Genomic DNA, 115,343 nt, shown 5'->3' with positions numbered 1-115,343 from the left:
ATATACCTGAATCTATCCTGATACTTAGCCAGTACTTCCGGAAAGCGGGTAAGCAGCTCATTGGTTTTAAGCAAAAGGTCGTCAAAATCCATAGACCCGTTTTTGAAGCACTGCTCAACATATCGCTGATAAATTTGCCCGATAAATTTCATATTGGCCTTTTCGTCGGCCTCAATAAGTTCGGGATTGGCATAATAAGCCTTTACAGTAATCAGATTATTTTTATAGGTAGAAATTCTTGCCTGAACTTTTTTAGGTTTATACAAATCGGCATCAATATTCATATCTTTCAATACTTTTTTGATGACATTCAGGGCATCCTGCTGATCATAAATGGTAAAATTGGAAGGATATCCCAGATAGTGCGCTTCATTTCTCAGGATCCTTGCAAAAACCGAGTGAAAAGTTCCCATCCATAGACTTCTTGCATTGCTCTGCCCCACCACTTTGGCAATACGTTCCTTCATTTCTTTTGCTGCCTTGTTGGTAAAGGTTAATGCTAAAATATTAAAAGGATCTACGCCGTTTGTAATGAGATGTGCGATACGCATGGTAAGCACACGCGTCTTCCCTGAACCTGCTCCCGCAAGAACCATTAACGGTCCCTGTAACGTGGTAACAGCTTCAAATTGTGATTCATTCAGTCCTTTCAGATAATCCTCCATGCTTGCAAAAAATTTGGGAACACAAAATTAGTGTATTATATGGAGAATTCAAATTCGATGATACTGTAAATAGTGTTAAATTAATTCTTTAAAACTATAAATTTTCAGAGAAGTTGTAAGAGATACGATAATTTATCTAAGTTAATTTTATGTAATGCCTTATTCTTTCCACCATATTTCCCAGATCGAAAGGTTTGGCAATAAATTCATCTGCACCTGCATCCAGCGCAGACTGTTCCAATCCGCGGCTTGCCGACATGATGAGTACGGGAATGTCCTGAAAATGTTCATGAGCCTTGATAAGCTTGCAAAAATCTCTGCCATCTTCACCGGAAAGCCACATATCCATTAAAATAACATCAGGTTTCATATGAGGATCCAGTGCACTGAACATTTCCGAACCTTTATAAAACTTGGCAACTTCAAACCCCTCAAAATCGAGCATCATTTCAATAGAATCAACAATCGCGGGACTGTCATCCACTACCATAATTTTTGCAGCATTAGACATGATAAACTTAAATTAATTTTTATACTTGGGGATTCTGAAGCAAAAATCAGACCCTTCTCCTTCTGAAGAGGAAACAAAAATTTCTCCGCCCGTCCTTCTTATAATTTCAGCCGAGATAAAAAGTCCCAGTCCGAGCCCTGAAAATGTATAATCTTTTGATCCGCTGATCCGGTAATACTGTTCAAAAACTTTTGACTGTTTATCCTTAGGAATACCGATCCCGAAATCTTTAACATTAAATTGCGCCCGACCTCCGTGTAAGCTTGTGGAAATATGTACTTCATCAGCATCCGGTGAATATTTGATGGCGTTGCTGATAAGGTTGGCTATTACCTGAGATATTCTGTGCCGGTCTGCAAAAACATCCCCGATTGCGACGGATCTGCTTACAAAAAGTTTATGTCTTGAAGTCATTTGCTGCTCTTCTACCACTTCATCCACCAGTTTATCAAAATCAAATAGAGATTCATTAAGCTGCATCTGCCCTTTCTGTATTTTGGTTACATCAAGCAATTCATTGATAAGCCCTGTTAACAAATCAATCTGATAATCCATTCTTCTGGCAACATTTGCATTTTTAGGATCACCTGCTTTTTCAAGATTGTTCTTAATGAACTGGGTATATAATTTCAGGCTCGTAAGCGGTGTCTTAAGCTCATGGCTTGCTATTCCCAGAAAATTATCTTTCTGGGTTTCGAGTTGCTTGAATTCGTCAATATCCGTAAAAGTCCCCGTCCATTGATTGACTTCCCCGTTTTCGGCAAAATTAGGAACTGCTCTTCCGAGGAACCATCTGTAATTTCCTTTCTGCACAGGATCTTCAAGCTCATATTCCATTACGAAAGGGGTATTTGTTTTTATGCAGTCTTCCCATACCTGATCAACTTTTGCTATGGTTTCCGGCCGCATCATCCTTTTCACAAGACTGGTCTGGTTTTCGTTTTCCGTTGAGCCGGTATATCGGTACCAGCTTTTATTCATGTAGGTAATTTCTCCTTTCGTATCGCAGGTCCAGACAAACTGAGGCATAGAATCTGCAAGATCCCGGAATTTCTTTTCCCTTTCCTGAATTTCTTTTTTTGCCATTACCAGATCTGTAATGTCTACGGCCATGTTCAAGATGGCATATACTTCACCGGTAGGACTTTTCAGGGGTTTATAAGAAAAGTCATAATAAAATGTCTGAAGTTTTCCGTTTACCATAAGATCCGCACTGGCTTCTTTAGATGCATATGTTTCTCCGGTTTTGAAAATGTTTTTCAGGAGACCGATGAATGGCTGTCCCTCAAGTTCCGGAAGCGCATCTTCCAGTTTCATTCCTATTACAGAAGCACTTTTACCCCAGGTTTTAAGCATTTGTTCATTGGCAAACTCTATATATAATTCTTCAGTACGGTAGATCGCTATGGGATAATCAGATTTTTTAATGAGATGTTCAAAGCGGTATTCACTTTCCTTAAGTTTTCTTTCTGAAAAGATCTGATCGGTAACTTCCGTGGCAACAATGCTTATTCCGATGATTTTTTTATTGTCATTATAAACCGGAGCAAAAATAAAAGTAAAGAAATATTCTTCATATTTACCATATTTTTCTAAGAATACAGGCCATTTGTTTCCTTTAAAAATTTCTCCTGTACGGTAAACATTTTCTAAAATTTCCTTGAAACCCTGCTCAATTATTTCAGGAAGTATCTCAAATAAAGATCTGCCAATAACAGAAGCTTCTTTGCTCCAAATTTCCAGCATCTGCGGATTGGCACTGTTGATACTGAAATTATCACCGGTTAGCAGACACATAGCTACAGGCGCCTGGCTAAAGAGCGTAATGAGCGACTCCTGTGAAACATTTTGCTCTAAAAAGCTTTTCATTATTTAGGATTGTTTGTTGTAAAAATAATTCATATTCCTAACACTATAAAATAAAACAATACCACGCAGTGGCGGTATTTTGAATAAATATACGACTTTGGAACGCATGTTTTAAAATTTCATATAAATATTTTTTATTGATAAAAGATATTTCTCAATTATTAAATTCATCAAAATATAATTCTATAAAATAATTATATTCACACAGTTACAATTAAAATCCCAAATAAGAATTTTTGAATTATAATAAAGATAAATTCACAAATTCGGTTTATAAAAACCTTTAATTTAAACAGATTCTAAGGTCTGAAAAATTATCTTGGAAAAATTGTAACAATTAAAGTAAATTTGGCACTAATTGACAAAACAATTTCTATTTTATGAAAAAGCGACTTCTTTCTGTTGCAGCAGCGGCATTCTTCGGAATGGCTCTGAATGCGCAACAAATTAAATTTGAAGAGTATGACTTACCAAACGGTCTTCATGTAATCCTTCACCAGGACAATTCGGCACCGGTTGTAACTACAGGTGTAATGTACCATGTTGGTGCAAAGGACGAAGTAAAAGGAAGAACCGGTTTTGCTCACTTCTTCGAGCACCTTTTATTTGAAGGAACACCTAATATTAAAAGAGGTGACTGGTTTAAGATAGTTTCTTCAAACGGAGGACAAAACAACGCTAATACAACAAACGACAGAACGTATTATTACGAAACTTTCCCTTCCAACAACGAGCAACTGGGTCTTTGGATGGAGGCTGAAAGAATGCGTCATGCCGTAATCAACCAGGTGGGTGTTGATACTCAGAGAGAAGTTGTAAAAGAAGAGAAGAGATTAAGAATGGACAACCAGCCTTATGGAAATCTTTTCACAACCATTCAGAAGAATTTATTTACCAATCACCCGTACAACTGGCCTACGATTGGTTCTATGGAAGACCTTAACTCTGCAAAACTTGAAGAGTTCCAGGCATTTTATAAGAAATACTATATTCCGAACAACGCTACTTTAGTTGTTGCGGGAGATATCAAACCTGAACAGACAAAAAAATGGATTCAGGAATATTACGGAGGAATTCCTAAAGGAACGGTTTATCCTAAAAACTTCCCTAAAGACACTCCAATTACTCAGGAAAAAGAGGTAACGGCTACGGATCCAAACATCCAGCTTCCGGCTTATGTATTTGCTTACAGAACACCGGGTAACAAAGAGAAAGACGCTTATATTTTAGACATGCTTTCATCTTATCTGAGCAGTGGTAAATCTTCTGTTCTATATAAAAAATTAGTAGATCAGGACAAAAAAGCATTACAGGTAGCTGCTTTCAATCAGGGTCTTGAAGATTACGGAATCTTCGCTTTTTTCGCAATTCCAATGGGACAGACAACAAAGGCAACTTTACAGGCTGATATTGATGCTGAAATTAAAAAACTTCAGACGACTCTGATTTCCGAAGAAGATTATCAAAAACTTCAGAACCAATACGAAAATCAGTTTGTAAATGCTAACTCAAGCATCCAGGGAATTGCCGCTTCATTGGCAACAAATCATGTTTTGATGGGCGATACAAATCTTATCAACAAAGAAATCGACATTTACAGATCTATCACCAGACAGGATCTTCAGAATGCTGCTAAAAAGTATCTTAATTCAAACCAAAGAATAATCATTAATTACGTACCTGAAAAAAAGTAAACACTAATCCGGTTACTATTGATTATTAAAATTAAATTTTTACAAATGAAAAAGCAATTAACATATATAGCTGCAGCGTTTTTATTCGCAGGAACGATTTCAGCACAAAAAATAGATCTTAATGCAATGCCGAAACCGGGACCAACTCCCGCTATCAATATTGCAAAGCCAAAAACTTTCCAACTGAGCAATGGTCTTACGGTAATGGTTGTGGAAAACAACAAACTGCCAAGAGTAAACGCAAGTCTTACCATGGACAGACCTCCTTATTATGAAGGAAGTGTAGCCGGAGTAAGTGAAATCATGGCAGAACAGTTTGAAAACGGAACGACCACAATGAGTAAAGATGATTTCAACAAGAAAGTTGATTATCTTGGAGCCAATCTTTCCTTCTCTTCAAACGGAGCTGCAGCAAATTCACTTTCAAAATATTTTCCGCAGGTATTAAGCTTAATGGCTGATGCGATCATTAATCCTAAATTTTCCGCAAAAGAAATTGAAGATTCTAAAGAAAGAGCGATTGAAGGATTAAAATCTTCAGAAAAAAACGCATCTGCAATTGCTTCAAAAGTATCCAACGCATTAATGTACGGTAAGAATACTTCAAGAGGAGAATTTGAAACGGTTGAAACAATCGGGAAAATACAGCTTGCAGACGTACAGAATATTTACAAAAAATATTACGCTCCGGATAATGCTTATCTTGTAATTGTAGGTGATGTAAAATTCGAGAAGGTAAAACCAATGATCGAGAAAGCATTCAGCGGCTGGAAAAAAGCAAATACTCCGCTTAATGCTGTAGAGCCTGCAACCAACGTAGCCACTACAGAAATTGATGTTGTTGACGTACCTACCGCTGTACAGTCTGTGGTTTCCGTAAACAACATCAACAATTTAAAGATGAAGGACCCGAATTACTTCCCGGCTACCATTGCCAACTATATTCTTGGCGGTGGCGGTGAAGCAAGACTTTTCATGAACCTTCGTGAGAAAAACGGATTTACTTACGGAGCCTATTCCAACATGAGTGCAAGTAAGTATTCTCCACAATTCTCCGCCAGTGCAAGCGTAAGAAATGAGGTTACAGATAAAGCAGTGAAGGAATTCATGAATGAGCTTAACGGTATTTCCAGTGTAAAGCCTGAAGAACTTGAAAACGCAAAAGCAAAACTGAAAGGATCATTTATCATGTCTCTTGAACAGCCGGCAACTATTGCAAGATTTGCCCTGAATCAGAAAATTTATGATCTTCCGGACGATTTCTATACCAATTATCTGAAATCAATCGATAAAGTAAGTGCTGCTGATGTTTCCAGTGCGGTGAATTCTACGATTTATCCAACGAAGAGCAGAATTTTCATTGCCGGAAAAGCATCGGATATTTCTGAAGGACTGGAAAAACTGGGTTATCCTGTAAAATATTATGATAAAGATGCAAATCCTGTAGCAAAACCAACGGCACAGAAAGTTGACGCCAGCGTAACGGTAGCTTCTGTTGCAGATAAATATCTTACTGCAATTGGAGGAACAGCAAACCTTTCTAAAATTTCTTCTTACACCGTAAATGCTTCTATGTCTATCCAGGGTCAGAATATCGACATGAAAATGATGAAGGCACAGGGTGGAAAAGAGATGACACAGGTAACCGCTATGGGACAGGTTGTTCAGAAGCAGGTATTTGACGGAAAAACAGGATATTCTGAGCAAATGGGACAAAAAGTTCCTATGAAGCCTGAACAGATTGCCGAAAAGCAAAAAAATACCGAGCTTTTTGAAGAAATGGCTTTCGCAAAATCTCCTGAATATAAATTAGCCGGGATTGAAAAAGTAGGAGGAGAAGATTCTTATGCAATCAAAGGGCCTGAAACAACTTATTATTACAGTGTAAAAACGGGTTTGAAAACAGGAGAAACAAGAACCGTTAAAGCACAGGGACAGGAAGTAAGTGTTCCCACTACGTTCTCTGATTACAAAGATGTTGCAGGAGTAAAAATGCCTTACACGATCTCTGTAAATCAAATGGGAATGGATATGACCATGAAAGTGAAATCTTATGAAATAAATCAGGCAAAAGATTCTGATTTTAAATAAGGCTTCTTATTTTTATAGAAAAACGGCAACAATTGTTGCCGTTTTTTATTTTTATCAAATTTGGCGCTATCTTTCTTTGCTATTCGGTAAAAAAAGATTAAATTTGCCCATTCAAAAAGATATCAAATTAATGGATTCTATATTTATACTATTGATGGTTCTTATTATGATCGCCAGTATTCTTCTGGTAATCATTGTTATGGCTCAAAATCCAAAAGGAGGAGGTCTTTCCAGTACTTTCGGGGGAGCATCTTCTGCACAGTTTGGTGTACAGAGAACCAATGACTTTATGGAAAAAGCAACATGGACTTTAGGAGCAACGATTATCGTTCTTATCCTTTTAAGCGTTGTGATTACAGGTAAACCTTCCGCTGCCGCGCCTGCACAGGTACCGGTATCAAAAGAAGCTCCGGCTAAGCAATCTTCTGCTCCGGCTGCCACTACAACGACAACAACACCGGCTCAGACTCCTGCGCCAACCAAATAAGCAAATAATTTTCTCATATAATAAAAGCAACTCTTATGGGTTGCTTTTTATTTTTATAATATGGATATTATCTGTTTAAAAACTTATGCTTTATTCCTGAAAGCATTCCAATAATCATCCTGCGAATCTCCGAAAAGACATTCAATAAAGGAATCAAGGGACATTTTATATAAAACATCAGGATCTATTTTTTTGAAGTCTGTTTTGAAAAATTCAGGGTCGAGCCGAATATCCTCCCTGTCGATGACCAGAATATTATCAGAATTGTAAAAAGGGTAATTCCTGATATCGGAATTGGTTGTGATCAATTTTCTTCCCGAAGCGAGAACTTCAAACGTCCTGATCGTTAAACCATGCTGAAAAGGTTTATTAATATCAAGAACAGCTTTTGATTTCTTATAAAAATCAATAATCTGATGATGATTTAATTTTTCAAAACTTACTTTTGAAATATCAAACTCCTTTAAATGTTTATCAACAATCTTTTTCAATCGAAAAGCAAATCTGCCCATTGCATAGTAATAGAAATAAGATCTTAAATTAAGACTATCCGCAATAGTCCTCACTTTCTCCCCCACTATATACCGGTCTGTATGAGCACTACCGATAAACACTACATCATACTGTGGCGGTTGAGGGTTCAGATTCAGGTTTTCATATTCATCCAGATAAAACAATGGCCTGAAATTCAGGTTATATTTTACTGAATCGTTATATTCAAAAGTAAATTTTTTATCAAAATAAATAAGATTTGAAATGAGATCAGGATACTCCTTCAATGGGTCAAAATTATAATAGATCATTTCCATTTCAGGATTACGCTCCTTTATTTTTTCAAGAAAAAAAGAAGGAATAGCTTCTCCTTTAATCAGAAAGAAAAAATCATAGGTATTTCCCTGAATTTCATTTAAAATCCGGTTATAATATTCTTTTATTTTTAACTGATAAAACTTTTTATTAAAGCGAATAATTCCTTTTGAAAAGTTTGAATTGGAAGGCCGCTCGTCATAAAAATCCACCTCAGCTCCCAACTCAGAAAGCCTTCGTACTATGGCTTTTTCGTAATTAAAAAAACTGACTGATAAAAAGAGTATTTTTTTGCCATGTAGATGTATCATTTTAAAAGTCCTTTTACTTTCATTTCATCCAGAGATTCCTTGAATTTTACATCCTGGATATTCTGCCGCAGTACCCAATTCGCAAATTTCGACATTCCCTCTTCAAAAGAAATTTCCGGCTGGAAATTAAGCTTTGATTTTATTTTGCTGATGTCTGCAAAATTATGCCTTATATCTCCTAAACGAAACTGTCCTGATACATTGATATGAAAATCGATATTGTAAAATTTCCTGAGATTTTCCGCTACCGTAGTCACTGAAGTTGAAACCCCTGTACCAACATTGAAAATCTCACCATTGGCCGCATCATTTTCAATACATTTTATAGTAGCCTTCACAGCATCATCCACATGAATGAAATCCCGTGATTCGTTTCCGTCTTCAAAAACGTTGATATCATTACCGTTAAGGATCTGTGATGAAAATATTGATAAAATACCGGTGTAAGGATTCAGCAAAGACTGTCCTTCACCATACACATTCTGGAATCTTACTGCTACCGGTGCAACACCCATTGATGAGCAGGCTGTCATCACCATTTGCTCCTGGGTATATTTTGTGATTCCGTAAATGGAAGTAGGATGTATTTTTGATTCTTCATCGGTAGGCAAGGCACGAAGCATCTGCCCATCTGGATAAATAATCTCAAAAATACCATTGCGCATTTCTTCTATATTTCTTGGTTTGGGATAAATTAATCCCAATTCCGGATGAAGATATTTCCCTTCGCCATATACTGCTCTTGAAGAAGCAATCACTACTTTTTTTACGCGGTGAGGTTTATTGACCAGAATATCCAGCATTATTGCCGTTCCCGAAACATTGACTTCCGTATATTTCTCTATCTGGTACATTGATTGTCCTGTTCCTGTTTCTGCAGCAAGATGAACAATTACTTCCTGCCCGTCAATCGCTTTTTCCCAGTCTTCAGGATTTACCACATCCCCTTTGATAAAATTCACTTTCCCTGAAATGCTCCTGTACAAGGGAGAATCTTCTTCCGGATTTTTTCCGTGAATCTGAGAAGAAAGATTATCCAGAACCGTAACCTCATATCCTTTTTTCTTAAGTTCCAGAGACAGCTTGCTTCCTATAAATCCGGCACCTCCCGTGATCAGAATCTTCTCCATACTTTTATATTACTTTTTCCCATTTTTGGGTTTCGAAATTATATTTTTTAACAATTTTAGCCGGAGCTCCCACAATGACACAATAATCCGGAAACGCTCCCTTCACAACGGAGTTTGCTCCCACAATACACTGCTTACCCAATCTGGTACCTGCCATGATGGCTGCTCCCATACCAATATAGCAATTTTCCCCGATTACCGTTTCACTTACAAGATATTCCTGCTTCACTATATGTTTATTCAGTTCCTGATAATCATGGTCAATATTTGTAATAAAAACATTGGCCAGTATCAGTGAGCTTTTTCCGATAGTAAGATCACCCGCAGAAGTAATATGCACATTCTGGGAAATCACTACATCATCCTCTATATGAATATTGCCATTACGGTGCACTTCCAATCTGAGATGCGGAAAGATACGCACTTTTTTGCCTATAAAAATTTTTTGGGTACCCATCAAAAACAACGGTTTTCCCAAATATGAAGGAAAGCCGAATTTTCCGAAAAAGGGAGCATAGATAACAGCCCTCAATGCCCAGAAGATTTTATAGATCATATGCTGGTTTTAAAAATCCGTACAATATATTTCAATTTTGAGAATATAAAAAATAAAATATATTCAAAATAATGAATTCTGCCGGAGAGGTACATTTCCCGAAGGTTTTTTTGTATGCCTTTTTCCATTTCCGGTAAATTTGCAGAAAGGCCCGACACTCCGAAAGATCTTTTTCCCCCTCCCGTAAATACCAGTTCTTCCCCGAGAATATACATGGAATTGTTTTTGGAAACTCTCATCCAGTAATGGGCATCTTCAGAGTACTGCTGGTTTTCATCAAAAAAACCGGTGTTTTCCAGAACTTTCCTTTTAAATATTGCTGTAGAAGTCTGCCCGTCTACTCTTAACAATAATTTCCTCAGGGTAATCCGGGCAAGATTGATTGCATTTTTTTTGTAGGGAAACCATATTTTTTCGCCGTTTCTGAGGCTGGTAACAAAATCCACATTCAGATTTTCATCTTCCAGGAACTTCATCTGCTTTTGAGTTTTTGCAGGAAGCCATTCATCATCCGAATCCAAAAGTGCAATATAGTGGCCTGTTGCGGCTTTCATACCTTCATTCCTGGCTTTGGAAACCCCGCCGTTTTCCTGGCTGATGATCTTAATATTCAATTCAGGATGACTATCTCTGTAGTTTTCCGCCAGTTTTGCACTGCTGTCCGTGGATCCGTCATTAATGATGATCACTTCAAACTGATGCAGATCGTAATCCTGATTTTTCACGGAATCAAGAGCTCTGATTATCGTTTTTTCAGCATTAAACATAGGAATTATTACAGAGATCATATTCTAAATATTTTATATAAGATTATGACTTCTCTTCATTATACGGAAGCCTGTTGATAATTGATCTTCCCAGTGATATCTCATCGGCATATTCCAGTTCATCGCCTACGGAAATACCTCTTGCAATACTGGAAAAGTTGATATCAAAATTTTTAAATTTTTTGTAAATATAATACGCGGTGGTATCGCCTTCCATGGTTGCGCTTAGAGCAAAAATAAATTCTTTTACCCTACCTTCACTGAGCTTTTTTTCGATACTCGGAATATTCAGCTGACCGGGCCCTATACCTTCCATAGGAGAAATTTTACCACCTAAAATCAGATATTTTCCTGTATATTTCCCTGTATTTTCAATAGCAATCACATCCCGCACATCTTCCACGATACAGATCAGTTCGTCATGTCTTTTCGGATTGCTGCAGATCTCGCACACTTCAAAATCTGAAAAATTATGACATTCTTTGCAGTATTTGATATCATTTACCAGACTGATGAGAGAATTTCCCAGACTTACTGATCGGGAGGCCGGCTGCTTCAATAAATGCAGCGCTAAACGCAATGCCGTTTTTCTGCCTATTCCCGGGAGGCCGGAAATTTCGTCCACTGCTTTTGCCAAAACTTTACTAGGGTAATCCATAACACAAAAATAAGTAAAAAGATTCAGAATATTTTCAGAATGCTCCGAAGCAATTCTCTTTCCGGAAAGGTTGCCGCAGGGGTGAAAGGAACTTTCCCGGTTACCGGAAAAGTCGTTACTAGGGTGCAGGGAGCTTTCCCGGTCTCCGGAAAGTTTGTCGCAGGGGTGCAGGAGACTTTCAAGGTTACCGGAAAACCTGGTGCAGGGGTGAAAGAAGCTTTCGAGGTTTTAGCCTAAATTAATCTTAAATGTTCATAAAATCATTACTTTTTAAATTAAATGAAGTTAAGATACCCTCTGTTTTAAAGCAATTAATATTATCTTTGATCCACTAAATATTAACTTGAAAAATAAACGAAATGGTACTTAACAATTTAAATTATCCGCTGGATTTTAAATTTAAGATTACAACATTGGCCAGTGATTTTAACATCACGGACAGAAACGGTAACTACGTGGCGTATGTGCGTCAGAAAATGTTTAAGCTGAAGGAGGATGTTATTGTTTTTAATGATGAAAGCAAGTCCAAAGAGCTTTTCAGGATCAGAGCCAACCAGTGGATTGATTTTAATGCTTCCTATTCTTTATCGGAAATTGCCACCGGAAGAAACTTCGGAAGAATGGCAAGAAAAGGAATGCGTTCTTTATGGAAAGCCAGCTATGATGTTCTGGATGCCAATGATCAGCCAAAATTCAAAATCCAGGAAGATAGTGCATGGGTACGTTTTTTTGACCATCTGGTAGGCGAAATCCCGCTTGTCGGAGCATTTACAGGATACTTCCTGAACCCTTCCTACACCGTTACCGGCATTGACGGAAAAGAATATTTTAAACTTAAAAAAATGCCGTCATTTTTCGGAAGAAGATTTCAGCTTGATCGCCTCATCGATATTGATGATGAAGAAGAAAGCCTTGTGATCCTTTCCTTATTAATGATGACACTTCTTGAAAGAGCAAGAGGATAAACTTATATACCGCAAACAATGAAATATTTTATCATTTTATTTTCAGCTTTTCTGTTGGTTGCCTGTAAAAAAGAACAGCAAGGATCTCAGAATTCCGCTTCAGTAGATTCTTCTAACATAGTTAAAGATAGCGTAGCTACCGATCTTTCATCAAAGAAAATCGCTGTCGAAACCTTTCCTTTTCCTCCTGAAATCAAGGAATGTTCATGTTATTTTGCCAAAAGCAAAGCAGATTTTCTGGCCGAAAAATATATTTACGCTGATGATGCCGGGAAAACCGCATACATGAAACTTGACGGCAAAAGAATCGTTTTAAACCTCATCGCTTCAAGTGATATGGAAGCTGATGAAGTACTGAGCAAGGAAATTGAAAATGATGATTATAAAATTTCCGTAAAAGGTAAAAAAATAAAAGGTGAAGAGGCATTGCTCTTTGAAGGAACCCTCACCATTGAAAAACCGGACGGAACTGTTGTAAACATCCCAATCTATGGTGAATGCGGATGCTAAAGCTTCCTGCTGCCGGTAAAAATACTGCTTCCGATATCCGGAAGCATTTTTTATTTTGTAATTTTGAGAAAAATAAATTTCAATGGAGCTATCTAATATAGAACCGCAGATTATCTGGAAGAATTTTTCCAGGCTGAATGCTGTTCCGAGACCCTCAAAAAAAGAAGAAAAAGTAATTGCATTCATTAAAGAATTCGGTGAAAACTTAGGACTGGAAACTACGGTTGATGAAACGGGTAATGTAATTATCAAAAAACCAGCAACACCGGGAATGGAAAACCGCAAATCTGTAGTTCTTCAATCACACCTGGATATGGTATGCCAGAAAAACAACGATGTTAATTTCGATTTTGAAACGGAAGGCATCAAAATGGAAGTGGATGGAGACTGGGTAAAGGCGAAAGGAACCACTCTGGGAGCCGATAACGGACTGGGAGTCGCTACTATTATGTCAATCCTGGAAAGCACGGATATTCCGCATCCTGATCTTGAAGCTCTTTTTACGATCGATGAAGAAACCGGAATGACAGGAGCTTTAGGCTTAAAACCCGGACAGCTGACCGGGCAGATTCTCCTAAACCTTGATACGGAAGAAGACGACGAAATTGATATCGGCTGTGCCGGCGGAATTGACGTTACTATTTCACAGGACTATAATACGGAAGTAGCAAAAGGACAAATCATCAGAATTGAAGTAAAAGGCCTTCAGGGTGGTCATTCCGGAATGGATATCCACAAAGGTTTCGGTAATGCCAATATAATTCTGGGCAGAGTTCTTTATAAAGCACTCGAAAAAGAAAATATTCAGCTGATCTCCATCGATGGTGGCGGACTGAGAAATGCTATTCCAAGAGAAGCGGTGGCCATTGTTTCCGTAAGAAATGCCCAGGAATTCATCGATGAGGTAACCAACGGACTGAAAAAAGAAATTATTGAAGAGTTTGCAACCGTAGAGCCTAATCTTCATATCAACATTGAAAGTTCAACCACTTCAGAAAAAGCCCTATCCGAAGAAGATTCAAGAAAAATCATCCTTACGCTGAAGTCACTTCACAACGGTGTTTACAGAATGAGCCCTGATGTAAAAGATCTTGTGGAATCTTCCAACAATGTGGCAAAAGTAGAATTGAAAGAGGGTGCATTGAAAATTTTAAACCTTTCAAGATCTTCCGTAGAATCTTCAAAAGATTCTGTAGCAGAGCAGCTAAAATCCGTTGCTGAGCTTGCAGGAATGAAAACCGTATTCAGCGGTTCTTATCCAGGATGGAAACCGAAGCCCGGTTCGGAAATTGTAAAGCTGATGGAAAACATTTATGCTGAAAAGTTCGGAGAAAAGCCTCATGTTGTTGCCTGTCACGCCGGCCTTGAATGCGGAATTATCGGAGCTAATTATCCGGAAATGGAAATGGTGAGTTTTGGACCTACAATCAGAGGGGCACATTCGCCTGATGAAAAAGCGAATATTCCTTCTGCACAGAAATTCTGGAGTTTTACGAAAGATATTCTAGCCAATATTCCTTTAAAATAGAATTGTAAAATTGCTATAGTGAATATCCAAAATTATTTTGATTTTGGATATTTTTGTTTCTAAATCTTTATAGATTTTTATTTTAAATTTTTAAATTTGAATAAATAATACCAATTATGAACACACAGACTCTCAATGAAAAACTTGAATTAATTCAATGGTTGTCTACATTGGAGGATACTTCTATTATAAAAAAATTGATCCAATTTAGAAAAGAGGAAACTAAAGACTGGTGGAATGCGATTTCGGAAGAAGAGAAAAAATCTATTGAAAAGGGAATATCCGAAGCTGATAATGAAGAATTAAAACCTCATTCCGAAGCCAGAAAGTTATATGGAAAGTGGTTATAAAATTTTCTGGACTCCAAATGCTTTAAAGGAATTAGAACAAACCATAGATTATCTTCAAAATAATTTTACAGATAAAGAAATCAGAAAACTTTCTCATAAAATTGAAAGTTCGATAGAAATTATATCTCAAAATCCTTTTATATTTCCTGTATCCGAAACCAAAGATGTTTACAAGGCAATTATTCTGCAATTTAACACTATGTATTATCGTGTAAATGATAGCGATGTTGAAATTTTATCTTTCTTCTCAAACAGACAATCTCCTCAAAAAAGAAAAATTTAATTCTAATTTAACCATGAAAAGCATCACCGTATTCTGCGGATCAAGTTTTGGTTCGGAAGACATTTATAAAGAACAGGCAGTTTTGCTGGGAAAAACACTGGCAAAAAACAATATACAACTGATCTACGGCGGCGCAAATGTCGGTCTGATGGGCACTGTTGCTGATGGAGCTTTACAGTCCGGAGGAAAAGTGATGGGCGTTCTTCCCTATTTTCTACAATCCAAAGAAATTGCGCACAAACAGCTTACCGAACTGATTCTGGTTGAAACCATGCATGAAAGAAAGACCAAAATGAATGAATTGTGTGATGGCGTCATCGTACTTCCCGGAGGTTATGGTACGCTGGAAGAATTCTTCGAAATGATTACCTGGGCACAGCTCGGGCTTCATCAAAAACCGATTGGCATTCTTAATATTGATGGATTTTATGATGATCTAATAAACCTTGTTGAAAATATGGTGGAAAAAGGCTTTTTAAAGCAAATTAACCGCGATATGCTGTTGATTAGTAATGATATTGGTAATTTACTTGAAAAGATGAAAAACTATGAAGCTCCGACGGTTGGGAAATGGATTTCGAAGGATGAAGTTTAAAAATAATGTAAGCTATGAAAAATATATTGCCTTTCTTTTTTATCTTTCTGAGTAGCTTTCTAATGAGCCAAAAACAAAATAGTGAGAATTTAATAAAAGGAAAATGGAACTTTAAAGTCTTTGATGATACAATTGCGTTTCCTATTCTTCCTGAAATAAATATCAAAACTAGCAATAAGATCTTTTTACATTCCATAGAGTTTGCAGACAAAACATTTTCTGCTAAAAATAAATTAGACAAATTTAAAGGAAAATGGGTTGTTCTTGGAAACCATCTGATTTTATATTTTTCAAATAAAGTTTCTATTTTGTATGAAATAATGAGGTTGAATAATGACAGATTAGAATTAAAAGAAGAAGGGATGTTAGTACCCAATTTAGGATATCAAAGAAGGAATTAGATAAAAAACTCCCAAAGAATAATCTTCGGGAGTTTTTATATTTAAATAAAATTTTCTAAGGATAAGGAGCAATTTCCACTTCCAGCCCTTCCATTTCCGGAACAATATGCAACTGGCAGCCTAATCTGCTGTTGTCCTGCACATGAAAAGCTTCACCTAACATGGCATCTTCTTCTGCTCCCATTTCTTCCAGTCCCGGATCGCTGATCACATAGACCTGGCAAGAAGCACACATTGCCATTCCTCCGCATACTCCGATGGTTCCTTCTTCTGCAAGTTCATAAGAACGGATAATCTCCATCAAATTCATCGACATATCGGTGGGAGCTACCACATCGTGGGTAACACCTTCCCGGTCGGTGATTTTTATATTTATATCACTCATTTTAGTTGATAGTTCTTTGTTAATGGTTGATGGCGGTCATTTTTCAACATTAACCGTCAACAGACAACAAATTTAGTCAATTTTTTTCACAACTGCTTTCTCCGCTTCTTTTCGGCTTCCGTCGAATCCGTCTACTCCGCTTACCGTTGTGTACTTTAAAACGAATTTCTTGCCCGGATTCAACCTGTTGTATACACTCTGACACATTAACGTAGCTTCATGGAAGCCACAAAGAATCAGTTTAAGTTTTCCAGGATAGGTGTTGATATCTCCGATGGCGTAAATTCCGTCGATATTCGTCTGGTAATCTAAAGCATTGTTTACCACGATTGCATTTTTCTCAATATTCAATCCCCAGTTTCCGATCTCACCCAATTTTGGTGTCAATCCGAATAGTGGAATAAAATAATCTGTTTCAATATCATAAGGATCCTGTCCGTCAACGGCTACGGTAATCGCCTCCACTTTTCCATCACCTTTAATGGCGGTAACTTCGGCAGGTGTAATTAATTTTATTTTCCCCTGGTTTTTAAGATCCTGAACTTTTTCCACGGAATCCAAAGCACCACGGAACTCGTTTCTTCTGTGAATCAGCGTTACTTCGCTTGCCACATTGGAAAGGAAAATACTCCAGTCCAGTGCAGAATCTCCACCTCCGGCAATCACTACTTTTTTATTTCTGAAATGTTCAGGTTCTTTTACAAAATATTCAAGTCCGTTTTCTTCGTAATCGGCAATATTTTCGATCGTTGGTTTTCTGGGTTCAAAAGTTCCCAAACCTCCTGCAATAGCAATTGCTTTTGCGCGGTGAACAGTTCCCTTATTGGTAATTACTTCAAACCATTCGTCATCAACTTTTGTGTAGGAAACAGCGGTCTCTCCTAAGGTAAAGCCCGGCTGAAATTGCTTAATCTGTTCCATCAGATTATCAATAAGCTCTCCTGCATTTACAGATGGATAACCCGGAATATCGAAAATAGGTTTTTTTGGATAAAGCTCGGCCAACTGTCCTCCCGGCTGTGGAAGTGCATCAATGATATGGCACTTCATTTTTAGTAAACCTGCTTCAAATACGGCAAATAGCCCGGTAGGTCCGGCTCCTATGATCAATATATCGGTCGTTATCATAATAATAAGATAATTTAATTATACTTGTGGCTGCAAATTTACTAATTTTAATGCGAAGCATATTTAATTCAGTCTAAATAAAAAACTGAGATTTATCAAATAGATTTTGAAATCCGGAGTTGTTTTATTTGGCAGTGTTTTTGTAAAATTTTGAGTATGAAAAAATTTTTGAGTATTATTTTGGTGTTTCTGTTTACATTAAGTTTTAGTCAGATCACCAATATTGCAGATGGTGAGTCTATCAGCCTGCGAATCCATTACGGTTTTCTTAATGCGGGAACTGCTAATTTAACAGCAAAAAAAAGTGCCTACAGAGGAGTTCCGCATTTGTACGTAAAGGGAACGGGGCAGACAACAGGAGCGGTACGAGCGTTTTTTAAGGTTGATGACCTTTATGAAAGTTATATTAATATGAATACCGAACTTCCGAGTTTTTATGTAAGAAATGTAAAAGAAGGAAGCTATCGTCAGCATCTTGAAACAACCTTTAATCATGATAATAATACTTTGGTTCTTACAGATAAAAAAACGCCTGCCAACGGCTCCAAGGTTATAAAATCTGTGAAAGGAGTACAGGATATGCTTTCCTGTTTCTATTATTTAAGAAGTAAAAGCCCCTCTGAACTGAAAGTGGGAACGGTAATTAATATGAATGTCTGGATTGATGATGAAATGTTTCCTTTTCAGCTTAAGGTAACCGGAACAGAAAATCTTAAGACTAAGTTTGGTACTATTAATTGTTTAAAAATTATTCCATCTGTAAAAAGCGGAAGGGTTTTTAAAGAAAAAGAAGGTGTGGTGATGTGGGTTTCCAACGATGCAAATCACCTCCCGATACTTCTAAAAGCAGAGCTCGCCGTAGGTTCTCTAAAGGCCAGTATTGACGGATACAGCAATGTAAAATATCCGTTAAAATTTACAAAATAAAACTCTGAACAAAAATCAGTAATAAAAGAAAAACCTCCGAAAATTCCGGAGGTCTTTTTTTGCATTTGATAATAAGCAGATCCACTTCCCCGAAGATATACTTAAATCATCATTTGCGTTTTTTTAATCCTTGATTCTTTTTTTATTTCATCATTTGTGTTTTCAGAATCAAAGATTGTTTTACAGGGTAATAACAGCTGATTATTATGGTACAAAGATATTGCACCATGGATATAGAATCACTAAAAAAACATTAGATATATATCGACACAATTGTAGATATTTTTCTACAACTCTATTAGGAATGATTTTTAACTAGCTCAATCAGCTTAACGATATTTTCAATTTTAAGCTTTTTAAACATTCTTTTTTTAATTGTACTGATGGTATTTTGCTTCACGTCCAGCATGTTTGCAATTTCGAGATTGCCGTAACCGGCAGCGTACATGCGTGCGATTTCAAGTTCTCTTTCTGTTAAAGACAGCAGTGGATTAACCAGATTGCGATTATTAAGTGAATTCATCAGCAAGGCCTGCGTTACGGGGGAAATATATTCACCTTTCTCAATTATTGAGAATATTGCCTCCTCTATCTCTTTTTCCTCACTAAGTTTACTCAGGAATCCGTCTGCTCCTGCATTCAGATATTTAAGAGCATGTATATTCTCATCAATTCCGGAAAAAATGAGAATTTTAATTTCCGGTTTTTTTTCTTTGATTTCTGTTATTATCTGAAGGCTGTTTCCTTCGGGAAAATGAGCATCGATTATCGCGATATGAATGGGATTATCATTGATACATTCTCTGATCTGCCGGAAATTTGATGCATGAAAGGCTTCATAATTGATTCCCGCAGCATCCAGTATAAATATCATTCCCTGCCGAATGAGCATATGATCATCTGCCAGCAGAAAAAATAGTTTTTCTTCTTCCTTATTTATCATAACTGACTTTTAAATTAAGAGAAAAATAAACCTTTGTACCTTTTCCCGGTTCGCTTTGAACCGAAATCTGCCCATCGTAGAGTTCTATCAGTTCCTTGCATAAGTTCAGACCCAGACCTGCACCAATATTTTCGATATCATCTGATAAAACACCCTGATAATAAGGTTCAAATATTTTTTTAAGATCAGACTCTGCGATTCCAACTCCGGTATCAATAATTTCTGTTGTTAAAGTGACTACAGATTCTTCTGTAATTTCAGTTTTTACAGTAACAGTTATTTGCCCGTTCTCTGTAAATTTATTGGCATTGCCAAGAATATTCATAAAAATCTGGGCGATTTTAGCATTGTCCGAATACACCATCAGGTCTGGATTGATCGCTTTATTCACCACAAATGTATTGTTTCTTGTTTCTATATAATTTTCAATGGAACTTAATATAGATGTGATCTGGCTATTGAGATTAAAAGTAACCGGAATGAGTTTATTTTTTACATGCTGGTTTTTAGTATATTCCAGAATCTGATTTGCCTGGAGCAATAACGTATTGCTGGTAAAACCAATAGATTTAAGATACTCTTTGATTTCTTTATCATCCGTTTTCTCACTGATTCTATTAATGAGAATACCGATAATTTTCAACGGAGCCCTTAACTCATGGCTTAACATTCCCAAAACCCGGTTTTTAAATTCAAGATTTGCTTTGATCTGAAGATTAGCTGCTTTTAATTTCTTTTCATAAGAAAAAGCGACACCTGTAAGCATCATAATAAGAACAGAGATTATAAGCATAAGAATCATTGCTGCGAAAATAAGATTCGTCCTGATGCGGTTATTTGCAGAGTTTTGCCGATAATATTCTTTTTCCAGATCTGCCCTAGAGTTCTTGATGGCATAGTCATAAATATTCATGACATTATTTCCATACATTAGCAGATTACCGAATATTTTATAAAAAGCAGTACTATTGCTATCTTTCCGTAAAACATTGGTCTGCATATATTTAACCTGTACTTTATAATGATTATTAACTACATCCAAAATACTGTCAAATTCAGCTTTTATGAGTGCTGTATTGGGATTAATTCCTTGTTTCATGGTTACAACAATACTGTCTTTGCGCACATTTTCTTTTCCGGATATTGCATCTCTTAAACGCCCGAAAAATCTTTTTTTCTTTATCGTATCAGAATAGGTTTTCCTTTCTATATTAAACTTATCAAAATTATAATCAAGATCATACTTTCTGATTTCGGGAAAAACATAGGGTCTTTTAAGGCTTGTATTGGTAGAATATTCATGCACGGAATCAATAAGGTTTTTCAGCCTTTGAACCTTTGGAGAATTTTCATTTTCTAAAATCAGTATGTTTTTTAATCTAGGATATTTATTTTTATGACTGTCGATACTGTCCAGATTCTTATCAAGTTTATGTAAAGATTTAAAATATAAGTCCAGATATTTTTTATCATTATTAGAGACATATTTCTGAAAGTCAACCTGTGCGTTTAACAATTCTTTTTTAGAATTATTTGTGAGCTTTTCCAGGGAATGAATCTCTTTTAGCTGACTTTCAATAAACTTTAAATTTTTCTTTGTAATGAACTCATTGTAGAAAAAGCCCGCAATCAGAAACTGTATAAGTAATATACATAAAATCAAAGAGTAGTGAATGAATTTCCTTAATCTAAAACTTATCTTTTCAACCATCTGCGTAATTTAAATGTAAAAATAATAAAAAATCCCATAAAATAATTTACAGGATTTTATATATTTTATTTAATTTCATTAAAGACTCTTGAACTGTTCCAGTGTTCTGATGTCATTTTCAAAAAACATTCTGATATCACTCATCTGATAGAGCAGCATCACAATTCTTTCAATTCCCATTCCGAAGGCATAACCGGAATATTTTTCAGGGTCTATATTTACATTTTTCAGAACAGCAGGATCTACCATTCCGCAGCCCATAATTTCAAGCCATCCGGTTCCTTTTGTGATTCTGTAATCGGTCTCAGAATTTAATCCCCAGTATACATCGATTTCTGCACTTGGTTCCGTGAAAGGGAAATAAGAAGGTCTCAATCTGATTTTTGATTTTCCAAAAAGCTCTGTAGTGAAAAACTGAATCGTTTGTTTAAGATCTGCAAAACTAACATTTTCATCAATATATAAACCTTCGATCTGATGAAAAATACAGTGCGACCGTGAAGATACCGCCTCATTTCTGAAAACCCTTCCCGGAGAAAGAATTCTGATAGGCGGCTGATTTTCTTCCATGTAACGGATCTGTACTGAAGAGGTATGCGTTCTTAAAAGAATATCAGGATTCTGCTCAATAAAAAAGGTATCCTGCATGTCTCTGGCCGGATGGTATTCCGGAAGATTCAGTGCGGTGAAGTTGTGCCAGTCGTCTTCAATCTCGGGTCCGTCTGCTACGGCAAAACCAATAGATTTAAAAATCTCGATGATTCTGTTCTTCACCAGATTAATGGGATGTCTTGAACCCAGATCCAGAGGGAAGGCAGGTCTCGTAAGATCTTCCTTTTCAACTATAACAGAAGATGCTGAAGCATTTTTCAAATCCTCCAGTTTTACATTAACTGCCTGTTTCAGAGTATTGATCTTTTGCCCGAAATCTTTCTTCTGGTCATTCGGAACTTCCTTGAATTTTTCAAAAAAATCATTCAGAATTCCTTTCTTTCCATTGTATTTGATACGGAAGTTTTCAATCTCCTCTTTTGATGTAGCATTGAAACTGTTTACTTCAACCAGTAACTCTTCTATCTTTTCTATCATTGTTTTACCCTTTCAGAATGTTTTGCAAAAATACGGTTTTTCGGCGAAATATTTTTCCTTAAATTGTTAAAAAAATCCACTCCTGTTAAGAGCAGATTTCAATCAATTTTCAAGTAAATAAAAAATATCTTTTTCTTTTAAAGAGAAAGACTGGATCATCCTTATTTTTTTTCCAATGCCTTTACATTGATCTGAAGTGTAATCTCATCTTTAATCACTCCGTTTTCGACAGGACTCTGAAACTCAACACCAAACACTTTTCTGCTGATATCTTTAGGTTCCGTAGCAATACTTACCACACCGTCTTTAACGGATACGTTTGCTTTGAACTGCATTTGTTTTGTGATGCCTTTAATGGTTAAATTTCCATCCAGTACAGTATTATAATCACCTTCTGCCAAAGGAGAAACCTTTGTAATTTCATAAGATGCTGTAGGAAATTTTTCTGTTTCAAAAAAGTCTCCGCTTTTGAGATGACCGTTAAGTTTTTCCATTTGTGCGGCATCTTTTTTAAGATCTTCAGAAGTGAGAGAAGTCATATCCGCTACAAATTTTCCGCTTTGCAGTTTACCGTCTTTTGCGGTTACATCTCCGCTTTCAAACTTAATGATTCCGAAATGGCTTGTATTTTCAGATTTAAATATTTTATATCCCTTCCACTCTACTTTGCTGTTTAAAGTATCGACTGCAAACTGGGCACCATCTTTAGCAGTTACCACCTCATTACTTTCACCGGTTACAGGTTTTTCCTTTTTGCAGGAAACGATGATAAATGAAGTCAGAAAAGCAGAAAAAACTACCGAAAATAGCTTTCTTTTCATAATTTTTTAAATTTTGTTACTCCTGCTAAAATAATAAAAAAAATTGTTCTTTCCTAGAAAGATTTCAATTCATTACATTTGTATTATGCTATTAGAAATAAATAATCTATTCTTTTCATATTCTATAGAAAAACCTTTGTTTCAGAACCTTAACCTGCATTTTGACGAAGGGAAAATCATCGCGCTTGCAGGGGAAAGCGGCTGCGGAAAATCGACTTTGTTAAGCCTGATTTACGGACTTCTCGACTGGCAGAGCGGTACTATTGTTTTTGATGGCGAAAAATTGCACGGACCTAAAGGAAACCTGGTTCCCGGAGAAGCTAAAATGAAGTTTGTTGCCCAGAATTTTGACCTGATGCCTTATGCAACCGTAGCTGAAAACGTAGGCAAATTTATTTCTAATATCAATTTAACAAAGAAAAAAGAAACTGTTTCAGAATTGCTGGAAGTTGTAGGCCTGCAAGAATTCGCTAATGTTCTCCCGAAATACCTGAGTGGCGGACAGCAGCAGCGGGTAGCCATAGCACGGGCTCTTTCCGTTCTTCCGAAACTGCTGATCCTTGATGAGCCTTTCAGTAATCTTGATTTTCCGAGAAAAATCGAACTTCGTGAAAAGTTATTCCGGTATGTTAAGCAACAAAATATTTCACTGATTATTTCTACGCATGAGCTCCAGGATATCATTCCATGGCTCGATGAGATTGTCGTATTGCAAAACGGAGAGGTCATTCAGAAAGCAAGTCCCGAAGAGACCTTTAAAAATCCTTACAACTCTTATGTTGCAAAGCTTTTCGGTGAAGTCAATATTTTCAATACAGATGAAATGGCCGTTTTCCAGCTTCCGAAATTTTCTTATTATCCCAAAGAAATAAAACTTTCGGAAAATGGTATTGAAGCGGAAGTCCTGGAAAGCCGTTTTGCCGGAAATCATTACTGGAATAAAATAATGACAAAGAATAAAGAACTGATTATGTACACCGATCGGCAAATCGAAAAGTCAGTGAACATTACATTTGATTAATCTATTTTTCCTTTTCCGACTAAAACTGAAAAATGACTGATACCCTAGCCCCGATCGAAGCATCTGTTTGAGCTCATTTTCTTGATTTTGTGCTGCGGCATGAAGCCGCAGCCCAAAATCAAGAAAATAGCGAGTGCGGAGAGCGGGAAAAAGCTTCCAATAAAATATATTTTGCTTTTCGATGTAATCAAAAGCTCCTAAAAAATAATAAAAAATATAGTTAAAAGCTTCTGAAAATCTTTTATTAAACACTTTGAATTTTACGCTTTACAACTATAAACAACACATTTCCCAATACTTATTGTGGAATTGTGCATAAAAAAAATACAAATGTAAGAACCTCGTTTAAAAGTTTTTATTACATTTGTACTTCCACAGCATAAGGAAATTTTTGGTTAATTCTCTTTCTGCCTCCTAAAACGAAAATTAGCATTCCTGCAATCTAGTTTTTTGAAAGATTACACTGTCCAATTCTTTCCTTTTTTTTATGCCTTTTTCACAAATTCAGACTTCAGGGCCATGGCACCAAAACCATCTATTTTACAGTCAATATTATGATCGCTGTCTGGTCTCAGACGGATGTTTTTTACTTTCGTCCCTGCTTTCACCGGCTTCGGTGCTCCTTTTACCGGAAGATCTTTGATAACAACCACCGAATCTCCGTCCTGAAGTTCGTTACCATTTGAATCTAAAATTTTTCCCGAATCTGATGCCCCTGCAGTTGTTTCTTCAGGATTCCATTCGTAAAAACACTGTGAACAAACCATTACATTATCGCTAGGATAGGTAAATTCGGAGCCGCATTTCGGACAAAGTACAGAATCACTCATTGTATTAATTTTTTGCAAAGGTAATTTTTTAATGTTTTTAATTAAAATCTAAAAACATGAGATATATCCGGAACATTAGATTTAGGCTGCAAATACCTAATAATAAAATTTTGTTTAATTCTTATTCCGCGACCTTAAAACTTTCAACCTGACATTCTCAACTTTAATTCGTATTTTTGCAGATTCAAAATAGCAGAACCAATTATGGAACTTATTCACAGAAACTTAGCCATCGGAATTCACGATGCCTTACAGGAAACATTTTTTGAGAAAAATAAATATGCCGATAAAGTAATCGAAAGACTTTTAAAAGCAAACAAAAAATGGGGAAGCCAGGACAGAGCCGTTGTTTCTGAGATTTTCTACAATATCATCCGTTGGAAAAAGCGCCTTGAATATTACATGGGAGAAGGCGTGAAACCCAACAATGTCTATAAATTGATGATTGCCTATCTTCTGTGGAGCAAAACCAATTATAAAAAATTTGAAGAATTTGACGGAATAAAAATTGCCGACATTCTTACAAAACTGAAAAAAGGAACCGTTCCCACAAAAGCCATTGAACATTCAATTCCGGAATGGCTTGCCGAAACTCTTGAAAAAGAACTGGGCGAAAAATGGGAAAAAGAAATGTATGCCTTAAATGAACAGGCGCCGACTGTTTTGAGAGCTAACTCTTTAAGAACTACCACTAAAGAACTTATTTCTGATCTTGCGGACGAAAATATCACCTCTTATCCGGTAAGAAATTATCCCGATGCAGTACAGCTGGAGGAGAAAAAAAATGTTTTTCTTACTACTGCCTTTAAAGAAGGTTTGTTTGAAGTTCAGGATGCTTCTTCACAAAAAATCGGGTATTTCCTTGATGTAAAAGAAGGCCAGCGTGTAGTGGACGCGTGTGCCGGAGCCGGCGGAAAAACACTCCATCTTGCTGCATTAATGGGCAATAAAGGACAAATCATCGCATTAGATATCTTCGACTGGAAGCTTGCAGAGCTGAAACGACGCGCAAAAAGAGCCGGAGCCCATAACATTGAAACCCGTCTGATTACAGATAATAAAGTAATTAAAAGACTTCACGACAAAGCTGACCGTTTATTGATTGATGCACCTTGTTCAGGACTTGGTGTTTTAAAAAGAAATCCGGACAGCAAATGGAAAATCGATCAGGATTTTATAGACCGCATCAAAAAAGAACAGCAGCAGATTATTCAGGATTATTCTAAAATGCTGAAAAAAGGAGGAAAAATGGTGTATGCAACATGTTCTATTTTACCTTCCGAAAATAATGAGCAGGTAAAAGAGTTCCTGAAACATAATCCGAATTTCAAAATGATCAAGGATGAAAAGGTAATGCCCAGCGAAGGCTACGACGGCTTTTACATGGCTCTGATCGAAAGAGTTTCTTAGGATTAATAACATACAAAATATAACTACTCTGAAATCAGGGTAGTTTTTTTATTTGAGCACATCCGCAACAGATATAAAATTTATCTTTGTAAAAACGATCAATCCAATATGTTTCAAAAAATTTCACTCAGTTTTTTCATTGTATTATCATTACTATCTTTTTCACAAACCTATGAGGTCCAGTACATCAATTCATATAATGGAAAAGTAATTCCCAATCAGTCTGCCACGCTGGTTTGGGCCAACGAAAAGGAAAATTTTATTCTGAATACCAAAATCAGAGAACAAAAAGCGGAATTCCCGTTTGAAATCACCAAAATTGAAAAACCTTCCAATACCGTAATTTCCTATGCATTTTTGAAACCGGACGAAATTATTTCTACATCCGATGCTGAATCTGTAAATAAACAAAACTTTGAATTCACAAATGAAACAAAGAAAATTTTAGGCTACAATTGCAAAAAAGCAGTAACCAAAATTAATTCCAATACCATCGAAATCTGGTATACCACTGATCTTAAGATTAACGGTGGCCCCTCTGTACTGGGACAAAGTTTAGGTTTTGTGCTGGAAATTGAAAGAAATAAAAATTCACTTTTATCCGCCAGTTCGATTAAAAAGGTCAAGAAAACGGATATTGATAAAATTCTCAGCAGCCAGGTTACTTCCACGGATCAGCTGGGCTACAAGGACATGCTCTGGAAAAGCAGGTTTACCACATTAAAAGTTTTTGAAAACGAAACGATCAACTTTTCCGGAGATTCAAAATCCGATGGTGAGGTTAAAAGATTTGCCAACGGAACTATTATCCTTAAAAAAATTAAATTCCCAAAAATAAAGGAAGGCGACAATATCTTCGTTGAGCTAAAACAGCAGTCCAACGGAGATGCCTACGACAGAACGGGGACCGTATTTTTTATTCCGCAGGATAAAAAAGAATCTTTTCTGGACGGATTGGAAAACGGTGTAAAAACTCTTCCGGCGTACGACAACGGAAACGGAAAGCAGTATTTCGGCGTTACCGCAACAGAAAATTATAATCCGGCGGTGGAAATGATGCGTTTCTTTACCGCTTTCGGGATTAATAAATTCAATAATCTTCAGATTAAAGATAAAACCTGGCAGAAAACCAGTCCATACCGACAGGACATTACTGAACTGAAATCTGCTTTAAATGACAAAGAATTGTGGATCGGAACTTTTATAGGAAACTATGATAAAGGTGGCCACAAAATCAGCCTGGAAATCACCATCCATAAAAGCGACCAGACTATCCATAAAAACAATACGGTGATTCCATTATTCAATACGCTTAATATTATGGAAATGGCAGGACAGGACTATTCTACAATGTTCAGCCAGGACAAAGGCTTAATGGTGGAATTTACTTTAACAAAAGATCTTAAAAATGCGCAGTTGAGATATATTACCACCGGACACGGAGGCTGGGAAAATGGTGATGAATTTGTTCCGAAAACCAATACGGTATTATTAGACGGAAATAAGGTATTTTCTTTTATTCCGTGGAGATCAGACTGCGGTTCTTACCGGCTTTATAATCCGGCATCCGGAAATTTTGGCGACGGACTGTCTTCATCAGACCTAAGCCGCTCAAACTGGTGCCCCGGAACTATTACGAATCCTGATTTTATTTCTCTTGGAGATCTTAAAGCCGGAAAACATACCATTCAGGTAAAAATCCCTCAGGGACCAACCGAAGGAAACAGTTTCAGCTCCTGGAATGTTTCAGGTGTCCTGCTGGGAAATGAATAAAAAAACCTTCTCGCAAATTGGATCTGCAAGAAGGTAAAAACACAAATGATGAAAAAAAATTATTTCGAGCCACAAAGTAATGGGAAAAATTTCCGTAATTAATTATCATACATTAATAAATATTCAATTTTAATTTTGTATATGTTTAACACCATACGGACAGTTAAAAAATTTAACTAAAATCATATAAAATTTTACATATAATTAAAATTTTACTAAATAATAAATCATTAAGTTAAAAATATACGCTTAATGATTTTTTTTATTGTTTATTATAAACCACAACAATACTTTTGTTTTAATTAAATGATAAAACAATGTGTGGAATTGTATGTCTTTTTGACGCTAAACAAAAAACTGAAATATTAAGACCTCAGGTTCTCGAAATGTCTAAAAAAATCCGTCACCGCGGTCCGGACTGGAGCGGGGTCTTCCAGGATGAAAAAGTAGTTTTCTCCCACGAAAGGCTCGCTATTGTAGATCCTACTTCCGGAAAGCAACCACTTTTTTCCAAAGACGGGAAAGTAGTTCTTGCTGTAAACGGGGAAATCTACAACCATCGAGAATTAAAAGAAGAGTTTCCGGATTATGAATTTCAGACCCAGTCTGACTGTGAAGTTATCCTGGCACTTTATAGAAGATACGGTAAAGATTTTATAGAAAAACTAAACGGTATTTTTGCTTTTTCACTGTACGATACCGAAAACGACATTTACCTTATTGCCCGCGATCATATGGGAATCTGCCCGCTCTATCAGGGATGGGATAAGAACGGAAATTATTATGTAGCTTCCGAACTGAAAGCACTGGAAGGAATCTGCAAAAAAATCGAAACCTTTTTACCCGGACATTTTGTGTACAGCAAGGATGGAAGCGAACTCCAGCAATGGTATAAAAGAGACTGGGAAAATTATGACGCTGTTAAAGACAATGAAACTGATATTGATGTATTAAGAAAAGGCCTGGAAGATGCCGTACACCGACAACTCATGAGTGATGTTCCTTACGGAGTGCTTCTTTCCGGCGGTTTAGACTCTTCCGTGATTTCTGCCATAACGGCAAAATTTGCAAGACAGAGAGTAGAAAGCGGGGACACGCAGGAAGCATGGTACCCGCGATTACACAGCTTTGCAGTTGGTCTTGTAGGCTCTCCCGATCTGGCAGCTGCGCAAAAAGCAGCGGAACACATCGGGTCGGTTCACCATGAAGTAAATTTTACCGTTCAGGAAGGTCTTGATGCGATCCGTGATGTAATTTATCACCTGGAAACATACGATGTCACCACTATCAGAGCGTCTACCCCGATGTATCTTCTGGCAAGAGTAATTAAATCAATGGGAATTAAAATGGTACTTTCGGGAGAAGGTTCTGATGAATTGTTCGGAGGATATTTATATTTTCATAAAGCACCTGATGCGAAAGAATTCCACGATGAAACCGTTAGAAAGTTGGGAAAACTTCACCTTTACGATTGTCTGCGTGCCAACAAAGCACTAATGAGCTGGGGTATTGAAGGCCGCGTTCCTTTTTTAGATAAAGAATTCATGGATACTGCAATGACCATTAACCCTAAAGATAAAATGGTAAATGCCGCTGAAGGAAAGATTGAAAAATGGGTATTGAGAAAAGCCTTTGAAGACATTCTTCCGGAATCCATTGTCTGGAGACAAAAAGAACAGTTTTCGGATGGTGTGGGCTATTCATGGATTGATACATTGAAAGCCGTTGCCGAAAATGAAGTTACCGATGAAATGATGACGAACGCACGATTCAGATTTCCTGTGAATACCCCTCAGAATAAAGAAGAATACCGCTACCGATCTATTTTTGAAGAACATTTTCCAAGTGAAACAGCTGCCGCTACCGTACCTTCTGTTCCTTCAGTTGCCTGCTCCACTCCTATTGCTTTGGAATGGGATGAAGCTTTCAAAAACATGAATGATCCCAGCGGAAGGGCTGTAAAAGTCCATGAAACTTCTTACGGAGAATAAGGTTGAGGATTAGAGTGCATGAAAGTTTTTTGTGCTTGTGAAATTACTTTCAATTTTTAAATATTCCTGATTGATCAATGCATATTATCAATTTTGAAGCTAAACCTTTAACCTTAAAAACCTGCAACATAAATATAAATTTATCAATCCTGTAGCAATACAGGATTTTCTTTTGCAGTAACGATAATAATATTGTTACAATTTAACCGTTTATGAAAAATATTATCTAATAAATAATTATATTTGGAAAACGAAAATATCAATTATAAAAAAATGAGAAGAAACATTACTATCTTATTTGCTTTATTATCCATGACTTTGGCTTTCGGACAGGGAAAATACGGCAAATATCTTAGCTCCAAAAAACTTGCAATGGTGTATAAAAGTGTGAAGGATGCTGATAAAGAAGACTTTTATCAACAATACTATTGGCTGGTAAAAGCTGAGCAGCTGAAAACATATCCTCACCTGAAAGAAATAAAGCCAAAAGTTTTATATGAATTTGTAAAGAAAGTTAACCCTCAGAATCCTACCAAAAAGCTTGATGACAGAGGAAAAGAGCTAAGAGAAACTGCAGAACTGTCTTTGAATCAATATTTCAAAAACAAGAACCTTGAGAACAACTCTGTTTTGATGTACAATCTTGAAACGTATGTAGATCCTTCAAAAGGACAATATTATACAAAGATTGATGCCGAAAAAATCAAGGAGCTGGTACCGAAAGAGCTTTTTGCTTTCAATTCCAACAACAGAAATACAGGAGAAGATACAACGTATTATCTGTGGATCGATAAAAAGAAAGACGATTTCAACATCGTGAGCATCATTCCGGATGAAAAAGAGAATAAAGCTTTCTATGCAAGATTAAAGCAGTATCTTCCAAGTTACAAATTCTCGAAATATGTTCCTTCCGTAAAAAAAGGTACCAAAACAGACAGAACGGATGCAGAATATTATTACATCATGCCATTTGAGCAAAATACCGACAACATCGAGTACAAAACAAAAGATTTCAAAACCTTTGAACTGAGCCAGTACAGAAAAGCCGGCGAAGAGTGGAAAGGGGTTGAAAAACCAAGAAAATAAAATCAAAGTCCTGCGGAAATCTGCAGGACTTTTTTAGTGGTTTAAAATTATAAAAAGTCTCCTGATTCTAATTTTTTAAAATAAATAAATCCAAAGGAATAAATATTGCTGTAAACACTACCATTTTAATTCTTTGAACCAAACAAATCTGGATAATTCCAGTATCAGAAACAATGTCAGAAGCCGTTTCGCAACCTAATTCGATAAAGAAAATATTACCGCTGATCTTAGCAACCGCAATCTTTATGCAGATGCTGGATTCCACCGTTCTCAACACTTCACTTCCGGCTATTGCAAGGGATCTGAAGGAATCTCCCCTGAATATGCAGAATGCCATTATCAGCTATGTTTTAACGCTGGCCGTATTCATGCCTGCAAGCGGATTTCTGGCAGACAGGTTCGGGACCAAAAAGATTTTTATCACATCCATCATATTATTCAGTCTCGGTTCCCTTTTCTGTGCCCTTTCACAAAACCTTACCCATTTGGTTATTTCGAGGGTGATACAAGGAATCGGCGGAAGTCTCATGACACCGGTTGGAAAACTGGCGCTTATTAAAACATTTGACAAAAATGAATTGCTTAAAGCCATGAACTTTGCTATTATCCCCGCTCTTATCGGTCCGGTTCTTGGCCCGCTCGTTGGAGGTTATATGGTAGATTACCTTTCCTGGCACTGGATTTTTCTAATTAACATACCGATTGGCATTCTTGGGGTAACATTAGGTTTAAAATTCATGCCCAATTATAAATCCGCAGATGTCGATTTCGATTTAAAAGGCTTCCTGATTTTTGCAGCAGCTTCTCTCCTTCTTTCCATTTCTCTTGAGCTCTTCGGAGACCTTCAGAATACGACGCCCGTTCTTATTGTTTTCATATTGGGGTTTCTTTTCATGTATTACTATTACCGTCATGCGAAAAGAGATAACAGTCCTATTTTCCCGTTAAACTTATTCCAGGTAAGAACTTTCAGGGTAGGAATTGTTGGGAATCTTGCTACCAGACTGGGAATCAGTTCTGTTCCATTATTATTACCTTTAATGATTCAGATTGCGTACGGACAATCTGCCGTCACCTCAGGATGGATCATTGCTCCGATGGCCCTTACCGCGATCTTCGGAAAATCATATGTCATTAAAATATTAGACAAATTCGGGTACCGGCAGACACTTATGATCAACACTTTCATTATCGGCACACTGATCTGCTTACTCGCTATTCCGGACATCAATACTTCCCTGTACTGGTTTGTGCCTATTATTGCGGTATTGGGATTCTTCAACTCGATTCAGTTTACTTCAATGAATACCATTTCCATTGCAGATCTCCGAAACTTCCAGACCAGCAGCGGAAATTCGCTTTTATCCGTCAATCAGCAGCTGGCTATCGGATTTGGAATCGCTTTCGGACTGATTGTTTTAAAGATTTTTGAAAGTACCGATCTTATTCATGGTGAGCCGCATAATGCCTTCCGGTATACATTTCTTACCATAGGCATTCTTACGATTATTTCCGGTTTTGTTTTCAGAAGACTTCATATTTCGGATGGAAAAAATATGAAATCGAAGGAAGACTAAAAAATTTATAATTAGATGGAAATTTCAGCTTGTAGTTGAGCTCCTATTCTCATTAATTAATTTCTAAATTTCTTCAGTATAAAAGTATAAACAGACGTTATAAAAAACTCCGGTTGCTAACATCCGGAGGTCGATTCTTGCTCGACATACTTTAATATTTAAGTGACACTATATCATAACAAGAATAATGCAAGGCTGGCGTTAAGAGCTGTTTAAATACAGATCCGCAGGTATAGCATTCACTTACTTAAATATTACCACACATCAATACATTCAGCCTGCGTTTCCCTTACCTTTGCTTTATAATATCAATATTATGGCAGATGAACCGATCTATCATTAAGACTCTTTTTATGATAAATGCAAGAGGAAAAATTATGCATGCTTAGAAGATTATAACCTGGGAAGATTCGGTTGTCTGTGGCATTAATTTAACTTAAAATTCAAATCCGTTTATTATTTTTCCTATTTTTATGGAAAATGTTTGCTGATTTCAGTACCATCAGCTTAATAAAAATTAATATATTATGTCAAATATCGGACTTATTATAGAAGAAAAATCTGCAGACATAGGAAATTTTCTGGTGGGCAGACTTTTACCTTTTCGCGAAAAAAGAGCAGTCGGGCCTTTTGTTTTTATAGACCACATGGGACCTGCCGAATTGAAAGATTATCAAAATTTAGATGTTCCGCCACATCCGCATATCGGGCTCTCAACGTTAACCTATCTTCTGGAAGGCTCTATTTTCCACAGAGACAGCGTGGGTAGCGCCATTGAAATACAACCCGGAGCCGTCAACTGGATGACCGCCGGAAAAGGAGTTGTGCATTCTGAAAGAACACCGGAATACCTGAGACATTCTGACAAGAGACTTCACGGTTTCCAGATCTGGGTAGGCCTACCGAAACATCTTGAACAATCAGAACCTACCTTCCATCATATTGAAGCAGATGAAATTCCGGCTTGGGAAGAAGATGGTATACAATATAAACTGATCGCAGGTGAAGCATTCGGAAGAAAATCTCCGGTTCCCGTTCACAGCAAGTTGTTTTTTATCGAAATTAAAACAAGAGATGCAAAAAAAATAAGCATCGGAAAAGATCTTTACGGAGAAGCAGCCATGTATGTATTGGACGGAACAGTTTCTACCGACGGAAATTCGTATGGTTCCAAGCAGCTCATGATTGCGAAAGATACCAAACTCTGCGAGTTTGATATGAGTGAAAACGGAACAGTATATCTTTTCGGAGGTGAACCTTTCGACGAGGAACGTTTTATATTCTGGAATTTTGTAAATTCAGACAGAGAACTGATTGAGCAGGCAAAAGTAAACTGGAATGACCAAAACCATGAAGCTTTTCCTTTGGTTCCGGGAGACGAAGAAGATTATGTACCGCTTCCGAAAGCCATTTTAAACAGAAAACAATAGGACGAAAATAAACTATGAAAATATTAGCATTTGCAGGAAGCACTTCTTCCACCTCCATCAACAGAGAGCTTGTAAAGTTTGTGTTGAAAGATTTTCAGGATGACAAGATTAATTTAATTGATTTAAATGACTTCGACATGCCCGTGTTTTCCGTAGACCGAGAAAAAAAGGGGTTTCCGGATGAAGCGCATCATTTTTTAAAGGTTATTGAAGAATGTGATGCCATTATCTGTTCCCTGGCGGAACACAACAGATCATACAGCGCTGCATTTAAAAATGTATTCGACTGGGCTTCAAGAATTAATGTAAAAGTTTTCCAGAATAAGCCAATGCTTCTGATGTCTACCTCGCCCGGAGGGTATGGTGGCGGAAATGTTATGAATACGGCAAAAACATTTTTTCCACAGTTCGGCGCCGATGTAAAAGAAACTTTTTCACTGCCGAAATTTTACGAGAATTTTGATATGGAAAGCGGTGTTATTGATCCTTTAATGCGAAAAGATCTAAAAGATAAAATCAGTAGCTTTAAAGCACAGATAAATAATTAAACAGACAATGGCTATAACCGTAAAAGCTAGTTTAGGCAAAGAAAAGTACTACACCGAAGTTATCGCCGGTGAAAACACCCTGATTACCGACGAGCCGTTGGATAAAGGTGGCGGAAACAAAGGTTTCAATCCTTTTGAAATCCTGGCTACTTCGCTCGCAAGCTGTACTGCAGCAACCCTCAGAATGTATATCGACAGGAAAGAATGGAATATTGATACCATTAACGTAGAAGTGGAGCTTGAAAATTTCCCTTTAACCAAAAGAGCAATTTTCAAAAGAGATATTACTTTTGAAGGAATAATCCCCGATGAAGAACAGATTAAAAGACTCAGGGCCATTGCTGATGCATGTCCTATTCATAAAATATTAACCAACGATATTGAAATATTAACCAAATTTTCATAGTATGATTGAAGTAAAACAAAGCAACAACGAAAAAAACGGAAATTTTGAAGCGTTTATAGATGGTAAACGTGCAGGTTTAATGACCTATACCTGGGCAGGAGAAGAAAGATTCATTATTGATCATACTGAAGTGGAGGAAGCCTATAACGGAAAAGGCGTTGGCAAAGAAATGCTTCTGGCTGCGGTAGACTTTGCAAGAAAAAACGGAAAAACCATTATTCCGCTCTGTCCTTTTGCAAAAGCTACTTTCCAGAAACATGAGGAGCTTCAGGATGTTCTGGTAAATCAGGCACAGGCATAGGATGATTAAGGCTGAGACTTATTCAACCTTAATTTAAAAACTACCTTCCAGAGTAAATCCGGAAGGTTTTTTATTTTTTAAGCAGAATATAAAAAAACTATATTTGCTAAAATTTTAATTTAAACAGAACATGTCTCCGATTATTTTATTATCCATTATCATCATCTACTTCGCATTGCTGCTCTGGGTAGCATACAAAACAGGAAAAGGAAGTGATAATGAGAGTTTCTTTATAGGAAACCGTAAAAGTAACTGGATGCTGGTTGCCTTCGGAATGATCGGAACTTCTTTATCGGGAGTTACCTTTGTGAGTGTTCCCGGAGCAGTAGGAAATGACAAATTCTCTTATTTACAGATTACATTAGGCTATCTCATTGGTTACATTGTTGTTGCCTACGTTCTTCTTCCTTTATATTACAGGCTGAAACTGACCTCCATTTATGGCTATCTTCAGCAGAGAATGGGACAGCTTTCTTATAAATCCGGTGCTTGGATCTTTATTGTTTCAAGACTGGTTGGTGCAACGGCGAGGTTATACCTTGTTGTAAATATTCTTCAGGTTTCTATTCTGGACAGTCTGGGTGTTCCTTTTATCGTTACTACCCTTATTATCTTAGGAATGATTATTCTTTACACGTATGAGGGGGGCGTAAAAACCATCGTCTGGACAGATACCCTGCAGACTTCCTGCATGCTTTTAGGACTGATAATCTGTACGGTTTATATGCTGAACCATCTCGGATTAAGCATTGGTGACAGTTTTACAGCAATGAATGAAAAAGGCTACACGAAAATTTTTGATTTTGATCCGAATCAGAAAAGTTTCTTTATTAAACAAATTCTGGCCGGAGCTTTTATTACAATTACCATGACAGGAATTGATCAGGAAATGATGCAGAAAAGCCTTTCTGTAACCAGACTGAAAGATTCTCAGAAAAATATGGTTACTTTAGGTTTCATCTTGTTAGGAGTTATTTCATTGTTTCTTTATATGGGAGGCCTTCTTCATCTTTACGGTGCACAGGAAAGTGTTTCCAGCGCAGGCGACCAGCTGTTTCCGGATATTGCCCTAAATCATATGCCACCATTTATATCAATCATCTTTATTATTGCTCTTATTTCGGCTTTATTTCCAAGTGCGGACGGTGCGATGACGGCACTTACCTCATCACTTTGCATTGATATTTTCGGAATGCGGGAAAAAACGCAGTGGGACGACAGCAAGAAGGAGAAATTCAGAAAAAACATTCACCTTTTGGTTGCTTTGTCTTTTTTAATAATGGTTATTATTTTTAAAGTCATTAATGATAATTCAATGATCGGATTAATCCTTAAGCTTGCCGGATTTACGTACGGACCACTTTTAGGTTTATTTGCGTTCGGGATTTTCACAAAATATAAAGTGAAGGACAAGCTGGTTCCATTTGTCTGTATCGCCGCGCCGGTGATTTCTTTTCTTATCGACAAGTATCAGGAAAAACTCTTCGGAGAGTTTAAAATCGGGCTTGAACTTTTAATCATTAATGGTCTGCTTACTTTCATAGGACTTTGGCTGATCAGAAGAAAATAATATTATTTATCCAAATTAATTGGTACTTACTTATCATTTTCAAACGAAAATAAAGTCCGTGATGAAAATTTAAAATTATACTTTATCAGATCATTAATTATAAAACCGGCTTACCTTTACTTAAAAATACTTATCATTAAAAATACGCTAAAAGATTAAAATCCGGACACAGATCCGGGTTTTTACATTTCCGTAAGCCATTTAAAAATTGTAGATTTGTGTGCATATAAATTCTAAGCAATGAGTAAAAGCATCGAAGAGTTGAAATCTCTTACTACACAAATCAGAAGAGACATTTTAAGAATGGTTCACGCTGTGAATTCCGGTCATCCAGGTGGAAGCTTAGGTTGTACCGAATTTTTCACAGCCCTTTACGGAAAAGTGATGAACTATAAACTTCCTTTCACGATGGAAGGTAAGAATGAAGACCATTTCTATCTTTCGAACGGACATATTTCTCCGGTATTCTATTCTACTTTGGCAAGGTTCGGATTTTTCCCGGTGGACGAATTAAGAACTTTCAGAAAATTAGATTCCAGATTACAAGGACACCCTACGACTCATGAAGGGCTTCCGGGGATCAGAGTAGCTTCCGGCTCTTTGGGACAGGGACTTTCGGTTGCTCTCGGTGTAGCTCAGGGTAAGAAATTGGATGGGGATAACTCTTTAGTATATACTTTACAGGGAGACGGAGAATTGCAGGAAGGCCAAAACTGGGAGGCTTTTATGTATGCAGCTTCCAAAAAAGTAGACAATATCATTTCTACTATTGATTATAACGGACAGCAAATTGATGGAAGTACAGAGAATGTGCTTTCATTAGGAAATCTTCATGCCAAGCTGGAAGCTTTCGGGTGGATGGTTCTTGAAGAGAAAAACGGTAACGATCTTGAAGCGGTAATTGCCATTCTTGAAAAAGCAAAAACTGAAACCGGAAAAGGTAAACCTATTGCTATTATTCTTCATACAATAATGGGGAACGGAGTAGATTACATGATGGGAACTCACGCCTGGCATGGAAAAGCACCAAATGACGAGCAATTGGACACGGCTTTCAAACAATTATATTTAGAAGCTCCGGCTGATTATTAATTACAAGTAATAAGTAATTGATAATAAGTAATCTTAATTAATAATTAGAAAAATGAAATTTACATATACAGAAAAAAAAGATACACGTTCAGGATTCGGAGCCGGATTGGCTGAGCTTGCAGATAAAAACCCAAATGTTGTTGCACTTTGCGCAGACCTTATCGGATCTTTAAAAATGGAGAAATTCATTGAAAAAGCCCCTGAAAGATTTTTCCAGGTAGGTATCGCGGAAGCGAATATGATGGGCCTTGCCGCAGGATTGAGCATCACTGGAAAAATTCCTTTTACGGGAACTTTCGCCAACTTTTCCACTTCCAGAGTGTATGACCAGATTCGTCAGTCTATCGCGTATTCCAATAAAAATGTAAAAATTTGTGCTTCGCACGCAGGTCTTACTTTAGGAGAAGACGGCGCTACACATCAGGTTTTGGAAGACATCGGAATGATGAAAATGCTTCCCGGAATGACGGTAATCAATCCTTGTGATTACAACCAGACCAAAGCGGCTACCATTGCTATTGCTGAGCACGAAGGTCCTGTTTATTTAAGATTCGGAAGACCAACTGTTCCGGTTTTTATTCCTGAAGATATGCCTTTCGAAATTGGAAAAGGAATTATGCTTCAGGAAGGAACTGATGTGACAATTGTTGCAACAGGCCACCTGGTTTGGGAATCTCTTGTTGCTGCAGATGAGCTTGAAAAAGAAGGCATTTCTTGTGAAGTGATCAATATTCACACCATCAAGCCTCTTGATGAAGAAATCATCTTAAAATCGGTTGAAAAAACAGGAAAAATCGTAACGGCTGAGGAACATAATTATCTTGGGGGAATGGGAGAATCTATTGCCGGAATGCTTGCCAGAAGAAGACCTACAAGACAGGAATTCGTAGCGGTGAATGACACTTTCGGAGAGTCTGCGACACCTGCTGAACTGATGAAAAAATATAAGATTGATTCGGCTGCAGTGAAAGAAGCGGTGAAAAGAATTTTAGATAAATAATTTTTTTTCGAATTATACATAAAAGCATCCTTTTGGATGCTTTTATTATTTAGATGAACTTTCGGTCTTCTTCTTTGATAGCTAAATCGTTGATGCTTGCGAATCTTTTTTTCATAAGCCCATTTTCATCAAATTCCCAGTTCTCATTTCCGTACGCCCGAAACCAGTTTCCTTCTTTATTCTGATATTCATACTCGAAACGAACGGCAATTCGGTTGTCTGTATGCGCCCAATATTCTTTTTTCAGCTTATAATTAAACTCTTTTTGCCATTTGCTGCTGAGAAACCTTACAATTTCTTCCCTTCCATTAACAAATTGATCTCTGTTTCTCCACTCACTATCAGTGGTGTAAGCTTTGGAAACTTTTTCAGGGTCCTGGCTGTTCCAGGCATCTTCTGCTAACTGAATCTTTTCCAATGCTGTTTCAAGCGTAAAAGGCGGAAGCGGATGTTTTTGTTCCATAATTTTAATTAATTAGTTGGTTGATAATTTTTTTTGATTTTTCTATAAGCTCATTTTTTCTGAAAAGCTGACTTTCAATTATGCTGCTTTCAAACAATAAATAAATATGATCTGAAAGATCTTTATCTTCTGTTATTTCAGAAAAAAAATTTCTCAAATCTGTTTTATGATGTTGAATGACATTTAATATTTTCACATTATCTGTAGGAATTTCAGACAAAATATTAAGGAAACTGCAACCTCTGAAATTTTCTTTTTCATTCATATAAATCAGGAAATCGAAAGACGAAAGGATTTTAGACTTCGTTTCTTTTTCCTGTATGGTAAATTGATGTAATTCATTAAACCAATAATCATGTCTTACGTTTAAAAACTCAACACAGAGATCTTCTTTAGATTTAAAATACTGATAAAAACTCGCTTTAGCTACATTTGCTTCTGAAATGATCTGATTAATTCCTGTTGAATGATATCCTTGTTTTGCAAAAAGTTCAAATGTTGTTTTTACAATTCTTTCTTTTGGTGATGGCATACTGTTTTATTTGATAAGACAAATGTATACATTAATTTTCAAAACAGACAGATCGTTCTGTCTATATTTGTTATGCATTTTTATCTATCACCGATAGCAGAAATTCATGATGTTGTCTCTAAAAAAAAATAAAAGCGGGCAAAAGCCCGCTCCTAATGATTTATTATATTGCATTTATTAATCACCTGAAAAACTTCCACTTAGGTATAATGGCCAGCATTCCAAAACCGGTGAAAAGGAAAAGATTGGTTACATCCGTATACAGGAATGTAGACAGGTAATAATTATGCATAAAGAAATGTAAAACAAGCAGTGCAGGAAAGGCAAAAATGCCTATTTTTCTATAAAAAAACATGAGTATAAGACTTACCACCATCAATGCATCAATTGTGAAAACAGTGTAAGCATACCAGGCAGGAATATTCAGGGTTTCATGCTGTAAATACTCATCAAGATCAATCCCGAACCCCATCAGGGTAAATAACATCAGGGCTGCGAATGCGAGGATAAAACCCCATCCTTTTTTAGGATTTTCGTCAAAGTAGCTGTATTCTTCCATAAGTACAAAAATAAAGAACTTATGAGAGATTTCATAAGTTCTTTTATATAATTTGTTTTGAAAAACGATTATACGGAAATCGCGTTGATCAGTCTGTTTTTGTCACTTAGATATTCTTCCATGGAAATCATACTCTCTGTTCTCATTACATCCTGAATATCATCGATCTGATAAATAATTCTTTTTGCATCGTCCGTATTTTTAGCTCTTACTTTACAGAAAATATTGTATTTTCCGGAAATAACGCTTGCTTCGATTACATTTGGAATGGTTGACAACTCTTTCAAAACCTCTTGTGTTCTGTTAGATTTCGTAAGAAGAATTCCTATGAAAGCTGTAAAATGATAGTCTAATTTTCCATAATCGATGTTAAGAGATGATCCCAAAATAATACCTGCATCCTCCATCTTTTTCACTCTTACGTGAATTGTACCAGCGGAAACATCCATCTGTTTAGCAATTTCTGTAAAAGGCATTCTTGTGTTTTCTACTAAGAAATCAAGAATTTTCTTGTCTATTTCGTCCAGTTGATAGTTCATATTAGTTAAATTACAATTTTCTTAAAAAAACAATGTATTTTTTGCAAATTTATAAAAAATAATTTAACTAAAAAAATTATATTAAACATTAACAATAATTAACACATATGAGAAAAATCATTATAAATTTAGAATTATTTTGTATTTGATTTTATAGAATCTGTTTTTATTCCTGTTTGATCTTCAGGTGTATTTTTTACTTTTTTCTTCTTTTTGAATAAAGAATTGAAGCTCTTGCTCCATACGATACCTCCTCCATAAGCCTGATTGGCAGTACCGTTTGAGCCCGCACCATTAATGACACCAATATTGGAAGGTTTTGAATACCCTCTCAGCACCAGACTTCCATCATTCTTTTTAGAAATATCATATTCAATTGTTCCTTCTCCGGAAAGATAATTGGCTTCCGTATTTTCAGTTTTGGTAAGAGGAATTCCCAAACCGGTTTTCACTTTTATTCTTGGTGAAAGAGCGAAACTCACCCCTGCATTCGCACGGTCGCCCGTATTGGAATATTGGTCTCCTTTCACATAATTAAGGTCAATCTGGAATTCATTACTCATGGTATTAAGTACAGAACCCAACTGCTTTAAAAGAAGGTTGTATCCTGATGATTCTGCAACGCCTGCAACATCCACATCAACTCCTCCGGTTTTAGAAACATTAAAACTATTTAAAAGCAATACAGATCCGAACTGCAATACCTTCTCCCCTTCCTGGCTCATTTTTGCAGCCAGTGTTTCTTTAACCTGACTGGAAACATCCAACGCAGTAACATCAAGATCAACCTGGGGATCTACTAGAGACTGTGTAATATTAGCCTGCAGTAAAATACTGATTGGCTGAAGACTTCCCATGTTAAGATATTCTCCGGCATTGGAAACCATTCTTACATAATTTGCTGTAATGTTAAGCGCGGGTTTCATGGCATCACCATCCCACCGGATGCTGCTGCCTTTTTCAATCTGGAAGGTTTTATTCAGAATTGCTTTTGAAACAAAAGTTCCGTTTTCCACTTTATACATTCCGTTCATAGCAATATTTCCCTGTCTGCTCATCTGGAAACGAAGTTTTTCAGCAGCACCTTTCACTGTAATATTTCCTACTTCGTCACCAATCAGAACATTTACTGTAGTTCCTTTATCCACATCGAGTGCAAAATCGATATTCATATTGGCTCCGGATTTTTTCTTATCTTCTAAAGTTACCAGACCGTCTTTTCCTTCCTTAAGGAACCTCAGCATTTTGAACTCTTCAACATTGGAAGTAGATCCCGAATTGAATGTAAAAGTACTTCCGCTCAGGGCTTTCATATTAGGAGTGGAAAGACTGAGACCTGAAACCGGGCCATCCACATAGAGATCTCCCTGTCCGTAGACCCTTCCCCAGAACAAATCGTAATCCTTTTGAGTGGTATTCAGAACTAATAGATTGTCCGCCCGCATTACCAGGTTGACTCCCATTGAAGAGAGCGTTTCAAACTGAATTGCTCCCGAAATATTTCCGCTCGAATTTGTTCTTCCGTCGTGAACCCCAATATTATTCAGGATGGCCAGACCTTTGGTAAGCGGAATTACCGTATCGTCAAAAGAATAATCTACCCCGGTAAATAAAAGTTTAAGCCCGAATCCTTTTAAAGCGATATCGCCACTGTAATCCAAATCACTGAATTTTCCGCTGATCTTAAGATCTCCTGTAGCTTTTCCCCTTAAATTTCCAAAAACTGTAGTTACAAACTGCTGTGCAAAAGCAATATCAAAATCCCTCATTTCAGCGGTAAGATCTATCGTAGGCGAAGAGGTATTATTATTTACGGTTCCCGTTACATGAAGGCTGTTATTTCCTATTACTCCCGCAGAGTTTACCCTGATATCAACATCGTAAACATTCAGGGAGAATCCGTTGGTTGCAGAAATTGTAATGTCTCCCATATCGTTTCCGTTCATCATGATATCATCAATGGTCATATCCACTAAAGGCTGAAGCGTGCTTTTATCCATGCGAATCTGTACACTGCCGTTGGCAAGTCCTTTAATATTCATTGTATTTCCTCCCGGCTGCATTTCCAGGAGCTTTTCTATGGAAAAATCATTGACTTCCGCATCCAGATAAAAATCTTTAGCTGATTTGAATTGCGCTTCTTTAACAAGTAATGAACTGTTATCGGAATAAATTCTCAGATTCCTGATGTCAAAATCTTTTTCCTTTTTACGATACGTAATAGAATGATTAAGTTCAGGACTTGTATCAACAGCCCATGTTACTTCATTAAATTTAACCTCCGTAGGCTCGAATCTGAATATAAAATCTCCTCCCGCATTGGTAGACTGATTGACATTAATAGCATATTCCTTCATCGTATCATCAAGCTCATCTTCAGGACTTCCGTGTTTGAATTTTGCCGCTAAATGAAGAAGTGTGTTATCTTCATTTCTTCCGCTTAGGGTAACATCTTTGAGAATATTTTTGTTATACTGTAACCTGCTGATTCTTGCAAAAATCTGTTCATCAAGATTCGCTGTATTGATCCTCACCATTACACTGTCCACCATAGCGCTGTCCCTGGTAACATTATCCCTTTCATTAATGGTATAGGCAGGATTGGCTGCTGCAAGAGCCCGGTCTGCGTCCGTAATTTCACGGGTTTTGGTCATGACATATTTTAAAGAAGCAGCATCAAGATTCAAGATTAGATTATTGGAATTTCCATCGTACTGCCCTTCTACCTTTGCACCTTGCGGTAATTTAAGATCCGGAAGAAAATAGCTTACCAGGCCCTGTTGAACATCAAAATTCATGGCAAAACTCTGTCCTCTGTACATCTTTCTTGGAGCTGGTCCTACGAGAATTCTGTTCAATCCGTTTTCTACCATTCCTGTAAGATCACCTAGGTTATATCTGCCTGATATTTTCCCATTAACGGCTCCCGGCGCGTCCACATCAATTACGCGGCCTCCGTTTTCCATAAACGTTTTCAGTTTTGCTGTCGGAATATAGTATTTCTGGCTGGCTGTAGCGAAATTAATTCCGTTTGCCTCAACATCAAGGGTAAGGTCATTGATTGAAGACATGGCCATCTTACCATTTACCTTTCCGCTTACAATCTGAGTTCCGGGAGTATTGGTAAAATAATTCATATTCAGATAATTAACATCAGCATTTACATTCATCGAAATTCTTGATGTGCTGAAGTCAATTAATCCTTTAATATTGGCTTTTGCCTGCTCATCATCCACTGTAATGAGTCCGTTATATTTTTTATGATCAAGAAGGCCTTCCAGATAAATGTTGTTGATCTCCTTATTCATGATTTCAACACTGGTAATCCTTGATTTCGTTGTCAGTCTCATGGTGTTGACATCGAAACTCTGACCGTTGATATCAAATCTTCCTGAAATTAAGCCTACTGCTTTATTTTTGGTAATTACGGAAGTATTTAAATCTTTAACTTCAGCAATTCCTACATATTTTGGCATTGATGAGCTGTACTCTGTTAATGAAAACCTGGTAATTTTCGCCTGTCCGATTCCGGTAATGAGGTTTCCGTTGGCTACATATACCTTATTCGGATTAACACTTGCTGTTCCATTATATTTTAGTTTGCCGAAATCATCCGCAAAGTTTTTCATCTTTGTAGCAATGAATGAAGGCATCATGGCCTTAAGATCCTTATAGGTAAAATCTGCAGAAAGATCCGGGGTTTCGATTAAAAAGTTACCCTTTAATAATCTGTCGACCTTCATGGTTTTGGTTGCTATATTCACATCCGGATTTCTGATCAGGAAATTATCCAGCCGGAAATTATTTAACGGACCAGCCATTTTACCGGAAATATTAAACGGCTTGAAATTGTCCCAATTCGTTACAAAATAGCTGATATCATAGCCGCTCAGCTGGCTTCCCTGCCGTAGATTCATTTCCCACTTTACTTTATCAGCAAAATCTGCCCATGAACCGTCATCATGAAGATTGAATTTTATATCTCCCTGCAAAAGCGAATGATCTGTATTTAACGTCAGATCTTTTAAAGAAAGATAATCCGGCGTCATTGAAAGCTCTGTAGAAAAAGTATCTACAAAGTGAGATTTGCCCCATCGCTTTGTCGTAAAGGACATGTTATTGATGAGTGCCGAAATATTTCTTCCGTTGATTTTTACATTAGGTGCTTTCAGGTTAAAATTGGTGGCAGTTAACCATTTTCCTTTTTCTCCAGGAGAATTTAAATTCACAATAGAAACTTTAGAATCAAGGATCTGAAGTCTTGAATCCAACTGAAAAGGAGGTTTATTGGGATCTCTTTTTTTTCCGCTGTCAAACAATTGGGTGAAACGGATAAAGTTTGAAATACTGTCGCCTTTATAAGTAATTACTTTTACATCGGCATTTTTTAGCGTAAGCGAGTTAAAGCTTAACGAATTGTTTTTTGTAATGTTGCCAAATAAAGAAAGCCAGTTTGAATTGGCAATAAACTCTTTAGACTGAATAAAATCATAGCCTTTATAATCTTTGATTTTCAACCCTTTAACCTTTACATTCCCGAAGAAATTTACCTCCACGCTTTCCGTTGACATCTGGGCTTTGAAATCCCTGTTTACGACCTGCAGCGCCTGATCAGCAGCCCATTGCTTGGTAACCGGAAGATTAATCGCGATAAAAATAGAAACAACAAGTCCAAGTCCGAGCCAGAAGAGAATCAAAAGCAGACGTGCCCACCATGAGTAACTGGTAACATCTTTTACGGCCTGTTTTCCGAATTCTTCAGCCGTTTCTACCGGGTGCTTGATGGCGTCAGAAGCCAGCTCAGAAGCTTCTTTTACGGTCTCCTTCACTTTTTCCCCGGCGTTTTCCACGGCTTTTTGTACCTGATTACCGAGGTTTTCAGTTACTGATTTTTTGTTCTCATTCTCGTTATTATTGTCTAACTTTGCCATTATTATGAGCGACTCTATAATTTTAGGTATTGAATCGTCTTGCGACGATACATCAGCAGCTATCATCAAGGGAAATTCTATTCTGTCGAACATTGCTGCAAACCAGGCAATCCATAAAGAATATGGCGGTGTTGTTCCTGAGCTTGCATCACGTGCTCACCAGCAAAATATCATTCCGGTTGTTGAAAAATCTCTAACTAAAGCAAATATACAACAAAATGCAATTTCCGCGATAGGATTTACCCGGGGTCCCGGCCTTTTAGGATCTCTTCTTGTGGGAACTTCCTTTGCTAAGTCTTTGGCAATGAGCTTAGACGTTCCGCTGATCGAAGTAAACCATCTTCAGGCACATATTTTAGCGCATTTCATTGAGGATGCAAATCCTATGCCGCCTACATTCCCTTTTTTATGCCTTACCGTAAGTGGCGGACATACCATGATCGTCCTGGTAAAGGACTATTTTGACATGGAAATTATCGGGAAAACAACTGATGACGCAGCAGGTGAAGCTTTCGATAAAATCGGAAAAATTTTCGACCTGGATTATCCTGCCGGACCCATCATTGACAAGCTTGCCAAAGAAGGTAATTCTGAAGCATTTAAATTTAATAAACCTAAACTGGAGCAGTATGATTATTCTTTCAGCGGAATAAAGACTTCCGTACTGTATTTTATTCAGAAAGAAGTGAGAAAAGATCCGGATTTTATTAAAAATAATATCAATGACCTTTGTGCTTCGGTGCAGAAATCCATCATAGAAATCCTGATGAACAAGCTTGAAAAGGCCGCGAAAGAATTAAATATTAACGAAGTTGCCATTGCCGGCGGTGTTTCCGCGAATTCAGCTTTGAGAAAAGCCATGCAGGATAATCAGGAAAAACTGGGCTGGAATATTTATATCCCGAAATTCGAGTATACCACCGACAATGCAGCGATGATTGCGATGGTAGCACAGCTGAAATTTGAAAGAGGAGAATTTACGGATTTAAGAACCAGTGCAACAGCAAAATACGATCTATGAAAATTCTTTTAGAAGAAAAAATATTGGGGACACAATCTAAGAAAAATTCAAAATATTATTGGATCTTAGAAACCGTTACGGGAAAAAATGATGCCTCCGAGCTTTATATGGATTACTTTCCATCCAGCTCCGAAACAGGGTATATCCAGGACGTAAAAGATGAAATTATACAAAAAATAAATGCCGAAAATATTTTCAGCTTTCCCTACGAGCCCAAAGAAGGAGATTATTTGTCCATTAAAAATAATTTAAGAAAACAGGAATATTTAAATCTGATTTACCTTAATGACCATTGGATCGAGGAAATATACATCTGTTCTTACCGAAATTGTGATACAGATATTTACACGACCATAAAAACAGGAGTGGCTTTTTTAACGCAGAATCTATGAAACTATTTTACGGAGAAATTGAAGGAAATCGAGTAACAATCAACGATGAAGAACAGCAGCACATTGTAAAGGTGCTGCGGATGAAGGAAGGCGAAGAGATCCATATAACCGACGGGAAAGGGAATCTCGCTTCCGGAAGACTGATGATTGAAGGGAAGAAGGCAGCGATCTCGATTGATGAAATTAAAACCGGACTGCCGGATTTTCATCCTCAACTGCACATTGCCATTGCTCCCACGAAAAATATTGACCGTATTGAGTTTTTTACAGAGAAAGCCGTAGAAATGGGAATTTCTGAAATTACTATTTTACAAACTGAAAAAACCGAACGTAAAAACCTGAATATCGACAAACTGAGAAAACAGGCAATTGCCGCATCCAAGCAAAGCCTGAGATTTCATTTTCCGGTTATTAATGACAGCATTAAACTTCAGGATTTTTTAAAAACGATCAGTTCCGAAAATACATTTGTAGCTCATTGTCACGAAAACCTTCACCGGATTGCCTTAAATGAGATCCCTAAACTTGACCAGATGACTTTCCTCATCGGCCCTGAAGGTGATTTTTCTGAAAAGGAGATCAAATTATTAGCTGATCATGATGTGAAAGCTGTTTCTTTAGGCAATCAGCGGCTAAGGACTGAAACAGCGGGAATTTTTGTAGCGGCGTGGAATTATGGTAATATACAGGATTTTCTGTGAGGCTTTTTGATAGAAATATTGCTCTATAATCCACCGCAAAAGAGGTGGTTTTTGTTATCTGCTTGCGGATTACAAATGCGCGAGATCGGTAGTTTATGCTGAAACATTTACATTAAAAATTTACGCTTATTCTACAATAGCATTTTTCTTGTTAATAAAAACAGTACTGCTATTGAATAGACAACTAGTAAAACAGAGCTTATCTTAAAGCTTACATAAAACCAACTTTTGTTTGTTATTTTAATAATTTTGGGATGATTTTTTGTATATTTTAAATAGCGGTTTACAATTATATCGGGGGAAATCATACCAGCTATTCCCAAGATTAAAATTAAAATCATGAAAATGATTATTACAACATAAAAGATATCCATATTTTTATTTATTGAAAATTAATTCATCAGGCGTATAATTGTTATCCGTGGTAATTTTTTTTGGTTCAAATAATAAGTATACATTTATCAACTGAAAGAGTATAATTAGATATAGTAGGTAGATAAGGTTTTATTTGGCCTCTTATTAATTAAGAATTATTTACAACTCCTTGCTCATTTTGCTAAATTTGGTTTTTGATTCGTGACTTCGAGGATTTTCCGTAATAAGGTGAATAAAAATGGATCAAGAATGAAACTTATTCTCAAACTCATAAACTTTTCGATCTGATTTTTTCAAAATCTACTCAAAATAACGAAAATGAATCAAAATGCACAACGGGTTTATTTATGCTTAATTAGTAAAGACAGAGCTCCTGCCGGCGTTTTGCTGTCGGAGGTTTCCGAAGACCCATTCCTTTAGGCGGGCTCATTTCGGAATTTCCCGACCCTGTTATCCTTTTGGCGGGATACCTTCGGAGAATTCCGAAAGCCTGCTCCTTTCGGCGTTATGGATTCGGCTATTCCCGATACTTTCCTCCCTTGGGCGGTGGCTTTAGGAAGGCGTTTGCCGAGATTCAGGATTTTGGTCTTCGCCTCCGCTTTCTTTCGTACTGCTGTATTTGGTAACGGCACGATGCATTAGCATAGCTGTAGATTAATCTCACATTCCAAGATGGTCCGTATAATTATAAAAAAAACTGTTTCCCAGTGTATCAAAATAACCTTCCGGGGTAGGGATGATCCTTAATTTCATTCCATCAGTGGTCACGGTGCAGGTTTCATCTTCCCAAGAATAGGTAAATTTATACTGGAACCCATCCAGGTAATCCGCCTGCAATCCTCCAAAGAGCTTCTTTACTTTTACTCCGTCTGCACGGTATACATAATCTGTTACCTGAGCATTCTGAGTAATCTTCTTCGGTAAATTTAAATAATTAAATTAATTTAAATATTCAATTAAATTTTACGTGTTTTAAGAAACATAAAAACCCTTGCAAAATTGCGAGGGTTTATTTATTATTGCTCACGGATTACAAAGCCGCGAGATCAGGTTCATCGGGTTTGTGGGTAGTAAATTTATTACTAAAATATTGTAGTTTTTTAATATCCTCTGTTTCCCATCCTTGACTTTCACAATATTTATTTAATAGAATGACAGCCTTTAAAATCTCATCAAAAATATCTTTTGTATTTACTCTGAAATTACTCAATATATCTGTATGGTTTTCAATTAACTCCACAATGCAAATATCTGAATCTACTTTTCTAACCCTCATAAAAAAAGGACCATCCATGAAATAAAATTCTTCACGTTCTGTAATGCCACTTAAAATATTGTAAGAAGATTCTATCCAATTATTAATAAGGATAATAACAAAATCATTCCAATTTTTCTCTGGAAAAAAAGTATCATTAAAATTAATATATATAGTTCCTGTAATACGGTCTATATATTTGGCGACAGAATTATTATCGACTTGGATTTTAAATTTAATTATCTGGCTATTGGATAAGCAGTTCAATTGTTTTAGTTTTTGTATTCACCCACATTTCTATATTATTATCTCTCAATAATACCCTCTGTCCTTGTATTTTAATTTTTTTACTATTTCTATATGCTTCTCTAACTAATTTTCAACTTGTCTATCTGAATTTTTACTGTCCATACGAGGAGATGCTCACACCAGCGGTTGAGACTATATGTCACTAAGTATATCGAAATAACTTTTAACTTTAGGAAAAACATCATGAACTTTTCCAATATTGGTGCATGTGGATTCTAAATATTCGTCATCAATAATGCTACGTATAACATTTTTTATTGTTTCCTTTTTCAAATCTTTTACTATAATCATATCTGTAGACCAAAAATATGATGAATTTCCCTTTTCAATCAGGTTCTTAATGTTTAGTATTGTAAAAAAGGTAGAGAAAAATACACTTCCTGTAGGGATAATAATATTTAAATCAATATTATCATCATAATAATCAACATTATACCCACTAGGAAAAACTACTTTAAAATCGTTCATATTTACTTATTTATATGCTTCTAAAATTTGATTTATTACTTGTTGTTGGTTACCTTTATGGGAATACCCCACAATTTCTACTCCGTTAGATCCGTTTCTAAAATATACTCTAGCTCCTCCTCTTGATCTAGCTTCAAAAATATTTTTACCAATATTCTTAGTTCCAATACCTGGATTCATATTTCCTGCGTTTAACTGACTTATTAAAGTATTAGCCTCTTTTCGTAATAAATCATTTCCTTTGAATGTTTCCTCTGCTAGTTTTAATAATTTAGCATCTTTTTTAACAAGAGATTTTATTGCATTTTTTTCTAAAGATCTTAATACACCCTTTACCACTCCCTTTCTACCTATATCAGGCATTTCAAGCAATATCATAGTATCACTATCACTTGTAGGTATTGTACGTTTGTCTGGACCGAATCAAATAAAGAAGCAAAGCTAAAGCCATCACCATAGCGCGTGCTATAATAAAAATCTATGTAGCCTTGATTTACGTCAAATTTATGATCTTTATTTTTATCAGATAAATTAGTTAAACCACCACCTTTATTATAGTAATTAGCATAAATTCTAGCTTTTGCAAAATCATATCCATTAACAAGAACTGTTTCATTAACTCCGTCATTAACATTTACTTCTTCACCAGTTCTTTTGTGTTTATATATTGTTGAATGCATTTCAGATTGCTGGGCAATCATCCCTCTTGGATCATTATAGAAAATGGGATTATTATCTGCGTAGCTATAAGGATATAAAGTTGTTTCAGATAGTGGTCGTGTACACCCCATCTCCCAATATCCGGCATATACATCCTCGCCCCGTAATCATACATCCCCGTCTCCTGAAGCTCTTTTCCGTTGTACTTATACTGATACGCAGAATTTCCATCCAATGCATTATACCCTTCATGCTTCAACCCGAAAGGATAATAATTGTTTTCTTCAAGAACTTCTATTCCGCTGCCATTGTTAAAGTAACTCAAACGTACATTTCCTAAATGGTCAGCATAGTTGTAAATATACTTATTATTTTTAAAATTAAAATAGCCTTCTCCTGTAGGAATAAATTCAAGGGACACTGCTCCGGCAGGATTGATCGTATATTGGAAACCATCAAGGTAATCCGTAGTTGTGGTTCTTTCTGCTGCACCTTTTGAAAAGTACGTAATGTATTTCTTTCTGAGCTTTACACCGTCTGTACGGTAGGTGTAAGATGACCTCACATTTCGCTGCTCATCAACACCCGTTGTCTGATTCCGGATAATATACCATTCACTGAACAAAATTTCTTTTGGAAGATTTAAATAATTATACGAAATATTTAAAATTCCTTTGTCCTGATGGCTCGTCATATTTCCGTTATTATCATACCCAATCTCAATACCGGAAGTATCAGGATATCCCCTGTAATCCGTAGAAGAATCGGTAATGGTCTTCAGTCTGTTGCTGTTGTTATTGTTGAAATAAACATAACTAAGATTATCAATTAATCCTGCCGTAGTATTTCCTTCCAGGGATGCTGTCCTTTTCAGGTTGGTGATATTGCCGTTTAAATCATAGCTCATTTTTTCATAATATTCCTGAGCAGAAGGACGATCATCCCTTTGATAAAAACCTGCAGACAATCTGTTGAGCTTATCATACACATAGCCGTATCTTCTCAGGTAATCCGAAGAGGCCGTGTTGGTACGCCAGTCTACTTCAGCAATATTGCCATTGTATTTAGGCAATACTTTTAAACTGCTGTCAAACGGATCGGGAGTTTGTTGTCCCTCAACCTGATTATATTTGATTTCATATCCGAACAGTTTCCCGTTAAGCTTTTTGGGATCATTGACCTTTGTCATCCAACCGCGGATGTTATATTGATAATCTACCGTCTGAAGCCCGCTTCCTGAGCTTGCTCCACCAAACTTTTTGGTTTGAAGCTGTGAAAGTTCATTGTAGGTATTCTGTGCTAAATATTCCACCGGGTTACTATCTACCTGGTGGGTATGGGTTAAAAGCCTGTTTTGAGAATCATACGTAAAGTTTTCGGTAATCACCTTGTCGGTATCGGTATCAAGCCTTTTGTGGCGGGTGATGCTTTGCTGAACACCCCCTGCAAAATCAAGCTTAAACTCCACCTAGTATTTCCGCTTTAGTTCTGTTTCCATATACAAAACCCACCGCATTGCTGTGGGTTTTTATTATGTTACCGGCACGAGCGTGACGCTCGCGCCAGCGGGGGGATTGGTAATTTACCAAAGTCTGCTAAAGAACAAATCTATTTGGTTATTGATGCTCTGGTAAGAGATTTTAAAGCTAAAAAAGCTTATTCATAGTAAATTACTACCACTATAAATAAAAAACCCTCGCAAAATGCGAGGGTTTATTGTGTTATCTGTGGAAAGAACAAGTTATTTTTCCCATTCTGGCATATTTCCTAAAATTTGAACATTGAATATTTTATTGTAGCCTACCGGTCTAAAAAAGAACAGCTTAACACTCAATGGCTCTACAGTAGAATTAGGTTTTACAAATAAATATTCAACACATTTTTGAGATTCTCCTAATTCATTTGTATCTTTTATTTGCATCTCTTTGGACTCTACAATATTCTTAATTTTGCTATAATTCCTATTAAGATAATGTAGTTGATTCAACATTGCAAATTGGTATTCTTCACTGCCATCAACTAATTTTAAATAGTTTGCTTCATCATTGTTTTGAACTGATTTCCAAAAATTCTGAATCGTTGTTTTAATCTGATCTTCATCTTTTTGTTTCTTATTTACACAACAACTTATACTTAATAAAATTAAAGCTAATGAGATATATTTAATGGCTTTCATTATGGTAAAACTTTTTTATTGGTATTTATCTGCTCGTCAAGAGGCTGTACAGGTAAATTATTATTTTTCAAAATTTGCGTTCCCTTAGATATAATTAATGAATTTGGCATCAATCCCGCTCCCGGATTTGGTACAGTTCCATCAAAAACAAAATTTATCACATCATTCCTTGTTTGCGTTGTCATGTCAATTCCGCTAGAATTTACCAAATCTATTGCAAGATCCATTTGGGTAGCTTGAAAATCTATTGCTTTCACATCTTTAGCAGCCTGCACATATGCTTTTGTACTTTTAATGGCATCAGGAACATTAGCAGCCAGATCTAATAAACCAACCAGTTCTTGCGCTCCACCTGCGGCAGTATTGAGTTTATCATAATTCTTTATCAGTTTATTGGTCATTTCCAACCCTCTCTTGGTAGTGGTAAACTTCTGAGCCTCCAAGTTAGATGGCATTTCCGTCACGTTTTCCATAGTTGCTCCATTAGGATTAGGGCCACTATAAGCATAAGATTTTAATTTTAAACCGCTGGAGCCATCAGACATTCTTGCTGCACCCGGATTATATCCTTGCGTGGTTAATCCAATATCTGCAGCCGTAAAGGTTGCTCTTCCATTACTTATTTGCGATCCAGGAGCTCTAACAACTCTCATTGCATTCCCATGGATTGCAAAAAATCCGGTATGATTTTTCAGTAATTCTAAACCTTCTAATTCAACACCCATTCCTAATTTGTTTTCCTGAAATGCATACGTCGAGTTATAAGGGAATTTTTCAGCCAATGGATCAATATTAAAGAACCTTCCCACATCCGGCATATAATTTCTCCACTTAAACGAGTAAAAACCAGTCTCCTGTAATTCCTGTCCTTGGTACTTATACTGATACGCAGAATTTCCATCCAATGCATTATACCCTTCATGCTTCAACCCGAAAGGATAATAATTGTTTTCTTCAAGAACTTCTATTCCGCTGCCATTGTTAAAGTAACTCAAACGTACATTTCCTAAATGGTCAGCATAGTTGTAAATATACTTATTATTTTTAAAATTAAAATAGCCTTCTGCAGTCGGATTATTGATGCTTTGATAAGAGATTATAAAGTTAAAAAAGCCTACTCGTAGAAATTACATTACATACAAAACCCTTGCAATTTTGCGAGGGTTTTGTATGTAATAGCACGAGCGAGACGCTCGCGCCAGCGGGGGGCTTTATTTCTGCTCACGGATTATAAATCCGCGAGATCGGGTTTTATTACTCTTGAAGATTAACTGTTTTAATTATATGGCAATGATATGATTCATCTTCGTATGAAAAAGAAAAATACCAAACGTTGTTCAAGCCATCTAACGAAGAAACTCCTATTTCTTCAATCCAAAAATTAAGATCATTTAAAAGATTTTCTTTAAAATCAATAAGTTCTTTATTTTTGATGTTTTCTTTAATAGCATTTACTAAAGCTTCTCTTTCGGTTTGTGAATGGTTTTGTGAGCAATATGTGCCTCCCATAAATTCAAAAATAACTGTATATAAATTCATAGCTTATCTATTTCCTTTTGCATTTCTACTATGGTTTTCTCCGGTTTCTTGTGCTTTTGCCTTCCAATGTTTTACCTGTTTTTCTAATTGTGTTTTTAACTTATTATCTTCTTTTGTTTTATTTGGTTTTCTAGATATAGAATCTAATTTGCTTTTAGCTTCTTCATATTTTTCTCCAGCACTTTGTTTAGCTTTAAGATTTGCATGTTGCCCATTCTTTCCACCTCCCTTTCTTGCATCAGGAACATCGACACCATTCACATCTTTATCTTCCTCGGCGGTATCTTCAGTGTTTAAATTTCTATAACCAGCACCAGGATCTGCAATGGTGGTGTATCCTGTACTAGGTGGAGTAAATTGATTATATGTCCACCAAACTCCAGCTCCTAATAACATTGCTGCTGCAACAATATCTGCAGGTCCTGGTGCTGGTGAATCAGCTTGAGAAGTCCATAAGGCTGTCATTGCTAAACTTGCAGGACCCGAATTACTATTTTTAGATTTACCTTTTACAGTAACTTCTGTTATAACAGAACTTCCATTATTGAAATCTTTCCAAACTCCATTTTTTTTGTCCCAAAAAAACATTCCATCTGAGTCTTCCCAAACTTCTCCATCGTGTCTTCCGTCCCGATCTGGAAAAGCCCATTCTCCTTGCATCCCCGTAGGATCATTAAAACTTATTGGATTATTCCAAACATAGCTATAGGCTTCATGCGTGTATTGGCTTCTTGGATCTACGACACCCCACCTTCCAATATCCGGCATATAGAACCTTGCACCATAATCATACATCCCCGTCTCCTGGAGTTCCTTACCGTTGTACTTGTACTGGTAAACTTTTTCAAAATTACTATTAGCATGTGCCAGTCCAAAGGGATAGTAGTTGTTTACTCCTTCTGCTTCTCCGGGAGTAATATAGCTGTTACACACAATATCTACTCCGTTATCAACACAATTATTAACCAGAATATCCCCTGTTACAATACCATCTCCATTAGTGTCACTATAGCTCAAACGTATATTCCCCAAATGATCCGTAAAATTATAATAATACTTATTCCTTAAAGCATCAAAATATCCCTCCGGATTTGGAATAATCCTCAATTTTATTTCTATTGGCTCAGAAGTATCAATATAACCATCCGTTTCACTTGGGTAGGTAGATTTATACTGGAAGCCATCCAGGTAATCGGTTTCTAAATCATTAAAGAACTTTTTCACTTTCACTCCATCTGCTCTATACGTATAATTTATTGCTACAGAGTTCTGAGTGATCTTCTTTGGTAAATTTAAATAATTATAATGATTTTTCAATATCCAAATAATTGCTGCTATAAAACACAAAATCTACCGCAATTGCAGTGGATTGTTTTATCTACTAGCACGAGCGAGACGCTCGCGCCAGCGGGGGGGGCAGCGGGGTAAACTTATGTTTCAATATTAAATATATACAATTCGTTTTCTTGAGTATCAATAACATACAAACTAATTGCTTCAACATAATCACTACTTTTTTTATAATAATAACAATAGTAATTACCTTTTTTTTGTATAATCTTTTTTAGAGAATCCAGCTTGGTTTTTACGTCGTTATTCTCAATAGAATATTTGAAGACAATATCAAAGTCTTTTTCAGTTTTATCATTAATGGGTGTCTCTTGCCATTCTGCAATTTTCCATTTTTGTTTATACTCATCTTTAATTGGATATCCTTTTTTAATTTCTAACTTTCCCTCTGTTGAGTATTTTATTACTTCAAAAGAAAACCCTTCATTTTGTGCCGATTCCTCTTTATAGAAAAACACTTGTTTTTCAGGGAGTACATTTATCCCTAAATAATTCTTATAAAATTTGTCATCCATACTTTGAGATGAACATCCTAAAAGAACTAAGATGCTTGCAATAAACAAAGCAATTTTATTATTTCTTTTCAACCTTTCCATTACCATAAGTATATATAGAATAACCTTTCCCTTTTCCAGCTACTGCTTCTCCGACTTTTGTTCCAAAATTCCTTACTGCTCTGCCAACAGTTCCATCACTTGGTTTTTGATCAAAATCATAATCATCAACCTTCCTATCGTTACCCCCAAGAGAAACAGCACCTGTTGAAGCATCATCCAAAGTTATTTTAATCGTCCCATACAATCTTCCTGTTTGTTGATTAGTTGTAAGGAAAAAATTCTTATACATTGATCCGCCTTCTTCTTCTAAATCATTTACAGTAACCGGAGATAAATTGATTTTTGATGCGTCCACAAAAAGAGGTTGTCCGTCACCATTTCTATACCATTGGTTGGCTTCACCTAATGTTAAACTTCCATCGTAATCTGGACGATTCTGTAAATTCACTTGTGTATCAGCATATTTTTGTTTTGCTTCCGCACTATTGAATCCCCAATGTTTAGCTCCTTCTGTATTTGTACTATAACTTGTCGCTTCTTCGTGATCCATCCCTTGAGTGAAGTCTCCTTTTTCATAACTATAGGAGTTCCTTGCAGTCCTTGGTTATCAGTTCCTAAAAGATTACCATCTGTATCATAGATTGGGCTAACTTGCATCCCATCCGGATCAATAAATCTCAGTGGGTTATTCATTACGTAATTATATGGACTCCATCTTCTATACTTCTCCGCCAACGGATCCACAACACCCCATCTTCCAATATCCGGCATATAGAACCTTGCACCATAATCATACATCCCCGTCTCCTGGAGTTCCTTACCGTTGTACTTATACTGGTAAACTTTTTCAAAATTACTATTAGCATGTGCCAGTCCAAAGGGATAGTAGTTGTTTACTCCTTCTGCTTCTCCGGGAGTAATATAGCTGTTACACACAATATCTACTCCGTTATCAACACAATTATTAACCAGAATATCCCCTGTTACAATACCATCTCCATTAGTGTCACTATAGCTCAAACGTATATTCCCCAAATGATCCGTAAAATTATAATAATACTTATTCCTTAAAGCATCAAAATATCCCTCCGGATTTGGAATAATCCTCAATTTTATTTCTGTTGGCTCAGAAGTATCAATATAACCATCCGTTTCACTTGGGTAGGTAGATTTATACTGGAAGCCATCCAGGTAATCGGTTTCTAAATCATTAAAGAACTTTTTCACTTTCACTCCATCTGCATGGTATACATAATCTGTTACCTGGGTATTCTGAATGATCTTCGGTAAATTTAAATAATTATAATGATTTTTCAATATCCAAATAATTGCTGCTATAAAACACAAAATCTACCGCAATTGCAGTGGATTTGTTTTATCTACTAGCACGAGCGGGACGCTCGCGCCAGCGGGGTTAATCTTACATTGCCCAGATGATCGGTATAGTTATATACATATTCCCCTCTTTCCGCATTATAAAACCCTTCTGATGTCGGGAAGAATTGCAGCTTCTCATTTCATACTGAAATCCGTCAAGGTAATCTGTCGTCGTAGAGCCAAAGATCTTCTGCACTTTTGTCCCGTCGGCACGGTAAAGATAAGAAGTGGTATGAATCCCACAGCAATTGTTGCGGGTTTATCTTTATCCGCTCAAAGTCCGGAGACTTTGCGCACCAGGGGGGTGGGGGTGGGGTGGTAGAGATTGGACTAATCTATCAGATTAATAAGTTCTCCCAAATACATCTTATTCTTAGATAAATCTATATCTTTTGGTAAATATAGAAAGTACTCGTGTTTACTATTTATGTTAGATTTTCTTAAAACAATACCCGTGTTTTCTACTCCATTATATTTTTTTATGAAGTCCGATACTTGATGCATATCTTTATCAACTACATACAAAGTGTCGTTATTATGAATATTTTTTACAATATAAAAATTCGATTGATTTTTATTAAGCGCCGGATAATAAGATAATAACTCGATATAAATGTTTTTATTTGGCTCATATAAATTTGAGTATAATATTTTTCTTTCAATTAGAGTTATTTTTTCTTTACAAGAAATGCTTAGAAACAAAAGACATATAATTATTTTTTTCATTTTTCATAAACTGGATTAATATTCTTTTTATTGAGTTTGCCTGACTTATATAACCTGTACATCCTATTGACTTGATGGATATTAGGACCTGATGGATTTTTTATTACCCCTTGTAACATAAAGTTATCTTTACTTGTTGTAAACCTTTCAGGTATTTCAAACCACGAAGTTCTTGTTGCCATTGTAGGGTGTTGAAGGCCAGCAGTGTGACCTATTTCATGTGGTATAGTCTTTTCGTTTGTACCATTAATCATGTCATTTACGTATTTTTCGTTTATTGAGATCTCCTTTCCATTCATTGCTTGTCCAGGTGTTTCACGATTTTTATAATTAGAAGCAAAGTCTTGTGAATTAGAATCTTTTATTTCAATTAATGTATCTGTATTTTTTAAATCTTCTTTATCATCTATAGTTCGTATACTTATACTTGAAGAAATTGTAACGTATGGATTTTTTTCGATTTTATCAAAAATTGCTTCAGTTTGTGATTGAACAGCTTTAGCAAATTTTTGCAGATCAATTTTTTTATTCGATGAGCTGTTTAATACAGCACCAGTAAAAGTAAAATGATAATTAGTTGTATTTGTTTTTTTATTGTAAGTTTCTGTTATAGTCCAGTCTCTACCATCAGGATCTATATTACTAATAGGATTATTTGCTGCATACATCATTGGATTTAAGTTTGGATGTTTTTCAGCGAGAGGATCCACCACACCCCATCTCCCGATATCCGGCATATAAAACCTCGCCCCGTAATCATACATTCCCGTCTCCTGCAGCTCCTTCCCATTGTACTTATACTGGTAAACTTTTTCAAAATTACTATTAGCATGTGCCAGTCCAAAGGGATAGTAGTTGTTTACTCCTTCTGCTTCTCCTGGAGTAATATAGCTGTTACACACAATATCTACTCCGTTATCAACACAATTATTAACCAGAATATCCCCTGTTACAATACCATCTCCATTAGTGTCACTATAGCTCAAACGTATATTCCCCAAATGATCCGTAAAATTATAATAATACTTATTCCTTAAAGCATCAAAATATCCCTCCGGATTTGGAATAATCCTCAATTTTATTTCTGTTGGCTCAGAAGTATCAATATAACCATCCGTTTCACTTGGGTAGGTAGATTTATACTGGAAGCCATCCAGGTAATCGGTTTCTAAATCATTAAAGAACTTTTTCACTTTCACTCCATCTGCTCTATACGTATAATTTATTGCTACAGAGTTCTGAGTGATCTTCTTTGGTAAATTTAAATAATTATACTGAATGGAAGAAATATTTTTGTCCGGAAAAGAAGTCATATTCCCATTGTCGTCATACCCGATATTGGTTGGGGTCGCTTTGTAAGGGAATCCCTGTGTTAATGTAACGGCATCTTTTACCTTCTGCAACCTGTTGCTCATATTGTTGTTTTCGTAATCGTAGGTAAGATTATCGATCAACAGGGCAGTTGGCCCCATTCTCTGGGCGGTTCTTTTGATGGTTCTAATATTTCCGTTCAGGTCATAGATTGCTTTTTCATAATATTCCCTAAGGGAAGGGTTGGTAGAGTTCTGGTAAAATCCTGCCGATAAACGGTTGAGCTTATCATATACATAGCCATACCTTTTCAGGGATTCGTTGGTGCTTACGCCTGTTTTCCAGTCTACTTCGGCAATGTTGCCATTGTATTTCGGAAGGACCTGTAAAGAAGTATCTGAAGTGTCCGGGGTCTGCAATCCTTCCACCTCATTGTATTTGATTTTATACCCGAAAAGATCGCCTCCCAGATTATTAGGATCATTGATCTGCGTCATCCAACCGCGGATGTTATATTGATAATCTACCGTCTGAAGCCCGCTTCCTGAGCTTGCTCCACCAACCTTTTTGGTTTGAAGCTGGGACAGTTCGTTGTAGGTATTCTGCGCCAAATATTCCACCGGGTTATTGTCTACCTGATGAGTATGAGTTAAAAGCCTATTCTGAGAATCATACGTAAAGTTTTCGGTAATGACCTTGTCGGTATCTGTACTCAGCCTTTTATGACGGGTGATGCTTTGCTGAACCACGCCTGCAAAATCAAGCCTGGATTCTATTTGTGTACGACCACCTAAGTGATTGATAGAATAACTTCCGATGGCTCTTCCTTTTCTATCATGGTAGGTGTAGTTTTTCGTCCATTTATTGTCCTCAATATTTTTCACAAGGCTCATTACCGGAAGACTTTTGGTGCTCAATCCTTCGGCAGTATTTGTTTCCGTAAGAGTGGCTTCTCCCAGAATGCTGGTCGGGAAAGCTGGATTAAAGCTGTAAGAAGGATACGTATCATAGTAATTAACACTCAGAATAGTCATGCTTCCTGTAGGAAACGCTTCTTTAGTATAATAAATATCCATCCCATTTTGGGTGATGACAGGAGTAATGCTTCTTTTTTCATTGTTTACTGCATTGGCTGTCATATTATTAATAGCCGTCTGCATGGCAGTTCTTGTGGCGGTATTGGAAAAAAATCCTGTATAAGCCACTCTTCCGAACTGGTCATATTTCGTGAAAAGCCATCCTTTTGAATTAAAGGTATTGGTTGTTATCCTCAGATTAGCGTCCTGAGTAAGAACGAGCCTGTCCTGTTTATCATACACCATGTATTCCCAGCCTTTACCCGGAAGCTTCTTTTCCACCAATCGGTTCCGGCCGTCGTATTTGTACTGGTAGCAGAGGTTGTCCAGATCAGAAGCTGAAAGGGTCTGAACGTTGGAGGCTAATGGCGGAATAACATACGCCAACTGGTTGTATTCGTTGTAGACATAATATGTATCCACTTTTTCCGTGGCGCTGAGCATCTTTCTTACCAAAAGAACCTGGCCTTCCCCGTTTTTGAATTCAATGGTCTGGTTTCCGTCTTCGTCGGTTATGGTGTTTTTATAGAGCTGTGCGGCCAGATAATTCGCACTCTGGCTGATCTGCGAACTGGTAGCCCCATTAACCCAAGTGGTTACCGTGGTGTATTTTTTAACAGCATCTTCAGCCGTATTGGCATCATAACCCAGCTGCACGGGTTTCGTATCCCACGCATTTCCCACCTGCTTCTGCTGTAAAATCCTGTCTAAAGGTGAGCGTTCCAGGATCTTCTCCGAAAAGATCTTCTCAGAACCGTACAGTGTGGGCTGGGTAGCATTGCTCAATGGAGATGTGTAAATTGCTCCATTCTGGGTTCCCTGCTGGGGAACCGGAAGGTAGTCTTTCACCTGTCTTCCGAAAACATCGTATTCAATATGGGTGACCTCATCTTTTCCCGTTGGGGAAGCTTTGATATTCACCACCTGCTTGGGTCTTCCCAATCCGTCGAAATACTGTACGGTTTCTGCGGATTTGGTGGGTTGTCCACTACTATTGTAATCCAGATAGGTTTTGGAATACACGTAGTTTTCTGTAGTGGTCAGCTGTGCCTGGGATAAACCGGATATCAGCAAAGCGCCTATAGGAATTAATATTTTTTTCATATCTGGTTAGTTTATTTGAAAAGTAAAATCTAAAGCCACATTCATATTATTTACTAGTGACGGTGAAGCTGAAGGTATTTGAGCAGTAATGTTGCCATTAGTATCAATATTTAAAAGCCAGATGCCATTAAAATAAGTAGTAGATGTTCTTGCTAAAGAGGGAATACAGTTACCGCTAATCTTGCCTATCACAACACCTGTATTCCATGCTAAATTACTTTGATACACAAATCCCATCTGAATTCTAAAATTAGTAGTATTTGCTAATCCAATAGAACCATAATTTAATTGAGCTATTCCAGATCCTTTTGTTACAGAACAACTTAAAACAGTACAGCTACCGTTAGCATTTGCTGTATTCTGACCGTTGGCATTAATATCATTTTGTGCTTGCTGGTCTGCATCAGCTTGGCTAACAATTGAAATATAAGTGTTTTCAGGGACTATATAAGTATAAGTTCCAGGAATAGCATTGGTTCCACAATTATTTCGCGTAAAAACTTGACTTTTTGAAGAATTAAAATACCTGTTTGGAGCATAATTGTATTTAAACTCTTTGAGAACCTTACCTTCATCATTTATGACATATTCTAATCTTTTAAAATTATCGTATTTATATATTTCTTTAAATCCTGATGGAGGGGTAATACTTCTGACTCCAATCAATGGATCATAGGTATATGTGGTAATTCGAAAATCTTTAAATTCCGCTTTGTTTCTAAAATTATTTAACTCTGAAATTAGAGTATTTTCTGTAGAATCATCAATATCGAGATCTGACTTTTTTACTATTTCTAATTGTTGGTAAGAACTATTATTATTGCCATCTAATCCAAATGTCTGCATTATCTGAGAATAATTACCTCCTTCAATTTTTGCTATTGGCAGAGTAGTTTTATACCCCCATATAATGGTTATAGGAATACCTTCTTTGGTTGTATATTGTAATAAATTCCCTTTACTGTCATATTTGTCGTAAGTAGCTTCAGTTACGGGATTATTGTTTATATCAGATAATTTATAGGATGAAACTGACGTAGGATTTAAATGGTTTGGATCATCATAATGAGTTTCTACCAAAGAAGTTGTTTTTAACGAACCATTTATTACATTTCCGATAAGATGTGTTTCTAAAGGGAGATTTATAATATTGGCATTAATTAATTTGGTATTATTCTTTTCGGTTGAGTATTTATAATTTTCAGAATTATATTTACCATCAGGAAAAGTAATTGATTTAGTTATAATTTGATCATTTGAATTATAATACAGATTTGTATTGGTCATTAATGCTTGTCCATTATAAAACTTAGTAGTTTTAGAATTATTTAGTAAACTTTGTTTAGAAAAAATTGGATAATAGCCTAGAGAAGTTACACCATGCTGAATAATAGTCCAAGTGCCTCCAATACCACCATTTCCGTTCCAGAAATATCTTGAATTTCGAGCAAGTGAAGTCCCATACAAAACATTAGAATAAATATCGGAGTACGTGTTGTCAGTTTGCTGAATTTTGTTCATAGAAGTGTCATAAACTATTTCAGTTAATACCTTCCCGTTTTCTGTTGCGTTAGGTGATTTACTTGATGGCATATAAATAGGAATTACACCTTCCTGAAGTAAATAATGAAAGTCTGGAGTATTGGCATACTGTATTTCAATAGAACCTTTAGAATTACCTTGAATGTCTTTTTCTGTTTTTATTACTTTAGAATACCCTATGTAATCACCCGATGATAATGGTGAAGCAGAATTATTATTGTTGGAATTCATGGATACAATTCCAGATGACTTAGAGGCAGCATGGCCGTCGCCGCCATCAACAGTATATATTTGAACTGTAGAAAAAGAATTTTTATTAAATAAAAATAATGGATTTGTTGATACACCATCAAAATATTTAAACTCGGTTTTACTTAAAAACTGATCATTAAAATCTTTATTGGTTTGGCTGGCCAGCCTCAGACCATTTCCAACCGATAATTTACTGTAATCATATTGATTAAATAGATTAGATGCGGTATTTAATTCATATTCAAAAGAAGAGAAACCTTTGGTAGGATATGTTATTTTTGTTAAAACGGCTGATTTGGCATAGTTTAGATCCGCCCGTTTAAAATTGTTGTTGTAATCATTATCTAAAGGAATAGCAACAGGATAATTAAAGTCATTAGGATTTAAAAACAATGTTTTATTAGTAAATCCACCATTAGAATATCCCCAGTAATCTACACCTGTCGAATGCTTAGAAGGCAGCATTATTTCATTATAACCAAATATATATTGTTGATTATCTATTGCTAAGGATAAAAGTTTAAGTCTTTTCGTCAATCTATCTTGTGGCAGAGACTGATAAAATGAACTCAATAAACCTTGATAGTATGGTGCACCGGTAACATTTGCAGAAGCTTGAGAATTAAAGTAATCATAATTAAAATTAATTGTTTTAACAACCTGATTTATATTATTTTGTTGTTCAATTTTATCAAGTTTTTGGGTTGGGAAATCAAGCCGATCAGAATAATAAAAAACAACTTTTCCAAAATCACCAGTGACTGAATTGATAAGCAAATAATTTTGTTTTGTAGATGATGTCATCATGGGTGTTGCAAATCCTACGCTTTCTGGACTTTTGAGAGGATTTAAACTTGATCCAGGATAATAATCGTCAAATTCTCCTATACCTGAAAAACTCTGTGTATTTGCTAGTGGAATATCAATATAGTTATTATCTTGATTACCGAAAGTATAGTTAAGTTTTCCTCCAATAGAAACTAAATTTTGTACATTTAAATATTCATTATACGTGAAGTTTATATCATTATTATTAAGATCAGTTATTTTTGTTATCACATAGTTCTTACTTACACTATTCAGTGTTCTGACATCTTCAACTTTCGAAAAATAATATTTTACTCCCGCCGGGTCAATAATTGTAAAGTAGTTGAGACCATTGTAAGATATCTTATATCCTTTCTTATTCAGACAGTAAAAAGTTGGAGTAAAAGTATGTGTAGTAATTCCTACCGGATAATTATTTACAACAAACTCTAATTTTTCTCCAAATAAATTACAGGTAAATATATCTGGTGAAGTATCAGTGTCAACTGTAAAGGGAGCTGAATTATTTAAATCAACAAAATTTCCATTTAATGGTAAAAATCCATCAATCGTTTTATAATAAGAGTAACCATCTTTTGTAGGCTGTGAAACAAATCCCGTCGTAAGAGGTTGTGAGCTATGTGGAAAATAATTATTAAAAGGGTTCGTTGATTTTGAAAAAACGGGAAGATATTTTGCAACATCATCAAAATCACTGTAACCTCCCAAAATTGATTGTGTAATGGTTGGAAGATTTATATCCCATCCTAAACCTACCGAACCTGCTTCCTGTGCTACTTTTATTCCATTTCCTGAAATGTATTTCAGAATCAAAGGAATTTTAATTGTTCCACTTTCAGCCGTTAATAATGGGATTTGCGGACTATTCGTTCCTGTATATTCTGAATTTTGTATATCACCATACCTCAAAAATGTAGCGGTTGATGGAGCATTAGGAAAATTCTTAAAATAGTAATCAATATATTTATTTTGATTATTTTGAGCTTTTATTAATGGAAAAATTGCAACTAATAAAAAACTTAATAATATATTTTTCTTCATTGTATTATTTCTTAATCAATTTAGCACTCGCTGTTTTGTTATCATTCGTCTTCACCGTCACCAGATACGCTCCCTGAACCAGATTCTGGGTATTGATCTTCGTGACTTTATTTTTTGTTTTCAGGCTCTGCAATTGTCTTCCGCCCATATCATATACAATAATTTCTGCCTCGAACTTTCCATCACCCAGCTTCCTGCTTCCATCTTCCATTCCAATCTCCACATACGCGTAATCTGATACAGGATTCGGATAGATCTTAATATCCTGCTTCTCGATCAGCTGGTCAATCTGCTTATCTCCCAGCTTTACGATCTTCCAGTTCTCTTTTCCCAGTTCCTCTGCACTGGTTCCGGCCAAAACAATCGAACCATCCCGGTTCAGCTTTATATCCGAAAGTCTTTCCTCTCTTTTCCTGGATTCTCCTTTTACATGTTTTCTCCACTGCTCATTACCATTCTGATCCAGATACAGCATCCAGAACGTTTCATCATCACTTTCAATTCTTCCTTCAGCCTGGGTATAACCTCCCAATAAAATTCCTTTAGACTCACTTCCATCTTCCTGCTTCCCGGCTATTACGCTCATTCCCATCAGCACATCCCGGTTTTTAAAATTGTAGGATTTCTGCCACTGCTCATTTCCGTTCGTATCAAGAGCAACCAACCATACATCTGTTCCTTCTTCAATTCCCACCGTTTTATTACCTGACCGTTCAGACCTTGATTCTCCTCCGATTAAATAACCTGTAGATGTTAAAGCTAAAGTTCTCAAATGGTCATCTTCCTTTCCTCCAAAATTCTTTTCCCATTCCACTTTGCCTTCTTTTGAAAGTTTGATGATCCAATAATCGCCTTCACCGAAATTGCCGCTGGCTTTTGGCATCTGGCTGCTGGCTTTACTTCCCGCTTCCGGCATCCCGCTTCCAGCTACCGCTCCGCTTCTGGAATACACGCCCAACAATGCGCCGCCGTCTTTTGTAGGAATCATTTTCTCAACTTCATCCAAACCTTTTCCGCCTAAAATAAGCTGCGATAATTCTTTTCCGTTTTTATCTAATTTAATGACCAAAACATCTTTGGATCCGTAACCCAAAGTTCTCGTTCCCTGAGGCTCTCGAAGGGAACCTGTCATTATATTTCCTGCCACAAAAAATCCCATATCCGTTGTCTGGATTACCGCTCTGGCTTCCTCATCCGAAATACTTCCAATCGTTTTCTGCCACAATTCATCCCCGAATTCGTTGATGCGAATCAGCCAAAAATCGCTTCCGCCTTTGGAATCTTCCTTCTTGTCTAAGCCTTTCCCTGAAAAACTCGTTCCTGCTAAAACGAATCCACCGTCCTGGGTGTTCACCATAGCCGAAAGGAAATCATGGTTTTGCCCCGAGAAATATTTCTCCCAGACTTCTTCGCCCTGCTGGTTAAGTTTAACCAAATGAAAATCGTAACCGTTGTTTTGCTGCTGGGTGTTGGAATTTGGCATCTGGCTTTTACTTCCAGCTTCCATCATCCCGCTTCCAGCTCTAATAGAACTGCCGGTTATCAAATACTGCTGATCAATAGTGGTGGTAACCTGGGAAAGAAAATCCTGGGTGGAGGATTTAATGTCTTTCTGCCAGATCACTTCCTGGGCAGAAACGCCCAGAACGGAACATAAGAAAAATGCTCCTGAGTATAATTTATTCATACAAAGTGTTTAATGATAAGTATTATTATTGTTTAAAATTGAAAGGTCTGAGAATACAGAATTCCTGTATTAGAATTCGGGGCGCTATGGAGAAATAGCCCGATAAGGATATGTTTTTATCATGGTTCTTGTTTTTTAATGACTATTGATTAGAAAAATAATTTCCATTGCTGCAAAACTAATGCTCACACACGACAAAAGATGTCGTATTATTACAAAGATGCATTTTCCTGTTTTCAGGTTGGAAGTTTTCTAAAATCCGGTGCGAAAATAGAAAAAATAAATCTCCGGACAAAGAAATTTAATGAATTTTATGTGGCGAAAAAGATGCTGAAAAAACGCCTCGTGAACAATATTTACAGCTTAGTATCAACAGATTATTTTTATACTAAATCAAGTAATTTTTAAGAAAATTTAATCTCCAATAAAAGCTATTTCGATAAAAAAACAGATCAACGAAAAAATACAAAAATTCTTAAGAAATAATCAGAATTTCTTCGACAATCCTTCGGGTGTTGTTCGGAAGCTCTTCGGAAAAAAGTATATTTTTCCGAAGCTGACCCGAACGTGATCCGAAGAAGACCCGAAGAAAGCACCTCGAAACCGGTCAAATCCCTTCAAAGTTTTCACAAGTGATTGAAAGAAGAGATTTGTTTTGTTAATTTTAAAAATGAAAAGAAATGGCTAGAATAATAAAAATAGATTCTTAGAAGATTTTAAATAAAAAAAGCTATTTAAAAAATTTCTGGAAGGTGATGATCCTTCAAGTATTTGTTAAAAATCTCCTGTCCGCTCCGTATAGAATTGACAGCCCATCGAATCTTCATTTTTAACAGCTTTTCCTCATTTAGTTTATAATTCATTCCTGATTTAATCAGCTTTTGCTTTAATTCATACATGCAGATAGAAGCTGCCACCGAAACATTAAAACTTCTTGTAAAACCGTACATCGGGATAGCCAGTGTCTCATCAGCAAAATCAAGAATTTCCTGTGAAACACCTTCCATTTCGGTTCCGAAAACCAAAGCAACAGGTTCTGTAATCTGATATTCAGGCAGCATTACCGCATTATTTTCCAGCGAAACAGCGACTATTTTATAGCCTCTATCCCTGATTTTCTGAAAAGATTCCATATTTCGGGGAAGTTTCTCAACCTCAACCCAGGTATCTGCCCCTTTGGTAACGCGAAGATTCGGTTCAAAACTATATTCTTCCTGCAAAGCCACCACTTTATGAAAACCACAGGCTTCTACCGAACGTACAATTGCAGCTGCATTGCGGAACTGATAAATATCTTCCACCACCGGCAAAACAAAATCCGAGCTTTCTAAGGAAAAATGCTCAATTTTGGAAAGTCTTTCTTCCGTTAAAAACTGCTTTAAATATTCAAAAGTTTTTGCTAAATCTTCCATTCATTTTCAAATCTTTGCAAATTAACGTAATTTTGAGGAATCCTCCCGAATGAGGCCTGAAAATCTAATAAAATCATCTATGAAACGAAAAGTCCTTTTGATCTATACCGGCGGAACCATCGGTATGGAGAAAGATTATGAAACCGGAAGCCTCCGTGCATTTGATTTTGGAAATATTTTTGAAAAAATGCCGGAAATGACGCTGATGGAATGTGAAGTTTTCGTTCATCCTTTTTCAAAACCCCTTGATTCATCCGATATGGGTCCGGACGAGTGGAAAATCATCGCTCATTATATCCATAAGAATTATCATAATTATGACGGCTTTCTAATTCTTCACGGAACAGATACGATGTCTTATACCGCTTCAGCGCTGAGTTTTATGCTGAAAGGCCTCAAAAAGCCGGTAATTCTTACGGGCTCTCAGCTCCCTATCGGAGATTTGCGGACAGATGCCAAGGAAAATCTTTTAACCAGCCTTTATTACGCTAGCTTATATGAGAATGATGAAGCGGTAATCCAGGAAGTAGCGATTTATTTTGAATACAAATTGCTGAGAGGAAACCGTACCCTGAAATATTCTGCAGAATACTTTGATGCATACGCCAGTCCAAATTATCCAATTTTAGGACAATCGGGAGTGCATCTCAATATTATTAAAGAAAATCTTCACCGATGTGAGCCTGGAACTGAGTTCCATGTGGATGATCATATTTCGGAAGATATTATTTTCTGGAGGATCTTTCCGGGCATGAACCTTAATCATTTTAAAGAAATCCCAAAAATGAAAGTTCTTATTCTTCAGGTTTTTGGTTCGGGAACCATTTTCAGCAGTGATAAAACAGTGGAAACCCTACAGCAGATCCGGAATAACGGAACTGAAATTGTTGTAGTAAGCCAGTGTATTTCAGGAGGAATATCATTCGGAAAGTACGAGAACAGCAATATTTTTTCCAGAATCGGAGCCATCAGCGGAAGGGATATAACAGCAGAAAGTGCTATTACAAAAGCAATGCACCTTATAGATAATCCGAATTACAATGGAAGCTTCGGAGACAATTTTTCAAAAAGCCTTTGTGGAGAAATTTCGCAGCAATTGCAATAATAATTTGGATATTCAATAAATTCCCTTATTTTTGCAATCTCAAATAGAGAGGTGTCCGAGTGGTTGAAGGAGCTACCCTGGAAAGGTAGTATACGGGTAACTGTATCGAGGGTTCGAATCCCTTCCTCTCTGCAAAATAAAGCGCTGAATTCCAGCGCTTTATTTTTTTTAGGCTTTCTTAAAAATTTAAAACATTACTATAATTCCCATGTAAAATTTATAATATGAGATACAGAACACTAGTTTTTATTTTCTTTTTATCCATTCACTGCTTTTTTGGACAAGTACTGGATAATACCTTTGGAACCAATGGAAAGGTAGTTTACGATATTAACAGTAACCTAGCCATTGAAAAAATCTCCTCTATGATAGCCTTAAACAATGACAAGCTATTGGTAGGAGGTTCCGATAATGTGAATGCTTATCTCGTAAAACATAATTCCGACGGCACAATTGACACCAGTTTTCAAAATAATGGAGTTAAGCAGTTTCCTTTCAAATCCATTGAAAAAATTTTAAAAACAAGCACCAACGAGATTATTGTTTTGGGAACAAAAATTGGATCCGATGGCTATAATAACATCATTGTTTCTAAAATGGACGAAAATGGCAACTCCGTAACTACTTTTGGAAATAATGGTACACTTGAGATCAATTTTGCATATCAGTCGGACGACAATGTCTTTAACGGTGAACTTCAATCTGACGGAAAAATAATTTTAGTCGGAAACAAAAGCGGTACTCCATTACAATCATTAACAGAAGGGTTTGTATTGCGGTTATTACCAAACGGACAATTTGATACCTCGTTTAATAATACCGGATTATTTACCATCGCTCCTATCAATCACAGGCATTACTTATTTTCTGTAAGCCTCTCTCCAAACGGAAAAATAACCTGTTCCGGCTATCTTATTTTATCAACCGGCTCGAATCAAGCCAGAATGTTTGCTTTAAGATTATTGCCTAACGGAAATCTGGATACTTCATTTGCAGGTGTAGGCTATACTTATTTTAATGTCACGAATCAGGGCAATTCATTATCGCGGACTCATATGCTTTTAAGTGACGGGAGTCTGCTGATGGGAGGATATTCATATTCTTCAAACAATAATAATGTATTAGACAATTTTACCATTGTAAAACTAAATATCAATGGCTCTTTCGACAACTCATTTGGCAATAACGGTGTGGTGCAGACACTTCTCCCTAATACCGGGGGAGAAATAAAAACCCTTAAACTGGACCCCTCAAATAATATCATAGCATCTGGTTTTACCTATTCAGTTCAGACTGGAAATGAAAATTTCACGATCATGAAGTACAATCAGGCTGGTAATTTGGATAGCCAGTTTGGTAATTCTGGAATTGTTACTACAGATTTTTATGGATTTCAGGATATACCTTATGCCTCCATTATAACAAATTCAACCATCACTCTTGCCGGACTCGCATCCCATTCAAACTTTCCGGCTGATAGTAATTTTGCAATTGCGCGGTATACTTACAATTCCAATTTAGGAATTAATGAAACAAAGATCGCAGATGATTATAAGGTTTTTCCAACTGTTTTTTCAGACTATGTAAATATTACCTGTAAGAAAGAAACGGCATTGGATATTAATTTGTTTGATTCAACCGGGAAACTGGTTTATAATAAAATAAATCTCAATTGCGGCAAAGACCCCAGATTATTATTATCTGCTCCATCACTCAGCGGAGGCATTTATTGGCTAAAAATCAATTCTGCCAATAAAACATCTGTACAAAAATTAATAAAAAAATAATTACGATGCATTTATTCGAAGTACAATAAATCTTTGATACATCTTTATTAAAAACCGCCTGATCACAAAAGATCAGGCGGTTGCGTTTGAAAATCTCAACCCATTTCAAACTATAATTTAGCTATATGAATGTTTGGTATTAGTTTAGTTGCATATGGTGAGAAACTGCTGGTTCATCTGAACTTTGAATTTAGCATCAGATTTCAGCTTTGTGTAAATTGTATTCTCAAAAGCATGCACATCTTTTAATTTTTCATCAATAAACTCCGCAATCTGAACTACTGAAAAAATGAAATCTCTGTAAGTTGCAATATTCACCGTTTGTCCGTAAACAGGAAGGTAGGCTTTCAAAAAAGGCAGTGTAGTCTGATGTTGATTATAGTTAACACAATATCCCGCTCCGTCTCTTGAAGTGATGATATTATAATCATTAATGTAATCCAGGATGTTTTGACCGACTTTACCGGTATTGGTTTGGAGATGTTTGTTGATCTTATCTAAAACATGCTGTGCATATTCCATCATGCTGATTGTTTTCCACTCGAAAACATGGCTCATGCTTTTGGTGCTTTTGGGAGATTTTCCATTTTCGCAGCTTGTACAGAAAGAAAGTCCTATTTTATCATGATACGGAAAAGAGCATTCTTTAATCTGAATTGTAGCATCAGCCTGCAGCCTGTCATTGGCAAAATTGTAATATAAATAAGGACTATACAGTTCTGCTAAAATTTTCAGATAATCGGTTTCTGATGTGTTGCGGTATTCTTCGAACCATGTTTCAAGATGGTCGTAATACCGGTTTTCAAATTCATTAAAACTTAAATATAATGGCAGTTCCATAACTTTGTTGTTTTGATATGACAAAGCTATTCCGGTGATGCGACAAAACTTGACGTGTTATTTTTTTGTTTTAATTTTTTTGGACTGATTGATTTTTAACGCTAAAATCTCCAGGTTTTTTTTATTAAAAAGTTGCGCTTATTTCATTAAACAAAAACGTTTGACTTAGCAAGATCACAGTTTATTAACAATTTATATATTCTTATGATTCTGATAATCTAATTTAATTATTCATTACTTATTGCTCATATTTATTTATCATAATTTCTCATGATGAATTCAAAGTAATGAATCATTTTCATATAATTTTCTATGCTGAGATATTCATTCGTGCTGTGGATAGATTGCTTTTCGGCGTTGCTAATTTTTATCGGCATGAAGCGGTAAATGTTTTTACTTACGATCTGGTATTTATAAGCATCCGTTGCGCCCACCGTGAGGTAAGGTGTTGCGATTGCCGTAGGATAAATTTCTTTAATCGCCGCTTCTATCATTTGAAATGCTCTTGTATTCGATGAAGAAACTGCAGAAGCTTCTTTTACACTGTCGATTTCGTCAATTTCCACATCAAATCCTTTGGTAGCATTTGCAATATGTTCTTTCACATCTTTTACGGTATTACCGGGAAGAAGTCTGAAATTAACAATAAATTCCACTTCGGGAGAAAGGACATTGGGAGCGTCACTTCCCTTCATCATGGTTAAAGCGGTAGTTGTACGAACCAGGGCGTTGGTGGAATTATTTTTCGTCAGCTGTGAAAGAAGAACGGGTTTCAATAACCACTGATTGGCAATGGCCATTCTGCTAATAAAAGACATGGATCCACCGACATTGGTAAAAAACTGATTGATAAGCGGAGTGACTTCAGGCTTCATCTGGCCGGATTCAAGGCGCTGCATAATGACAGCAGCTTTTCCAATGGCACTTTCCGAAGGAGGCATAGAAGAATGTCCGCCGAGTCCTTTTACTTTTATTTTAACGGAGAGAAAACCTTTTTCCGCACAGCCGATTACGGCAATATCTGAGTTGATCCCTGTAACACTACCCTTTTCCAGAATTAAGCCGCCTTCATCATATACTGCATCAAATTGCACATTTTTATTTCTGAAATACTCTGCAATTTTTACAGCGCCCTGTTGTCCGCCCACTTCTTCATCAAAACCAAAAGCAAGATAGATATCCCGCTGGGGAATATATTTTGTCTTAATTACATTATTCATGGATTCCAGAAGGGAGAATAGCATTCCCTTCATATCAATGGAACCTCTTCCGTAAATTCTTCCGTTTGCTACTGCTCCGGAAAACGGACCGAAATCCCACTCTTCCGAAACTTCCGATACCGCAGGTAAGGGTTGATCATCCGGTCTGAAAATATTTTCAGTTTTATCTTTCACTTCAGCATCTCCGGGAGGAACGACATCAGTGTGGGAAAGAAATAAAATGGGATCGAGAGAAGGATTGCTGCCCTTTAACCTAAATACCAGACCATAGGTATTGACTTCAGCAAACTCTGCATTCTGATAAATGAGGGGATAAGAATTTTTTATATATTCCTTGATGGTATCAAATGTTGAGTAATTGAAATCGCCCAGCTCACCCGATGAAACAGTCGGAATCTTTAGCCCGCCAGATAATCTTTGAATAGCGGAATCATCTTTTATCATTTTCCAGCCTGAAGTAGTATTAGCACTTACTTTTTTAAAAGAATAAGTAAATGTTTTAATTAAAACAATAATGATCAGGAGAATAAGAAGGCTTATAATAATGAAGATGAGCTTTTTCATGGTAGATTTGGTTGGTTTTATTTTCGTGAAGTTATAAACTGATTAGCATAGATTAATTTTAAAAATACTTAAAATATCAGTTAACACTCCACGTTTAATATAAAAATATATTATCGTAAATATTAAAGAAGCGACCGCCGCTTGCCAACCATTTATATCCATAAACATTGATAAGGTGGATTGCTTTTTCCTTTTCTTTAAATAATTTTTAAAATTAAAATTGTCTTTCTTAAATCTAAAGTCCAATATCAAGTATATATATAGGAAAATAATGATTAGGAAAATACTGTTTTGTATGATATAATTACACATAAACAATTCGATCTAAGCCTTTATTCATTGATTTCGTTGGATTTATATAATTATTAATTACCTCCATTATCCATCTCCTGCATCCTTTTCTTAATAAAATCTGTAGGCCGTATTCCGTTGATTTCATAAAAAAGATCGGAGAAATTTTGCCGTGAAGCAATTCCGCACTCTCTGGCGAGTGTTTCAATATTGTATTTTAGATATTTTTTATCCTCAAAAAGAAGATTGGTAATATAGTTGATCCTGAGCTGACTGAGATATTTATTAAAATTTCCGCCTTTATATTCATTGATAACCTGGGAGAGATAGCTGGAATTTGTCCCAAGTTGCTGAGCCAGCCTGTTGAGGGTAAGCCCTTTTTGGGTAAATCCTTTTTTGTTTTCAAACTTTTTGAGTTTATGAAGAAGTTCTTCCACCTTACTTTCATGCAGGTGAATCTTTTTTTCTTCAAGTACAGTACTGGATATCTCGCCAATAGCCTGGTCTTTTACAAACTTTTCTTCAAGTAATATATATTTTTGCTTAATTTCTTTAGCCTTTTTTTGCCTTTTGGTGAAAAGCATAATGAGACCGATTGCCCAGATAATTAAGAGAATTACGATTACGGTTACCAGATAGTTCATTTTCTGAAGCTTGTTTTTCTCTTCCAGTAATGTTTTGGTGTCATAATCTTTGTGAATCTTCGGAGACAGATAACTAAAATCTCTGGACATGATACTGTCTGCTTTCAGCAATTGCCCCGTATAGTAAAGCTGTTGCGCCTGGTCTTTATTTTTCTTGCTGTAATTGATAAGAATCTCATAATTTTCCCTGAGCTCAGGAAGGATAAACTGATGTTTGTTAAAAATGGAATCAATTTTCCTGAAATAAAAAACAGATTTTTGAGTGTCGTTCATCCCGAGATAACTTTTTCCTATAAAAAAATAATTAACTGAAAGCCTTGCAAAATCGCGGCTGTGACGAATGGACGGAAGAGACAGGTTAAGATCCGTCAAGGCTGTCTCATATTGCTTTTCCCTATATTCGGAAATTCCTTTTGAAAGAAGGAAATACCCTTTCTCCTGGGCATAATCCCGATTATTGCCAGCCTCCGAAAGTCCTTTTTTTATTGCAACATCCATGTCCTTATACCTTCCCAGATGCCGGTAACAGATAATCAGCTGGTGCAGGCTGTTGAGATAACCCTTTTTATTGTTGTAAATTAGATTAGGATGAATATCGGCTTTTGATTTTTCCCTGTAATACAAAAGGCATTTGCTGAATAAATCAGCAGCTTCGTCATAATATCCCAAATAGCTTTTCACTACCCCTATATGATAGAGGTTCTGATGTTTCAGGTATTCGTTTTTTGTATTTTTTGAATATTGGTAGGCTTCGAGATATTCATTAAGGGCAAGCTGATATTTTTTATAGTTATAGTAATAAATAACACCTTTATCAATATGGGCAACAATCATAAGGTCTTTATCCCCCGAAAGATTTGCCGCCCGGACCAGACTGTCGCTATATTTCAGCTTTTCTTCATCAAGGGAAGCAAAAAGTACCGCATCTTTATATCCCTGAACCAATTTACTATAGTTCTTTTCTTTTTTTGATTTAGCAATGTAAGGACGGATATACTGAAATGCTCTGAAATCATTTTCTTCAAAGTTTTCGTACTTCTTTCTCAACTCATCATACACAGTCTCTGATTCCTGCGAAAGGAAAAAATGAAAGCATATGGTACAAAATAAAAGCAGTAGTTTTTTGATCACCTTAGTATTATTCAATGTAAACAGCGCTCAAAATTACAAAAAATGGACGGTTTTTCTCAAACAAGTTTGAATTAATATCTACTATCGAATTATTTCTATTTTACAAATATAAAAATTGAAAATCAGCACATTAAATATTTTAAATTTTCAAATAAAGACGTCATAATTTATGAATAAAGACAACAATTATTTTTATATCCGGATTTAACCTGATAATTTTGGACTCAGAGTTAAGAAGAGAAATTTAAACGTATTACATTATAAAACTAAATATATCCACTAAGGGTAAAAGTCAATAACCGGAAACATGATGATTCAATAATCTTACCACCTTCCTTAACAGGGAAATTACTTTTGAGGGAGGATGGTTTTTTTAAATTTAATTTCAAAAAACTAATACCATTTTCTATAAAAACTAACCGGATAATTTAGCTGTTCATACGATGCAGATAAATTAGTAAAGGCTTCATTACATGAGCCTTTCTATTAAAGTTTTCAGTTTTAATCGAAAAGAGACTGATCCCTTTCGGGCAGTCTCTTTTCTTTTTAAAACATTAAGGATTTATAATTACTTCCAGCCTCCGCCTAAGCTCTTATAAATATCCACAACTGTACTCAGCTGTTTTTGTTTTGCTTCCACCAGCTCCATTTTTGCATCCAGAGCATCTCTCTGATTGAGAAGAACCTCCAGGTAATCTGCCCTTGAATTTCTGAATAGCTGATTAGCAATATCTATCGATTGTTCCAAAGCCTTCGTTTCATCAGACTTCAGTTTATAATACTGATCTATGTTTTTTACTTTAGACATTAAATTGGCAACATCTAAATATGCATTCAGAATAGTTTTGTCATATTCATACAAAGACTGGATCTGTCGTGCGTCAGCGGTCTGGAAATTTGCTTTGATCGCACTTTTATTAATAAGCGGCCCTGCAAGCTCACCCACCAGACTTGCTGCCATGGATTCCGGTAATTTCACCAGATAAGAAGGTTTAAAAGCTTCCAGGCCCAATGTTGCTGAAATTTCCAGAGTAGGATAAAATTCCTTTCTTGCTGCTTCAACATCCAGCTTTGCAGCTTTCAGTTCCAGCTCAGCCTGTTTAATATCAGGGCGGTTGGCAAGAAGCTGAGATGGAATTCCCGTATATACAGTCTGCGGAATCATAGACATGAAATCACTTTTTGAGCGTACAATAGTCTGCGGATATCTACCACATAAAGCATTGATCTCATTTTCCTTTTCTGTAATCTCCTGACGAATTGTATATTCCGTAGCTTTGGATTTTGCCAGTTCCGCTTCAAACTTTTTAACCGCCAGCTCTGTAGCCGCTGCTGCTTCTTTCTGAATTTTTGAGATCTCCAAAGCTTTCTCCTGCAGCTTCGTGTACTGCTGAATAATTTCAAGCTGATTGTCTAATGCTAAAAGCTCATAATAATTGTCGGCAATTTCTTCAATTAAATTAGAGAGTACAAAATTCTTTCCTTCTACTGTTGAAAGGTAATGCGCTATCGCTGATTCCTTTTCCGTTCTTAGTTTCTTCCAGATATCAACTTCCCAGTTGGCCATTAACCCACCTTCAAAATTTCCAAGCGGGTCCGGAACTTCCTTTCCGGGTTCTATTTCTGTAGAAGCATCACCTGCTCCTTCACTGGTATAACGCCCTACTTTACTGACCCCGGCTCCGACACCTGCAGAAACCGTTGGTGTTAACCTTCCTTTTTTAGCTAAAACGCCGCTCTTTGCAATTTCAATTTCCTGCAAAGTGATCATCAGCTCCTGATTATTTTTTAAAGCAGTTTCAATTAACGCTACTAAATTAGGATCAGTAAAAAACTGTCTCCATGGAGTTGTTCCGCTGTTGGCATTTGCATCGCCCTGCTCTTCCTGGTTAAAATTCTGAGGAATATTTTCTTTCACCTCGTCTTTTACGACGGTGGCCAAAGGCGCCTTACAGCTTGCTAAAACAAGCGATAAGACTATGGCCATTATATATTTATTATAAATCTTCATGTTTGTCATCGTGTTGGTACGGTTCTGTTTGTTCTGTTAAAGGATTTTCCTCCTCATATCTTGCCAGTCTCGACTTATCGGCAATGGTTCCGAAAATGTAATATAATCCAGGAATAATCATCAATCCGAAAACAGTTCCGATGAGCATCCCTCCTGCTGCTGCTGTACCAATGGTACGGTTTCCGATTGCTCCCGGTCCTGTTGCCAGAACCAATGGAATTAAACCTGCGATGAATGCAAATGATGTCATCAAAATCGGACGGAAACGGATCGCAGCTCCTTCAATTGCAGCCTGGGCAACAGGAATACCTTCCTCGGCTTTTTTCTGTACAGCAAATTCTACGATCAATACGGCATTTTTACCTAAAAGACCAATCAGCATGACCATTGCTACCTGAGCATAAATGTTATTTTCCAATCCTAATAATTTAAGACATAAGAAAGCCCCGAAAATACCTGTAGGCAACGATAGGATTACCGGTAACGGAAGAATGAAACTTTCATACTGCGCAGAAAGAATCAGGTAAACGAATCCTAGACACACTAAGAAAATGAAAATGGCCTCATTTCCGCGGCTTACCTCGTCTTTAGAAATCCCTGCCCAGTCGATTCCAAATCCTCTCGGAAGCGTTTTATCCGCTACTTCCTTGATGGCTGCAATAGCCTGTCCGGAACTGTAACCCGGAGCAGGAGTACCACTGACCTCGGCAGAATTGTACATATTATGTCTGGTAATTTCCGAAAGGCCATATACTTTTTCCAGATGCATAAAATCTGAATACGGAACCATCTGATCTTTATCGTTTTTCACATAAAGCTTTAACAAATCACTCGGCAACGCCCTATACTGAGGGCCAGCCTGAACGATTACTTTATAAGGCCTGTCGAAACGGATGAAACTTGTTTCATAATTGGAACCGATTAATGTTGATAAATTATCCATTGCATTTTCTATCGTCACTCCTTTTTGTTCGGCAAGATCATTATCCACTCTCAACATATACTGAGGGAAACTTGCAGAGTAGAAGGTAAATGCGGAACCCAATTCAGGACGTTTTTTCAATTCCCTTACGAAATCATTACTTACCTGCTCCATTTTATGATAGTCGCCACTTCCCGCCTTATCCAGCAGACGAAGCTCGAAACCACCTGCGGCACCATAGCCGGGAATAGACGGCGGCTGAAAGAATTCAATATTTGCACCCGGAATATTTTTTGCTTTTTCTTCAAGCTTTTCTATAATTTCTGCGGCAGATTCTTTACGGTCTTCCCAGCTTTTAAGGTTGATCAGACAGGTTCCTGAGTTTGAACCGGTACCTTCTGTTAAGATCTCATAACCGGCCAGTGAAGAAACAGACTGTACCCCGTCAATATCTTCAGATTCTCTTAATAATTCTTTGGCAATCTGATTGGTTCTTTCCAATGTAGAGCCCGGCGGCGTCTGGATAATTGCATAGATCATTCCCTGATCTTCCGCCGGTATAAATCCTGAAGGCAATGAGTTGCTCAAGAAAAATGTGCAAGCACAGAACGCTAATAATAAAGGTAAAGTGATCGTTTTTTTCTTCACCGTTTTATTGAGCATCTTTTCATATTTCCCTGCTCCTTTGTTGAATAGCCCGTTAAATTTATCAAGGAAGATAGTAATCGGAGTTCTTCTTTTTGCTTTTCCGTGGTTATTTTTTAAGATTAAAGCACACAAAGCCGGAGTTAATGTTAAAGCAACAACTCCTGAAAGAATGATCGCAGAAGCCATCGTGATGGAAAACTGACGGTAAAATACCCCAACCGGACCGGACATGAATGCAATCGGAATAAATACAGATGCCATTACCAGAGTAATCGCGATAATTGCTCCGCTGATCTCGTGCATGGCTTCTTCTGTTGCTTTTAGCGGAGATAAATGCTTCTCCTCCATCTTGGCATGAACCGCTTCAATAACCACAATCGCGTCATCTACCACTACCCCGATCGCCATTACAAGGGCAAAAAGCGAGATCATATTTAAGGTAATTCCGAATGCCGACATGACCGCAAAAGTTCCTACCAAAGATACCGGAACCGCTAAAGCCGGAATTAATGTAGAGCGCCAGTCTCCGAGGAATAAAAATACCACGATTGCCACTAAAACGAAAGCTTCAAATAATGTATGAACTACTTTTTCAATAGAAGCATCAAGGAATTTTGATACGTCGTAACTGATGTCATAATGCATTCCTTTCGGGAAAGTGGTTTTTTCTAACTCCGCCATCAAAGATTTTACGTTTTTGATCACATCGCTTGCGTTGGAACCGTATGATTGCTTTACCGTAATCGCTGCAGAAGGTTTGCCATTCAATGTAGAATAAATATCGTACATGGAAGAACCAAATTCTATATCGGCAACGTCTTTCAGCCGGATAAATTCTCCGTCCGGTTTTGCTTTAAGAATAATATTTCCGTAATCCTTTTCATTATTAAAACGGCCGGGATATTTTAAAATATATTCAAATGACTGCGATCTTTTACCGGAACTTTCTCCAGTTTTACCCGGAGATGCTTCCAAACTCTGCTGATTCAGGGATTCCATTACTTCATCTGCTGAAATGCTGTATGCCGTTAACCGATCCGGTTTCAGCCAGATACGCATTGCATATTCTCTGGTTCCGAGGATATCTGCAAAACCGACTCCACTTACCCTTCTTAATTCAGACATTACATTGATGTCTGCATAGTTGAAAAGGAATTTCTGGTCGGCTTTCGGGTCATCACTGTACAGGTTTATGTACATCAACATATTAGGTTCCTCCCGGGTAATTTTCACCCCTTCACGCACTACTAAAGGCGGAAGTTTATTTACTACTGAAGATACACGGTTCTGAACGTTTACAGCAGCAACATTCGGATCTGTTCCCAGATCAAAAACCACCTGAATGGATGCTTCCCCGTCGTTTCCGGCATCGGAAGTCATATATTTCATTCCCGGAACTCCATTTAATCCTCTTTCTAAAGGAATAACGACCGATTTAATCAGCAATTCGTTGTTGGCTCCCGGATAATCTGCCGTAATATTTACTTTGGGCGGAGAAATCGAAGGAAACTGTGTGATGGGTAATTTTAACAATGATAAAACTCCCATAAATACGATAATCAAAGAGATTACGATAGACAGAACAGGTCTGCGAATAAATTTCTTAAACATAATTACTTACTTCATTAAAGAGTCTTACTCTGCTTTTAATTTTAATGATTGAAGAACTTTTTTCGGATCCTGAGCTTTAACCTGAACCTTCTGATCGTCTTTCACTTTCTGAACGCCTTCCAGTAAGATTCTGTCACCGGTAGAAATTCCCGAAGCCACTACATAAACATCTGGAAGTTCGTAAGCAACTTTTATATTTTTAGATTTTGCCACCCCGTTTTTATCCACCACAAAAACATATTTCTGATCCTGGATTTCGTAAGTCGCTTTTTGCGGAATGATTAAAGCATTTTTTAAAGGTAAAGTCATTCTTACTTTACCCGTTTCACCGTTCCGTAATAATTTATCGGGATTGGGGAATTTTGCCCTGAAAGCAATATTTCCTGTTTCACTGTCGAATTCGCCTTCAATAGTCTGAATCTCACCCTTCTGAGGGAAAACATCGCCATTTGCCATAACCAGATCTACCTGGTTGCTGCCGCGTGATGCGATATTTCTCTGATAGTTCAGGTACTCTGGTTCGGAAACATTAAAATAAGTGTAAATGTCATTGTTATCCGAAAGTGAGGTTAGTAAATCTCCTTCATCCACAAGACTTCCCAATTTTAACGGGATTCTGTCGATAATCCCTGAAAACGGTGCTTTAATATCTGTAAAAGACAGGTGAATCTGGGCCAGTTTTGCTTCAGCATTTGCGGCATCCAGCTTGGCTTTTGCCATTGCTCTTTCGTTTTTGGAAACAATGTTGTTACTGGCCAATGTACTTGCATTTTTCAGTTCGATGGTAGCCTGGGCAACTTCTGCCTGAGCTTTCAGCAATTCTGCCTGGTATAATTTCGGCATAATTCTGAATAATGTCTGTCCCTGACGAACAAACTGGCCTTCATCCACAAAGATTCTCTCAAGGAAACCTTTTTCCTGTGCACGAACTTCAATGTTCTTTACAGATCTTATTTGAGCTACATATTCTTTATCAATCACCGTATCCATTACGATGGGTGAGGTTACAGGATAAACTGCAGCTTCTTCTTTTTCTTCTTTTTTCTTGTTACAGCTGAACAATAAAAGACTGCTTAGCGCAATGCTTGCGACAACTCTTTTGATCATAATTCTAGAGTTTATATAAATCGTTAATGTTTTAAATAGGAAAATGGCAATAAGGATAACAGCGATGTGATGATTGCCGGCAACACAACGCAGTTTATTTTCCGCCGTAAGAATCAGCAGAAAAAAGATCGACAAAGTCTTTTTAGATTCTGATAGAACGGATCAGAATGAATCTTTTAACCGTTGAAAAACCTGATAAATAGCCGTGAATAGAAGGCTTTAGTTTTTTGAAGCTTTTTAACCCGAAAATATAAACCAATGTAAAAACACTGGCAAAAACCATTATTACCTGGAAGGTATCCGACAACTGAAAATTATCTTCCGTAAGCTCCAGAGAATAAGCGCTGCTTACATCATCCGCAGCCTGCTGCATAGAAAGTTTGTCGTAGGTTTGATTTAAGCGGTTCGCTTTTTTGGGTAAATTCTGAGAAGTATGAGTATAATTATTCTGTAATGTTCTGACATTAATTTTGCTCTCTACTACAAAAAGCAGAAAAAGAGTAGTCAAAAAATATACGATATAATTTCTCATAACTTTCAATGCACAAATGTAGGTGTTCAATGGACAATCTCTCAAATAAAAACCTAACATAATCCATTGCATTAACAATATTTAACACTGCTTTAAATTAGCTGAATTGCGATTTAATATCAGCTATGACCCACATAAAAACATTCCAAAATTTTAATTTTCAGCTTATTGCAAAAAATATTTTAAATAATAACAAACCATGGCACTCAATTTGCTTAACGTTGAGTCATTAAAAATTTCGTTAAAATGTTAATTTGTCATAAAAAAAACAGATTGAAATTCAGGAACTCAGATTAAATTTTCTTTATAAAAACAATGAGCTATAGTGAATTATTTATAATGATATTTTAATCTAAGAATGTAATCTCTTTATACAAGCATATTGCAGAAGCTTCGCTTATCGTTATCCGTCTGAATTTAAATTCACAAAGTTTGAGTTATTGTAAACAGTATAATTATTAATAAAATTTTATAAAAAATTAACATATTATCTTTAATAAAGCCGTAAATTTATAAGTAATTAACGCCAAATAATGCATTATATAAAAACAAAATACTATGAAAAATATATTACGAATAATTACATTAACATTAGTCTTTGCTTTAACGGCATGTAAGCATCAGTCTAAAGATGAAGAAGTTCATCTGCAGAATCTTACTGATACGGAAACGGTAACTGATGATAAAATTTCAAAAAACGTTTTTACTGATTCCTATGGTGATAAGCTTGAGGCAACACTTAATGAAACTAAAAATACGATAATTGTTCGCTTTGATGGAAAAACGTATGAGATGAAAAAAAGCGATGAGCTTCCTGAATATACGGCTACAAACCCGGATTATCAGTACTCTGATATACGTGGAGAAATAACTTTTTTAAGAAAAGGATACAATATGGTTTTGTTTCATCATAAAAAAGATAAACAGGATTCCAATACCAAAATGGCATCTTATTAAACTGCACCTACAATAAATAATATATATGAAAAAGCACTTTTGATTGTCAAAAGTGCTTTATTTTTTTTTCTTGTAAATCATACAGCATATTAGCAAAATAATGTTGACAACGACTGCGAAAGCATTGGAAAGTATGATCGGGAGCTCATCTTTTATAAATCCGTACCAAACCCATAAAGAAAGTCCGGAAATCAGGACTAAAATCATAGTCCATGACAGATCTTCAGCATTTTTCTGCTTTAATACTTTCACTAATTGCGGAATCATGGATACTGATGTTAAAATTCCCGCTACAATCCCCAGAATATTTTCGTTCATAACTTATCTTTTATTTAAGATAAGAAATTTCGTGCCGTGATGCAATCATTACAACTATGGTTATGTAAATCTTTCAAGAGCAATTTCTTCATGAAGAGGGATTTTATTTTCAATATAATCATATAAACTCCTGGAAAAATAGCACCCATTAAGAATTCCTCTTGCGCCAAGACCATTAAAAACATACATATCATAATGTAGATGATGTCTCCCGATAATCGGTCTTCTGTCCTTTACGGTGGGCCTGAATCCGAAATGTACATCTTCAATACTAAAATCGTGAGGATAAAATTCCTTTAACCCGTTTTCAAGCTGTTTAACAGCAGAAGAATCTATCTCATGATGAAGCTGTTCCCTGTCATATGTTCCGCCGTAGAAATACTTTTCATCATCAATTGGAAAAAGGAAATGCTTTTTCTTAATGGTATTATTTTCAGGTAAAGCCCTGGAAAGTTTAACTTTAATATGGTGACCTTTGTTGGGAACAACAGGAATATCCGAAAAGAAAGGATTGTCTTTTACCGCCATGCCTTCGCAGAATAAGATCTGTTTAAAGCTGATATTTTTATAAGTATGATCTGCAATGTTAAGATCAGAGTATATAAACTTTTCTTTGATAAGTTGTTGACGTTTTAGTAAAAAATCAAATAAACCCGTAAAAAACCCTTTAACATCCAACCTGGCAGACTGATTTACCTTTCCTGAATTAAAATCATTTTTTACCCCTTCTAAATGTGTGAAATTTTTATCTAAAAAATGAAAAAGATCATCGTTTGATGATTTTTTAAGCCAAAGCTGTTGCTCATTCTCATCATGAAAAATTCTGTGAATTGGTGCATCGATTAAATAATTCTGACCGGTATATTTTTCAATTTCGTTTAAAGTTTCCTTCAAAAAATCAATTTGTTCCTGAGCTTTCCAAAACGTAGTAAACTTTTTTAAAACTACCGGATTGATGATACCCGCGGAAACACGGGAGGCACTCGTTTTTTCTTCCGAGAATACAACAAATGATTTATTATTTCTTATAAGCTGATGGGCAAAGAAAAGCGAAGCATAACCATCTCCCACAATAATATAGTCTACATTTTCCATAATAAAAAAACCTGAGTAAAAATACTCAGGTTTTCTATAATTATCAAGTGAAATTTAGTAATTCCACATATCATTTTCCATTTGCAGGATTTGTGACTTGATTCTGTCACTTTCTTCTAATTGCTCATCAGCATCTCTTGGGATATAGTCTTTAATAACTCCATCACCAAGTCCTGTTGAAGATTTGAAGATCACAGAAGAGAATCTTCTTGCATTGATCAAATCATCGAAAGAAAGATCTGCAGAAGTATTTTTTCTGTTATAAACATAATTGTTAGCCAAAATTTCTCTTGCATTAGGATAATATACCCAGAAAAGATCGATTAATTCATCAGCTCCAGGCAAAGGCTGTCCATCCGGCGTAGTTCTACCTATCAATTTTGGATCTGGCCCCATTGCAGCAATTCCAAGAGGTCTGTACTTTAATTGTCCGTCTCTCTTATCGATGAACCACATTCCGAATACTTTTAAAACTTTAACTTTTTCTGTTGTTGTTTCATAAACGTCAGTAAGTTCTTTTTTCTCCTGTTCTGTAAGCTGACGTCCACTGTTTAAGATATTAATAGCTTCATCATCTACTCTTACGTCAACAAGTCTTGACTTGATCTGTTCAGGAGTAAGTCTTTGTACAAAGTTTTCATCATCATAAACTTCTTTGATGTCACCATTTAAAGCACCATCAAGTAAAAGTTTATACAAAGATTTTGTTTCTGAAGACAGTAATCCATCAGGATTGTTATAATAGAAAGGCTGATTGATTTTATCATTCATATCAATTACCTCCCAAACAAACATGCTTTTTAGGATATCCTTCTCATCAACAAACCCATATTCCAGAGGTTTTACTTTTTTGTCGATAACAGTATCTCCAACTTTCATTTTGTTCTCAGCTCTCATTTTTCTGAATTCTTCAGGAGAAGAAGCGTTCAGGATAGTCTGGGAAAAAGCGAATCCCGAAACTAATACTAAAAAACTGCTAATATATTTTTTCATAATTCTTTATTATTGAACATTAATTAATACAGGTGAAATATTTGGAATAATAGTATTTCCTAATCCAGTAGCTGTTGCTTTAATATCAAAGATATATACTCCGTCTCCAGGTCTTAGATTTCTAAACATTCCTGCTGCTCCTTGTAGAGAATTCCCTTGAACCTGCATTGAAGCTCTACCAGGTACTCTTACCATGAACGAAGTCACGTTGAAAGATACCGGGAAGTCAAAGTCAGGAATAACTGCCTGAAGCTGTTGATTTTCAACTGAAGATGCTGGTAATGTCAACATATTCTTCCCTCTGATCTGTCCTTGTGGAGGTGGTACATTTTTAATTCTGTATTCAAAAACCTGAGAAATTGATTTTCCGTAAGGATCTGTTCCAGATAATGTTATTTTCAGAATATTTCCTGCACCTGGTCTAACATCCCATTTACCTGGACCTGTACTCTTAACAGTAGCTCCAGGAGCAGATAAGGATAACTTAGCATTATCGGCACCTAAGATTGAACCTGAAACAGGGTTATCAAGGTTTCTGTACATCACATTCATTTTATCAGCTGAAAGCAATAAACCTTTCTGAAGTTTCACTTCCTGAGGACCAGCAATTACATTATATGTATGCGTGAACGGGAAGCTTTGTGCTTTTCCGGTAGCATCTGTTAAAGTAATGTTTCCACTTAATGTGTGTGGCCCGATTCCGCTGGTATTTAGTGTAGCATATCCTTTACCATTTTCCTGTCTTCCAACTCCGGAAATGTTAATTTTGTTACTGTTAGAATAATTACCTAACATTACCACTGCTTCAGCAGGCTTACCTGCAACAACATCTACAGGAGCAGAAACGATTGCCTCATAACTTGTAAACTTGATGCTTGCATCTACTTTTTCCTGTAATAATAATGCTAATGCATCAGACTGTACATTTCTCGCATCATTCTGAATAATCTCAAGATTAGACAATGCTGCAATAAGAGGCTGGTGATAGAATTTATTCTGTAACCATGTTTTATTGTTTGGCGACTGTCCTTTAGGATATTCTGCGATTAATGATTTATTCGCTCTTTCAATTAAATCTTTTAACTGAGAATTCCCTCCGAAAGTAGCATTGATATAGTTTCTGACATCATCAATTTTTGCTTTCAGTTCCATAGCTCCTTTTGATGCGGAGTTTTCATCCCCATCTTTAAAGAAGTAGGTTGTAGTTGCTTCGTTGTTGTTCAGTGCTGAAAAATTTTCACTTACATCAATCAACTTTCCTGTTTTAGGATCTTTTTCTACAAATTCGGATTCTTTTTTAAGTTTATCCTTGATCTGATCTGCATGCTGTACCAACGCATTTATTTTCTGCTTCAGCTGCTGATATTGCTGCCAAGGCTGAGCATAGGTATCCGGTACCTGCTGAGCTTTAGCTTCTAACGTCTTTTCAAAGATATCTTCGTTTTTTCTTTCTGTTAATAAACGCGTATCTTTTAAAGCAACCGTAGAGTCATAATATGATCTAATGATTTCCGCATCAATATTTAGAGCCATCATCGCGATGAACACCAAATACATCAGGTTGATCATCTTCTGACGAGGTGTCTGTTTTCCTTGTGCCATTCTTTTCTTTTTGTTTTAGTTAAGTAGTTAAATTTAGAAATGGTTAAGGATTATGACTTCATAGCAGTTAGCATACCACCATAAACTCTGTTTAAGTTATTTAAGTTAGCTGTTAAACCTTGCAATTCTTGGTTGAATTTTTCTGAGTGTTCAGCAGACTTCTGCATATCTTCTACATATTTTTTAGCAAAATCAGACTGTCTTTGTCCGTTTTCCAACTGCATTGCATAAAGTGCATTCATGCTCTCCATGTGCTGAGCAGCTTTATTTAATTGTTCGTTATATTTATGTGTAGAAGCAGAAACATCTACCGTTTGATTGATCTGATCTACAGAACTTGAAAATTTATCGATTCCTGTTCTTAATCTTTCGAATAGCTGAACATCCAATTTAGCATCCTGAAGCATTTTATCTAATTTTCCTGAAAGAGAATTTTCAAGTTCAGCAAAATGATCGATTGTATTTTTAGCTGATACATTAGAGTGCAAAGGATTTGGATTTGCATGTTTATCTAATAATTCCGGATATACGTTTTCCCAAGCATAAGATTCTTCAGTTTTTGGCGGGTCGAAAGCGAAGATAATGAAGATGATCGCTTCTGTAATAAGTCCCACTGTAAGAGCAACGTTACCTGTGATAGGTCCAATGTTGATGTGAGTAATTTTAAGCCAAGCTCCAAGAATTACAATTGCAGCACCGAATGAATAGAAGAAATTCATCCAAGCATCTTTAGTCTTAAACATATAAGTTAGTTTTTTTTAATGTTAAATAAAAAATTGTTATTGAAAATAAAAATGGTTTGAAAAATTATCTGTTAATTTTTCTTGGCTTAACAGCAGCTTCAGGAATATCCTGTACGGTTCTGAATCCGATATAGCTTCTTGCTGAATCTTTTCTCTCCCAGTCTCTTGTACCGTTCATCAACATATATCCAACATCTTTCCAAGAACCACCTCTTACTGATTTTTTCGTGTCAGTTAAATCTTTTGTAGAAGGGTTTAAAGTAGATGAGAACCCGTATGAAGAGTTGTTGTAAGCAGATAATGTCCATTCAGAAACGTTTCCAGCCATATCATATAATCCATAACCGTTTTTCTTAAATTTCTTTACAGGAGCAGTATATGTATAAGTACCTTTTTTGTTATCTTCCATGTAATCTCCTCTCTTAGGTTTGAAGTTTGCCAGGTAGCAACCTCTGTCATCCATTAAGTAAGGACCACCCCAAGGATAAGTAGCATTTTGCATTCCGCCTCTTGCAGCATATTCCCATTCGATTTCCGTTGGAAGTCTGAACTGCAATGGTCTTTGTTTTCTTCTTTTTAAACTTTCGTTATAATCGGATTTCAATTTGGATCTGAAGTTACAGTAAGCTCTTGCCTGATCCCAAGTAACTCCAACTACAGGATAATCTTTGTAAGCTTTGTGCCAGAAATACTGTTCGAACAATGGTTCGTTATAAGCAAAATGGAAATCTTTTACCCAAACGGTTGTATCAGGATAGATGGCGATGCTTTCACTTCTAAGGTAGTTTACACCTCTTTCTTTTTCAGCCATAGCAACATCCATGTCTCCCCATCTGTAAGTATATTTAAGCTTACTAACATCAAGGATTCTTTCATTACCAACTCTTGAAGAAGCTGGTAAATACATAGACTCAAGAACCTCTGCATATTCTACGTCCGGATATTTGGACGTATTCCAATGCAATGGAACTTTCCAGTCGATTTTTTTGGTAGGATCAAAAGTACTTTCGTCTCCGCCTCCCTGTGCTTCTAAATATTCCTGATATGGTGTTAAATTTTCTTCTTTTTGAGCAAGGTATGCATAATCTCCTATGCTTGTTCCTCTTCCTTTACCTTCACCACCTTCTCCGGCAGCTTCAGCAAGTAGTGTTCTTGCGATAGAATCTCTTACATAGTTGATAAATACTCTATACTCAGCATTGGTAGTTTCTGCTTCATCCATGAAGAAAGAAGAAACAGTAACTGTTTTTGCCTGAGCTTTTTCAGGACTGTCTGTAAAATCCTGATCAGTTAGCCCCGCAACAAACGATCCTGCAGGAATTGCAACCATGCCGTATGGTCTTTCCGCAACAAATGATTTTGTTTTTTCTCTTGGTATCAACTCTCCTTTTGTTCCTGGTTTCCCCACAGAAGAAGTACCACCACCTGAACAAGATACCGACGCTACTGACGCAGACAATAATAAAAGAAATATCCTTTTCATGTTAATTTTTATAATTAAGCCGTAAATATATAATTTTTTTAAGAAACTTTTAAGATTTTTTTTGAAATAACGAAAGAAATCTAAATTTATTTTATTTACAAGTATTTTTTATTCCACAGTTACAGATTTTGCAAGGTTTCTCGGCTGGTCTACATTTGCTCCTCTATACACTGCAATATAGTACGCTAACAGCTGTAAAGGCACTGATGCCACGATTGGCGAGAAACATTCTGACGTTTCAGGGATCTCAATAACATAGTCCGACATTTCGCTTACCTGTGTATCTCCATTATTTACTACAGCGATTACCTTTCCTTTTCTTGCTTTAATCTCCTGAACATTACTTACAATCTTGTCATAATGTCCTTTTTTAGGAGCGATAATTACAATAGGCATATTTTCGTCGATCAATGCAATAGGACCGTGCTTCATTTCTGCTGCAGGGTATCCTTCTGCATGGATATAGGAAATCTCCTTTAGCTTCAATGCTCCCTCAAGGGCTGCCGGATAATTGTATCCTCTTCCCAGATAAAGGAAGTTTGTTGCATTTACAAAATCTTTAGCAATATTCTGCACAAGCTCATGAGTAGAACTTAATACATCTTCGATTTTTTTAGGGATAGCATCCAATTCAGCGGTTAAGCTCATGAAATCAGCATTTCCTAAGTTTCCGTTGTGTTTACCTAATTTTAATGCAATTAAGCTAAGAATTGTAAGCTGTGCCGTAAATGCCTTTGTAGAAGCTACACCGATTTCAGGGCCTGCGTGTGTATAGGACCCTGCGTCTGTAATTCTTGCAATAGACGAATCTACAACATTACAGATCCCGTAAATAAATGCACCTTTCTCTTTTGCGAGTTTAAGGGCAGCCATGGTGTCTGCAGTTTCTCCGGATTGGGAAATCGCGATAACAACGTCTTTGTCCGTAATAATCGGGTTTCTGTATCTGAATTCAGAAGCGTATTCTACTTCAACAGGAATTCTTGCATATTCTTCGATAAGATATTCTCCGATGAGTCCTGCATGCCATGATGTTCCGCAGGCAATGATAATAATTCTGTTAGCATTTTTGAATTTCTCAATATGATCCCAGATTCCGGCCATTTTGATAACACCTTCATCCACCAGTAATCGTCCTCTCATGGTATCATGAACGGATTTTGGCTGTTCGAAGATTTCTTTTAACATGAAATGCTCATATCCGCTTTTTTCAATCTGCTCGAGACTTAACTTAAGTTTTTGGATTTCAGGTATAATTTTAGAATTCTCAGTAATTGTTCTGATATCCACACCATTTTCCAATGAGATGGTGGCCATGTGTCCTTCCTCAAGATAAATAGCTTCTTTTGTAAATTCCACAAAAGGAGAAGCGTCAGACGCTATAAAATATTCTTTATCGCCAATTCCTATTGCCAACGGAGACCCTAGTCTTCCAACAACAAGTACTCCCGGATAATCTTCATGCATTACGGTAATAGCATACGCTCCGTAAACTTCATTTAATGCATATCTTACAGCAGTAGGAAAATCCGTTTCATTGTTAAGGTCCATAAAATACTGAATAAGATTAACCAGAACTTCGGTATCTGTTTCAGATTTGAAGGAAAATCCTTTTTCCGTAAGCATTGTTTTGATGGTATCATAATTTTCAATGATTCCATTATGAATAATAGCTAGCTTCCCGTTATTAGATAAATGAGGGTGAGAGTTTCTGTCGCTTGGTACTCCGTGAGTTGCCCAGCGGGTGTGTCCCATCCCGATTTTAGCTTTACCTTTCAATTGGCCGGAAATATTCACCAGATCCTCAACTTTGCCTTTCGTTTTTTCAACCTCTAATTTGTTATTCCCATCTTCTAAAACGATTCCGGCACTGTCGTAGCCTCTGTATTCTAATCTTCTAAGACCGTTAATTACTATATCGTAAGCGTCTTGAAAGCCTGTGTATCCAACGATTCCGCACATAATTATATCAAGTGTTTTAAGTGTGTTTTTTAAATATTATTTTGTCCCGTAAGTAACCATAAGTTGTACACGGTTAGCATTTGTTGCATCTGTTCCGATAAATACTGCTCTGCTTGTATTATAAGAAGTAGTTGTAGATTTGTAACCGGCAAGAGTAGTTCCGTCGGAACTTGTTTCGAAACTTCCTAAATTTATTTTAAAATATTTTGTTTCGGTTTTGTCTGTTGACGCCTTGCTATCCGGCTCAATCATTTCTTTTATGGACTGTGTAACAATAAAGTCGTAATATGTTTTATCTGTATCCATATTGTACGCTTTAAAAATGGTATATCCGGTAACTCCTGCCAGCTTTAAGAGATCATTGGTAAAACTCGTTCTTACCTTGGTAGGATTAGAGGAATTTGCAGGATCAACATATCTGCGCAATAAAGTAAATTCTGTAGGCTTTTTAAATTTTGTACTGTTCCATGCAGGATCTACATAAATTCTGATCTTAGCACTTATTATAGCTGCTTTATTATTTTGATACAGATTTTTAAGATCATTAATGGTAGACTCAGGGATTTTAATTCCGATAGAATTCCCTCCCATTGCCTGGGCATAAAGTTTTGAATCACCAGTAACGCTGTTATATCCCGCACCTGAAACTGCAGAACCAGTTCTGGCATACTGGTACTGACCAATGTGAGCATTTCCTGATCCTAGTACGAATGAATAAGAAGTCTGCGGTCTTGTTGTCGTTCCGTTTTCCGTTTTATCATATTTATAATACATGATCATTTCCATATCATTAGGCGCAAACTGGAACAAATATCCGTCCGACTCTGCAACAGAAACTCTTAATCCTTTAAAATAACGGATAAAGTTGGATGCATCCTGAAGTTCAGGCTGATCTTTTTTGGCAATGATTTTAGTCTGGAAGAAATTTTTATCCAGCGGAATTCTGATTCCCGGTGTTGAAGCAGTAAATAATGCCGTACCTCCATCATCTTTTGTAATGGCAATAGAACTCGCGTTTCCATTAAATACTTTTGAACCTAATTCATTAGAATCAAACGCAAAAACGTCATTAGACTTTACCGTATCTGAAGCTGCTTTAAGGAAAGTCTGTACTTCATTTACCTTTATGGTTAAACTCTTTTTTGCTCTCCCGAATTTTAAAACAGGATATGTATTAACTACCTTTTTAGCATTTACCGCTCCATCCGCTGCTGTAGTATAAGTATAATTGTCGTCTACGGTATTTGTAGTAACAGAATCTGAGGCATATCTTGGTTTTATCACGAGAACTACAGAATCTACAGTAGCATTGGTTCCAAAGTCAGGATCATAAGTGGATAGTTTAACCTGAGTAAGATAAGACGCTTTCTGCATTCCGAACTGGCTTTCATTAAAAGCACCCAGCACTCCGTAAGTAAGTTTTGATGCATCCGTACGAATGGTATCGTTATTATTAATATTATATGCAACAACAGGAAAAGCCTGTTCTTTACCTTGTGCAGCGCCGTCTAAAAACAGCTGTTCTCCCAAAGTATCCGCATCCGGCTCACAATTGTAAAGTAATATACTTCCCAAAACCACCATAGAAATTGCGGTGATTGTCTTCTTAACAGTATGAATCATTAAAAATGTGTTTTCTTAATAAAGTTGATTAATAGAATCTATGTCCAGATATTCCGATTTCGGAGTTGATGTTTCGTTGAATGCCTTATCAAGGTCTTCATCAAGAAACTCATCGCCCTTTACGATCATATCCACATAGCCCATACTTTCGGCAACGAAAGTTTTAACGCTTGGGTTATTTAACGCTTTAAGACCTGAAATATTATCAAACTTCAGCTTTTCGTCAATATTGGAAGCTAAAGATGCATCTTTTTCATTGTATAACGAAAGAACAATTTTTGCATCCTTAAAATAAGTATCGGATTCGTAGTATGTTTTAAGATAAATAGGAACAAAAGATGACATCCATCCGTTAAGATGAATCACATCAGGCACCCAATTGAGCTTTTTAATAGTTTCAATTACACCTCTGGCGAAGAAAATTGCTCTTTCATCATTATCATCAAAAGGATTTCCTTCATCATCAAAATAATATTGCTTTCTTTTGAAATATTCTTCGTTATCGATAAAGTATACCTGAAGTCTTTCCCCCGGAAGAGACGCTACTTTAATAATAAGAGGCTGATCCAGATCATTGATGATGATATTCATTCCCGACAGGCGGATCACTTCATGAAGCTGGAATTTCCTTTCACTTATTTGTCCAAATCTTGGCATAAAAACTCTTACATCATTGCCTTCATTGTGCATCTTAAGTGCCATTTTGTTTACCAATGCAGCCATATTTGTATCTTCCTGATATGGATACATCTCTGTAGTAATGTACAGTATTTTTTGATTCGGCATAAACTTCTATCTAATTTTTGTAAAAATGCTTTAATGCGCAAAATTACGAAAAAACATTCAACATTAATTTAATTAACATTTTTTTACGATAATTTGCGGTCTGAAATTATTAAAACCGCGTGTAACTGTATCATAACTATATGATATTTTTAGTATTTTTGAATTACTATTAAAATAAACTATGGAAGTTTTAAAAAGCAAGAAGATCCTTCAGGATTTCATTGAAAGACAGAAAGAAATGGGAAAAAAGATAGGTTTTGCACCCACTATGGGAGCCCTGCATGACGGCCATCTTTCGCTCTATAAAATGGCCAGAGAAGAAAATGACCTGGTGGTTTCATCAATTTTTGTTAATCCAACCCAATTCAATAACCCGGAAGATCTTGAAAAATATCCGAGAGACATTAACCGCGACATTTTGATCCTTGAAAAATCAGGACTGGTAGACGCCGTTTACATTCCTGAAGTCACCGATATCTATCCTGAAAAGACCGAAAGCAGGCATTATGATTTTGATAGACTTGAAGATGAGATGGAAGGAAAATCCAGACCGGGCCATTTCGATGGTGTGGGAACGGTAGTAGAGGAACTTTTTTTACAGGTGAAACCAGACAGTGCTTATTTTGGTGAAAAGGATTTTCAGCAGCTTGCCATTATCAGAAAGATGACTGAAAAGAAAAAGCTTCCGATTAAAATAATTGGAGTTCCTATTTTCAGGGCAGAAAACGGACTGGCTTTAAGTTCCCGAAACCAGAGACTCGATAAAGACCGCAGAGAAGCTTCAAAAATAATTTATGAAACGTTGAAAAAAGTCAATGAATGGTTCCGTGTGTTAACAGTTCCTGAAATTAAACAGCGGGTACAGGATATTTTTGACAATCAAAGAGGAATGCAGCTTGAATATTTCCTGATTGCCGACGAAGAAACTCTGAAAGAAACAGATTTTTTCTATAAAGACAGAAACTTCAGGGCTTTTATCGTAGTTGTTGTAGACGGAGTGCGGCTGATCGACAATATGCATTTAGATTAAAAATCAGGCTGAGTTTAAACTAAGGTTTACACATTTAAAATAAAGATCCGGGCGTTGCTTTAAGCGGCGCCTTTTGTTTGATTTAAATACTATTAAGATCACTTAAAATTTTCAATTACTTCAGAACAGCTGGCTGTTGGAAAACTTTTCCTATCAGGATTAAAATAAAAGAAATAGAATATATATATAAAAAAATCAAAGGCTTCTTGAGGAAGCCTTTGAAACACCAAATCACAAAATATTAATATGAAAAAAATTTACTTTTCAGTAAACTTGTGACCCGGCTGGGATTCGAACCCAGGACCCATACATTAAAAGTGTATTGCTCTACCAGCTGAGCTACCGAGTCGGTCACAATTAATAATGATAAATATAAATAAAATTTTTATTTTCAGTATTAATTATTTCAATTTTCTGCATTGTGCCTGCGACTGGACTCGAACCAGCACATCCTTAGGAAACCACCCCCTCAAGATGGCGTGTCTACCAATTTCACCACGCAGGCAAATAAAATTACAAAAATCTAGTAATTTTTTGCTAGTGACCCGGCTGGGATTCGAACCCAGGACCCATACATTAAAAGTGTATTGCTCTACCAGCTGAGCTACCGAGTCGGCCACTTTATTATCAAGTTTTCATTTGAATAATGTCCCTTGTTTTAAGTGGTGCAAAGATATAGCTTTTTTTTATTTCTCAAAACTTTTTTGCAAATTTGTTTAAAAAAAATTCATGATAATTTCACTGGTCGGATACATGGGAAGTGGCAAATCTCACATTTCCAAAATATTAAGCGAAAAACTAAATTTTAGACTTATTGACCTCGATAAAGAGATTTCTAAGCGAAATAAATTAACCATTCCGGAAATATTCGCAAAAAAAGGAGAAATCTATTTTAGGAAGCTGGAACGGGAGGCACTGGAAGAAATTCTGGCTACTGAAGAAAATCTGGTGCTAAGCCTGGGCGGAGGCACGCCCGCTTATTACAATAATATGGAAATTATCAACAGTAATTCCCAGAGTGTTTTTATGAGAGCTTCCGTAGGAACTTTAGCAGAAAGGCTATCCAAACAAAAGGAAAAACGTCCGCTTATTGCCAATATACCCGATGAAGATCTTCCCGAATTTATTGCCAAGCATTTGTTTGAGAGAAACGCTTTTTACAGTAAGGCACAGTTTCATGTGGTTACAGACAACAGACAACCTGAAGAAATTGTAGCTGAAATAATAGAAAAGCTCTATCTCTAGAGCTTTATTTATTAATCATCTTCTGAATTGTCGCCATCCTTTTCACCGAAAAAATCATCCCAGTCGGTAAAATCTGAAGCAATATCGTTTTCCACATAATCATCCATATCCCTTCTGTCTTTTTTCGTAGGCCTGCCCTCTCCCTTGATTCTGTAATAATCCTGGGACATTTTACGCATTTTCAGAAGCTCATACTGCTCTTTATCCGTTACATCTTTGATATGAAGCGGGACCAGCTTTGCGCCTATCCTGCTTTTAGGAATCTGGATCACCTTTATTTTATAGTCAATCTGATTTTTACGGATCTTAATCACATCTCCTTCTTTTACCTCTTTAGAAGACTTTACCACCGACTCGCCGATAGAAACCCTGTTCTTTTTGATTTCCTCTGTAGCGATGGTTCTGGTCTTATAAAAACGAATGCTCCATAAAAATTTATCTATTCTCATAATTTTTTATACTTTTGCCGTTATATTATTTGTAAAGTAATTAAAGTTTTTGAAATGAAAAAAATATTTTTATATATCCTTGCGGGATCTCTCTGCTTTTCTGCATGTAAAAAGGATGATGAGGTTGAAACTTTTATAGAACCTGAAGATGTATCGGTAAGAAATTCATATGACGACCAGGCTATTCAAAAGTTCATGGATAATAATTATCTTGATGCGCAGGGAAATATAAAAGCTTTCAGTTCAACAGACGCTTCTGATGACAATGAAAAAAAGCTTTCCGAGCTTAATCCGGTAAAACTTCCTTCAGGAGTAGTTTATATTATAAGAAACGGGGCACAGCCATCTCCCGGCGTAACCCTTGAAACCAATTCTACAGCAGACAATGCCACACAAATCAGAGTAATGATGAGGGCCAATTATTATCTTGCAGCAGAAAGTGATGGAAACATATCTTTCGGAAGCGCAGGAGTTCTTTTAAATACTATTAACGGTTCAGGTTCACCAGCGACAGACCCGCCTTACTATTATGTAAAAAACAATGTTCTTGAGAGTGCGACCAGCGATGATGCGAAAAAGAGAAGCTATTACGAAATCGAAGGACTTCAGGAAGGATTGAAATACTTTAAAGGGTACGAAAATAAAAATGACGGTGATCCTTACAACTTACAGGGCGTAATCATCGTTCCTTCAAGAGCAGCATTTGCAAGAGATCTGCATTATAACTATACAGGATTTTCGCTTAAAAACAATTGCTTTGTGTTTAACTTCGAAATTTACAAAGCCAACTTAAGACCGGCGAATGAAAAATAAACTAAAAACGCTTCAGAATATGAAGCGTTTTTTTTATGATCAGAATCCTGATTTATGTTTTACATTTCCCAGAATATCAGGGAAATAATGATCGGAAAGATGATCAAATTCATCACCTCTCATGAACATTGTTGCATCCACTTCTTCATAAGAACTTCTTCCTGCCGCAGCAATAAGTTCATTACAAGTATGCAGTGTATTTTTATGAAAGTGATATACTCTTTCGGCTTTATCAGTAACATCCAGTCCTTTGATCAGCATTTTATCCTGAGTAGCAACACCTGTAGGGCAATTATTAGAATTACATCTTAACGCCTGAATACAGCCCAGTGAGAACATAAAGCCTCTTGCATTGTTACACATATCTGCTCCCATAGCAACAGCTCTCAGGATATCCAGACTTGTTAAAACCTTTCCACTGGCAATGACACGAAGTTTATTTCGCAGATTGTAATTTTTAAGGGTTCTGTTTACAAAAATCAACGCAGGTTCCAATGGCATTCCCACACCGTCTGAAAATTCAGGTGGTGCTGCGCCGGTTCCCCCTTCCGCACCGTCTACGGTAATGAAATCCGGATAAATTTTTAATACATTCATCTGAACACAGACGTCTTCAAATTCCTTCGTATCACCTATACAGAGTTTAAAACCAACAGGTTTCCCTCCGGAAAGTTCCCGCAGCTCCTGTACGAATCTCAGCAATCCTGCTGCATCAGAAAATGCGGAATGTGATGGCGGAGAAATAATTGTCATCCCCGGAGTTACGTGACGGATTTTGGCAATTTCCGGAGTATTTTTCACCCCTGGTAAAACACCGCCGTGCCCTGGTTTAGCTCCCTGCGAAAGCTTAATTTCAATCATTTTTACATTAGGAAGATTGGAATATTTTGCAAACAGTTCAGCATTAAACTTTCCTTCATCATCGCGGCATCCGAAATACCCCGTTCCGATTTGCCAGCAAAGATCCCCTCCTTCAAGATGATAGGGTGAAATACCTCCTTCCCCTGTATTATGATAAAAATTACCTTTTTTGGCACCTCTGTTCAATGATAGCTGAGCACGGTCACTCAATGATCCGAAGCTCATCGCTGAAATATTCAATAAGGAAGCATGATAAGGCTGCGTGCATTGTGCCCCTCCCACCCATACTCTCGGAAGTTCTTCCGAAGGCGACTTTGCATAAATAGAATGCTTGATTCCTTCGTATTTCCGGTGGTTGATTTCCAGCTGCGTCCCGAAAGCAACAGTGTCCCCTAAGTTTTTGGCTCTTCTATACACTGCAGAACGCTGATTTCTCGGAAATGGTTTTCCGTCTGTTTCCCTTTCAATAAAATACTGTTGCATCTCCGGTGAAATACTTTCGAAAAAATACCTGAAATAGCCTAATACAGGAAAGTTTCTTAAAATTGCATGTTTCGTCTGATAGGTATTATAAACCCCTAATGCATAAATGGCCGTCAAAAGAGTAGGTATCCAGTAATGCGCCCTGATGAGTAATGCTACAACCCAGGTAACCATCACCAATACCAGTCCCCAAGATAAAAACTTATCTCTCATTTCTATTATTTTTCTATAAAGATAAAGATTTAAAAAGATTTTAATGGCTGGAATAGAGTAAAATCTGATATTCCGCAGCCTTCTTGGACCTGTCTAACAAACAAATACACAAGCTTAATATTCAATACGTTAATAAATATATAATTTTTTAAATATTATAATTATGTATTAATAAAATACTTTTTGTATTAATTAAAACAAAATAATTTTAATCCATAAAAACAATTGCGTAAATTTGAGCGTTTGTTACCATCAGAAGAAAAATCAAAATAGAGATATGATAAAATTTGACAACAAAGTTCTAATTGTTGGCGCGAGTGGGTTTGGTAAGGAAGTACTTATGTGTTTAAGTGATTGTATTGCCGGTACAGATTTAAAATTAGAAGACATAGCCTGCTTCATGGAAACGGATGAATTTTGTAAGGATGTAAAAAATGTTCATGGGATTCCTGTAATTACCGAGGATCAATTTAATCCAGCTGACTACCACGTCCTGATTGCCATAGGAGATCCCAAAATTCGAAAGACAGTCGTTGAAAGGCTTCCAAAGGAAACAAAATATACAACGCTAATTCATCCTTCAGCTACTATTTCTAAATATGTTGAAATTGGCGAAGGAACTATAATTACAGCCGGAACAATTGTTACCACGGATATTAAGATCGGCAAGCATGCCCATTTAAATCTGCTTACAACCATCGGGCACGACTGTAAAATCGGAGATTATTTTACCACAGCACCTTCAACGAATATCAGTGGAAATTGTGAAATTGGAGATAATGTTTATTTCGGAACAAGCTCATCCATAAGACAGGGAATAAAAGTTTGTGATAATGTAACAATCGGGATGGGTGCAATTGTTGTTAAAGATATCCGTGAAGAAGGAGTTTATATCGGAAGCCCGGCTAGAAAACTGTAAAACCAAAATAATTGCCTAAGGCAAGAATAATAACAGGGGCATTTGCCCCTTTTTTCTTTAGTATAAGAGTGTCAGATACGTTTTTAACACACTTTTATTATTGCCGTTACATGATTTTATTGATCGAAAAAAATACTAAAGCTAAAAGTTTTACAATTTCTCCAAGAACTTCTCAAAGGAATATTGTACGGAAACGGTACCATCAGCTTCTATTCTGTCCAGTTTCAGGAATTCAATCTGGTTGACGGACGCTGCATCATAATCTTTCTGTACCCTCACATAATTTTCCGTGAAGCCGAACATTTTTCCGTCTTTATTTTCGTGTTCCCAAAGTACGGGAAGTGTTTTCCCAAGCTGGGTCTGATAGAATGCCATCTTTTTCTTTTCGGAAAGAATTCTCAGCATTTTATTTCGTTTCTTTCTTTCAGAAATCGGTACAATTCCATCCATTGCGGCAGCCTCGGTATTTTCTCTTTCAGAATAGGTGAAAACGTGGAGATAAGTAATCGGCAGCTCATTCAGGAAGTTATAGGTTTCCATGAACAACTCTTCCGTTTCTCCCGGAAAACCAACGATCACATCAACGCCAATCGCGGCGTGAGGCATTACTTCACGGATTTTAGCAACCCTGTCTTTATATAATTTCGTAAGATAACGACGCTTCATTTTTTTCAGAAGATCATCACTTCCGGACTGCAGCGGAATGTGAAAATGCGGAACAAAACTTCTGCTTCTTGAAACCAGCTCTATACTTTCATCTTTCAAAAGATTAGGTTCAATGGAAGAAATACGGATTCTTTCGATTCCTTCTACTTTATCGAGCCCGGAAATCAAATCCAGAAATGTATGCTCATGCTTTTTGTTTCCGAATTCTCCTTTTCCATAATCTCCTATATTGACTCCGGTAAGAACGATTTCTTTGATATCTCTTTGAGAAATTTCTCTGGCATTTTTCAGTACATTTTCAATGGTGTCGGAACGGGAAATTCCTCTTGCCAGAGGAATTGTACAGTACGTACATTTATAGTCGCAGCCGTCCTGAACTTTCAGGAAAGCTCTGGTTCTGTCTCCGATAGAATAGCTTCCGATAAAAAAATCAGTTTCTTCAATTTCACAGGAGTGCACAATTCCCTCATTTTCAGATTTTTCAAGATCATCGAGATAGCTCAGGATATTGAACTTTTCTTTGGCGCCCAATACAAGATCCACTCCTTCAATCTGTGAAATTTCTTCAGGTTTCAGCTGTGCATAACATCCCACAATGACAACCAGTCCTTCAGGATTGGCCTTCATTGCTCTTTTTACGTGGAGTTTACACTCACGATCTGCATTTTCCGTAACAGAACACGTATTGATCACATAAATATCCGCTTTATCATCGAAACTCACCTTTTCATACCCCGCATCCGTGAGCTGGCGGGCAATGGTAGATGTTTCCGCAAAATTTAATTTGCAGCCTAAGGTATGAAATGCGGCAGTTCTGTGAAATTGAGACATTTATTAATCCTGAATTTTGTGGCTGCAAAGATAATCAATTTAATACAAATTGTAAATCGATTCAGTCTATTGCTTAAATTCATCTCTTATTTCCGAACTGTTTTGATAACATACGGGAGAGAAATTATGAAGTTCTGCATCATCTTTTTTCTGCAGATCTTTAATGCATTGTTCTCTTATTTTCCAGATTTCATGTAAGTCATAGTCAAGACATTCGGTATCAATCCAATTTTTAAGGAAGGCCTGATGAAAAACGATTTTTTCTTCAACAATTTGATCATATTCCATTTCCTTTTCAAGTAACAGTTTATTTTTAAAATCATTATAATTGGAATTTGCCCTTGTAAAATCATAATATATTCCCTCAATTTTCAGGTAATTATGTGCTTCAGGAATATATTTCAGATTAAACTTTTCTAATGTATTTTTAATTTTACCCGTATATTCTTCATCCATTTTAAAAATTCCCAACATGAGTTTTATTTCAGCATAATCATTTTCAAGAGCAAGCTTTCTCAGTACCGCATGTTTCGTGCTGCAGGTCCCGCCCAAATCATTAAAAACACAAAGAATATCACGTTTATCAGTATTTCTTTTGTATGGCAACATGGAGATATAATGACAGGCGGAATCAAAGTCATGAACATTTTTCGTTAAAAATTGTCTAGAAACGATTCCTTTATCTTTCTGTATTTTAAAATTTTTCATAAATGTTGAATATTGAAAAACAAAAACCACCTCTCTCGAGGCAGTTTTAATTTGTATAGATCAATCTCTGTTTTTTACCATCACCCAACCTGAATATTTGATTAATGTATTCTTTTTATCATTTTCATTCCAGGTTACGGAATACCAATAAGTGCCGGTGGGGACTTTTTTACCGCCCGTAGTTCCGTTCCACCGGTAACCGTTCATTTTATCTGCCTGGAAGATTTTATTTCCGTACCGGTCGAAAATATTAAATACAAGATTCTGTTTATTTCCCAGTGCAGAATAATCAATCATATCATTAATGCCGTCTCCATTTGGAGTAATGACATTCACTAAATTCGGTACAACAATCGTAATATCAATAGGATCACAATCATAGGCATCTTTAACAAAAATATGATGATCCCCTCTTGGAATATTTGTTAAAACATTAGAATCCTGCCAGTTGATGCCATCTGTGGAATAGCTGTACGGACCTGTTCCTCCTGTAACATTTACCGTCACTGTTGTATTCGAAATATCCACAGAAGAGATTACCGGCTGTTCTGAAGCATAGATTTTTACAGTCTGCAATGTTGTACAATCTCCCGTTTTCAGTTTTACCCAATATGTTCCTACTCCCACATTGGATATTGTCTGCGTTGTCGCTCCTGTACTCCATTCATATGCTGTAAAGCCGGATCCTGCATCAAGCGTTGTTTTATCTTCCATACAAATGATTTTATCCTGAAGGACAGTAGAATATACAGGTGGAAGAACTACCAGATTAACTTTTGCAATTGCATAACAGCCGTTTCCGTTGGTTACCCTGATAAAGACAACTCCGTTTGATGCAATATAATTGGCAGGATTTGCGATGGCATTGGTATTATTTTGCGCATCTCCAAGCGAAGGAAAATAAGTTTTGGTTCCCGTCTGAGTGGTTACCGGAGCCGTTGTTAAATTAAATGAAGCCGTAGAGGGATTTGATTCTATAAAACATGACCTCAGTGTTGCTTCTGTTACGATTACGACAGGGTAAAATTTCAAAGTAATCTCTGCTACAGCCACACAACCGTACTGAGAAGTAATTTTTACATAGACCACCCCTTCAGCGGAAACAAACGCGGCAGGGTTTGCAATTTCATTAATTCCCGCATTAAGATCATTGAGGGTATTGTAATATTTTTTTGTAGCGGTAGGATCTCCGAAAACCGCTGCAGAAGTCAGGTTAAAAGTAGCAGTCCCCGCATTATTGTTATTACAGCTGTAAAGAGTAACATTATTTCCGGTAATATTTCCCTGTTTAAATTTAAACGCTCCGGTCTGTCTGCAGGAATTGATCGGATTATTGGGATCTGCCGGATCCTGATAATGAATACTGTAATAATATGTTAACGCCATGTTCACTGTTTGTGGCGTAAGAATAGGATTTGCTCCCGAAAGTGCATTATTTTGGGAAGTATGATACGTGATCTGAAAATTTGAATTTCCGTTCAGGATACCTGCCGTTAATGTACTGAAATCAAAAACAGCCGGATTTTGGCAGATGATAATCTCCCTCGGATCTGCAGGATTTGCAGCCGGAGTTCCCGGCGGCGTAAAAGGCTGCGTCTGAATATTAGGATTGGTAAATGGTGAAGCAAGAGTTGCCGTTCCACCCCATGTCAGGGAGAAAGGAGCCATGGTAGGATTAAACACATCTACCCAATTGTCAATGTAAAGATAGTAGGTTTGTCCCGGAAGTACATCCAGATATTTGCAGTATGGTGTTAAAGAGCCGCCGGCCGCGGAAGTAATCGTACTTGTCATATTCAATCCGGTAGAGGCTCCTACGCCTATTACGGTTGCTGCGTTACAGCGTATTGGCGCCCCCAGATTTCCGCAATTGACATTCGGGCCGTATACTGCCCAGTCGTAATCGGCATCCGGATCACTCGGCACCAGGTCGAAAGTAAGCGTTCCGCCCGTTGCTATAGTGATTTTGTACCAGATGGAATTATGTTCACCGGTAGTAAGACATCCTCCAAGACTTTCATTGACGGCGCCAATTCCCGACGGAGAGTAGGTAATGTTCGAATTTCCACAGACGGTGAGTGCTGTGGAACAGTCGGCCTGGGAAAAAAGAGTTCGGGATAATAGGAGTAAAAAAAAGAGTAAATATTTCTTCATGCTTTTTCAATTTGGTTATATTTCAGTGATTCTTTGTTTATATCAAATATAAACATTTCATATCGATTACGCTATTTTAATTTAACATAATTCATTATAAATTGAAAAAAAATGTAGAATACTCAATAAATCATTTTATACTCGTAATATTTCCGCAAAGATTTTCGATGTGAAAAATTTTATGAAAAGGACTTTTTACGTGATGCAGATGTTCCTTATCCTGAATAAAAGTATAACGGGAAGCGATAGAATTCATATCCGAAACAATCACGAGCCAGCATTCATCTACGGAAGTATCATAATATGGAAATTTTTCATTCTTTTTTTCAATAAGTTCTACAATTTTTTCAGAGCATAATTCATCAAAGAGATTCATGTTGTATTCATGGGTGATGAAGACATTTCTCCGGTGAAAGGATTTTCTCAGGCTTTTTACGCAACCGTATGCTTTTCCGCGTTTTATGCTTTTGTAGATATTGAGGATAATTTCCTGTTGATTTTCCAGGGTATCAGCCCGGACATCTGAATGGAATTCTAAAAAATAAACACCACGAAATCTCGTAGTGTCTTCCTGTTCCAATAATATTTCTGCCTGACGGAAAATTTTGTTTAAGCTGCTTTCAATCTTCTTCATTTCAAGATGATTGATCACCTCGGTGAGTTCTATCCCAATCTTCTTATTGTCGAATTTCGCGATAAAATCAGGGCTTTCGCAGGTTAAATCTTCGAATTTTATTTCAGGGAAATGATGCATAAAAGAATTAAGCAGTAAGATCTCTGTTTTTTTCTTATACTTTTCCCGGTCATGTAAAGGAGACTGATCTATGGTACGGTGATATTTTTCGATCGGCTTTTTTTTCAAATGCCGGTTCAGATAATAAAGGCTTAGATTTTTAATTAAATCTTCATCAGAAAAAGTCTTTTTCATGTGCTTATGTTTATTGTTATGGAACACATAAAACTTTCGGTTTCATGTCATGAAGTTTTGATTATCAAAAATTTACAATTTAAAGATAAGTAAAAATTCAATGCTATATTTTCTTTTAAAATAATTTATTCGATATTTAACATTTAGTTTACTTTCATAATTAATACCTTTGGCTTTCAAATATAAAACTGTGATGGATTTTAGAAACTTTAAAATGCCTTTTGGCACCAATCCCAAATACTCTAAAAAGGTAGCTTATTTTTCAATGGAATTTGCCATAGAGCAGGTTCTTAAAATATATTCCGGAGGTCTCGGATTTTTAGCAGGGTCTCATATGAGAAGTGCTTATAACCTGAAACAGGATCTTATTGGAATCGGAATTTTGTGGAAATTCGGATATTATGACCAGGCGAGAAATCATGATCAGACTTTACAACCGGTCTGGACAAAAAAAATGTACAGTTTTCTTGAAGATACAGGCTTAAAATTCCAGATTGAAATCCACAGCGCACCGGTTTGGGTAAAGGTATGGTATCTTGATCCGGATATTTTCCAGACGGCACCGATGTTTTTTCTTTCTACCGATGTTCCGGAAAATGATCATATTTCAAAAACCATTTGCCATAAGCTTTATGATGCGAACGAGTCTACCAAACTGGCCCAATATATTCTTCTAGGGAAAGGTGGTGCGAAACTGCTTGACGAGATGAATCTTGAAAGAGATATTTATCACCTGAATGAAGCGCACGGACTTCCTGCTGCATTTCACTTGCTAAAAAAATATAATGGAGACCTGAACAGGGTAAAAGAAAAGCTGGTGTTTACAACCCACACTCCTGAAGAAGCCGGTAATGAAAAACATAGTCTGAGACTTTGTTATGAAATGTCTTATTTTTCCGGGTTCAGCATGGACGATGTGAAGAGAATAGAAGGTTCAGGCGACGACCGGTTCAACCATTCTTTGTGTGCCCTGAAAATGGCACATATTGCCAATGGCGTGTCTCAGCTGCATGGTGTTGTTTCAAGAGCCATGTGGAGCAAATATGAAGGGATCTGTGAAATTAAGTCTATAACCAATGCACAGGAATTCAAGTACTGGTCAGACAAACCTTTATATAATGCTAAGGATGAAAATGATGAAACAGTTTTTGACTACCGTAAAAAACATCTTAAAAAGAGACTTTTTAAAGTTGTTGCAGACCAGACAGGCGATCTTTTTAACCCGAATATCTTCACCATTGTATGGGCAAGAAGATTTGCCGGCTACAAAAGAGCTGATCTTCTTTTGCAGGATAAAGAAAGATTTTATAAACTTCTGAATAATCCGAAACATCCGGTACAGATCATTTTTGCAGGAAAACCTTATCCTATGGATTATTCTGCAATTTCTATTTTCAATTTACTGGTAGAAGAGAGCAAAAACAATAAAAATATGGCCGTTCTTACGGGATATGAACTTGCATTAAGCAAATTGCTGAAACAGGGTTCCGATCTTTGGCTAAACAACCCGAGAGTTCCGAGAGAAGCTTCAGGAACATCAGGAATGACTGCTGCCATGAACGGTTCCGTAAATCTTTCTACCGACGACGGCTGGATTCCCGAATTTGCTAAGCATGGAGAAAATTCTTTCGTTGTACCAAAAGGAGATTATGAGAATATGAGCATTTATGAACAGGATAATTATGATATGAACAAGCTGTATGAACTTCTGGAAAACGAAATTCTTCCTGCATATTATGACAATCCGAATCAATGGAGAAAGATACAGTACAATTCGATGAACGATGTTAAAGACCAGTTTAACAGCGACCGAATGGCGGATGAGTACTACCAGATTCTTTATAATTATAAAGGATAGTTTCAACTGTCAGGCTGCTTTCATTGTACTCAGTTTCCGATACATTTTTCTTTATTTTATTACGAAAAACACTCGAACTGACTAACGATTATACATCTTACAAAATAAACCCGGATTGAAAATTTCAACCCGGGTTTATTTTGTAATTAATTTTTTTTCTTTTTTTCTTTAGGCACTTTTAAACCTTCTTCTCTTGCTTCAGAAATTCCTATGGCAACCGCCTGCTTTCTGCTTTTCACTTTATCTCCGGAAGAAGACTTCAGTTTTCCTTCCTTGAATTCGTGCATTACTTTCTCTACTTTGTCCTGAGCTTTTTCTGAATATTTGTTCTTGCTCATAATATGATGATTTTTAATATTTTGGTACAGAAACACCTATTTCATATACTTTAGCATGTTTCAGATATTTTGAACGCTCTCGTGAAGTCACCGATTCAAAATGATCATTTTTGAGCACAACGATCGGGTCTTCTGTGTTTTCAATCTCGAAATTGGCCAGATATCTTTCATCAGGGGGAGACTGCAGGAGTTTTGCTTTTATTTTCTGCAGTTCGTCGGCATATTTTTTAAATCCCGGATCTGATGAGTGAATGAATTTATATTCGTCGCCGGCATCTACGAAATAATGCAGTTTTTTATCCAGCAGGTTGGCCTCATTGCCTATTTCAGGGTTGTCGTTACCGTCTTTAAAACCTACTTCCACCAGTTCACCATTTTTTTTCTGGGCGCACTCTTCGGCGTCTTTATAGCTTGAAAATCCTGTATATACAATAGTGTCTCCTAATTCGTACCGGTTTAGTTTCTGGTCAAAAGCATTCGTTTCCATAATTATTATATGATATTGATTATACTTTAACTATTCAATTTTTTTGCCAAAGGCCTATTTTCAAATGCTTTTTCTGACATTCATAAAATTGTTATATTTGAAAGCTTTAAAATAAAAAATGAAAAGATTCATATTAACACTTACCATCGCTGCTGCATTTCAAAGCGTAACCGCACAGGAAATCACTTTAGATAAGATATATTCTGGATATTACCGTGGAAAAGGCATTGCCGGAATCACATCCATGAAAAATGGTGAAAACTACTTAGTTATCGAACAGGGAGGAATAGCAAAATATTCTTATAAAACTTCTCAGAAGGAAGGAAATATTGTTGACGGCCAGTTTGAAAGCTATGAATTTTCTGAAGATGAATCTAAAATTCTTTTGCTGAAAGAAAGCGAGCCCATTTACAGACACTCTTTCCTCGGGAAATTTGAGGTTAAAGATTTAAAATCAGGAAAAACGGTTGCTTTATATGATGGAAAATTTGTTCAGGAGCCCAGATTTTCACCGGACGCTACCAAAGTTGCATTTATCGCTGATAACAATTTATTCTATCAGGATTTAAATTCGGGAAAAATCACACAGATTACAACAGACGGTAAGAAAAATTCAATCATCAACGGACTTGCAGACTGGGTGTATGAAGAGGAATTCGGACATGCCAGACAATATGAATGGACGAAAAATTCAGATGCTATCGTTTTTGTAAAATCAGATGAAAGTGAAATTCCTGAAATTTATATTCCGATTTACGGTAAAACGCTTTATCCATCTGAAATGCGTTATAAATATCCTAAAGCCGGAGAAAACAATTCTAAAGTTTCAGCGCAGCTGTATCGTCTGGACAATGGAAAAACAAGTCATTTAAATTTAAGTTCATTTAAAAATTATTATATTCCAAATGTTATTCAGACCGCAAAACCGGATGAAATTGTTTTGATTACTTCTGAAAGAATTCAAAATGCATCTGATGTTCTGAAAGTAAATACCAAAACCGGAACTGTACAGAAATTATTCACTGAAACAGATGAAAAATGGATTGACACCGACAGTCCGACATTGGAATTTTTAGAGGATGATTCTTTCCTTTGGGGCTCCGAAAGAGATGGCAACCGCCATCTGTACTGGTATGACAAAGACGGAAAGCTCAAAAAACAGGTGACCAAAGGAAACTGGGAAGTAACGGATTATTATGGCTATAATCCTAAATCAAAAGAAATTTACGTTCAGACTACAGAAAAGGGAAGCATTAATAAAGTGGTTTCCAAAGTAAATATCGAAAACGGGAAATCACAGCTCATCTCCAATGCGGAAGGTAATAATTCTACAAGCTTCAGTAAAAACTACAATTATTTTATTGAAACATCTTCTACGGCTTCAAGACCTTACACTTTTGTCTTAAAGGACGGAAACGGGAAAGTAGTAAAAGAGCTTCAGAATAATGATGCCCAGCTTCAGAAGCTTAAAGCAGATAACTTTGTTGAAAAAGAATTCATGACGATTCCCAACGAAGCCGGAGATCAGATGAATGCCTGGATTATTAAGCCTAAAAATTTTGATAAAAATAAAAAATATCCGTTGTTTATGTTCCAGTATTCCGGTCCGGGATCTCAGCAGGTTGCCAATTCCTGGGATAATGGAAATGCTTTGTGGTTTGAAATGCTGGCGCAAAAAGGTTATGTTGTAGCTTGTGTAGACGGCCGTGGTACAGGTTATAAAGGAGCGAAATTCAAAAAAGTAACTTACATGAATTTGGGCAAATATGAAATTGAAGATCAGATTGCGGCGGCAAAATGGTTCGGTAATCAGTCGTATATCGACAAATCAAGAATCGGAATGTTCGGATGGAGCTTTGGAGGTTATATGACCAGCTTGGCCATGACCAAAGGTGCAGATGTTTTCAAAATGGGAATTGCCGTAGCACCGGTTACCAACTGGAGATTCTATGATTCTGTTTACACGGAAAGGTTCCTGAGAACACCGCAGGAAAATCCTGACGGTTATGATAAAAACTCGCCTACCGAATACGCGAATTTACTGAAAGGAAAATTCTTATTAATTCACGGAACGGCTGACGATAACGTACATTTCCAAAACTCTATGCAATTCTCAGAAGCTCTGATTCAGAATAAAAAACAATTCGATTTTATGGCTTATCCTGACAAAAACCACGGAATTTATGGCGGGCAGACAAGACCTCAGCTTTACCAGAAAATGACTGATTTTATTTTGGAGAATTTGTAAAAATTTATCTGAAATTTAATGATAAAAAAACTCCGAATCTTTAATGTAAGATTCGGAGTTTTTTTTCAATAAGAATGAAAGCTTCTGTTATCAATAATAGTCACAAGAAAAATTATATTATTGATTTCCTGATAAATTAATGAATTGTTTTCATCAATAACACATTTTCTTAAGTTCAGAATTTTAGATTTGGACAAATCCCAACATGGTCTTTCAAATTAGCAATTAACCTGTTAAAATTTATATTCAAATCTTTCAATCTCTTTAATTGTCCAGTTTTCAAACAAATAATCAATTACCTTTAAATAATTCTTTAAAGCTTCATCAGACCAAATAATTTCCATTATCATTTCTTTGAATTAATATAATCTTTTATATTCTTTTGGGCAGATTCTTGGCCTATCGTTCTTCCACTTTGTATATCGTCCAATCCTTTATTTATAGAATCTCTATGGATTTCTGATAAATTTTCTGCCCAATCCTGAGAATTAGTTTTGTTGTATTTTGTTTTTAAAAAATCAATAAAATCATTTACTCCCTCGTAAAAATTTTCAGGGAGTGTTCTGATATTATTTTCTAAATCTTTCAATGTAATTTCCATTTTCCATCTTATTTTATCCAAAATTAATAAAATCTCATTATTATTTTTAAAATTCTATATTTGTGAAACTTGAAATTTATCAACTATGAAGACTAAACATCCTAAGGGATTGCCTTTCCTCTTCTTTACGGAAATGTGGGAGCGTTTCGGGTATTATCTTATCCTCGGAATTTTTGTATTGTATGTGATTGAACCAACCGGCGCAAAAGGCGGCCTCGGACTTCCCGACAAAACCGCAGACGATATTTTCGGGACTTATATTGCCCTTACCTATTTAACGCCTTTCATCGGCGGATTTCTTGCAGACCGGGTATTAGGATATATCAAATCGATTTATCTCGGAGGAATTTTAATGGCAGCCGGATACATTGGGATGGGTGTTTTTAAAGATCTTACTCTTTTTTATTCTTCATTAGCGTTAATCATCATCGGAAATGGTTTCTTTAAGCCAACAATTTCAACATTGCTTGGAAATTTATATTCTGAAGAACCTTACAAAGCCAACAAGGATTCCGGTTACAATATTTTTTACATGGGAATCAACATCGGAGCGTTTATCTGTAATATCATTGCAGCATTTATGCGGAATAAATTCGGTTGGGGTGAAGCGTTTATCACAGCCGGAGTCGGAATGTTGATTGGTATGGTAATTTTTACCATTGGCAGGAAACATTATATTCATGCAGCCCAGATGAAACCTGTTCAGGAAGGTGACACCAAACTTTCTGAAATTTTGGTTAAAGTGTTCTTACCTGCAATTGTTGCCGGAGTAATCGGTTGGATCATTCCCGGAAATATTTTCGGAAGTGACAGTACAGACGCCTTTATCTTTGTATGTGTTCCGGTTATTTATTTTTATGCTTCGCTCTATTTTAAAGCTAAACCAGAAGAAAAATCTTCGATTGGAGCCTTACTGTCAGTTTTCTTAATCAGTATGTTTTTCTGGGCAGTTTTCAAGCAAAACGGAACAGCTCTAACAAGATGGGCCAATTATTACACCGACCGAAGTGTTCCAGCCGCTATGGAAAAGCCATTAGAAGAAATTTATATGGTTGAGGGAAAAAGCTATGAAGACAAGGAAGTTCCTGTTTATGATGATCAGTTCCAGTCACAGAAAGATAAAGACGGAAAAGCTATTAAAGTACAGGGAAAAGATGTGTATTTTAAAAATATTTCCCCTGAACAGCGTGCACAATTAGAAAAAAATCCTGAAACAAAAACTTATTTATACAATACGGAATTATTTCAATCCATCAACCCATTTTGGGTAATTGCCTTAACACCGGTTATTGTTGCCTTTTGGGCTTTTTTAAGAAGACGGGGGAAAGAACCTCTAACTCCAACCAAAATTGTTTTGGGATTATTTATTTCAGCATTATCATGCCTTGTAATGGTTGTGGCAGTCTGGGCGGGCGATAACGGTGCCGTGAAAGTTTCTCCATGGTGGCTCGTAGCAGGATATGGTGTCATCACTATTGGTGAGCTCTGCCTTTCGCCAATGGGATTGTCTTTCGTTTCCAAATTATCTCCTGCAAGGATTACGGCTTTAATGATGGGTGGGTTTTTCCTGGCAAACTCTGTAGGAAACAAGCTTTCCGGGATTTTAGCAAGTACCTGGTACAGCTATGATAATAAAATGAATTATTTCCTGGTCAATTTCGCTTTATTAATATTTGCCACGCTTTTAGGACTATCCATGTTAAAAAGATTAAACAAAATCATGAAGGAAAAAGGACATTAATTGCATTCAACAATAATGAAAACAAAGCTGTGGAGTTCCTCTGCAGCTTTTTTATTTAAATATAAAATTAAAACCTTGCTGAAAACACAAAAAAAACTATATTTGTCAGTCTTAACAAAAATTAACAATAAAAAATGGATAATACTGAAGCATTAAGTCCGAAACAGGATGAATTTGTAGAGAATAAAGGATCCAGGCATCCGAAGGGATTGTGGGTTTTATTCGGAACAGAAATGTGGGAGCGTTTCAACTTTTATGGAATGAGAGCACTTTTGACGCTCTTCATGGTAAATTCCTTATTAATAAAAGAAGCTGATGCAGCAATCATCTATGGTGGATTTTTAGCTTTATGTTACCTTACTCCTCTTTTGGGTGGTTTCATTGCAGATAAATATATCGGTAACAGAAATGCCATCTTAATCGGTGGATCATTAATGGCCATCGGGCAGTTTTTACTGTTCATCAGTGCGTCTACTTTCTCAGGAAATGTTGACAGCGCAAAAATGTTTATGTGGCTTGCCCTTTTCATTATCATTTTCGGAAACGGATTCTTTAAGCCGAACATTTCCTCCATGGTGGGAAGCCTTTACCCGAAACAGGAAAAATCAAAACTAGACTCTGCTTTCACGATTTTCTATATGGGAATCAATATCGGGGCATTTTTGGGTCAGTTCATCTGTCCTTATTTAGGGGATGTAAAAGATGCTACTACAGGAGTAAGAGATATTTTTGCATTCAAATGGGGTTTCCTGGCCGCTTCCATCGCGATGGTAATTGGTACGGTAACCTTCTTTATTCTTAAAAACAAATATGTGGTAACACCGGAAGGAAGACCAATCGGAGGATTACCAAAACATAATACCAGTGCAGATTTTGAAGAAGGCGAAACGCAGACTGCAAAATTCTCGGGTGCAGCTTTAGGAATTACAGGAGCATTATTTATTGTTTTATTCTTTGTTTTCCGATATCTTCTTGTCGGCGAATTCGGCTTTAAAGCAGTTGAAATGGGACAATTAATCAAAGGAATTATTTATCCTTTCATTTATGCAGCGGGGATTTCTTTGGCATTTTTAATTATGAGTTCTGCAGAAAACAAAGTGGAAAGACAGAGAATATGGGTTATCTATATTGTATCCTTCTTTATTATCTTCTTCTGGGCAGCTTTTGAGCAGGCAGGTTCTTCATTAACATTTATTGCAGATAACCAGACGGACAGAAATATCTTCGGATGGAATATGCCGCCTTCAATGGTACAGATTTTCAACGGGATTTTCGTGGTATTGCTTGCAGTTCCTTTCAGTTTATGCTGGGATAAATTAAGAGCAAGAGGTAAAGAGCCGGTTTCTCCAATGAAGCAGGCCATGGGTCTTGCATTAATTGCTTTAAGTTATTTCA

The 115,343-nt window shown here is 36.6% G+C and carries 100 protein-coding genes, 4 tRNA genes and 2 pseudogenes (2 of these 106 only partly in view); 40 read left to right on the top strand and 66 right to left on the bottom strand.

Translation table 11 applies throughout. The features are described 5' to 3' along the window. The 3 genes from ODE14_RS18535 to ODE14_RS18525 form a co-directional block, all read right to left on the bottom strand. On the bottom strand, positions 1-665 hold the 5' end (the start) of the coding sequence (locus tag ODE14_RS18535) for an ATP-dependent helicase (protein WP_263602465.1). 1,669 nt of this gene lie to the left of the window's left edge; 665 of the gene's 2,334 nt are visible here — the first part of the coding sequence; the start codon lies at positions 663-665; its stop codon lies off the left edge, out of view. Positions 666-801: 136 nt separating this feature from the next. Beyond that, positions 802-1,176, bottom strand: coding sequence for a response regulator transcription factor (locus tag ODE14_RS18530; RefSeq protein ID WP_263602464.1), 375 nt, complete (start codon positions 1,174-1,176; stop codon positions 802-804). A gap of 12 nt (positions 1,177-1,188) precedes the next feature. Next, entirely contained in the window at positions 1,189-3,045 is a 1,857-nt protein-coding gene (locus ODE14_RS18525; RefSeq protein ID WP_263602463.1) for an ATP-binding protein, read from the bottom strand. A 380-nt stretch (positions 3,046-3,425) separates the two neighbouring features. Here ODE14_RS18525 and ODE14_RS18520 point away from each other — a divergent pair, with 380 nt between their 5' ends. From ODE14_RS18520 to secG, 3 genes are all read left to right on the top strand, one after another. Next, positions 3,426-4,739, top strand: coding sequence for a M16 family metallopeptidase (locus ODE14_RS18520; RefSeq protein WP_248394546.1), 1,314 nt, complete (start codon positions 3,426-3,428; stop codon positions 4,737-4,739). 45 nt (positions 4,740-4,784) lie between these two features. Then, entirely contained in the window at positions 4,785-6,830 is a 2,046-nt protein-coding gene (locus tag ODE14_RS18515) for a M16 family metallopeptidase (protein WP_263602462.1), read from the top strand. 130 nt (positions 6,831-6,960) lie between these two features. Continuing rightward, entirely contained in the window at positions 6,961-7,317 is a 357-nt protein-coding gene (secG, locus tag ODE14_RS18510; RefSeq protein WP_263602461.1) for a preprotein translocase subunit SecG, read from the top strand. A gap of 83 nt (positions 7,318-7,400) precedes the next feature. Here the strand turns inward: secG and ODE14_RS18505 are convergent, their stop codons facing one another. Genes ODE14_RS18505 through recR form a run of 5 tightly spaced genes read right to left on the bottom strand, consistent with a single transcriptional unit; the run spans position 7,401 to position 11,546 of the window. After that, positions 7,401-8,435, bottom strand: a complete 1,035-nt coding sequence (locus ODE14_RS18505; RefSeq protein WP_263602460.1) for a hypothetical protein — start codon at positions 8,433-8,435, stop codon at positions 7,401-7,403. Beyond that, positions 8,432-9,565, bottom strand: coding sequence for an NAD-dependent epimerase/dehydratase family protein (locus tag ODE14_RS18500; protein ID WP_263602459.1), 1,134 nt, complete (start codon positions 9,563-9,565; stop codon positions 8,432-8,434). The genes ODE14_RS18505 and ODE14_RS18500 overlap by 4 nt, the downstream gene beginning before the upstream one ends. A gap of 4 nt (positions 9,566-9,569) precedes the next feature. Then, a complete protein-coding gene (locus tag ODE14_RS18495; RefSeq protein ID WP_263602458.1) occupies positions 9,570-10,121 on the bottom strand; it encodes an acyltransferase in 552 nt (183 codons plus the stop codon). Next, entirely contained in the window at positions 10,118-10,909 is a 792-nt protein-coding gene (locus ODE14_RS18490) for a glycosyltransferase family 2 protein (protein WP_263602457.1), read from the bottom strand. The genes ODE14_RS18495 and ODE14_RS18490 overlap by 4 nt, the downstream gene beginning before the upstream one ends. A 22-nt stretch (positions 10,910-10,931) precedes the next feature. Beyond that, the gene (recR, locus tag ODE14_RS18485; RefSeq protein ID WP_263602456.1) at positions 10,932-11,546 is read right to left on the bottom strand and encodes a recombination mediator RecR; all 615 of its coding nucleotides are present in this window, start codon (positions 11,544-11,546) and stop codon (positions 10,932-10,934) included. 39 nt (positions 11,547-11,585) lie between these two features. On the opposite strand from recR, the gene ODE14_RS18480 reads away from it, so the two are divergent. The 8 genes from ODE14_RS18480 to ODE14_RS18445 all read left to right on the top strand — a co-directional run bounded on the left by ODE14_RS18480 (position 11,586) and on the right by ODE14_RS18445 (position 16,178). Beyond that, complete coding sequence (locus ODE14_RS18480; RefSeq protein WP_263602455.1) at positions 11,586-11,783, top strand: hypothetical protein; 198 nt, start codon at positions 11,586-11,588, stop codon at positions 11,781-11,783. A 122-nt stretch (positions 11,784-11,905) separates the two neighbouring features. Beyond that, entirely contained in the window at positions 11,906-12,511 is a 606-nt protein-coding gene (locus ODE14_RS18475) for a hypothetical protein (RefSeq protein ID WP_263602454.1), read from the top strand. An 18-nt stretch (positions 12,512-12,529) separates the two neighbouring features. After that, the gene (locus ODE14_RS18470) at positions 12,530-13,021 is read left to right on the top strand and encodes a hypothetical protein (protein WP_263602453.1); all 492 of its coding nucleotides are present in this window, start codon (positions 12,530-12,532) and stop codon (positions 13,019-13,021) included. A gap of 82 nt (positions 13,022-13,103) precedes the next feature. Then, positions 13,104-14,549, top strand: coding sequence for an aminoacyl-histidine dipeptidase (locus ODE14_RS18465; protein ID WP_263602452.1), 1,446 nt, complete (start codon positions 13,104-13,106; stop codon positions 14,547-14,549). A 116-nt stretch (positions 14,550-14,665) separates the two neighbouring features. Then, positions 14,666-14,899, top strand: a complete 234-nt coding sequence (locus ODE14_RS18460) for a hypothetical protein (RefSeq protein ID WP_248394558.1) — start codon at positions 14,666-14,668, stop codon at positions 14,897-14,899. Then, a complete protein-coding gene (locus ODE14_RS18455; RefSeq protein ID WP_248394559.1) occupies positions 14,883-15,182 on the top strand; it encodes a type II toxin-antitoxin system RelE/ParE family toxin in 300 nt (99 codons plus the stop codon). Before ODE14_RS18460 ends, ODE14_RS18455 begins: the two co-directional genes overlap by 17 nt. 13 nt (positions 15,183-15,195) lie before the next feature. Further along, positions 15,196-15,777 (top strand): TIGR00730 family Rossman fold protein, encoded by a 582-nt coding sequence (locus tag ODE14_RS18450; RefSeq protein ID WP_263602451.1) that lies wholly within the window; start codon positions 15,196-15,198, stop codon positions 15,775-15,777. 14 nt (positions 15,778-15,791) lie between these two features. Then, positions 15,792-16,178, top strand: a complete 387-nt coding sequence (locus ODE14_RS18445) for a lipocalin family protein (protein WP_263602450.1) — start codon at positions 15,792-15,794, stop codon at positions 16,176-16,178. A 55-nt stretch (positions 16,179-16,233) separates the two neighbouring features. Here ODE14_RS18445 and ODE14_RS18440 read toward each other — a convergent pair whose 3' ends face one another. Continuing rightward, positions 16,234-16,563, bottom strand: a complete 330-nt coding sequence (locus ODE14_RS18440; protein WP_248394562.1) for a 2Fe-2S iron-sulfur cluster-binding protein — start codon at positions 16,561-16,563, stop codon at positions 16,234-16,236. Between the two features lie 72 nt (positions 16,564-16,635). Further along, complete coding sequence (locus tag ODE14_RS18435) at positions 16,636-17,691, bottom strand: NAD(P)/FAD-dependent oxidoreductase (RefSeq protein WP_248394564.1); 1,056 nt, start codon at positions 17,689-17,691, stop codon at positions 16,636-16,638. Between the two features lie 156 nt (positions 17,692-17,847). Here ODE14_RS18435 and ODE14_RS18430 point away from each other — a divergent pair, with 156 nt between their 5' ends. Then, positions 17,848-18,618 carry a DUF3108 domain-containing protein gene (locus ODE14_RS18430; protein WP_248394565.1) on the top strand — a complete coding sequence of 257 codons (771 nt, stop codon included), beginning with the start codon at positions 17,848-17,850 and terminating at the stop codon, positions 18,616-18,618. 298 nt (positions 18,619-18,916) lie between these two features. Here ODE14_RS18430 and ODE14_RS18425 read toward each other — a convergent pair whose 3' ends face one another. From ODE14_RS18425 to ODE14_RS18410, 4 genes are all read right to left on the bottom strand, one after another. Then, positions 18,917-19,561 (bottom strand): response regulator transcription factor, encoded by a 645-nt coding sequence (locus ODE14_RS18425; protein WP_263602449.1) that lies wholly within the window; start codon positions 19,559-19,561, stop codon positions 18,917-18,919. Further along, positions 19,551-21,272 carry a sensor histidine kinase gene (locus tag ODE14_RS18420; RefSeq protein WP_263602448.1) on the bottom strand — a complete coding sequence of 574 codons (1,722 nt, stop codon included), beginning with the start codon at positions 21,270-21,272 and terminating at the stop codon, positions 19,551-19,553. The genes ODE14_RS18425 and ODE14_RS18420 overlap by 11 nt, the downstream gene beginning before the upstream one ends. Before the next feature lie 78 nt (positions 21,273-21,350). Then, positions 21,351-22,361: a phenylalanine--tRNA ligase subunit alpha gene (pheS, locus tag ODE14_RS18415; RefSeq protein WP_248394571.1), complete on the bottom strand. Its 1,011-nt coding sequence runs from the start codon at positions 22,359-22,361 to the stop codon at positions 21,351-21,353. Between the two features lie 161 nt (positions 22,362-22,522). Beyond that, a complete protein-coding gene (locus ODE14_RS18410; RefSeq protein WP_263602447.1) occupies positions 22,523-23,182 on the bottom strand; it encodes a YceI family protein in 660 nt (219 codons plus the stop codon). A gap of 85 nt (positions 23,183-23,267) precedes the next feature. On the opposite strand from ODE14_RS18410, the gene ODE14_RS18405 reads away from it, so the two are divergent. Continuing rightward, positions 23,268-24,203, top strand: a complete 936-nt coding sequence (locus ODE14_RS18405) for a sulfate/molybdate ABC transporter ATP-binding protein (protein WP_263602446.1) — start codon at positions 23,268-23,270, stop codon at positions 24,201-24,203. Between the two features lie 485 nt (positions 24,204-24,688). Here the strand turns inward: ODE14_RS18405 and ODE14_RS18400 are convergent, their stop codons facing one another. Next, positions 24,689-25,033, bottom strand: coding sequence for a zinc ribbon domain-containing protein YjdM (locus ODE14_RS18400; RefSeq protein ID WP_248394577.1), 345 nt, complete (start codon positions 25,031-25,033; stop codon positions 24,689-24,691). Positions 25,034-25,237: 204 nt separating this feature from the next. On the opposite strand from ODE14_RS18400, the gene ODE14_RS18395 reads away from it, so the two are divergent. The 12 genes from ODE14_RS18395 (at position 25,238) to ODE14_RS18340 (ending at position 39,217) form a co-directional block, all read left to right on the top strand. Next, positions 25,238-26,443: an RsmB/NOP family class I SAM-dependent RNA methyltransferase gene (locus tag ODE14_RS18395; protein ID WP_263602445.1), complete on the top strand. Its 1,206-nt coding sequence runs from the start codon at positions 25,238-25,240 to the stop codon at positions 26,441-26,443. A 108-nt stretch (positions 26,444-26,551) separates the two neighbouring features. Further along, on the top strand, positions 26,552-28,216 hold the full coding sequence (locus ODE14_RS18390) for a GLPGLI family protein (RefSeq protein ID WP_263602444.1): 1,665 nt from the start codon (positions 26,552-26,554) through the stop codon (positions 28,214-28,216). A 317-nt stretch (positions 28,217-28,533) separates the two neighbouring features. After that, a complete protein-coding gene (gene asnB / locus ODE14_RS18385; RefSeq protein WP_263602443.1) occupies positions 28,534-30,207 on the top strand; it encodes an asparagine synthase B in 1,674 nt (557 codons plus the stop codon). A 273-nt stretch (positions 30,208-30,480) separates the two neighbouring features. Continuing rightward, positions 30,481-31,293 carry a hypothetical protein gene (locus ODE14_RS18380; protein WP_248394583.1) on the top strand — a complete coding sequence of 271 codons (813 nt, stop codon included), beginning with the start codon at positions 30,481-30,483 and terminating at the stop codon, positions 31,291-31,293. A 173-nt stretch (positions 31,294-31,466) separates the two neighbouring features. Continuing rightward, on the top strand, positions 31,467-32,870 hold the full coding sequence (locus tag ODE14_RS18375; RefSeq protein WP_248394584.1) for an MFS transporter: 1,404 nt from the start codon (positions 31,467-31,469) through the stop codon (positions 32,868-32,870). A gap of 527 nt (positions 32,871-33,397) precedes the next feature. After that, on the top strand, positions 33,398-34,300 hold the full coding sequence (locus ODE14_RS18370; protein ID WP_263602442.1) for a pirin family protein: 903 nt from the start codon (positions 33,398-33,400) through the stop codon (positions 34,298-34,300). Positions 34,301-34,314: 14 nt separating this feature from the next. Beyond that, positions 34,315-34,848, top strand: a complete 534-nt coding sequence (locus tag ODE14_RS18365) for an NADPH-dependent FMN reductase (protein WP_263602441.1) — start codon at positions 34,315-34,317, stop codon at positions 34,846-34,848. A gap of 7 nt (positions 34,849-34,855) precedes the next feature. Then, a complete protein-coding gene (locus ODE14_RS18360) occupies positions 34,856-35,254 on the top strand; it encodes an OsmC family protein (RefSeq protein WP_248394587.1) in 399 nt (132 codons plus the stop codon). A 1-nt stretch (position 35,255) separates the two neighbouring features. Next, on the top strand, positions 35,256-35,555 hold the full coding sequence (locus ODE14_RS18355) for a GNAT family N-acetyltransferase (RefSeq protein ID WP_248394589.1): 300 nt from the start codon (positions 35,256-35,258) through the stop codon (positions 35,553-35,555). Between the two features lie 130 nt (positions 35,556-35,685). Then, on the top strand, positions 35,686-37,125 hold the full coding sequence (locus ODE14_RS18350) for a sodium:solute symporter (RefSeq protein ID WP_263602440.1): 1,440 nt from the start codon (positions 35,686-35,688) through the stop codon (positions 37,123-37,125). 240 nt (positions 37,126-37,365) lie between these two features. Further along, a complete protein-coding gene (locus ODE14_RS18345) occupies positions 37,366-38,217 on the top strand; it encodes a transketolase (RefSeq protein WP_263602439.1) in 852 nt (283 codons plus the stop codon). A gap of 52 nt (positions 38,218-38,269) precedes the next feature. Further along, complete coding sequence (locus tag ODE14_RS18340) at positions 38,270-39,217, top strand: transketolase family protein (RefSeq protein WP_248394595.1); 948 nt, start codon at positions 38,270-38,272, stop codon at positions 39,215-39,217. Positions 39,218-39,266: 49 nt separating this feature from the next. Here the strand turns inward: ODE14_RS18340 and ODE14_RS18335 are convergent, their stop codons facing one another. The 5 genes from ODE14_RS18335 to ODE14_RS18315 form a co-directional block, all read right to left on the bottom strand. Beyond that, the gene (locus tag ODE14_RS18335; protein WP_248394596.1) at positions 39,267-39,680 is read right to left on the bottom strand and encodes a DUF1348 family protein; all 414 of its coding nucleotides are present in this window, start codon (positions 39,678-39,680) and stop codon (positions 39,267-39,269) included. Between the two features lie 4 nt (positions 39,681-39,684). Beyond that, positions 39,685-40,212 (bottom strand): TetR/AcrR family transcriptional regulator, encoded by a 528-nt coding sequence (locus ODE14_RS18330; protein WP_263602438.1) that lies wholly within the window; start codon positions 40,210-40,212, stop codon positions 39,685-39,687. A gap of 181 nt (positions 40,213-40,393) precedes the next feature. Continuing rightward, positions 40,394-40,771 (bottom strand): hypothetical protein, encoded by a 378-nt coding sequence (locus ODE14_RS18325; RefSeq protein ID WP_263602437.1) that lies wholly within the window; start codon positions 40,769-40,771, stop codon positions 40,394-40,396. Between the two features lie 68 nt (positions 40,772-40,839). Beyond that, complete coding sequence (locus ODE14_RS18320; protein ID WP_029298841.1) at positions 40,840-41,310, bottom strand: Lrp/AsnC family transcriptional regulator; 471 nt, start codon at positions 41,308-41,310, stop codon at positions 40,840-40,842. A 134-nt stretch (positions 41,311-41,444) separates the two neighbouring features. Further along, a complete protein-coding gene (locus ODE14_RS18315; protein WP_263602436.1) occupies positions 41,445-46,241 on the bottom strand; it encodes a translocation/assembly module TamB domain-containing protein in 4,797 nt (1,598 codons plus the stop codon). Positions 46,242-46,245: 4 nt separating this feature from the next. Between ODE14_RS18315 and tsaD the strand changes: the two genes are divergently transcribed. The 3 genes from tsaD to ODE14_RS18300 are packed head-to-tail and all read left to right on the top strand — an operon-like array spanning position 46,246 to position 48,355. Further along, a complete protein-coding gene (gene tsaD / locus ODE14_RS18310; protein ID WP_263602435.1) occupies positions 46,246-47,262 on the top strand; it encodes a tRNA (adenosine(37)-N6)-threonylcarbamoyltransferase complex transferase subunit TsaD in 1,017 nt (338 codons plus the stop codon). Beyond that, complete coding sequence (locus ODE14_RS18305) at positions 47,259-47,654, top strand: hypothetical protein (RefSeq protein WP_263602434.1); 396 nt, start codon at positions 47,259-47,261, stop codon at positions 47,652-47,654. The genes tsaD and ODE14_RS18305 overlap by 4 nt, the downstream gene beginning before the upstream one ends. After that, positions 47,651-48,355, top strand: coding sequence for an RsmE family RNA methyltransferase (locus tag ODE14_RS18300; protein ID WP_263602433.1), 705 nt, complete (start codon positions 47,651-47,653; stop codon positions 48,353-48,355). Before ODE14_RS18305 ends, ODE14_RS18300 begins: the two co-directional genes overlap by 4 nt. A gap of 1,035 nt (positions 48,356-49,390) precedes the next feature. Here the strand turns inward: ODE14_RS18300 and ODE14_RS18295 are convergent. The 18 genes and pseudogenes from ODE14_RS18295 to ODE14_RS18215 all read right to left on the bottom strand — a co-directional run bounded on the left by ODE14_RS18295 (position 49,391) and on the right by ODE14_RS18215 (position 69,400). Further along, a complete protein-coding gene (locus tag ODE14_RS18295; protein WP_263602432.1) occupies positions 49,391-49,567 on the bottom strand; it encodes a hypothetical protein in 177 nt (58 codons plus the stop codon). A gap of 193 nt (positions 49,568-49,760) precedes the next feature. Continuing rightward, positions 49,761-50,252 (bottom strand): hypothetical protein, encoded by a 492-nt coding sequence (locus ODE14_RS18290; RefSeq protein WP_263602431.1) that lies wholly within the window; start codon positions 50,250-50,252, stop codon positions 49,761-49,763. Positions 50,253-50,426: 174 nt separating this feature from the next. Then, on the bottom strand, positions 50,427-50,762 hold the full coding sequence (locus ODE14_RS18285; RefSeq protein WP_263602430.1) for a hypothetical protein: 336 nt from the start codon (positions 50,760-50,762) through the stop codon (positions 50,427-50,429). Between the two features lie 6 nt (positions 50,763-50,768). Next, on the bottom strand, positions 50,769-51,140 hold the full coding sequence (locus ODE14_RS18280; RefSeq protein ID WP_263602429.1) for a hypothetical protein: 372 nt from the start codon (positions 51,138-51,140) through the stop codon (positions 50,769-50,771). Then, positions 51,137-51,463: a hypothetical protein gene (locus ODE14_RS18275; RefSeq protein WP_263602428.1), complete on the bottom strand. Its 327-nt coding sequence runs from the start codon at positions 51,461-51,463 to the stop codon at positions 51,137-51,139. Before ODE14_RS18275 ends, ODE14_RS18280 begins: the two co-directional genes overlap by 4 nt. Further along, entirely contained in the window at positions 51,460-52,890 is a 1,431-nt protein-coding gene (locus ODE14_RS18270) for a hypothetical protein (RefSeq protein ID WP_263602427.1), read from the bottom strand. Before ODE14_RS18270 ends, ODE14_RS18275 begins: the two co-directional genes overlap by 4 nt. Positions 52,891-53,163: 273 nt before the next feature. Next, positions 53,164-53,598 (bottom strand): hypothetical protein, encoded by a 435-nt coding sequence (locus ODE14_RS18265; protein WP_263602426.1) that lies wholly within the window; start codon positions 53,596-53,598, stop codon positions 53,164-53,166. Beyond that, positions 53,598-54,593, bottom strand: a complete 996-nt coding sequence (locus tag ODE14_RS18700; protein ID WP_318173664.1) for an RHS repeat-associated core domain-containing protein — start codon at positions 54,591-54,593, stop codon at positions 53,598-53,600. The genes ODE14_RS18265 and ODE14_RS18700 overlap by 1 nt, the downstream gene beginning before the upstream one ends. A 259-nt stretch (positions 54,594-54,852) precedes the next feature. After that, on the bottom strand, positions 54,853-55,137 hold the full coding sequence (locus tag ODE14_RS18255) for a hypothetical protein (protein WP_263602425.1): 285 nt from the start codon (positions 55,135-55,137) through the stop codon (positions 54,853-54,855). A gap of 3 nt (positions 55,138-55,140) precedes the next feature. Continuing rightward, positions 55,141-56,454, bottom strand: coding sequence for an RHS repeat-associated core domain-containing protein (locus ODE14_RS18250; protein ID WP_263602424.1), 1,314 nt, complete (start codon positions 56,452-56,454; stop codon positions 55,141-55,143). 113 nt (positions 56,455-56,567) lie between these two features. Further along, positions 56,568-57,083, bottom strand: a complete 516-nt coding sequence (locus ODE14_RS18245) for a hypothetical protein (protein WP_263602423.1) — start codon at positions 57,081-57,083, stop codon at positions 56,568-56,570. Next, the gene (locus ODE14_RS18240; RefSeq protein WP_263602422.1) at positions 57,061-57,492 is read right to left on the bottom strand and encodes a hypothetical protein; all 432 of its coding nucleotides are present in this window, start codon (positions 57,490-57,492) and stop codon (positions 57,061-57,063) included. Before ODE14_RS18240 ends, ODE14_RS18245 begins: the two co-directional genes overlap by 23 nt. A 206-nt stretch (positions 57,493-57,698) precedes the next feature. Next, a pseudogene (locus ODE14_RS18235) lies at positions 57,699-58,349 on the bottom strand (RHS repeat-associated core domain-containing protein); the annotation flags it as partial. 89 nt (positions 58,350-58,438) lie between these two features. Continuing rightward, positions 58,439-58,659: pseudogene (locus ODE14_RS18765) on the bottom strand (hypothetical protein); the annotation flags it as partial. 484 nt (positions 58,660-59,143) lie between these two features. Further along, positions 59,144-62,638, bottom strand: coding sequence for a DUF6443 domain-containing protein (locus ODE14_RS18230; RefSeq protein WP_263602421.1), 3,495 nt, complete (start codon positions 62,636-62,638; stop codon positions 59,144-59,146). Between the two features lie 6 nt (positions 62,639-62,644). Continuing rightward, positions 62,645-66,301, bottom strand: coding sequence for a DUF5977 domain-containing protein (locus ODE14_RS18225; RefSeq protein ID WP_263602420.1), 3,657 nt, complete (start codon positions 66,299-66,301; stop codon positions 62,645-62,647). Positions 66,302-66,305: 4 nt separating this feature from the next. Beyond that, positions 66,306-67,988, bottom strand: coding sequence for a T9SS type A sorting domain-containing protein (locus tag ODE14_RS18220; RefSeq protein ID WP_263602419.1), 1,683 nt, complete (start codon positions 67,986-67,988; stop codon positions 66,306-66,308). Positions 67,989-68,722: 734 nt separating this feature from the next. After that, a complete protein-coding gene (locus tag ODE14_RS18215) occupies positions 68,723-69,400 on the bottom strand; it encodes a TrmH family RNA methyltransferase (RefSeq protein ID WP_263602418.1) in 678 nt (225 codons plus the stop codon). 79 nt (positions 69,401-69,479) lie between these two features. Between ODE14_RS18215 and ODE14_RS18210 the strand changes: the two genes are divergently transcribed. The 3 genes from ODE14_RS18210 (at position 69,480) to ODE14_RS18200 (ending at position 72,292) form a co-directional block, all read left to right on the top strand. Continuing rightward, positions 69,480-70,505, top strand: coding sequence for an asparaginase (locus tag ODE14_RS18210; protein WP_263602417.1), 1,026 nt, complete (start codon positions 69,480-69,482; stop codon positions 70,503-70,505). A gap of 45 nt (positions 70,506-70,550) precedes the next feature. Next, positions 70,551-70,637 (top strand) — tRNA-Ser (locus tag ODE14_RS18205). A gap of 92 nt (positions 70,638-70,729) precedes the next feature. Then, positions 70,730-72,292, top strand: a complete 1,563-nt coding sequence (locus ODE14_RS18200; RefSeq protein WP_263602416.1) for a T9SS type A sorting domain-containing protein — start codon at positions 70,730-70,732, stop codon at positions 72,290-72,292. Positions 72,293-72,436: 144 nt separating this feature from the next. Here the strand turns inward: ODE14_RS18200 and ODE14_RS18195 are convergent, their stop codons facing one another. From ODE14_RS18195 to ODE14_RS18165, 7 genes are all read right to left on the bottom strand, one after another. After that, positions 72,437-73,132, bottom strand: a complete 696-nt coding sequence (locus tag ODE14_RS18195; protein WP_263602415.1) for a hypothetical protein — start codon at positions 73,130-73,132, stop codon at positions 72,437-72,439. A gap of 251 nt (positions 73,133-73,383) precedes the next feature. After that, positions 73,384-74,916 carry a M20/M25/M40 family metallo-hydrolase gene (locus ODE14_RS18190; protein WP_263602414.1) on the bottom strand — a complete coding sequence of 511 codons (1,533 nt, stop codon included), beginning with the start codon at positions 74,914-74,916 and terminating at the stop codon, positions 73,384-73,386. 365 nt (positions 74,917-75,281) lie between these two features. Then, a complete protein-coding gene (locus ODE14_RS18185; protein WP_263602413.1) occupies positions 75,282-76,982 on the bottom strand; it encodes a helix-turn-helix domain-containing protein in 1,701 nt (566 codons plus the stop codon). Between the two features lie 568 nt (positions 76,983-77,550). Further along, the gene (locus tag ODE14_RS18180; RefSeq protein ID WP_263602412.1) at positions 77,551-78,993 is read right to left on the bottom strand and encodes a TolC family protein; all 1,443 of its coding nucleotides are present in this window, start codon (positions 78,991-78,993) and stop codon (positions 77,551-77,553) included. Continuing rightward, entirely contained in the window at positions 78,980-82,174 is a 3,195-nt protein-coding gene (locus tag ODE14_RS18175; RefSeq protein ID WP_263602411.1) for an efflux RND transporter permease subunit, read from the bottom strand. The genes ODE14_RS18180 and ODE14_RS18175 overlap by 14 nt, the downstream gene beginning before the upstream one ends. Before the next feature lie 24 nt (positions 82,175-82,198). Then, entirely contained in the window at positions 82,199-83,281 is a 1,083-nt protein-coding gene (locus ODE14_RS18170; protein WP_248394962.1) for an efflux RND transporter periplasmic adaptor subunit, read from the bottom strand. Positions 83,282-83,423: 142 nt separating this feature from the next. Then, entirely contained in the window at positions 83,424-83,813 is a 390-nt protein-coding gene (locus ODE14_RS18165) for a hypothetical protein (protein ID WP_263602410.1), read from the bottom strand. Positions 83,814-84,371: 558 nt separating this feature from the next. Between ODE14_RS18165 and ODE14_RS18160 the strand changes: the two genes are divergently transcribed. After that, a complete protein-coding gene (locus ODE14_RS18160; protein WP_263602409.1) occupies positions 84,372-84,770 on the top strand; it encodes a hypothetical protein in 399 nt (132 codons plus the stop codon). 57 nt (positions 84,771-84,827) lie between these two features. On the opposite strand, the gene ODE14_RS18155 is transcribed toward ODE14_RS18160, so the two are convergent. The 9 genes from ODE14_RS18155 to ODE14_RS18115 form a co-directional block, all read right to left on the bottom strand. Then, positions 84,828-85,088, bottom strand: coding sequence for a SemiSWEET transporter (locus ODE14_RS18155; RefSeq protein WP_248394635.1), 261 nt, complete (start codon positions 85,086-85,088; stop codon positions 84,828-84,830). A gap of 60 nt (positions 85,089-85,148) precedes the next feature. Further along, entirely contained in the window at positions 85,149-86,183 is a 1,035-nt protein-coding gene (locus ODE14_RS18150) for an NAD(P)/FAD-dependent oxidoreductase (RefSeq protein WP_263602408.1), read from the bottom strand. 54 nt (positions 86,184-86,237) lie between these two features. Then, positions 86,238-87,176 carry a gliding motility protein GldN gene (gene gldN, locus ODE14_RS18145; RefSeq protein WP_248394637.1) on the bottom strand — a complete coding sequence of 313 codons (939 nt, stop codon included), beginning with the start codon at positions 87,174-87,176 and terminating at the stop codon, positions 86,238-86,240. A gap of 9 nt (positions 87,177-87,185) precedes the next feature. Next, positions 87,186-88,778 carry a GldM family protein gene (locus ODE14_RS18140; RefSeq protein ID WP_248394638.1) on the bottom strand — a complete coding sequence of 531 codons (1,593 nt, stop codon included), beginning with the start codon at positions 88,776-88,778 and terminating at the stop codon, positions 87,186-87,188. Between the two features lie 50 nt (positions 88,779-88,828). Further along, positions 88,829-89,521 carry a gliding motility protein GldL gene (gene gldL, locus ODE14_RS18135; protein ID WP_072886096.1) on the bottom strand — a complete coding sequence of 231 codons (693 nt, stop codon included), beginning with the start codon at positions 89,519-89,521 and terminating at the stop codon, positions 88,829-88,831. Positions 89,522-89,585: 64 nt separating this feature from the next. Beyond that, the gene (gene gldK / locus ODE14_RS18130) at positions 89,586-91,004 is read right to left on the bottom strand and encodes a gliding motility lipoprotein GldK (protein ID WP_248394639.1); all 1,419 of its coding nucleotides are present in this window, start codon (positions 91,002-91,004) and stop codon (positions 89,586-89,588) included. A gap of 108 nt (positions 91,005-91,112) precedes the next feature. Then, positions 91,113-92,966 (bottom strand): glutamine--fructose-6-phosphate transaminase (isomerizing), encoded by a 1,854-nt coding sequence (glmS, locus tag ODE14_RS18125; RefSeq protein WP_248394640.1) that lies wholly within the window; start codon positions 92,964-92,966, stop codon positions 91,113-91,115. Positions 92,967-93,002: 36 nt separating this feature from the next. Next, the gene (locus ODE14_RS18120) at positions 93,003-94,589 is read right to left on the bottom strand and encodes a DUF4270 domain-containing protein (RefSeq protein WP_263602407.1); all 1,587 of its coding nucleotides are present in this window, start codon (positions 94,587-94,589) and stop codon (positions 93,003-93,005) included. A gap of 15 nt (positions 94,590-94,604) precedes the next feature. Next, the gene (locus ODE14_RS18115) at positions 94,605-95,375 is read right to left on the bottom strand and encodes a glycogen/starch synthase (RefSeq protein WP_248394643.1); all 771 of its coding nucleotides are present in this window, start codon (positions 95,373-95,375) and stop codon (positions 94,605-94,607) included. Between the two features lie 181 nt (positions 95,376-95,556). Here ODE14_RS18115 and panC point away from each other — a divergent pair, with 181 nt between their 5' ends. Further along, positions 95,557-96,405 (top strand): pantoate--beta-alanine ligase, encoded by an 849-nt coding sequence (gene panC, locus ODE14_RS18110; protein WP_248394645.1) that lies wholly within the window; start codon positions 95,557-95,559, stop codon positions 96,403-96,405. Positions 96,406-96,681: 276 nt separating this feature from the next. Here panC and ODE14_RS18105 read toward each other — a convergent pair. The 3 genes from ODE14_RS18105 to ODE14_RS18095 form a co-directional block, all read right to left on the bottom strand. Then, positions 96,682-96,754, bottom strand: a tRNA-Lys gene (locus tag ODE14_RS18105). A 73-nt stretch (positions 96,755-96,827) separates the two neighbouring features. Beyond that, positions 96,828-96,910, bottom strand: a tRNA-Leu gene (locus ODE14_RS18100). A gap of 36 nt (positions 96,911-96,946) precedes the next feature. Beyond that, a tRNA-Lys gene (locus tag ODE14_RS18095) sits at positions 96,947-97,019 on the bottom strand. 115 nt (positions 97,020-97,134) lie between these two features. Here ODE14_RS18095 and ODE14_RS18090 point away from each other — a divergent pair. Then, entirely contained in the window at positions 97,135-97,650 is a 516-nt protein-coding gene (locus tag ODE14_RS18090; protein ID WP_248394647.1) for a shikimate kinase, read from the top strand. 11 nt (positions 97,651-97,661) lie between these two features. Here the strand turns inward: ODE14_RS18090 and ODE14_RS18085 are convergent, their stop codons facing one another. Further along, positions 97,662-98,099 carry an RNA-binding S4 domain-containing protein gene (locus ODE14_RS18085; RefSeq protein ID WP_248394649.1) on the bottom strand — a complete coding sequence of 146 codons (438 nt, stop codon included), beginning with the start codon at positions 98,097-98,099 and terminating at the stop codon, positions 97,662-97,664. A 54-nt stretch (positions 98,100-98,153) separates the two neighbouring features. On the opposite strand from ODE14_RS18085, the gene ODE14_RS18080 reads away from it, so the two are divergent. Next, on the top strand, positions 98,154-98,912 hold the full coding sequence (locus ODE14_RS18080; protein ID WP_263602406.1) for a hypothetical protein: 759 nt from the start codon (positions 98,154-98,156) through the stop codon (positions 98,910-98,912). A gap of 39 nt (positions 98,913-98,951) precedes the next feature. On the opposite strand, the gene ODE14_RS18075 is transcribed toward ODE14_RS18080, so the two are convergent. Further along, the gene (locus ODE14_RS18075) at positions 98,952-100,469 is read right to left on the bottom strand and encodes an FMN-binding glutamate synthase family protein (protein WP_263602405.1); all 1,518 of its coding nucleotides are present in this window, start codon (positions 100,467-100,469) and stop codon (positions 98,952-98,954) included. 277 nt (positions 100,470-100,746) lie between these two features. On the opposite strand from ODE14_RS18075, the gene ODE14_RS18070 reads away from it, so the two are divergent. Beyond that, positions 100,747-101,388, top strand: coding sequence for an acetyltransferase (locus ODE14_RS18070; RefSeq protein WP_263602404.1), 642 nt, complete (start codon positions 100,747-100,749; stop codon positions 101,386-101,388). Positions 101,389-101,538: 150 nt separating this feature from the next. Here the strand turns inward: ODE14_RS18070 and mtaB are convergent, their stop codons facing one another. The 4 genes from mtaB to ODE14_RS18050 all read right to left on the bottom strand — a co-directional run bounded on the left by mtaB (position 101,539) and on the right by ODE14_RS18050 (position 106,675). Beyond that, positions 101,539-102,885, bottom strand: coding sequence for a tRNA (N(6)-L-threonylcarbamoyladenosine(37)-C(2))-methylthiotransferase MtaB (gene mtaB, locus ODE14_RS18065; protein WP_248394655.1), 1,347 nt, complete (start codon positions 102,883-102,885; stop codon positions 101,539-101,541). Between the two features lie 66 nt (positions 102,886-102,951). Continuing rightward, entirely contained in the window at positions 102,952-103,593 is a 642-nt protein-coding gene (locus ODE14_RS18060) for a hypothetical protein (RefSeq protein ID WP_263602403.1), read from the bottom strand. Between the two features lie 60 nt (positions 103,594-103,653). Then, entirely contained in the window at positions 103,654-105,747 is a 2,094-nt protein-coding gene (locus tag ODE14_RS18055; RefSeq protein ID WP_263602402.1) for a T9SS type B sorting domain-containing protein, read from the bottom strand. A gap of 130 nt (positions 105,748-105,877) precedes the next feature. Beyond that, entirely contained in the window at positions 105,878-106,675 is a 798-nt protein-coding gene (locus tag ODE14_RS18050; RefSeq protein WP_263602401.1) for a hypothetical protein, read from the bottom strand. A 193-nt stretch (positions 106,676-106,868) separates the two neighbouring features. Between ODE14_RS18050 and glgP the strand changes: the two genes are divergently transcribed. Continuing rightward, positions 106,869-108,533, top strand: a complete 1,665-nt coding sequence (gene glgP, locus ODE14_RS18045) for an alpha-glucan family phosphorylase (RefSeq protein ID WP_248394661.1) — start codon at positions 106,869-106,871, stop codon at positions 108,531-108,533. Positions 108,534-108,679: 146 nt separating this feature from the next. On the opposite strand, the gene ODE14_RS18040 is transcribed toward glgP, so the two are convergent. Together ODE14_RS18040 and ODE14_RS18035 are read right to left on the bottom strand one after the other, a co-directional pair. Further along, positions 108,680-108,871 (bottom strand): DUF6496 domain-containing protein, encoded by a 192-nt coding sequence (locus ODE14_RS18040; protein WP_248394663.1) that lies wholly within the window; start codon positions 108,869-108,871, stop codon positions 108,680-108,682. A 13-nt stretch (positions 108,872-108,884) separates the two neighbouring features. After that, positions 108,885-109,358, bottom strand: coding sequence for a hypothetical protein (locus tag ODE14_RS18035; protein ID WP_263602400.1), 474 nt, complete (start codon positions 109,356-109,358; stop codon positions 108,885-108,887). Between the two features lie 118 nt (positions 109,359-109,476). Here ODE14_RS18035 and ODE14_RS18030 point away from each other — a divergent pair, with 118 nt between their 5' ends. Next, entirely contained in the window at positions 109,477-111,606 is a 2,130-nt protein-coding gene (locus ODE14_RS18030) for a S9 family peptidase (RefSeq protein WP_263602399.1), read from the top strand. A 346-nt stretch (positions 111,607-111,952) separates the two neighbouring features. Here the strand turns inward: ODE14_RS18030 and ODE14_RS18025 are convergent, their stop codons facing one another. Continuing rightward, a complete protein-coding gene (locus ODE14_RS18025) occupies positions 111,953-112,207 on the bottom strand; it encodes a DUF2281 domain-containing protein (RefSeq protein WP_263602398.1) in 255 nt (84 codons plus the stop codon). An 85-nt stretch (positions 112,208-112,292) separates the two neighbouring features. On the opposite strand from ODE14_RS18025, the gene ODE14_RS18020 reads away from it, so the two are divergent. Continuing rightward, positions 112,293-113,948 carry a peptide MFS transporter gene (locus tag ODE14_RS18020; RefSeq protein WP_263602397.1) on the top strand — a complete coding sequence of 552 codons (1,656 nt, stop codon included), beginning with the start codon at positions 112,293-112,295 and terminating at the stop codon, positions 113,946-113,948. Positions 113,949-114,082: 134 nt separating this feature from the next. Beyond that, on the top strand, positions 114,083-115,343 hold the 5' portion of the coding sequence (locus ODE14_RS18015; protein ID WP_248394672.1) for a peptide MFS transporter. The gene runs 494 nt beyond the window's last position; only the first 1,261 of its 1,755 coding nucleotides appear in the window; the start codon lies at positions 114,083-114,085; the stop codon falls past the right edge of the window.

The sequence above is a fragment of the Chryseobacterium sp. PET-29 genome, from assembly GCF_025736815.1.
GTDB lineage: Bacteria > Bacteroidota > Bacteroidia > Flavobacteriales > Weeksellaceae > Chryseobacterium > Chryseobacterium nepalense.
Note: the sequence above shows the minus strand (reverse complement) of the source record. Positions and strands in the feature narration are given on the sequence as shown.

Excerpts from the sequence above, each read along its gene's own strand:
- ODE14_RS18530 (WP_263602464.1), bottom strand. The coding sequence starts at position 1,176 with ATGTCTAATGCTGCAAAAATTATGGTAGTGGATGACAGTCCCGCGATT.
- ODE14_RS18525 (WP_263602463.1), bottom strand. The coding sequence starts at position 3,045 with ATGAAAAGCTTTTTAGAGCAAAATGTTTCACAGGAGTCGCTCATTACG.
- ODE14_RS18520 (WP_248394546.1), top strand. The coding sequence starts at position 3,426 with ATGAAAAAGCGACTTCTTTCTGTTGCAGCAGCGGCATTCTTCGGAATG.
- ODE14_RS18515 (WP_263602462.1), top strand. The coding sequence starts at position 4,785 with ATGAAAAAGCAATTAACATATATAGCTGCAGCGTTTTTATTCGCAGGA.
- secG (WP_263602461.1), top strand. The coding sequence starts at position 6,961 with ATGGATTCTATATTTATACTATTGATGGTTCTTATTATGATCGCCAGT.
- ODE14_RS18505 (WP_263602460.1), bottom strand. The coding sequence starts at position 8,435 with ATGATACATCTACATGGCAAAAAAATACTCTTTTTATCAGTCAGTTTT.
- ODE14_RS18500 (WP_263602459.1), bottom strand. The coding sequence starts at position 9,565 with ATGGAGAAGATTCTGATCACGGGAGGTGCCGGATTTATAGGAAGCAAG.
- ODE14_RS18495 (WP_263602458.1), bottom strand. The coding sequence starts at position 10,121 with ATGATCTATAAAATCTTCTGGGCATTGAGGGCTGTTATCTATGCTCCC.
- ODE14_RS18490 (WP_263602457.1), bottom strand. The coding sequence starts at position 10,909 with ATGATCTCTGTAATAATTCCTATGTTTAATGCTGAAAAAACGATAATC.
- recR (WP_263602456.1), bottom strand. The coding sequence starts at position 11,546 with ATGGATTACCCTAGTAAAGTTTTGGCAAAAGCAGTGGACGAAATTTCC.
- ODE14_RS18480 (WP_263602455.1), top strand. The coding sequence starts at position 11,586 with ATGCTCCGAAGCAATTCTCTTTCCGGAAAGGTTGCCGCAGGGGTGAAA.
- ODE14_RS18475 (WP_263602454.1), top strand. The coding sequence starts at position 11,906 with ATGGTACTTAACAATTTAAATTATCCGCTGGATTTTAAATTTAAGATT.
- ODE14_RS18470 (WP_263602453.1), top strand. The coding sequence starts at position 12,530 with ATGAAATATTTTATCATTTTATTTTCAGCTTTTCTGTTGGTTGCCTGT.
- ODE14_RS18465 (WP_263602452.1), top strand. The coding sequence starts at position 13,104 with ATGGAGCTATCTAATATAGAACCGCAGATTATCTGGAAGAATTTTTCC.
- ODE14_RS18460 (WP_248394558.1), top strand. The coding sequence starts at position 14,666 with ATGAACACACAGACTCTCAATGAAAAACTTGAATTAATTCAATGGTTG.
- ODE14_RS18455 (WP_248394559.1), top strand. The coding sequence starts at position 14,883 with ATGGAAAGTGGTTATAAAATTTTCTGGACTCCAAATGCTTTAAAGGAA.
- ODE14_RS18450 (WP_263602451.1), top strand. The coding sequence starts at position 15,196 with ATGAAAAGCATCACCGTATTCTGCGGATCAAGTTTTGGTTCGGAAGAC.
- ODE14_RS18445 (WP_263602450.1), top strand. The coding sequence starts at position 15,792 with ATGAAAAATATATTGCCTTTCTTTTTTATCTTTCTGAGTAGCTTTCTA.
- ODE14_RS18440 (WP_248394562.1), bottom strand. The coding sequence starts at position 16,563 with ATGAGTGATATAAATATAAAAATCACCGACCGGGAAGGTGTTACCCAC.
- ODE14_RS18435 (WP_248394564.1), bottom strand. The coding sequence starts at position 17,691 with ATGATAACGACCGATATATTGATCATAGGAGCCGGACCTACCGGGCTA.
- ODE14_RS18430 (WP_248394565.1), top strand. The coding sequence starts at position 17,848 with ATGAAAAAATTTTTGAGTATTATTTTGGTGTTTCTGTTTACATTAAGT.
- ODE14_RS18425 (WP_263602449.1), bottom strand. The coding sequence starts at position 19,561 with ATGATAAATAAGGAAGAAGAAAAACTATTTTTTCTGCTGGCAGATGAT.
- ODE14_RS18420 (WP_263602448.1), bottom strand. The coding sequence starts at position 21,272 with ATGGTTGAAAAGATAAGTTTTAGATTAAGGAAATTCATTCACTACTCT.
- pheS (WP_248394571.1), bottom strand. The coding sequence starts at position 22,361 with ATGATAGAAAAGATAGAAGAGTTACTGGTTGAAGTAAACAGTTTCAAT.
- ODE14_RS18410 (WP_263602447.1), bottom strand. The coding sequence starts at position 23,182 with ATGAAAAGAAAGCTATTTTCGGTAGTTTTTTCTGCTTTTCTGACTTCA.
- ODE14_RS18405 (WP_263602446.1), top strand. The coding sequence starts at position 23,268 with ATGCTATTAGAAATAAATAATCTATTCTTTTCATATTCTATAGAAAAA.
- ODE14_RS18400 (WP_248394577.1), bottom strand. The coding sequence starts at position 25,033 with ATGAGTGATTCTGTACTTTGTCCGAAATGCGGCTCCGAATTTACCTAT.
- ODE14_RS18395 (WP_263602445.1), top strand. The coding sequence starts at position 25,238 with ATGGAACTTATTCACAGAAACTTAGCCATCGGAATTCACGATGCCTTA.
- ODE14_RS18390 (WP_263602444.1), top strand. The coding sequence starts at position 26,552 with ATGTTTCAAAAAATTTCACTCAGTTTTTTCATTGTATTATCATTACTA.
- asnB (WP_263602443.1), top strand. The coding sequence starts at position 28,534 with ATGTGTGGAATTGTATGTCTTTTTGACGCTAAACAAAAAACTGAAATA.
- ODE14_RS18380 (WP_248394583.1), top strand. The coding sequence starts at position 30,481 with ATGAGAAGAAACATTACTATCTTATTTGCTTTATTATCCATGACTTTG.
- ODE14_RS18375 (WP_248394584.1), top strand. The coding sequence starts at position 31,467 with ATGTCAGAAGCCGTTTCGCAACCTAATTCGATAAAGAAAATATTACCG.
- ODE14_RS18370 (WP_263602442.1), top strand. The coding sequence starts at position 33,398 with ATGTCAAATATCGGACTTATTATAGAAGAAAAATCTGCAGACATAGGA.
- ODE14_RS18365 (WP_263602441.1), top strand. The coding sequence starts at position 34,315 with ATGAAAATATTAGCATTTGCAGGAAGCACTTCTTCCACCTCCATCAAC.
- ODE14_RS18360 (WP_248394587.1), top strand. The coding sequence starts at position 34,856 with ATGGCTATAACCGTAAAAGCTAGTTTAGGCAAAGAAAAGTACTACACC.
- ODE14_RS18355 (WP_248394589.1), top strand. The coding sequence starts at position 35,256 with ATGATTGAAGTAAAACAAAGCAACAACGAAAAAAACGGAAATTTTGAA.
- ODE14_RS18350 (WP_263602440.1), top strand. The coding sequence starts at position 35,686 with ATGTCTCCGATTATTTTATTATCCATTATCATCATCTACTTCGCATTG.
- ODE14_RS18345 (WP_263602439.1), top strand. The coding sequence starts at position 37,366 with ATGAGTAAAAGCATCGAAGAGTTGAAATCTCTTACTACACAAATCAGA.
- ODE14_RS18340 (WP_248394595.1), top strand. The coding sequence starts at position 38,270 with ATGAAATTTACATATACAGAAAAAAAAGATACACGTTCAGGATTCGGA.
- ODE14_RS18335 (WP_248394596.1), bottom strand. The coding sequence starts at position 39,680 with ATGGAACAAAAACATCCGCTTCCGCCTTTTACGCTTGAAACAGCATTG.
- ODE14_RS18330 (WP_263602438.1), bottom strand. The coding sequence starts at position 40,212 with ATGCCATCACCAAAAGAAAGAATTGTAAAAACAACATTTGAACTTTTT.
- ODE14_RS18325 (WP_263602437.1), bottom strand. The coding sequence starts at position 40,771 with ATGGAAGAATACAGCTACTTTGACGAAAATCCTAAAAAAGGATGGGGT.
- ODE14_RS18320 (WP_029298841.1), bottom strand. The coding sequence starts at position 41,310 with ATGAACTATCAACTGGACGAAATAGACAAGAAAATTCTTGATTTCTTA.
- ODE14_RS18315 (WP_263602436.1), bottom strand. The coding sequence starts at position 46,241 with ATGGCAAAGTTAGACAATAATAACGAGAATGAGAACAAAAAATCAGTA.
- tsaD (WP_263602435.1), top strand. The coding sequence starts at position 46,246 with ATGAGCGACTCTATAATTTTAGGTATTGAATCGTCTTGCGACGATACA.
- ODE14_RS18305 (WP_263602434.1), top strand. The coding sequence starts at position 47,259 with ATGAAAATTCTTTTAGAAGAAAAAATATTGGGGACACAATCTAAGAAA.
- ODE14_RS18300 (WP_263602433.1), top strand. The coding sequence starts at position 47,651 with ATGAAACTATTTTACGGAGAAATTGAAGGAAATCGAGTAACAATCAAC.
- ODE14_RS18285 (WP_263602430.1), bottom strand. The coding sequence starts at position 50,762 with ATGAACGATTTTAAAGTAGTTTTTCCTAGTGGGTATAATGTTGATTAT.
- ODE14_RS18280 (WP_263602429.1), bottom strand. The coding sequence starts at position 51,140 with ATGATATTGCTTGAAATGCCTGATATAGGTAGAAAGGGAGTGGTAAAG.
- ODE14_RS18275 (WP_263602428.1), bottom strand. The coding sequence starts at position 51,463 with ATGATTGCCCAGCAATCTGAAATGCATTCAACAATATATAAACACAAA.
- ODE14_RS18265 (WP_263602426.1), bottom strand. The coding sequence starts at position 53,598 with ATGAAAGCCATTAAATATATCTCATTAGCTTTAATTTTATTAAGTATA.
- ODE14_RS18255 (WP_263602425.1), bottom strand. The coding sequence starts at position 55,137 with ATGAATTTATATACAGTTATTTTTGAATTTATGGGAGGCACATATTGC.
- ODE14_RS18245 (WP_263602423.1), bottom strand. The coding sequence starts at position 57,083 with ATGGAAAGGTTGAAAAGAAATAATAAAATTGCTTTGTTTATTGCAAGC.
- ODE14_RS18230 (WP_263602421.1), bottom strand. The coding sequence starts at position 62,638 with ATGAAAAAAATATTAATTCCTATAGGCGCTTTGCTGATATCCGGTTTA.
- ODE14_RS18225 (WP_263602420.1), bottom strand. The coding sequence starts at position 66,301 with ATGAAGAAAAATATATTATTAAGTTTTTTATTAGTTGCAATTTTTCCA.
- ODE14_RS18220 (WP_263602419.1), bottom strand. The coding sequence starts at position 67,988 with ATGAATAAATTATACTCAGGAGCATTTTTCTTATGTTCCGTTCTGGGC.
- ODE14_RS18215 (WP_263602418.1), bottom strand. The coding sequence starts at position 69,400 with ATGGAAGATTTAGCAAAAACTTTTGAATATTTAAAGCAGTTTTTAACG.
- ODE14_RS18210 (WP_263602417.1), top strand. The coding sequence starts at position 69,480 with ATGAAACGAAAAGTCCTTTTGATCTATACCGGCGGAACCATCGGTATG.
- ODE14_RS18200 (WP_263602416.1), top strand. The coding sequence starts at position 70,730 with ATGAGATACAGAACACTAGTTTTTATTTTCTTTTTATCCATTCACTGC.
- ODE14_RS18195 (WP_263602415.1), bottom strand. The coding sequence starts at position 73,132 with ATGGAACTGCCATTATATTTAAGTTTTAATGAATTTGAAAACCGGTAT.
- ODE14_RS18190 (WP_263602414.1), bottom strand. The coding sequence starts at position 74,916 with ATGAAAAAGCTCATCTTCATTATTATAAGCCTTCTTATTCTCCTGATC.
- ODE14_RS18180 (WP_263602412.1), bottom strand. The coding sequence starts at position 78,993 with ATGAAGATTTATAATAAATATATAATGGCCATAGTCTTATCGCTTGTT.
- ODE14_RS18175 (WP_263602411.1), bottom strand. The coding sequence starts at position 82,174 with ATGTTTAAGAAATTTATTCGCAGACCTGTTCTGTCTATCGTAATCTCT.
- ODE14_RS18170 (WP_248394962.1), bottom strand. The coding sequence starts at position 83,281 with ATGATCAAAAGAGTTGTCGCAAGCATTGCGCTAAGCAGTCTTTTATTG.
- ODE14_RS18165 (WP_263602410.1), bottom strand. The coding sequence starts at position 83,813 with ATGAGAAATTATATCGTATATTTTTTGACTACTCTTTTTCTGCTTTTT.
- ODE14_RS18160 (WP_263602409.1), top strand. The coding sequence starts at position 84,372 with ATGAAAAATATATTACGAATAATTACATTAACATTAGTCTTTGCTTTA.
- ODE14_RS18155 (WP_248394635.1), bottom strand. The coding sequence starts at position 85,088 with ATGAACGAAAATATTCTGGGGATTGTAGCGGGAATTTTAACATCAGTA.
- ODE14_RS18150 (WP_263602408.1), bottom strand. The coding sequence starts at position 86,183 with ATGGAAAATGTAGACTATATTATTGTGGGAGATGGTTATGCTTCGCTT.
- gldN (WP_248394637.1), bottom strand. The coding sequence starts at position 87,176 with ATGAAAAAATATATTAGCAGTTTTTTAGTATTAGTTTCGGGATTCGCT.
- ODE14_RS18140 (WP_248394638.1), bottom strand. The coding sequence starts at position 88,778 with ATGGCACAAGGAAAACAGACACCTCGTCAGAAGATGATCAACCTGATG.
- gldL (WP_072886096.1), bottom strand. The coding sequence starts at position 89,521 with ATGTTTAAGACTAAAGATGCTTGGATGAATTTCTTCTATTCATTCGGT.
- gldK (WP_248394639.1), bottom strand. The coding sequence starts at position 91,004 with ATGAAAAGGATATTTCTTTTATTATTGTCTGCGTCAGTAGCGTCGGTA.
- glmS (WP_248394640.1), bottom strand. The coding sequence starts at position 92,966 with ATGTGCGGAATCGTTGGATACACAGGCTTTCAAGACGCTTACGATATA.
- ODE14_RS18120 (WP_263602407.1), bottom strand. The coding sequence starts at position 94,589 with ATGATTCATACTGTTAAGAAGACAATCACCGCAATTTCTATGGTGGTT.
- ODE14_RS18115 (WP_248394643.1), bottom strand. The coding sequence starts at position 95,375 with ATGCCGAATCAAAAAATACTGTACATTACTACAGAGATGTATCCATAT.
- panC (WP_248394645.1), top strand. The coding sequence starts at position 95,557 with ATGGAAGTTTTAAAAAGCAAGAAGATCCTTCAGGATTTCATTGAAAGA.
- ODE14_RS18090 (WP_248394647.1), top strand. The coding sequence starts at position 97,135 with ATGATAATTTCACTGGTCGGATACATGGGAAGTGGCAAATCTCACATT.
- ODE14_RS18085 (WP_248394649.1), bottom strand. The coding sequence starts at position 98,099 with ATGAGAATAGATAAATTTTTATGGAGCATTCGTTTTTATAAGACCAGA.
- ODE14_RS18080 (WP_263602406.1), top strand. The coding sequence starts at position 98,154 with ATGAAAAAAATATTTTTATATATCCTTGCGGGATCTCTCTGCTTTTCT.
- ODE14_RS18075 (WP_263602405.1), bottom strand. The coding sequence starts at position 100,469 with ATGAGAGATAAGTTTTTATCTTGGGGACTGGTATTGGTGATGGTTACC.
- ODE14_RS18070 (WP_263602404.1), top strand. The coding sequence starts at position 100,747 with ATGATAAAATTTGACAACAAAGTTCTAATTGTTGGCGCGAGTGGGTTT.
- mtaB (WP_248394655.1), bottom strand. The coding sequence starts at position 102,885 with ATGTCTCAATTTCACAGAACTGCCGCATTTCATACCTTAGGCTGCAAA.
- ODE14_RS18060 (WP_263602403.1), bottom strand. The coding sequence starts at position 103,593 with ATGAAAAATTTTAAAATACAGAAAGATAAAGGAATCGTTTCTAGACAA.
- ODE14_RS18055 (WP_263602402.1), bottom strand. The coding sequence starts at position 105,747 with ATGAAGAAATATTTACTCTTTTTTTTACTCCTATTATCCCGAACTCTT.
- ODE14_RS18050 (WP_263602401.1), bottom strand. The coding sequence starts at position 106,675 with ATGAAAAAGACTTTTTCTGATGAAGATTTAATTAAAAATCTAAGCCTT.
- glgP (WP_248394661.1), top strand. The coding sequence starts at position 106,869 with ATGGATTTTAGAAACTTTAAAATGCCTTTTGGCACCAATCCCAAATAC.
- ODE14_RS18040 (WP_248394663.1), bottom strand. The coding sequence starts at position 108,871 with ATGAGCAAGAACAAATATTCAGAAAAAGCTCAGGACAAAGTAGAGAAA.
- ODE14_RS18035 (WP_263602400.1), bottom strand. The coding sequence starts at position 109,358 with ATGGAAACGAATGCTTTTGACCAGAAACTAAACCGGTACGAATTAGGA.
- ODE14_RS18030 (WP_263602399.1), top strand. The coding sequence starts at position 109,477 with ATGAAAAGATTCATATTAACACTTACCATCGCTGCTGCATTTCAAAGC.
- ODE14_RS18025 (WP_263602398.1), bottom strand. The coding sequence starts at position 112,207 with ATGGAAATTACATTGAAAGATTTAGAAAATAATATCAGAACACTCCCT.
- ODE14_RS18020 (WP_263602397.1), top strand. The coding sequence starts at position 112,293 with ATGAAGACTAAACATCCTAAGGGATTGCCTTTCCTCTTCTTTACGGAA.